The following is a 112300-nucleotide window of genomic DNA, read 5'->3' as shown; positions in this document are numbered from 1 at the left end:
CGAAGGGCTCGGGCACCCACGCGCCGTCGATGGCGCCGCTGGTGAAGGTCTCCACGGTCTGCGCGTTCTCCTGGGGGACCACCTTGACGTCGCCGCCGCCCTCCTTGGTGGTCTGCAGGCCCTTCTCCTTGAGCCAGTAGCGCAGCGCGACGTCCTGGGTGTTGCCGAGCTGCGGGGTGGCGATCTTCTTGCCGCGTAGCTGCTCCACCGAGGTGATCTCCGGCTTCACCACGAGCGCGACGCCGCCGGACGCGGCGCCGGACACCACCCGGACCGCCTCGCCCTTGGACTTCGAGAAGGCGTTCACGGTCGGGTTCGGACCGATGTACGTGGCGTCGAGCGCGCCGGAGAAGACCGCCTCGATGGCCGCCGGCCCGGCGTTGAAGGTCTTGGTCTCCAGGGTGACGTCGCCCAGCTTCTCCTTGAAGATGCCCTTCTCCACGCCCACCACGGCGGGCGCGTGGGTGATGTTCGGGAAGTAGCCCAGGCGCAGGGTGACCGGGCCGGAGCCGCCGGCCGCGTCGTCGTCGCCGCAGGCCGCGGTGGCGCCCAGGGTGGCCGCGCCGACCACGGCGAGGGTGGCCAGGGTGACCAGGCGGCGGAAGGGGAGCCGTCTCATCGAGTATCCAATCCGCAGTATTCCTACTTAGTTGGTAGGAAGACTGGGGCAGGCCGTGAACGGCGTCAAGACCCGTCCGCGATCCGGGACGCCCGACCTGGAAGTTCTCGACAATTCCCACCTGTTCGGTGGAGATAGTCGCGCCGGTCGGCCAGCGGCCGACACCGCCGTCCGGTGGGCCCGCGCACACCGCCGGTGCGGGCGCTGCCGACGCGTTAGGGTCGATCACGTGCCGACGCGGAGAGCGACAATTCCAGCGACGAAATACCCGGTCGAGCGGTTCACCCTCGACAACGGCCTGCGGGTGGTGCTCACCCCCGACCGCAGCGCCCCGGTCATCGGGGTGGCGGTGGTCTACGACGTCGGCATCCGCTCCGAACCGGAGGGGCGCACCGGCTTCGCGCACCTCTTCGAGCACCTCATGTTCCAGGGCTCGGAGAACCTGGAGAAGCTGGCCCACTTCCGGCACGTCCAGGGCGCCGGCGGCACCTTCAACGGCTCCACCCACCTGGACTACACCGACTACTACGAGACCCTGCCCAGCAACGCGCTGGAGCGGGCGCTCTTCCTGGAGGCCGACCGGATGCGCGGCCCCCGCCTGACCGAGGAGAACCTGCGCAACCAGGTCGACGTGGTCAAGGAGGAGATCCGGGTCAACGTGCTCAACCGGCCGTACGGCGGGTTCCCCTGGCTCACCCTGCCGCCGGTCATGTTCGACACCTTCCCCAACGCGCACGACGGCTACGGCTCCTTCGACGACCTGGAGTCGGCCACCGTCGGCGACGCGGCCGACTTCTTCCGCCGCTACTACGCCAGCGGCAACGCCGTCCTGGCGGTGAGCGGGGACGTCGACGTGGCCGAGGCGACGGCGCTGATCGAGCGGCACTTCGGCGACGTGCCGGCCCGCCCCGCCCCGGAACGCCCCGACTTCACCGAGCCCGACCTCACGGCGGAGCGGCGCACCTCGTACACCGACAAGCTGGCCCCGCTGCCGGCGGTGGCCGGGGCCTGGCGCGTGCCCGACCCGCTGACCGACTTCGCCGGCTACCTGCCGTACGTGGTGCTGGCCGAGGTGCTCACCGACGGCGACGCCTCCCGGCTGGTCGAGCGGCTGGTCCAGCGGGACCGCTCGGTCACCAGCCTGGGCGGCTACCTCGGCTTCATGGGCGACCCGTTCGACGTGCGCGACCCCACCGCGCTGCTGCTCCAGGCACACCTGCCGCCCGGCGGTGACGTGGACAAGGTGCTGCGGACCGTCGACGAGGAGCTGGACCGGCTGGCCACCGACGGGCTGACCGAGGGGGAGCTGGCCCGCACCCAGGCGCGGATGGCCACCCACCTGCTGCGGGACACCGACGCGGTGCTCGGCCGGGCGCTGGGAATGGCCGTCCTGGAACAGCAGCGCGGCGAGCCGGGCCTGATCAACGAGCTGCCCCGGCTGGTCGGCGAGGTGACCGACGAGCAGGTCCGAGCCGCCGCCGCCACCCTCCGGCCGGAGCGCCGGGCGTCCATCGAGGTCATCCCCGGCGGTGCCCGGTGAGCGCCGCCGCGAACGGAGGAAGTCCAGTGAGCGCGAGGAGTGAGCCGGGTCTGCGAGCCCCGCAGTCGCGAACGGAGAAGGCGCAGTGACGGCAACCGTGGAGACGGGCACCCGGCCGCTGCCGGCGCTCGGTCCCAACCGCAAACTCAAGCTCCCCAAGCAGGCCGAGCGCACGCTCGGCAACGGCCTCACCGTGATCGCCGTGCGCCGCAGCGCGATCCCGCTGGTCGAGCTGCGGCTCTGGATGCCGTTCGGGCGTACCCACCTGGCCCGCGGCGGGATGCTCGCGCAGACCCTGCTCTCCGGCACGGAGACCCACACGGCGACCCAGCTCGCCGCGGAGTTGCAGAAGGTCGGCGGCGGGCTCTCCGCCGGCATCGACCCCGACCGGCTGATGCTCTCCGGGGCGGGCCTGGTCACCGGCCTGGACCGGATGCTGGAGCTGCTCGCCGACGTGCTCACCGGGGCCACCTACCCGGCCGACTGGGTGGAGACCGAGCGGGAGCGGCTGGTCGACCGCATCCAGGTCGCCCAGAGCCAGCCCGCCCACCTGGCCCGCACCGCGCTGCTCAAGCGGATCTACGGCCGGCACCCGTACGCCGTGCAGACCCCCGAGCCGGACCAGGTGCGCGCGGTGCGGCCCCCGGTGCTGCGCCGGCTGCACGCCGAGCGGGTACACCCGGCCGGGGCGGTGCTCGTGCTGGTCGGCGACGTGCAGCCGGAGAAGGCGCTGGACGCCGCCGAGCGGGCCCTGTCCGGCTGGAAGGGGGAGGGGCAGCCGGCCGAGCTGCCGCCCGCGCCGCCGCTGGAGCTCGGCCCGGTGCTGCTGGTCGACCGCCCCGGCTCGGTGCAGTCGTCGTTGCGGATCGCGCTGCCCGCGGTGCCCCGCACCCACCCCGACCACGCCGCACTGCAACTGGCCAACCTGCTCTTCGGCGGCTACTTCTCCTCCCGCTGGGTGGAGAACATCCGCGAGGACAAGGGCTACACGTACGGGCCGCACTCGCTGATCGAGCACTCGGTCGCCGGGTCGGTGCTGGTCGCCGCCGCCGAGGTGGCCACCGAGGTGACCGCGCCCGCCCTGCTGGAGACCACGTACGAGCTGGGCCGGTTGGCCACCCTGCCGCCCAAGCCGGACGAGCTGGAACAGGCCCGCCAGTACGCCCTCGGCACGCTCCAGCTCGGCATGTCCACGCAGGCCGGCCTGGCCTCGCTGACCAGCGCGTACGCGGGCAACGGCCTGCGGCTGGACTTCCTCGCCGAGCACGCCGCCCGGCTGGCCGCGGCGACCGTGGACGACGTGGCCGCGGCGGCGGCCCGCTACCTCGCGCCGGCGCAGGCGGTCACCGTGGTGCTCGGCGACGCCGAGCGGGTCGCCGACGGCCTCGCCGCGCTCGCCCCGATCCGCACGGAGTCCGCGTGAGCGCGAGGAGTGAGCCGGGTTTGCGAGCCCCGCAGTCGCGAACGAAAGAAGGCACCGCGTGAGCGCGAGGAGTGAGCCGGGTTTGCGAGCCCCGCAGTCGCGAACGAAAGAAGGCACCGCATGACTGGTGAGCCCGCCCCACCGCTGGCCCGGACCACGCTGGACCGGGCGGCGCACCGGCGGACCGACCCGGACTGGCTCGCCGAGGCGTGGGAGCACGCCCGGGTGCTCGTGCTGGACTCGACCGACGGCGGCCGCACGCTGGTCCGCGGCGCGGCGGCCCCGCCGGAGCTGGTGCTGGTCGGCTCCGGCGAGCTGCCCGAGGTGCCCCGGTCGGTGCCGATGTTCCTCGGCGTCGAGTCGGACGGCGTACCGGTCTTCGCGGTGGACGCGCCGCTGCCGGAGCTGGCCGGCACCCGCCGGGTCAACCTGCGCGAGGTCGGCCACCTGCTGACCGACCGCGACGCCGGCATCTTCACCACCGCGCTGGCGCTGCTCAACTGGCACGTCCGGCACGGCTACTCCTCGTCGACGGGGCAGCCGACCGAGGTGGACGAGGCCGGCTGGTCCCGGGTCGACCCGGCCGGCGGCCGGATCTGGCCGCGCACCGACCCGGCGATGATCGTGCTGGTGCACGACGGCGTGGACGGCCCGGACGGGCGCTGCCTGCTGGGCAACAACGCCACCTGGCCGCGCACCCCGGGGGAGCGCCGCTACTCCTGCCTGGCCGGCTACGTGGAGCCGGGCGAGTCGGCCGAGGCCGCCGTGCTGCGCGAGGTCCGCGAGGAGGTCGGTGTCGCGGTCGAGGAAATCGCGTACGCCGGCAGCCAGTCCTGGCCCTTCCCCGGCTCGCTGATGCTCGGCTTCCTGGCCCGCGCGGACGCCGACGCGCCGATCCGGGTGGATCCGGCCGAGATCGCCCATGCCCGCTGGTTCACCCGGCGGGAGATCGGCGCCGCGTTGGCCGACCAGCCGATCCGCGTGGACGGCGGCGACCGGCTGCTGCTTCCGCCGCCCTCGTCGATCGCCCTCTTCCTGGTCCACCGCTGGCTCGACGGCCACTGCTGACCAGCAACCTGCCGCCCGCCGATCTGCCGCCCGCCGCTCTGCCGACCTGCGCTCTGCCGACCTGCGCTCTGCCGACCGGCGGTCTGCCGACCGGCGGTCTGCTGATCGTCGGACACAACGGGCCCGGACGCGGTTCCGGCGCCGACGGTCGTCGCCGGGAACGTCTGCTGACCTCCAGGGAACACGCGCCCGCGGGATCCGCCGTCGCGGACCCGGCGCCACCGCACACCGCGCTGTCGACCTGATGTCGGGGACGACTCACCCTGCCGGCCTCCCGCAGCCCGCAAAGTCCCAACCCCGCCCCGAGCAGATCTTGGAGACTTCCCGCTCCCACCGAACGGCAAGTCTCCAAGATCGCGCGACCGACCTCGGTGATCATGAACTTAGCGGCGACAAATAGGGCGAATTTTGCCGCTAACTTCATGATCACCGGGGAGGCCGGGGAGGCCGGGGAGGCCGGGGAGGCCGGGGAGGCCGGGGAGGTCGGGGAGGCCGGGGAGGCCGGGGGTTGGATGTGGTCCCGGCCCGGACCGTCGTTGCCGCGGCGGTCGCGGGCCGGGAACACGGGCCGTCGTGACCGGTGAGGCGTGGAACGCGGCGGGGGAGCCGGTCCGGTCGCGACGGACGTCAGTGGCGGGTCAACTGCCGCCCCACTGATAGGGGTGACCCGGGTGCATCTCCGTGATGGGCAGCACCTTGACCCGGTGCCGGCCGGCGCGGACGGCGCCCACGGTGGACAGCGCGCGGGCGAGCAGCAGGGCGGCGTCGCGGTCCTCGGCGTGGACGACCTGGCGGCGCGGTTCCGGCGCGCTGGTCTCGTCCCGCAGCCGACCTCCACCGGCCCAGGCGGCGGCGATGTCGGTGTCGGCGGCGGCACGGATCTCGGTGCGGACGATCAGGAACCGCATGGTGTCCCCCGGTGCGGACGGACGGATGCAGGCTGCAACTTCCACGTCACTCATTCGTCATGTTACGCCCGTGCGCCGTCCCAGCAAGTGAAACCCGCCTATTGTTCGCGGGGCCGACCGATCGGGTGACCCCAGGTCAGCACGGTTGTCGGGGATGGACGCGCAAGGGGCCGCCGGCGCCACGCCGACGGCCCCGGAAGCTCGCCGGATCAGTTCAGGTCGAACTGGCCGTTCTTCGCGCCGGCGATGAAGCCGAGCCAGCCGGCCCGGTTGAACAGCAGCACCGGACCGCGCGGGTCCTTGCTGTCCCGCAGGGCCACCGCCTCCGGCCCGGTACGCAGCGGCGCGACCTCCACGCAGTTGGAGGTCTGGCTGCGGGTGCTCTTGCGCCAGGCGGCGCCGGCGAGCTGCTCGGACGAGCTGTTGCGGATCTCGTTCATGGTTCTGCTCCTGGTCTGGAGTGCTCCGATGGGGACGAGTGGCGCCGCGGGCCGCCGGACCGTCCCCGTCGATCACCGGTCCGTCGTCAGGCGCCCCGAGTCGCGGCGGCGCTGGGTCGGCGCCGTTGTCGGCCCGAACGCCACTGTGGACTCGGCTGCCGTGCCGGTCAGCCGTCCCGTCGCCTCGATCAGCCAGGAGAGGGTGTCCGATGCGGAGAGCGCCGCCGAGCTCAGCCACTCGAACACCACTTTATAGCGATTTAGGGTGTTTGCCTCGGTCGACATGACGTCGGTGAACCCACCTTCGATGGCCAGCGTCTCCGGATCGAGCGGATCGGCGAACCGGTACACCGAGAAGGCGGTCGGCGGGAGGTACCAGTCACCGACCCGGGTGTCCCGCAGCAGCAGTCGCAGCGTCACGTTCGGCAGCAGGGCCAGCTCGCAGAGCTGGACGATCTGCTCGTGCAGCACCTCGGGCGGGCCGGCCCGGCCGCCGAGCGCCGCCTCCTCCAGCACGGCCGTGTAGCGCGGCGCGTCGGGGGAGCGGGTCAGCAGCGACTGGCGGGCCTGCCGGGCGCGTACCTCGGTTTCCGGGTCCTCGGTCTCCAGGTCGCCGGCCTCCTCGGCCACCTGGGCCGCGGACATGATCCGGTGCCGGGCGTACCCGGGGGTCTGCAACAGCCCGGGCACCAGGACGGGGTTGTACTCGGAGATCTCCGCGCAACCCGCCTCCAGCTCGGCGAAGGCGCGCTGCTGCTGGGTCATCACCGGAAAGTTGCGCAGCCAGCCCCGCATGTCGCCGGCCTCCTGGGTGATGCCCAGCAGCTCCTCGCGCAGCTCGTCCGGCGCGCCGTAGAGGGTCAGCAGGACGCCCACGTCGTCCGGGTCGGGACGGCTGCGGCCGTTCTCCAGGCGGGACAGTTTGGACGCGGAGGCCCAGCCGATCCGCTCGATGACCTGGTCGCCGGTGAGGCCGGCCTGTTCGCGGAGCCGGCGCAGCTCGATGCCGAGCCTGCGGCGGCGCAGGATCGGACCTGGTGCGGCAGGAGGCACGGTGTCCTCTTTCCCGTCGACCGTCGCAGGACGCGACGGTAACTGTATGAAATTCGCCCCCCACGGTCAGTATGGACGGCGCGACCGGCGCCGGAGGGTCCGGCGGGGGCGTGTCACGCGACAAAAAGAGGACTGTGGAGGGGTGCCTTCACCGGGCCCCGCCCCGACGCGCCGGTTGGCGCACCCCCGCCGGAGGGAACCCGATGCGCACCGTCCTGCGCCGCCCCGACTTCCGCCTGCTCTTCGTCGCGCTGCTGGCGAGCATGGCGGCCGAGTCGATCCTGCTGCTGGCCCTGGCCGTCTGGGTCAAGGATCTGACCGGCTCGGACGGCATGGCCGGCGCGACCATCTTCGCGGTCATCGCGCCGATGGCGCTGGCCCCGCTGGTCGGATGGGTGGTCGACAGGTGCCGCCGCCGGCCCTTCTTCGTGGCCGCCAACCTCGGCACCGCCGTGCTGCTCTGCCCGCTGTTCGCGGTCCACGACCCCGCCGACGTCTGGGTGATCTACGTGGTGGCGGCGCTCTACGGGCTGTCGTACATCACCCTGAGCGCGGTGCTCAGCGGGCTCATCCGGCACCTGGTGCCGAGCGACCTGCTGGCCGACGCCAACGGGGTGCTGCAGACCGTCCGGCAGGGGCTGCGGCTGGTCGGCCCGCTGGCCGGGGCCGCGCTCTACGCCGCGGTCGGCGGCTGGCTGCTGGTCGCCCTGGCCATGTCCGGCTTCCTCACGGCCGCCGCGGTCGTCGGCGTGCTCCCGGTCGCCGAGGCCGCACCGGCCCGGTCCGCGCGCCGCTGGCCGGCCGGGCTGGGCGCCGGACTGCGGCACCTCGCCGGCGACCCCGCGCTGCGCCGGGCCCTGCTCGGGTACGGGCTGGGCTCGCTCATGATGGGCTTCACCGAGTCGCTGATCTTCGCGTACGTCGACCTGGGGCTGGGCCGGGATGCCGCGTTCGTCGGTGTGCTGGTCACCGTGCAGGGGGTCGGTGGGCTGGTCGGCGGGCTCGTCTCGGCCGCCGTGGTGCGCCGGGCCGGCGAGGTGGGGGCGCTCGCCGCCGGGGTGACGTTCTTCGGGCCGGCCGCACTGGCGCTCGCGTACCCCCGGCTCTGGCTCGGTGTGGTGGCGCTGCTGCTGGCCGGGGTCTCCCTGCCGCTGACCATGGTCGGGCTGAACACGCTGATCCAGCGGCGGACCCCGCCGGGGCTGCTGGGCCGGGTCGCCGCCGCCGCGGAGGCGCTGGTCAGCGGCCCGCAGGCGGTCTCCATCGGCGCGGGCGCCCTGCTCGTCGGCGTCTTCGACTACCGCCTGCTGTTCGCCCTGGTCGGGGTGACCACGACGGCCGCCGGCCTCTACCTCTGGCGTGGCCGCCGGCTCACCGCGCCCCGGCCGGTCCTGGTCCACGTTCCGGCCCCGCGCCGCCCGCTCGACCACGAGGTGCTCACCGCACCGCGCCGGCGCCGGGCGCCCTGAGACGCGACAGCGGCCGCCCCCGGACGGGGGCGGCCGCTGTGGCCGGGTGCGGCCGGGTCAGCCGGCGATGCTGGTCAGGTGCTGCTTGACCTGGACGATCGACGGGTTGGTCAGGGCGCTTCCGTCGTCGAACCGCAGCGTCGGGACAGTCTGGTTGCCGCCGTTGACGCTCATCACGAACTCGGCAGCCTTCGTGTCCTGCTCGATGTCGACCACCTCGTACGCGATGCCCTCCCGGTCGAGCTGCGACTTCAGCCGGTGGCAGTAGCCGCACCACGAGGTGGAATACATCGTCAACATGGCCAGGTCCTCCAAGGGGTGACTCGCGCCCGGTCCGGTCAGGCCAGGCTAATGGCTGCAACATCGCCGGAGGCTGGAATGATTCCTGGCTGTGGTGGTTCACTCAGCGGCGGAACGGGTGCTCGCCGGCCTCGACCCGGAGCAGCGGTCCGCGGTGACCGCCCCGGCCGGCCCGGTCTGCATCCTGGCCGGCGCCGGGACCGGAAAGACCCGGGCGGTGACCTCCCGGATCGCGCACCGGGCGCTCACCGGCGACATCGCCGCCCGGCACGTGCTGGCCGTCACGTTCACTGCCCGCGCCGCCGCCGAGATGCGGGCCCGGCTCACCGCGCTGGGCGTGGGCGGCGTCCAGGCCCGCACGTTCCACGCGGCGGCGCTGCGCCAGGTCCGCTACTTCGCGCCCCGGCTGCTGGAGGGCCGGGCCATGCCCGAGTTGCTGGACAGCAAGGTCCGGGTGGTCACGCTGGCCGCCGCCAAGGTGGGCCTGCGGACCGACCGGGCCGCCGCCCGGGACCTGGCCGGGGAGATCGAGTGGGCCAAGTCGTCGCTGGTCGAGCCGGGTGAGTACGTGGTGGCCGCGGCCAAGGCGCTGCGCGAGACCCCGCACGAGCCGGCGAAGGTGGCCGAGGTCTTCGCCGCGTACGAGCGGCTCAAGCGCGGCAACGGCGTGATCGACTTCGAGGACATGCTGCGCGCCGCGGTGTGGGGGATCGAGGAGCACGCCGACGTCGCCGAGCAGGTCCGTGGCCAGTACCGGCACTTCGTGGTCGACGAGTACCAGGACGTCAACCCGCTCCAGCAGCGGCTGCTGGACGCCTGGCTCGGCGGCCGGGACGACCTCACCGTGGTCGGCGACGCCAGCCAGACCATCTACTCGTTCACCGGGGCGACCTCGTCCTACCTGATCGACTTCCCGCGCCGGCACCGCAACGCCACCGTGGTCCGGCTGGTCCGCGACTACCGTTCCACCCCGCAGGTGGTCGGGCTGGCCAACGCGGTGATCTCCCAGGCCCGGGGCGCGGAGGCCCGGCTCCGGCTGGAGCTGCAGGGCCAGCGCCCGCCCGGCCCCGAACCCGAGTTGCGGATCTTCACCGACGAGCCGGCCGAGGCCAACGCGGTCGCGGCCCGCTGCCGGGCGCTTGTCGACGGCGGCACCCCGGCCCGGGAGATCGCGGTGCTGTTCCGCACCAACGCGCAGTCCGAGGCGTACGAGAAGGCGCTCACCGAGGCCGCGGTGCCGTACGTCGTGCAGGGGGCGGAGCGCTTCTTCGAGCGCCCCGAGGTGCGCCAGGCCATGATCGCGCTGCGCGCCGCCACCCGGTCGATCCCGGGGGAGACCCCGCTGCCGGCCGCCGTCGTGGAGGGGCTCGCCGCGGTCGGCTGGGCCCCCGACGCGCCCCCGCCCGGCGGGGCCGCGCGGGAACGGTGGGAGGCGCTCGCCGCGCTGGTCCAGCTCGCCGAGGAGTACGCGGCGACGCCCGAGGTGGTGCTGATCGGCGAGGCCGCCGCGATCGAGCGCCCGGTCACCCTGGGCGACTTCAACGAGGAACTGGCCCGACGGGCCGCCCAGCAGCACGTGCCCACCGTGGAGGGCGTGACGCTCGCCTCACTGCACTCGGCCAAGGGCCTGGAGTGGGACGCCGTCTTCCTCGTCGGGCTGGCCGAGGGCACCCTGCCCACCACGTACGCGAAGACCCCCGAGCAGGTCGAGGAGGAGCGGCGGCTGCTCTACGTCGGGGTCACCCGGGCACGGGAGTGGCTCTGGCTGTCGTACGCGGCGGCCCGCTCGCCCGGCGGCCGGGCCCGGCGGCCGTCCCGGTTCCTGCCCCAGCTGGACCGCTCCGGCGGCGGTGAGCGGGCCGGCGCGGGCACGGGGGTGGCCCGGCGCACCGAGCGGCGCCGCGCCCAGGTGGTCTCCTGCCGGATCTGCGGCGCCACCCTGCTCGCCGGGGCGGACCGGAAGCTGGGCCGCTGCCCGACGTGTCCGTCCGATCTGGACGAGGAGCTGTACGAGCGGCTGCGCGAGTGGCGGCAGCGGGTGGCCGGGGCGCAGAAGGTGCCGGCGTACGTGGTCTTCACCGACGCCACGCTCACCGCGCTGGCCGAGCGGAAGCCGGACCGCACCGAGGAGCTGATCGCGATCGCCGGGATCGGCCCCCGCAAACTGGGACTTTACGGCGATACGGTGCTGGCCCTGGTGGCCGGTGCGGGGGTGGACGAGGTCTGCTCGCAGAAAAGTTTCGAAATCTAGCCGTAAATCGTTTGCCCTCGCCCCGAGGCGAGGAATAGCCTCAGGACACACCTCGCGAGCGGCGCCATTCTGGCTGCTCACGGGGGATGAGTCCAAGGTCGGCACGAGGAAAGACAGGGAGGTGGCAACCGTGGAGATCTTCACCTATGAGCGTCCGGCGGCGATGCCAGCTGCCTGCGCTCCGCTGTCGTCCGTCCGGGTGGCCCTTGCCGCTCGACCGTCGACTCCGCAGGTGCACCAGGCCCAGGTTCAGGCCGAGCTGAACCGGACCGTGGCGCCGCTGGCGGGGATCGAGGGGACCAGTGGCTTCACGGGCATGGGCATCGATGGCGCCAAGAAGCGCACGGATGTCCGCGGCGTTCCACCTCGAGGTAGACCGGTCTGATCCACCAGACCACCGGCTCACCTCGAGGCCGCGGAACCCGCTACCGGGATCCGCGGCCTCAGTTTTTTTTGCACCGCCGTAGTGCCGTCAGAAATGCGATCCACGAGATCGAAGTGAGAGAGAGGTGACCGGAGGATGAGTCTGGCGTTGGCCCCACTCGACGTGAGCGTCGAGGTGGAGGCGAACCTGCCCTGCCGGAAGTTCGACCCCGACCTGTGGTTCTCCGACTCGCCTGCCGAGCTCGAGCTGGCCAAGTCGCTCTGCGGGGACTGCCCGCTGCGCGTCGAGTGCCTCGCCGGCGCGGTGGAGCGGTCCGAGCCGTGGGGCGTCTGGGGCGGCGAGATCTTCGAGCGTGGCGCGGTCGTCCCGCGCAAGCGGCCCCGTGGCCGTCCGCGCAAGGAGGACCTCGCCCGTGACGCCCAGCTCCGGGTCGAGGCGGAGGCGCGACTGGCGGCCAGTGGGCTGTCCGAGTCGCGGAACTCCGTCCGGCTGGCAGCCTGACACACCCCGTTCCAACGTCCCCGCCGGTGAACCCACCGGCCACGAGAAAGCCGAAATCGATGCTGCACCTGCCGAATGGAACCGAGATGCAACTACTCCACGAAGCGTTGTCCCGGGCTCGAATGCGCCGGCCTCAGGCCGGCACCACCACGAGCACTGAGGCAACCCGTTCCGCCCGTACCGTCGCCATGCGTGGCCGCAGCCAGTCGGCCCGCGACCTGGGCGCTCTCTAGATCCCTACACCACCGAAGGGGCGGTGACCGGATGGTCACCGCCCCTTCGGCGTGCGCGTCGGTCAGCTCACCGGGGCGAAGCCGGGCAGCCAGCGCTCCAGGATCGCCCGGTAGGGCGCCTTCGCCTCCAGCTGGCAGAGCACCCCGATCGAGCCCAGCGTCACCCGGTGGATCATCAGGTACGACGGCGGCAGGTTGAGCTGCCGGCTGAGCTGGTAGGTGGGGGAGCGCGGGCTGGCCAGCCGGGCCGCCTGAGCGCGCAGCCAGGCCCGGGTGAACCGGAACTCGTCGGAGGCGATCGGCTCCAGCATCGGCCGGAGGAACTCCAGCACCCCCTGGGCGTCGATCGGCTCGGTGGGGCTGACGAAACCCTCGTCGCGCAGCCCGGCGACCACCGCGTCGGCGTCGTCGCGCAGCGCCAGCGCGGCGATCCGGCCGATCGGCTCGGGGGTCCCCTCCGGCATCCGGGCCACCGCACCGAAGTCGATCACACCGAGGCGGCCGTCGGGGAGCAGCCGGAAGTTGCCCGGATGCGGGTCGGCGTGCAGCAGCCCGGCCCGCATCGGCGCGGAGAGGTGCAGCTCGGCCATGAGCCGCCCGGCCTCGTCGCGCTGCTCCTCGGTGCCCTCGCGGATGATCTGCGACAGCGGGGTGCCCTCGACCCATTCGGTGATCAGCACCCGGGGCGCGGCGTCGAGCACCTCGGGGATGTAGATGTCCGGGTCGCCGGCGTACGCGGCCGCGAAGGCGCGCTGCGACTCGGCCTCCAACTCGTAGTCCAGCTCCTCGGTGATCCGCTCACGCAGCTCGGCCAGGAGCGGCTTGACGTCCAGCCCGGGCTGGATCGCGCGGAACATGCCGCCCAGCCGGGAGAGCTGCTTCAGGTCGGCGAGCAGCGCGTCCCCGGCGCCCGGGTACTGGATCTTCACGGCCACGTCCCGGTGGCGCGGGCCGCCGTTCGGCCCGTAGCCCGGGTCGCGCCAGACCGCGCGGTGCACCTGGCCGATGCTGGCGGCGGCGGCCGGGGTGTCGTTGAACTCCACGAACCGGTCCCGCCAGTCCGGCCCGAGCTGCTCGGCGAGCACCTTGTGCACGGTCGCCGCGGGCAGCGGCGGAGCGGCCTCCTGGAGCTTGGTGAGCGCCTGCCGGTAGGGTGCCGCGATCTCGTCCGGCAGCGCCGCCTCGAAGACCGACAGGGCCTGCCCGAACTTCATGGCCCCGCCCTTGAGCTGCCCGAGCACGCTGAACAGCTGCTCGGCGGTGCGCTGCTGGATCTCGGCGGAGATGACGTCGGACGCGAGCCCGGTGACCCGCTTGCCCATGCCGAGGACGGTCCGACCGGCGAAACCGAGCGGCAGAGCGGCGAGCTTGGCGGTCCGGGACACGGCCCGGCGCGGGATGTCGGTCACCCGGTCATTGTTACCGACTCGGCGGGCCCGCTGCTGCTGTGCGGCCGGGAGCGGGTGCGGCAGACCGGATCGGGCGACGCCCGGAGCACCCGCAGGAGGGGTGCGGCGGCCACCGGCGATGCCGGAAGCGGCCGACCTGCCCGATTTCGACCGCGCAGCCGAGCGTTTCCGGGGTGCCGCCGTCGAGGTGGGTCAACGCCTCGGCCGTCGCGTAGGCCGCCGCGGCCAGCCGGGTGGTGGTCGCGCAGGCCGGGTCGCCGTCACCGGCCGCGAGCTGGGCGGCGAGGGCCGGCCAGTCCGGGTCGCGGTCGGTCCGGTGCAGGTCGAGGCAGCGCAGGCAGGGGCCCACCGGCGGGCGGACCAGCGGCCCGATCACCGGCACGCCCCCGCGCAGGTCGACCAGGAGGTGAGGCTGGCGGCGGCGCGCGTAGCCGGTGGCGAGCAGGGCCGCCGGGCGGTCGACGCCGAGCTGGACCACCAGGTCGGCCCGACCCGGCCGCAGCGCCGTGGTCGCGGTGCCCGGCGCGCACCGGGCCAGCGCCACGCGTACCGCCGGCGCCAGCGGACGGCCCAGCTCCGCGCCGGTCAGCCCGGTGCCCACGAGGTCACCGGGACGGACCGGGCCGGCCAGGTCGGGTACGACGTGCCCGACCCCGGCCTGCGCCAGCGCGACCGCGATGGCCGCACCCAGCCGCCCGGCCCCGGTGACCAGCACGCGAGCCGCCCGGCGGCGGCGCAGCAGCCGGGCCGGCGTGCCGGGCAGCGCGGGCGCGGCCAGGGCCAGGGCGTCGGCCTCCCCGGTGAGCCGGGCCCGGGCCGGCCCGGTGAGGTCGCGGGGGAGCAGGTTCTGCGCGGGTACGACGAGAGCGGCGGCCCGGAGCGTGTCGAGCAGGAGCCGGGCCTCGGCCGGTGGGACCCGCGCGGCGGTGGCGGCCGCGAGCACGGCGCGCTCGCTCCGGGTGCCGTCGAGCAGGTCCAGCAGCCGGGCGGTGCCCGGGCTGGTCAGCTCCAGCAGCACGGCCGGGCCGGGTTCCAGGCCGAGCTGGAGGGTGTGCCGGTCCCGCCACAGCCGGGTGAGGCCGGGCAGCAGCGTCGGACGGGCGAGGGGCACGGGTTCGGTCACACCACGAATCGTGACCGTGTCCGCGCTCTCCGTCGATCGTTGTCCACAGGTGCGCCGGGCCGTGGCCAGCGTTGTCCACAGGAAAACCCGGGTTGTCCACAGCCGGCCGGTGGCCGGTGTCGGCTACACGACGGGGGAGGGGTGGCGACGCACCCCTCCCCCGTGCGACCCGGACGGGTCAGACCTTGGCCTTGCCGAGGATGCGGTTCACTGTTGTGCCGCACACCGGGCACTTGCCCTTGGCCATGTTCATGCCGGTCTTCGAGACCTCCACGCGGCCCTCGAAGTCCCGCTTCTCCTTGCACTTCACGCAGTAACCGTTGTAGGTCTGGGCCTGGTCGGCCACGGTAGCCCTCCTCGTCTCGTCCACCGGACGCCTCCGGCGGGTTTCCCTGCGGCGGGCCACGGGTGGCGCCGGCGCCGGGGGGTTCTCCACGATCACGCACGTGACCGCTGGTTGGCGGACCCTACCCAGGTATGGGCGGTTCCATGTCAGCTGTGCGTCGACTCTGTGAGCAAGTTGACGTCGAGAGTGTGCATGCCGCGTTACGTCGGATAAGTCAGTTTCGCGGGGACACGCCGGGTGAATGCCCACAGATCCCCCTTCGGGGCGGCCCCACCGCGACAGCTCGTCCGTAGATCACCTAACGTTGACAGGGGCCCGCAGGTGATGGTCAACTGCCGCCGCAAAGAAATTTTTCAGGACTCCTGACGACCAACCGCCATTTTCCGGGCGCGTGTCGTCGTGTTGACTCTTGCGGACCCCTGGTCAGTACGCATTAGCTTTCCCTCGTGACAGTCATCCGAGGCTGCGCGGACCAGTGATGGCCGGGACGCGGAAGCCCGTCGTCGAAGTACGGCGCAGCCAGCGCCGGCGACGCACGGTGTCCGCGTACCGCGACGGTGAGCGCGTCGTCGTTCTCATCCCGGACCAGTTCTCCCGTGCCGAGGAGAGCGAGTGGGTCGACCGGATGCTGGCCCGGCTCGCCGCCCGCGAGGGCCGGCTCGCCCGCTCCGACGCCGAGCTGCTGGCCCGGGCCGCCCGACTGATCAACCTCTACCTGCCCGAGCACGCCCGGGCCGCCGCCCCGGCCAGCGTCCGCTGGGTGACCAACCAGAACGGCCGCTGGGGTTCCTGCACCCCCGCCGACCGCACCATCCGGATCTCCCACCGCATCCAGGACATGCCCGAGTGGGTGATCGACTACGTGCTGCTGCACGAGCTGGCCCACCTCATCGTGCCCAGCCACAACGCCGAGTTCTGGACCCTGGTCGCCCGCTACCCGAAGAGCGAACGGGCCCGCGGCTACCTGGAGGGCGTGGCCGCCACCTCCGGCGTCCCCCTGACCGACTGACCGCCCCCCGGCCCTCCGGGCCGCCCCCAGCCCTGTCGATCATGAGGTTGGCGGTGCGATTCGCCCTCTTTGCCCGGGCCAACCTCATGATCGACCAGCGACAGTGGCGCGGACCGGCGGTCCGGTGCGACCGGGTGGGGGCGGGCGGCGGGTTAGGGTCGTCGGGTGGCTCGACGTGTGGTGGTGGCGCTGCTCGGCCCGGTCCGCTGGACGCCGCCGGGGATCGATCCAGCCCGGTGGCGGAGCGCGCTCGCCGAGGACGTGGTGGACCTGCTGGCCACGCTGAACGAGGTGGAAACCGCTGTGGCGGTGACGCCGGAGGACCGCTGGTTGGCCGACGCGGTGGTCTGGCCCGGCACGGCCGTGTACGAGGTGCCGGAGCCCACCGCCGGGGCGGTGTTCGCCACGCTGACCGGGTACGACCAGGCGGCCGTGGTGGTCGCCGACGCGCCCGACGTGCCGGGGCTCACCCTGGGCAAGCTGCTCCGGCCGCTGTCCAGCCGGCCGGTCGCGGTCGCACCGGTCGAGGGGAGCGGCATCGGGCTGCTCGGGGTGGCGGTCCGGCTGCCCGTGCCCGACTGGTTGCCGGCGCTCGACCTGGACACCGCCGCGCCCGCCGAGGTGCGTGCGGCCGCCCCGCGCCCGGGAGACGTCGCGGTCACCGCCGGCTGGCGGCGGCTGCGCGGCCCGGCCGACCTGGCCACCCTCGACCCGGCCTTCGAGGGCTGGGAGGCGACCCGGGCACTGCTCTCCGGCCGGCCCGCCTGACCCGCGCGGCGGGTGGTGGCCGGTGCGCCGGGGGCGGCAGAGCGGGTGCGGGCTGGGCGGACGCACCGGGGCCCGCACGAGTGCTCGTGCGGGCCCCGGCGGACGTGCGGCGTCAGGACTTGTCGTCGTCCTCGCCCCGGGCCTGCTCCTCCGGCGCGCCGGGCGCGGTGAAGTCGAAGTTCGCCAGCTCCTCGTCCAGGTCGCTGGTGGTCGCGGCGAACGCCTCCGGGTTGGCGAAGTCCTCGTCCGACGGGAGCAGGTCGGGGTGGCCCCAGATCGCGTCCCGGCCGGCGATGCCGCGGTGCTCGGTGAGCGCCGACCAGAGCACCGTCGCCTCGCGCAGCCGGCGCGGCCGCAGCTCCAGGCCGACCAGGGCGGCGAAGGTCTGCTCGGCGGGGCCACCGGCGGCCCGGCGGCGGCGGAACGCCTCGCCGAGGCGGACGACGTTCGGCAGCCGGTCGCCCGCGGCGCTGTCCACCACGTGGCACACCCAGCCCTCGACCAGGGCGAGCACGGTCTCCAGCCGGGCCAGCGACGCCTTCTGCGCCGGTGTGTCCTCGGGCGTGAAGATGCCCTCCAGGGCGATGGCCTGCATCGACTCCGGGTCGGTCGGGTCGACCCGGCCCATCGCCTCCTCGATCGCCTCCCGGTTGACCCGGATGCCCGCGGCGTAGTTCTCGACGGCGGCGAGCACGTGCCCGCGCAGCCACGGGACGTGCTGGAAGAGCCGCTGGTGGGCGGCCTCGCGCAGGGCCACGTAGAGGCGGACCTCGTCCTCGGGCAGCTCCAGGCCCTCGCCGTACGCGCGGATGTTGGCCGGGATGAGCGCGGCGGTGCCGGCGGGGCCGAGCGGCAGGCCGATGTCGCCGGCGGAGAGCACCTCGGCGGCGAGCGAGCCGAGCGCCTGGCCGAGCTGGCCGCCGAACAGCGCGCCGCCCAGCGTGGCGACCATCGACTGCATCGGGCCGAGCTGGGCCCGGGCCTCCGGCGGCACCAGGTCGCCCATCGCGCCGACCATGCGGCTGGCGACCGGGTCGCAGAGCTTGCGCCACACGTCGAGGGTCTTGTAGATCCACTCGTTGCGGTTCCAGGCGACCGAGGTGCGGATGCCGGTGGGCCACGAGGTGGCCGGCTCCAGCCAGAGGTCGGCGATGCGCAGCGCCTCCTCCACCGTGTTGCGTTCGAACGGCGAGACCGCCGGGTCGCCGGCGGCGGCGAGCTGACTCGCGGCGACCTGCCGGGCGAGGTCCCAGTTGACCGGTCCGCTGCCCGGCGCGGAGAGCAGGTGCTGCAACTGCGACATGAACTGCTGCATCTGCGCGGGATCGTTGGGGTCTGGTGGTTGCCCACCCGGGAGCGCGAAGCCGAACGGAATATCAGGCACGACGTCTACGGTACGCGGGCCGCGCCGCAGGTCGCGCGCGTCGGCGTTGCGCTGAGGGCGAAGTCCTGCCGTCACCGCGCCGGACGTTCCGGGCCGGATCGGTACGCTCTGGCGCATGAGACGTCGCGGCGTGACCGTACTCCTCGGTGCACTGCTCACCGCCCTGCTCAGCGTCGGCGTGCTGAGCGTGCCGATCCCGTACGTGGTGCTCGGTCCCGGCCCGACGGTCAACACCCTGGGCAGTGAGAACGGCAAGGAGATCATCCAGGTCACCGGCCGGGCGACGTCCACCTCCGCCGGGCAGCTCCGGCTGACCACGGTGGGTGTGCAGCCGACGGTCCGGCTGCGCTCGGCGCTGGCCGGCTGGTTCTCCTCCGACGAGGCGGTGGTGCCGCGCGAGCTGGTCTACCCGCCGGGGGAGTCGCAGGAGGAGGTCGAGCAGCGCAACGCCGAGGACTTCCAGAACTCGCAGACCAGCGCCGAGACGGCGGCCCTGCGCGAGCTGGGCTACCCGATCCGCGTGCTGGTCAAGACGGTCACCGCGGGCGGCCCGTCGGTCGACGTGCTCAAGCCCAACGACGTGATCACCTCGGTCGACGGCCAGCAGGTGTCCAGCGCGGCACGGCTCACCGAGCTGATCCGCGCCAAGCCGGCCGGCACCGAGCTGAAGATCGGCTACACCCGGGCCGGTGCGCCGGCCACGGCCACGGTCCGGAGCCGTGAGCAGGACGGCCGGCCGCGGATCGGCATCGAGATCGACCAGCAGCAGCCGCACCCGTTCACCCTCAAGATCGACCTCGGTGACATCGGCGGTCCCAGCGCCGGGCTGATGTTCGCCCTGGGCATCGTCGACAAGCTGGAGCCGGCCGACCTGACCGGCGGGAAGGTGATCGCCGGCACCGGCACCATCGACGACGAGGGCCGGGTCGGCCCGATCGGCGGCATCGCCCAGAAGCTGGTCGGCGCCAAGGAGGCCGGCGCGAAGGTCTTCCTGGTGCCCGCCGACAACTGCGCCGAGGCGGTCCGCAACCCGCAGCCCGACCTGCCGCTGCTCAAGGTGGCGTCGCTAGACGACGCGTTGACGGCCCTGGAGAAGCTCCGCGCCGGGGGGCAGCCGACCCGCTGCTGACCGGGCGCGCAGGCCCGCCGGACGATCGTGACGTGACCTTGACCCGACGTGTTCAGGAACACCCCGTACTCTGGGTGCCTGGTCGGAGCCGATCACATCGAGCGTGCGGAGCCAACAGTGGTCATGCGGAGCAGCCCCCTTCCGAGGATGAGCCGGCGCGGACGCGTCACCATCGGAGTTCTGATCGGGGTGTTCGTGCTCTTCACCCTGCTCGGGTGGGGGGTCAACGCGTGGACCGACTGGCTCTGGTTCGACGAGGTCCGCTACACCCAGGTCTTCACCGGCGTGCTCGCCACCCGGCTGCTGCTGTTCCTGGTGATCGGGCTCGGCATGGCGGTGATCATCGCCGGCAACCTCTGGCTGGCCCACCGGCTGCGGCCGCAACTGCGCCCGCACTCCGCCGAGCAGGCCACGCTTGAGCGCTACCGGATGCTGCTGAGCCCCCGGCTCGGCACCTGGATCGCCCTGGCCTCGGCGGTCATCGGGCTGTTCGCCGGCCTCTCGGCGCAGAGCCGGTGGGGCCAGTGGCTGCTGTTCCGCAACGGCGGCAGCTTCGGTGTGAAGGACCCGGAGTTCAACGTCGACATCGGGTTCTACGTGTTCCAGCTCCCGTTCTGGCGCTACCTGCTCGGCGTCGGCTTCACCGCGGTGGTGCTCGCCCTGCTGGGTGCGCTGGCCGTGCACTACATCTTCGGCGGGGTGCGGCTGCAGGGCGTCGGGGACCGGATGACAAACGCCGCCCGGGCCCACCTGAGCACGCTGGTCGCCGTCTTCGTGCTGCTCAAGGCCATCGCGTACGTGCTGGACCAGCGGGCCATGCTGCTGGAGTACAACGAGGGCGCCAAGCTCTACGGCGCCGGCTACGCGGACATCAACGCGCTGCTCCCGGCGAAGGAGATCCTCGCCTGGATCGCCGTCGTGGTGGCCGTCGCGATCATCGTGTTCTCCAACGCGTGGATGCGGAACCTGGTCTGGCCCGGCATCGCGCTCGCCCTCCTCGGCGTCTCGGCGGTGGCGATCGGCGGCATCTACCCGTGGGCCGTGCAGACCTTCGAGGTCAAGCCGAGCGCCCGGGACAAGGAGGCGCCGTACATCGACCGCAGCATCAAGGCGACGAGGGCCGCCTTCGGGCTGACCGACACGAAGAGCACCAGCTACGCGGCGAACAACCTTGTCCCGCCGGCGAACCTGGCCACCGACACCTCGGTGGTGCAGAACGTCCGGCTGCTCGACCCGCAGCTGGTGTCCGAGACGTACACGCAGCTCCAGCAGGTCCGCGGCTTCTACGACTTCGGCCCGAAGCTGGACATCGACAGGTACGCGGTGGGCGGCAAGACCTCCGACTACGTGGTCGGCGTGCGGGAGATCAACTACGACGAGCTGACCCCGCAGCAGAGCAACTGGATCAACCGGCACACCGTCTACACCCACGGTTACGGGCTGGTCGCGGCCCCGGCCAACCAGATCTGCGGTAACGGCACGCCGTTCTTCGTCTCCGGCTCCCTCGGTGATTCGAAGGAGGAGGCGCAGGGGTGCACCTCGGCGACCGAGCAGATCCCGGCGCAGCAGCCCCGCATCTACTACGGCGAGCGGATGACGGCCGACGACTACGCGATCGTCGGGCAGACCGGGGACCGCGACGTCGAGTTCGACAAGCCGACGTCCACCGGCGGCGACAAGCCGAACCCCACCGACGGCGACAAGCCCGCCCCGACCGGCGGTGAGCAGTACTACACCTACACCGGCGAGGGCGGCGTCGACATCGGCTCGTTCCCCCGCCGCCTGCTGTACGCGATCAAGGAGCAGGAGTCGAACTTCCTCCTCTCCGAGGCGGTGAACAAGGACTCCAAGCTGCTGTACGTGCGCAACCCGCGGGACCGGGTGGAGAAGGTGGCGCCGTTCCTCACCCTGGACGGCGACCCGTACCCGGCGGTCGTGAACGGCCGGGTCCTGTGGATCGTGGACGGCTACACCACGGCCGCGACCTACCCCTACGCCGAGCGGGTGAACCTCCAGGCCGAGACGGCCGACGAACTGACCGGCCGTGGCACGTTCCAGCTGGCCCGGGAGAACGTCAACTACATCCGCAACTCGGTGAAGGCGACGGTCGACGCGTACGACGGCACGGTGAAGCTGTACGCGTTCGACGACGCCGACCCGGTGCTCAAGGCGTGGAACAAGGCCTTCGGCGGTGACCTGGTGCTGCCCAAGGGCGACATCCCGCCGGAGCTGGCCGAGCACTTCCGCTACCCGGCCGACCTGTTCAAGGTGCAGCGCAACCTGCTCGCCCGGTTCCACGTCACCAACCCCGGCGACTTCTACTCCGGCCAGGACTTCTGGCAGGTCCCGAACGTGCCGGACGCCCCGGACAGCGGCGCGAAGCAGCCCCCGTACTACCTGTTCACCCAGTTCCCCGGGCAGGACGGGCCGCGCTTCCAGCTCACCTCGGCGGTCACCCCGAACCGCCGGGAGAACCTGGCCGCGCTGATCTCCGGGTCGTACGTGGACGGGCAGCCCCACCTGGAGGTGCTGGAGCTGCCGGACCAGACCCGGATCTCCGGGCCGGTCCAGGTGCACCAACAGATGACGAACAACGGCGACATCCGGCAGCAGCTCAACCTGCTGTCCTCCGGGCAGTCCCAGGTGCAGTACGGCAACCTGCTGTCACTGCCGTTCGGCAACGGGATGCTCTACGTCGAGCCCGTCTACGTGAAGAGCAACAGCCAGAACGCGTTCCCGCAGTTGCAGCGGGTGCTGCTGTCGTACGGCGACGGCGGCTCGTACGTGGTGCTGGCGAACAACCTCAGCGACGGCATCAAGCAGCTCGTCGAGCAGGGCAAACGGGCCCCCGGCGGCGCGCCGCCGCCCAGCTCGGGCGGGACGAGCCCGCCGACCGGCGGCACCACCCCGCCGGTGCTCACCGGTGAGCTGGCGCAGGCGGCCGGCCGGGTGCAGAGCGCCATCACCGAGGTCAAGGCCGCGCAGGCGTCCGGCGACTTCGAGCGGTACGGGCGGGCGCTGAAGACGCTCGACGAGGCCATGGCCGCGTTCCAGGAGGCGCAGGCGGCGGCGAACCCGTCGCCCGGCCCGGGCCCCAGCGGCAGCCCTCCGGCGTCGCCGCCGGCCTCACCCTCGTCGTCACCGACACCGAACGGCTGACGCCGAGCCGACCACGCGAGCCCGTGGTCCGCGACCCCTTGGCGGGCGCGGGCCGCGGGCTCGTGTCGCAAACCGGACGGAACACCCGCAACCCCGCGCCCGCTTCCACCGTCAACAGAGCAGGTGGGCGTGAGGGGAGGCGGAGTCCAGATGCGCGACGAGAACACGTTCGACGACTTCTACCGCAGCACGTCGGGGCGGGCGCTCCGGTACGGCCGCGCGGTGGCCGACGACGCCGGTGACGCCCAGGACCTGGTCCAGGAGGCGTACGCCCGCGCGTGGCGGCAGTGGGGGAAGCTGGCCGACCATCCCGCGCCCGAGGCCTGGCTGCGTCTGGTGATCAGCCGGTTGGCCACGGACCGCTGGCGGCGGCTGCGCGGCTGGCGGCTCGCGGCCAGCCGTACCGGCCCGCCGGCCGACGTGGGGCCACCCGGCGAGGACACCGTGCTGCTGGTCGGGGCGCTGCGGCAGCTGCCGGCCCGGCACCGGCAGGCCCTCGCCCTGCACTACCTGTTCGACCTGTCGGTGGAGGAGATCGCCCGGGAGGCGGGGGTCCCCACCGGCACCGTGAAGTCCTGGCTGTCCCGGGGCCGGGCCCGGCTGGCCGAGCTGCTGCCCGGCGTGGCCGCCGAGGAGCTGGAGGTCAACGATGTCGCGTGAACTGACCCGCCTCTACGGGGCGCTCGCCGTGGACACCGACGAGCGGGTGCTCCCCGCCCCGGACCGGGTGCGCCGGCGCGCCGACCGCCGGGCGCGGCAGCGGGCCGCGATGGGCGCGCTGGCCGTCGCGGCTCTGGTCGCCGGCACCGTCGCCGGGGCGCAGCTGGTGCTCGCCGCCGGGCCGGACGCCGAACCGGCACCGGCCACCCCCACCGACAGCCCGTCGCCGTCGGCCACCCCGACCCCGCCCTCGCCGCTGCCGAGCCACACGTCTCCGGCACCCTCCGCGCGTACCCCGGAGGCGCCGCCGAAGACGAGCGCCCGGCCGCCGGACCCCGGCCCGACGAGCATCCCGGACCGGGCGTTCTTCACCCTGGCCGCCGCGAACGACACGGGCATCGGCGACCACTTCATCCCGGGACCGGTGCTGCCGGCGCTCTGCGGCGCCAGGCCCGGTGAGGCGGGGACGGTCACCCGCCGCGCCCGCAGCGTGCCGTTCAAACTGACCGGCACCCCGAAGGGGTACGTCCCGGACGGGAGCTACCGGCACAGCATCACCGTCTACCGCCCGGGGCGGGCCGACGACGCGCTGGCCGAGCTGCGGGAGGCCGTGCGTGACTGTCCCGAGCAGCCGGTCCCGGACACGTCCGGGGTGACGCAGCGCCAGCGCCTGCTCGGCGACACCGGGTACGGCGACGAGTCGGTGCTGTTCGAGACCCGGACGCTGTCCCGGGACGTCAACGGCGACCCGACCGGCGGCGACGAGGTGCACCTGGTCCGCGCGATCCGCTCCGGCGACGTGGTCACCGTGGTCTGGGAGCAGGGCTGGGAGGGCACCTCGACCGAGCGCGCCCGGTTCGACGCGGACAGCCGGCGGGCGGTCGAGGCGATCCGGAGGTGGCTGGCCTGACGGCCCGTTTTGCGCCCCGTGGGGCCGGTGCGCTACGGTTAACGAGCCGACGCGGGGTGGAGCAGCTCGGTAGCTCGCTGGGCTCATAACCCAGAGGTCGCAGGTTCAAATCCTGTCCCCGCTACTCGTTCACGAAGGGCCCCGGAGGAAACTCCGGGGCCCTTCGTCATGCCGGGTGCGGCCCGGCGTGGCGGATCGGGGAACCCGGCTGATCTCCACGGCGGACATGAGATAGGCTGTAGAAGCCGACGCGGGGTGGAGCAGCTCGGTAGCTCGCTGGGCTCATAACCCAGAGGTCGCAGGTTCAAATCCTGTCCCCGCTACTCGTTCAGGAAAGGCCCCGGAGGGAACTCCGGGGCCTTTCGCTTTCTCCGGGCGACGTGATCCGGTCCGTCCGTCCTGCCGCTGTTGCGCTTCTCGGCAAGGATGGGTGCATGTCTGGTTGGAACAAGTGGTGGGGCCGCCTCAGCGCGGTCCTCGGTGCGGTCGTGCTCTCGGTGTTCGTGCCGGTCGCGGCCTGGGCCTCCACGGGCACGGGTGAGCTGGTGGTGGAGGCCGCCCGGCGCCGGTCCCGGGGTGGTTTCGGCTTCCTCGGGCTGCTCTGCTGCCTCGTGGTGGTCGTGGTGATCGTGCTGCTGGTGCTGCGCCTCATGCGGGGCCGGCGTGGCGGCCCGCCGCGCTGACGGGAACCGGTCCGCCCGCCGCGCCCCGGGCGCGGCGGGCGCCCTCACTCGGCCAGGGCGGCGGTCGCCTGCGCCATGAACCGCGAGGTCGCGGTCCGGGCACCCGAGCGCTTGGCGCGGATGCTCTCGGCCGCGTCGATGAGCAGGGTACGCACCTTGGCGTGCCCCTTGGGCGGCGGCGTGGGCGCCGGCCCGGCCAGCTGGTCCAGGTCGGCGCCGAGCGCCACCACCCGCTTCTCGGTGCGGTCGGTGACGCCGTCGACGACGAACGTGCGGACCGGCACGGCGGCGTTCAGGCCGCGCTCGATGCCGAGGATCCGGCCGGCGGCCACGTTGGTGGTCAGGAAGTTGATCACGTCGACCACCACCCCCGGGTGGCGGCTGCCGCGGTACGCCGTCCAGTACATCGACGCCCGGGGCCACTGCGCCGCCGGCGTGCCCGGGAAGGCGGCCAGGCCCAGGTCGTCGTCGGTGAGCTGTTGCAGCTCCGGCAGCTGGTGCGACCAGGCGAACGACGCGGCCGCGTGCCCGGTGACCACGAGCTGGCGGGCCAGCTCGCCGCTGTCCGCCTGCTCGACCAGGGCGGCGCTGGGGGTGGCCCGGTCGTACCGGGCGACCTCCCAGAACTCGAACCAGTCGAGCAGCTCCCCGGAGCTGAAGCCGAGCTGCCGCCCCTGGTACAGCTCGCTGCCCTGGCCGCGCAGCCAGAGCCACAGCGCGCGGTAGTCGCCGGACGGGTCCATGGTCCCGGCCACCCGGTTGCCGGAGGTGCGGGTGACGCGGGCGGCCCACCGCGCGTACTCCCGCCAGGACATCCCGGTGTGCGGCTCGGGCAGCCGCAGCCGGCGCAGCAGGTCGCGGTTGTAGACCAGCGCCGCGCTGGTCTGCGCGGCGGGCACCGCCACGGTCCGCTCGTCCACCCGGCCGTACCGGGCCAGGTGCTCGGGCAGGCCGCGCAGGTCGAGCCGGTTGTCGGCGACCCAGGGGCTGAGGTCGAGGACGATCTGCCGGCGGGCGTACTCGGTGAGCAGGGTGTCGTCGATCTGGAACAGATCGGGCACGTTGCCCCCGGTGGCCTGGGTCGCCAGCCGGTCGTAGTAGCCGGTCAGCCCCTGCCAGGTCACCCGGAAGCTCACCCGGGGGTTCTGCTGGGAGTAGAGGCGCAGCGCCTTCTCGGTGGCCTCGGCCCGGCGGGTCCCGCCCCACCAGAACACCGACAGCTCGATCGGGCCGTCCTCGACCGGAGCGTCCTCCTCCTCCGGGCCGCAGCCGGCCAGCCCGCCGGCGAGCAGCGGCAGCCCGGTCAGCGCGCCGAGCAGCCGCCGCCGGCCGATGCCGGGGCGGGGTACGGACTGCGGTGCGCGCACAGGTCTCTCCGGGGGTGCGGGCGGCTGCTGCGGACGGATCATTTACACAGGCCCCGGGCTCGGGTGTCAACGCCGGGCGTCCCGCACCGCGCGGCGCCGGCCTGTGAGGCCGGCGCCGCCGGCGGAGATCAGAAGGGCCACTGATCGCGGGACCCGGCCTCCAGGAGCGGGATCATCGCGAACGCGGCGTCGGACAGACCGCCGAACGTGTGCCGGTTCCCGGCGGTCGGCGTGTGCCCGACCCGGTATCCGGCCAGGTTCCAGGTGTACACGGGAACGCGTGCGGGCACCGCGGCCGCCACGTCCGTCGAGCCGTGCCAGTGGGCCTGCTCGTCGGTGAGGATCACCACCCGGTCGTGCCGGTCGTAGTGCGTCCGGACCGCCTTCTCGGTCTCGGTCCCGCCGCCGTAGAAGTAGCCGCCGTCCTTGAACCGGCGCACGGCGGCCAGCACCGACTCGCCCGCCACGGTCGGGAACACCCTGCTGGCGTTGGAGAACGACACGACGGTCGGGTCCTGCGCCCGGGCGCCCAGCGCGAGGCCGAACACGGTGGCCGCGTCCCAGCAGCGAAGCGACCCGTCCTTGCTGAATCCGCTGGTCATCGACCCGGACGTGTCGATCAGGATCAGCGTCCGGCCGTCCAGTGCGGGCACGTTCGCGAGCGCGTGCTGCAACGCCTTCTCCAGCGGGTACGCCCACCGCAGGCTCGGCGCGGCGTTGTACGCCGACAGGAAACGCATCGGCAGGACGCGCGACCTCGCGACCTCGCCGGGATCGGACAGCTTGGCCGCCACCGTCTCGGCGACCGCGTCACCGACACCGGCCCGGTCGAGGTTGCGCAGATTGCGCAGCAGCGCCAGGTAGCCCATGGTCGGTACGACCGCCTCCCAGGCGGCGGCGTCCATGGTGGTCTGCCGCCAGCCGGCGAGCGCCTCCCACGTCATGCCGGCCGCGCCGAGCACCGCCGGGTCGGTGACCTCCCGGCGCCGCTCGACCGGCAGCGCCATCAGCTCGGCCCGGGCCGCCAGCACCGTGAGGGACGCCGGCAGCGGATTGTCGCGCTGGTGCCGCCGGTCCAGCGCGTGCCGGAAGAGGTCGCCCTGCCGCTCGTCCTTCGCCGTCGGGTGGGTCAGGTCGACGACGTCACCGAACCGCACGGCGTTGCCCTCGGAGTCGTACTTGAGCAGACTGCGCTCGTGATACAGCCGCACGACGGCGTCCGCGACACCGCGCTTGACCGGCTTCGGCAGCGCCCGGCCGTACCGCCCCAGCCAGTACGCCAGCGCCTCGCCCGGCTCGTCGGCACGCTGCAACGCGGCGTCCACGACGGCCCGTGAGCCCGGGATGCCCGCCGCGACCTGCGCCCGGGCGCCCTCCAGGGCCGCCACCACCGACGCCGACCGCAGCAGGGCACCCGTGCGCAGCCACCGCACGAACCGGGCGAACCAGTCGGGGTCGGCGACCGCCACGGCGGCGACCAGATCGCGGAACCGGGCATCCCGGTCGGCGGCGCCCTCGTAGAAGGTGTCCTCACCGACCATGTTCGACACGCTCAGCAGGAAAAGCTCGGCGCGCGGCTCGCGGGTGAAACCCGGCGCGCCCTCGGCGGTCTCGGTCCCGGCGGCCCCGTGCCGGTTGCGGGGCAGCTTCAGGTTGAACTTGGCCATCGGGTCCCCCGTGTCGGTCGCGGCCGGGAGGACGCCATCGCACCGCACACCCGAGGTCGAAGTCGGTGACGGACTGTCCGCCGCTCTGTCCGATCGAGCTGTCAGCCCGAGGGCCTCGGGGGACTCGAACCCCCAACCTGCGGATCCCGAAGTAGCCGTCGCCTGCGCACCGGGTGTGCGGCGTGGTGGCGCCTCCCGAGATCGGAAGCCGGTGACGGACGGGCTCTTCACCGGGGTCGTGGACCCCTCCAAGATGTAACCGTCACCTTCGCACCGGGAGGTGCGCGCACGACGCTAGGTGCGGTGGCGGTGGCGGGCAACAGGGTTTGCCATCTCGTGATCATGAGCGGAGATGACGATCACGCCGCATACCCGAGATCAAGATTGGACACGGCGTCAGCGGGCTCGAACCGCAGGGCCTCGACGGCCCCTTACCAGGGAAGTAGCCGTGTCCGTCGCACCGGGTATGCGGCGTGAAGGCGCAGCTCCCGAGATCGGAGCGGCGACGGCGACCGGCCCTTGCGGGCCGTAGGTGACCTGGGCCACTGGTCGACACCGCCGAACGGCGGCGGCGGGATTCGAACCCGCGTCTCCCCGTTATGAGCGGAAGTAGCCGTTGCCTGCGCACCGGGAGGTGCGGAACGGACGGTAGGGGACGTCTCGCATCTCGGCAAGCCAAAATCCCCGTCGGCCGGGATGGCCGGTGGCCGGGCCGGGCGCCTCGTTGACGCATGGTGTACTAGCGCCGTGGAACTTCTGCACTCGGGCAAGGTTCGGGACGTCTACGCCGACGGCGAGGACCTCATCCTGGTCGCCTCCGACCGCGTCTCCATCTACGACGTGGCGCTGCCGACCCCGATCCCGGACAAGGGCCGCCTGCTCACCGCGCTGTCGCTGTGGTGGTTCGAGCAGCTGTCCGATCTGGTGCCGAACCACGTCATCTCGGCCACCGACGTGCCCGCGGAGTTCGCCGGCCGGGCGATCCGCTGCCGGCGGCTGGACATGGTCCCGGTCGAGTGCGTCGCCCGGGGCTACCTCACCGGCGGCGGCTTCGCCGAGTACCAGCGCACCGGCGCGGTCTCCGGCGTCGAGTTGCCGCGTGGCCTGGTGGAGGCGTCCATCCTGCCCGAGCCGATCTTCACGCCGTCGACCAAGGCGCCCAAGGGCGAGCACGACGAGCCGATCACCTACGCCGAGGTGGTCGACAAGGTGGGTGCCGAGACGGCCGAGCGGCTGCGGCAGATCACCATCGACGTCTACCGGCGGGGCGCGGAGATCGCCGCCGACCGGGGCATCCTGATCGCCGACACCAAGATCGAGCTGGGCTGGACGCCGGACGGCACCCTGATCCTCGCCGACGAGCTGCTCACCTCCGACTCGTCCCGGTTCTGGCCGGCCGAGTCCTACCAGCCGGGTCGCGCCCAGTTCTCGTTCGACAAGCAGTACGTGCGCGACTGGGCCACCGGCGGCGGCTGGAACCGGCAGCCGCCCGCCCCCGAGGTGCCCGCCGAGGTGGTCGAGGCGACCCGGGCCCGCTACGTCGAGGTCTACGAGAAGCTCACCGGCAACCGCTGGGCCTGAGGCACGCCGGAGGGTCCACCGCCGCGGCACGACCCACCCGTACGATCAGCAGACGTGCGTGACATTGCCGTGTTCAGCGGGACCGCCCACCCGGACCTCGCCGCCGAGATCTGCGCCCACCTCGACGTTCCCCTGCACCCGGTGCGGGTGTCCCGGTTCGCCAACGACTGCCTCGAGGTGCAGTTGCAGGCCAACTGCCGGGAGCGCGACGTCTTCCTCATCCAGCCGCTGGTGCCGCCGGTGCAGGAGCACCTGGTCGAGCTGCTGCTCATGATCGACGCGGCCCGCGGCGCCTCCGCCGGCCGGATCACCGTGGTGCTGCCGCACTACGCGTACGCGCGGTCGGACAAGAAGGACGCCCCGCGCATCTCCATCGGCGGCCGGCTGGTCGCCGACCTGCTCACCTCGGCCGGCGCCCACCGGGTGCTCGCCATGACCCTGCACTCGCCGCAGGTGCACGGCTTCTTCAGCGTGCCGGTGGATCACCTGCACGCGCTGCGCGAGCTGGCCGCCCACTTCAAGGGGCGGGACCTGAGCAACACCGTCGTGGTCTCGCCGGACCTGGGCAACGCCAAGGAGGCGGCGGCGTTCGCCCGGATGCTCGGCACCCCGGTGGCGGCCGGCGCGAAGCAGCGGTACAGCGACGACCGGGTGCAGATCAGCACGGTCATCGGTGACGTGGCGGACCGGGACGTGATCGTGCTGGACGACGAGATCGCCAAGGGCAGCACGGTCATCGAGCTGATGAGCCACCTGCGCGAGCGCAAGGTCCGGTCGATCCGGCTGGCCTGCACCCACGGCCTCTTCTCCAGCGGTGCGCTGAAGCGGCTGAGCGAGCAGGACGGGGTGCTGGAGGTCGTCTGCACCAACACGGTGCCGATCCCGGAGGAGAAGCGGGTGCCGAAGCTGGAGGTGCTGTCGGTGGCGCCGGCCCTGGCCGAGGCGATGCGGCGGATCCACAACGGCGAGTCGGTGAGCGCCCTCTTCGGCTGAGGCCGGGCGCGGCCCGCCCGGTCAGTCGTCGGCCGGGCGGGTGACGGGCTGGGCGGCCAGCGCCGCGGTGATCCGGACGATCGTGCCGGCCTCGCCGGTCTCCACCGCCATGGTGTCGCTCAGCTCCCGGGCCAGCCACAGCCCCCAACCGCCGGCCGTGTCCGGGGCCGGCCGGGCGCGCTCGCTGAGCCGCCGCACGCTGATCCCCTGGCCGTGGTCGGCGACCTCGCAGATCAGCTCGCCGGGCCGGCGCCACAGCCGCAGCCGGCCCTGGCCGCCGCCGTGCCGGACCGCGTTGGTGATCAGCTCGTTGACCGCCAGCACGAAGTCGTCCAGCCGTTGCCCGGTCAACCCCGCCGCGTGCGAGCACGAGGTGACCGAATGCCGTAGCGCGGTCACCTCGGCCTGGTCGAAGGCCTCGGCGATGAGGAGGGAAGGTTCGATGGGCACAACCGTACGCGGTGCGGGGGATTCTGCGTTTGTCATGGCCCGTCCCGGCGATGGCGTGCGGTGATTTTCGCGGCATTTCCACCGTACGTCAGGGTTTCTCGCACCGCACCTCACGGCCCGCCCGTGCGCGGCTGTGGCAGGGTGTCCGGCATGCCGTCGTCCCCCGGTGGCCTGGAAGGCCCGCTCTGGCGGTCCATCGCGGTGTTCCGCTTCGCATCGCTGGCGTACGTGGGTGTGCTGGTGCTCCGCGACGCCGGCCGCTACGCGCACCCGGTCGCCGCCGGCGGCGTACTCCTGGGGATGCTGGCCTGGTCCGGGGCGACCACGGCCGGCTACGCGCGCCCGGCCGGACGGCGGTGGCCGCTGCTCCTGGCCGACCTCGGCGTGGTGCTGGCGATCATGCTGGCCACACCGTGGGTGGTCGGCCGCGCGGCGCTCGCCGCCGGCGTGCCCACCCTGACCGTCGCCTGGCTGGCCGGACCGGTGCTGGCCTGGGCGGTGTCCGGCGGCCGGCGGCGCGGCGCGGTGGCCGCGCTGGTGCTCGGCGGGACCGACCTGGCCACCCGCGAGCGGATCAGCCAGTCCGCGCTCACCGGGGTGATCCTCATGCTGCTGGCCGGCGTGGTGGTGGGGCACGTGGCCCGGCTCGCCGTGGAGGCCGAGGCGCGGCTGCAGCGGGCGGTGGAGCTGGAGGCGGCCACCCGGGAGCGGGAGCGGCTGGCCCGGGACATCCACGACTCGGTGCTCCAGGTGCTGGCACTGGTCCGGCGGCGCGGGGCGGACCTGGACGGTGAGGCCGCCGAGCTGGCCCGGCTGGCCGGCGAGCAGGAGGCCGCGCTGCGCGCGCTGATTGGCCGGGCGGGCGCCGCGCCGGGCGGCGCGGGCGACGCCCGGGACCTGCGTGACCTGCTCGACCGGTACGCCTCGACGACGGTCCAGGTGGCCGCGCCGGCCACCCCCGTGCCGCTGCCCGCACGGGTGGCCGACGAACTGGCCGCCGCCGTCGGTGCGACGCTGGACAACGTGGCCCGGCACGCCGGCGGGCGGGCCTGGGTGCTGATCGAGGACGAGGGGGAGACGGTGACCGTCTCGGTACGCGACGAGGGGCCGGGCATCCCGGAGGGGCGGCTGGCCCAGGCCGCCGCGCAGGGCCGGCTCGGGGTGGCGCAGTCGATCCGGGGCCGGGTCGCCGACCTCGGCGGCGAGGTGCGCATCGTCTCCGCCCCGGGCGCCGGCACGGAGATCGAGCTGACCGTGCCGCGGGAGGGCCGGTGAGCATCCGCGTGATGGTGGTCGACGACCACCCGATGTGGCGCGAGGGCGTCGCTCGCGACCTCACCGAGGCCGGCCACCTGGTGGTGGCGACCAGCGGGGAGGGGCGGCAGGCGGTCCGGGTGGCCGCTGCGGCCCGCCCCGACGTGGTCGTGCTCGACCTGCAACTGCCGGACGTCTCCGGCGTCGAGGTGGTCCAGGGGCTGCGCGCCGCGCTGCCCGGGGTGCGGGTGCTCATGCTGTCGGCCAGCGGCGAGCCGCAGAGCGTGCTGGACGCGGTCAAGGCCGGCGCCACGGGTTACCTGCTGAAGTCGGCCGCGCCGGCCGAGTTCCTGGACGCGGTGCGCCGCACGGCGGCCGGCGAGCCGGTCTTCACCCCGGGCCTGGCCGGGCTGGTGCTGGGGGAGTACCGGCGGCTGGCCGCGACGCCGGCCGCCCCGCACGACGAGGCACCCCGGCTCACCGAGCGGGAGACCGAGGTGCTGCGCCTGGTGGCGAAGGGCCTGTCGTACAAGCAGATCGCCGAGCGGCTCGGGCTGTCCCACCGGACGGTGCAGAACCACGTGCAGAACACGCTCGGCAAGCTCCAGCTGCACAACCGGGTCGAGCTGACCCGGTACGCGATCGAGCGGGGCCTGGACGGCTGAGGCTCAGCTCGCCTCGGGCGGCCGGGTCTCGTGGACGGCCAGCTCCTCCGCGGTCGCCCCGCCACCGGCCGCGCCGGCGTCGTACGCGACGTTGTCGGTCTCCTGGTCGGTGTGTACGCCCTCGTCCGGCTCGACCAGCCGCCCCACCTCGTGGTCGGCGACGGTGCCGAGCTGGCCGTGGTCGTAGATGGAGACCGGGGAGTGCGGGTCGGAGGTCGGGCCCGGGTCGATCACGTCGGCGTCGAGCTGGGCCTGCGCGGCGGCCTCCTCGCTGTCCGCCTCGGCCGCGATGTCCGGGTCGACCGAGCCGGCCAGCGGGTCGTCGGCGGGTCGCTCGTACTGCTCGCGCTGGAGCTTGTAGTCCAGCGACTCGCCGTCGAGCTGCTCCTCGGCGGTGGTGCCGAAGCGGTCCACGGCGACGGGGGTGCGGTCGGCGGGCAGCTGGGCGGGATCCGGTCCGTCCGCCTCGCGCCCGGTCAGGACGTCGTCGTTGGCGGTCGAGTCGTCGTCGGCGGTGTCGGGCAGGCCGTTCGCCTCGGTGTCGGACACGGGGGTGGGGAACTCGTTGTCGCGCATGACGGGGAACTACCCACTGGGCTTGCCGCATTAACCGCCACCGGCGGGGTGGATCGGGAGGAACGGGGCGAAAAGGGCCTCAGTTCCGGAGCGTGGCCTCGTCCTCGGCGTGCAGGACGCACCAGACGACCTTGCCGTCCGGAAGCGGAGTGCTGCCCCAGCGGCGGGCGACCGTGTCGATGAGCAGCAGCCCCCGGCCGCCGGTGGAGGTGACCGGGGCCAGCCCGGCGTAGGCCGGCCGCCGCGCGGAGTGGTCCCGGACCGCCAGGTGCAGGGCACTGTCCCGGGGCGCCACCCGGACCGTCATGGGAGTCCGGGCGTGCGCCACCACGTTGTTGACCATCTCGGTGACCGCGATGGAGGCCGGCTCGGCCAACTCCGGCACGCCCCACCGGGCGCAGCCCTCGGTGACCAGAGCCCGGGCCTCCCGGGCCGCCGCCACCACCGGGGGCAGGTCGGCGGCGAGCACCGCGGCCTGCGGCGCCTCGCCCAGCGCGGCCTGCGCCGAGTCGAGCGACCGGTGGACCGGCGCGGCGCCCTCCGGCTGCCCGGCCGGGTCACACACCAGGAGGTCGGCGGCGGGCCAGTCGACGGCGACGCGGTGCACCTCGTCGAGAAGGGCCCGGGCCGCCGGATCGGCGATCCGCACCCCGGACAGGTCGACGATCGCCGCGCCCGGTCGCTGCCAGAGCCGGGCGAGCAGCGCGTCCCGGACGGCGTCGAGCCCGGCCCGGTCCAGCACGCCGGTCAGCCGGACGACCGCCGAGAACTCGTCGGTCTCGACCAGGCAGCGCACGTCCATCGGCATGATCGTCCCATTGTGCATGGCCGCCCCCCGTCGCGCATCAGTCCGGTCGGCGGGACCCATCAGCGTGCCGTCCGGGAACGCCGACTCATCGCCGCCATGGTGCCGACGGCGGTGCCGGCCGCCGCCAGCCCGAAGGCCGCCGTCAGCCGGATCAGCTGCGCCCGCCGGCCCTGCCAGCCGTCGGTCCGCTCGGCCTCCGCGTCGGCGTGGAACACGTTGCCGGTGGCGTCCAGGCGTACGCCCGGGCCGAACTGGGTGCGCGCCGTGTACCAGCCGAGCGCCCGCTCGGCCAGCGCCGGGGCGAGCCGCCACTGGAGCCCCATGAGCCGGGCCGCGCCCCCGGCGTACGCCTCGCGGCGCGGCCGGCGCAGCAGCCGGACGATCGTCTCGGCCACGAGGTCCGGCGGGTAGACCGGGGGCGGCGGGGTCAGCTCCCGCCCGGTGTGGTTGGCGGCGTGCCGGAAGAACGGGGTGTCGATGCTGGCCGGCAGCACCGTGCAGAGCGAGATGTGGCCACGCCCGGTGACCCGCAGCTCCTGCCGGACCGTGTCGGCCAGCCCCCGGATGGCGTGCTTCGTGGCGTTGTACGCCGACTGGTACGGCATGGCCACCTCGGCCAGCACCGAGGCGTTGTTGACCAGCACGCCGCCGCCGGCCGCGTCGAGCCAGGGCAGCGCGGCCCTGGTCCCGTGGACGGTGCCCAGCAGGTTCACCTCGACCACCCGGCGGAACTCGGTCACCGGGATCTCGTCGAAGAGTCCCACCGTGCCCACCGCCGCGTTGTTGACCCAGGCGTCGATCCGCCCGAACTCGCCCGCCGCCCGCGCCGCGAGCCGCTCCACCGCCTCCGGGTCGGTCACGTCGGTCGGCACCACCAGCGCCCGCCCGCCCAGCTGCCGGCAGCGGTCGGCGACCCGGCGCAGCGCCTCCTCGGTCCGGGCGGCCAGCACCACGTCGGCGCCCCGCCGGGCCAGCGCGTACGCCGTGGCCGCGCCGATCCCGCTGGAGGCGCCGGTGATCACGACGGTGGCGTCGTCGAGGCTGCGGGTGAGAGGCATTCTTCGCCGGTACCCCCGGTCCGGCCCGGTCATGCCGCCGGAGTCGCCCGGATCACGGTTGCCGCGCGCCCGGCCGGGGCAGATTGTCACCAGACCCGACCGGGCCGCGCTGTCCCACCCGTGGAACGGTCCGCCGGTCCGCACCCGATCTGCCAGGTTTCGGCGCACCGGGGCCGGGTTAATGGGACCCTCTGACCGGAGGACCCACCGCTCGCGAGAACGCATGGAGGTGCACCATGCGCGTCGGCCTTGTGTGTGCGCACGCCGGCCCGTCCGTCGACGGTCCCACCGTCGGGACCCACCAGCACATCGCGCGGGTGGCGGCCGAACTCGCCGCACGGGGCCACGACGTCCGGGTGTACGAGCGCCGCGACGCGCAGGGCCAGGAGTCCGTGGACGTGGACGGCTACCACCTGGAGCGGGTCCCCGTCGGCCCGCCCGCCCCGCTGCCCACCGCCGAACTGGTCCCGTACGTCACCGAGTTCGGCCGCTGGCTGGCCCAGCGGTGGTCCGACGGCTGGGCCCCCGAGGTGGTGCACGGGCACTACTGGGTCGGCGGTCTGGCCGCCGCCCACGCCGTCCGGGAGACCGACATCCCGGTGGTGCAGACCTTCCACTCCCTCGGCGTCGAGCAGCTTCGCCACCTCGGCGGCCGGTACGACGGTCCGGGGGAGCGGATCCCGCTGGAACGGGCGCTGACCCGGGCCGTCGACATCGCCGTGGCCCAGTGCAACGACGAGGTCGACGAGCTGACCCGGATGGGACTCCAGCGCACCTCGGTGGCCATGGTGCCGACCGGGGTCGACACCGCGCAGTTCCATCCGGACGGCGAGGCGGCCCCCCGGGACCAGCGGGCCCGCATCCTCTCCGTCGGCGGGCTCGCGGCCGGCCACGGTCAGGAGGACCTGATCCGGGCCATGCGGCTCGTCGGCGACGCCGAGCTGGTGATCGCCGGCGGCCCGCCGGCCGAGCAGCTCGCCGACCACGCCGAGGCGCGCCGGCTGCGCGAGCTGGCCGAGCGGACCGGGGTGGCCGACCAGGTGAAGCTGGTCGGCGCGGTCCCGCACGACCAGATGGCCACCTGGTACCGCTCCGCCGACGTGGTCGCCTGCACCCCGCACTACTCGTCGGCCGGCCGGGTGTCGCTGGAGGCGATGGCCTGCGGCGTCCCGGTGGTCGGCTACGCCATGGGTGGCATCGCCGACGCGGTGGTCGACGAGGTGACCGGCAAGCTGGTGCCGCCCGGGGACGTGCGCACCCTCGGGGTCACCCTGCGCCGGATCCTCGCCGACAACGCCGGGCGGTTCGCGTACGGGCACGCCGCCGTGGACCGGGTCCGGTGCAGCTACACGTGGGAACGGACGGCGGGCGCGCTGGAGCGGCTCTACGAGCGGGTGATCGGGCGCCGCAAGCCAGCCGAGCCGGCGGTCGCGGTCACCCGCCCCGTCGAGGTCGCCGCCGACCAGCGCGGACCGGTCGAGGCGGCCTGAGTCAACGCCGGGCGCGGACGGCCGAGCCGGCGCCGATCATGGAACGCTCCCGGTTCCGGGCCACCGCGTGGTGGTGCTGCGGCTCGGCGTAGCGGGTCAGGCCGACCACCGCGGCCAGCGTGGCCAGGAAGCCGACCCCGGCCAGCCACTCCCGGCCGGGCCAGATCCGGTCGTTGAGCAGCAGCAGGCCGACGATCGCCGCGGGCACCGCACCGGCGGCGTCCATGGCGGCCACGGCGGCCGTGGTCGAGCCGCGCTGCATGGCCAGGCCGAGCAGGAGCTGGCCGACCACCGAGTGGACGATCAGCAGGTAGAGGAGCGGGTCGCGGACGAACGCCTCCGCCGAGTCGGCCGAGGCGAGCGGGCGGGCCGCCACCGCGGCGGCGGAGAACGCCATCCCGGCCAGCGCGCCCAGCGTCACCGAGCCGGGCGCGCCGTGCAGGCGGGCGGCGAAGAAGCCGAGCACGGCGATCACCCCGAGCGCCACCGCCAGGCCGACCAGCCCGGCCGTGCCGAGCTGCCGGGACGGCGCCGGCTCGGCGGCCAGCACCAGCGCGATGATCCCCCCGAACAGGAGTACCAGCAGCGCCACCTCGGCGGCCGGCAGGCGCCACTTGAGCACCAGCACGCCGAGCACGGCGGTCACGCCCAGCCCGGCCGCCACGCTGGCCTGGACCAGGAACAGCGGCAGGTCGCGGCGGGCCAGGAAGGCCAGCACGAAACCGACCACCTGGCAGGAGAGCCCGACCAGGTACGTCCGGTGGCCGGCCAGCCGGAGCAGCAGCCCCGGATCGAAGGTGTGGTGCACGGTGGTCCGCGCCGCGGCCACCGACTGGAGGAGATTGGCGAAGCCGTACGCGACGATCATCGCCGCCAGGAAGCACCAACCGGAGGACACCACCTGGCGAGGATAGAGGTTGCCGGCGGGTCAGCGCTCGGCCGGCCGGCCGAGCCGGGCCAGGATGTCGTCGTGCAGCGCGCCGTTGCTGGCTACGGCGCTGTGCTCGCCGGAGCCGTCCCCGGCCGGGGACGGTCGCCCGGCCAAATCGGTGACCGTGCCACCCGCCTCGGTGACGATCGGGACCAGCGCCGCGATGTCCCAGAGCGACAGTTCCGGCTCCACCATCACGTCCAGCGCCCCCTCGGCCAGGAGCATGTAGCCGTAGAAGTCGCCGTAGGCCCGGCTGCGCCAGGCGTCCCGCATGATCTGGAGGACCGCGTCCAGCCGGCCGGCCTCCTCCCACCCGGTCAGCGAGGAGTAGCAGAAGCTGGCGTCGGCCAGGGTGGTCACCCCGGAGACCCGGATCGGCGCGCCGGAGGCCGCGTCGGGGCCGGCGAAGGCGCCCGCCCCGCGGGCCGCCCACCAGCGCCGGTGCAGCGCCGGGGCGGACACCAGGCCGAGCACCGGCCGGTCACCCTCCAGCAGCGCGATCAGGGTGGCCCACACGGGTACGCCCCGGACGAAGTTCTTGGTGCCGTCGATCGGGTCGACGACCCAGCGCCGCCCGTCGGGGCCGGTGGCGGGCTGCTCGCCGTACTCCTCGCCGAGCAGGCCGTCGCCGGGACGGTGGGCGGCCAGCAGGGCGCGGATCTCCCGCTCCACGGCCGTGTCCGCGTCGGACACCGGGGTCAGGTCGGGCTTCGACTCGACCCGCAGGTCGAGGGCGCGGAACCGGGCCGTGGCGACCGCGTCGGCGGCGTCGGCGAGCCGGTGGGCGAGGGCGAGGTCGTCGGCGTACCCGGTCATGCGGACACGCTAGCGACGCCCGTGCCGCCGTGACGCGCGGGGAGCCCGGGTCCCGCCGCTCAGGAACCGGCGAGCGGGTCGCCGGGGTTCCGCTCCGGTTCGCGCGCGTCACCCTCGCCGCTGCGGGAGGCCAGCAACCGGCGGTACGAGGCCAGCCGGCGCGGGTCCGCCTTGCCGGCGGCCACCCAGGCGTCCAGCGCGCAGTCCGCCTCCTCGGCGGTGTGCTGGCAGTTGGCCGGGCAGTCGACAGTCGCCTCCACCAGGTCCGGGAAGCCGTGCAGCAGGCTCTCCGCGGACACGTGCGCCAGCCCGAAGCTGCGCACGCCCGGGGTGTCGATGATCCAGCCCGGCGCCGACTGCGCCGAGCCGGGGTCGCCCTGCGGGTGCGGGGGCAGCCCGAGCGCCACGGCGCTGGTCGAGGTGTGCCGGCCCCGGCCGATCGCGCTGACCGTGCCGACCGCCCGGTCAGCCTCCGGCACGAGGCGGTTGACAAGCGTCGACTTGCCCACCCCGGAGTGCCCGACCATGACGGACACCCGCCCGGCGAGCAGCGCGCGCAGCGCGGCCAGGTCGGAGTCCGGCCGGATCAGCACGTACGGCAGTTCCAGCTCGGTGTAGTAGCCGAGCACCGCCTCCGGGCCGGCCAGGTCGGCCTTGGTGAGGCAGAGCAGCGGCTCGATGTCGGCGTCGTACGCGGCCACCAGGCAGCGGTCGATGAACCCGGTGCGCGGCGGCGGGTCGGCCAGTGCGCTGACGATCACGAGCTGGTCGGCGTTGGCCACGACCACCCGTTCCAGCCGTCCTTCGGCGGTGGTGGCGTCGTCCTCCGCCGTCCGCCGCAGCACCGAGCGGCGCTCGGCGATCCGGACGATCCGGGCCAGCGCCCCGGGAGCGCCCGAGGTGTCGCCGACCAGGCCCACCCGGTCGCCCACCACCACCGACTTGCGGCCCAGCTCGCGCGCCCGCATGGCGGTCACGGTCGGGGAGTCCGGCTCGGCGTCGAGGAACACGCAGGTGTAGCGCCCCCGGTCGACGGCGATCACGAACCCGTCCACGGCGTCCTCGTGACGGGGACGGGTGCGCGTGCGCGGGCGCGACGACCTGCCGGGTCGGACCCGGACGTCGTCCTCGTCGTACTCCCGCCGCTTCGTCGCCAGGACGTCCCCCCCGTCGTCAGCTCTTACCCGTCACCATCCCCGACCATAGCGCCGGGAACTCCGGCATGGTCTTCGAGGTGCACGACACGTCGTCGACCTCGATGCCGGGGACCGCCAGCCCGGCCACCGCCGCGGCGTGCGCCATCCGGTGGTCGTCGTACGTCCGGAAGGTCCCGCCGCGCAGCGGGCGGGGCCGGATCTCCAGCCCGTCGGTGGTCTCGGTGAGGTCCGCGCCCAGCGCGGCGAACTCCTTGGCCAGGGCGGCGACCCGGTCGGTCTCGTGCCCCCGGATGTGGCCCACGCCGGTCAGCCGGGACGGGGAGTCGGCCAGCATGGCCAGCGCGGTCAGCACCGGGGTCAGCTCGCCGACGTCGGAGAGGTCGGCGTCCAGCCCGCGGACCGTGCCGGTGCCCCGCACGGTCAGCCCGTCGGTGCCCAGGATCACCTCGCCGCCCATCCGGTGCAGCAGCCCGCGCAGCTGCTCGACCGGCTGGAGGCTGCTGCGCGGCCAGCCCTGGAGGGTCACCTCGCCGCCGGTGACCAGGGCGGCGGCGAAGAACGGCGCCGCTCCGGACAGGTCGGGCTCGATCTCCCAGCCGCGCCCGGTCAGCGGGCCGGGCTCGACCGCCCAGACGTCGGGCGTGGTGTCGTCGACCGCTGCCCCGGCGGCGCGCAGCATCTGCACGGTCATCCGCAGGTGCGGAGCGGACGGCACCGGGGGCCCCTCGTGCCGGACCACCACGCCTCGGTCGAAGCGCGGCCCGGCCAGCAGCAGCCCGGAGACGAGCTGGCTGGAGGCGGAGGCGTCGATGACCACCTCGCCGCCGGTGACCCGGCCGGCGCCGAGGACGACCAGTGGCAGGCTGCCGACCGGCGGGGCGTCGATGCGGACGCCGAGGGAGCGCAGCGCGCCGATCAGCGGGCCGAGCGGGCGGGTCCGGGCGTGCGGGTCGCCGTCGAAGGTGACCCGGCCCTCGGCCAGGCCGGCCACCGCCGGCAGGAACCGCATCACCGTGCCGGCCAGGCCGACGTCGACGTGCGCCGGGCCGACCAGCGGGTGCGGCCGGACCAGCCAGCGGTCGTCGTCGGACACGGACATGTGCGCGCCCAGCTCGCGCAGGCCGCCGGCCATCAGCTCGGTGTCCCGGGCGCGCAGCGGCCGGTCGAGCGTCGACGGGCCGCTGGCCAGCGCGCCGAGCACCAGGGCCCGGGCGGTCATCGACTTGGAGCCGGGCAGGCGCAGCGTCGCGGCGACCGGGTCGCTCGCGGTCGGCGCGGTCCACGGCTGCGGCGGCCGGGTCGCGGTCAGATTCCCCACGCTCACATTCTGCCAACTCCGCGGGCCGGTGGAACCGCCCGTCGCTCCTGCTCCCGGTTGGCGGGACAGCCGGAACGCCGCCGGCGGGTTAGCGTTGGCGCCATGTGCGGGAGGTACGCGACGACCCGGAGCGCGGGCGACCTGAGCGCGCTGTTCGAGTCGTCCGACGAGACCGGCGGGGTCGGCCCGGACTTCAACGTCGCCCCGACCGATCCCGTGCCGCTCGTCCGGCTGGCTCCGGAGGGGCACCGGCTGCTCTCCGTCGGCCGCTGGGGGCTGGTGCCACACTGGTCCCGCACCGCCGCCGGCGCCGCCCGCATGATCAACGCGCGGGTGGAGACCATCGCCACCAGCCGGGCGTACGCCCCGTCGTTCGCCCGCCGCCGCTGCCTGGTCCCGGCCGACGGCTGGTACGAGTGGGTCCGGCAGGCCGACGGCCGGCGGCAGCCCTACTTCATGACCCCGCGCGACGGCTCGGTGCTGGCCTTCGCGGGCATCTGGTCGGTCTGGGAGCCGGCCGGCGAGGCGCGGCTCACGTTCAGCGTGCTGACCACCGCGGCGGTCGGCGAGCTGGCCGAGGTGCACGACCGGATGCCGCTGCTGCTGCCCCGGGAGCGCTGGGCGGCCTGGCTGGGCGCCGCCGCCGAGCCCGCCGAGCTGCTCGCGCCGCCCGCCCCGGCCTGGCTGGCGGGGCTGGAGATCCGCCCGGTCTCGCCGGCGGTCGGCGACGTCCGCAACGACGGCCCGGAGCTGACCGCCCGGGTCCCCCTGGCGCGTGCGGAGGCCGAGACGGAAATGACCCTGTTCTGATCACGCTCAGCACATTGTCGTGTGCTGATTTGCCGGGGTTGCGCCTGAAACGTCGCCCGGCCGTTTAGCCATGTTTACCGAAGGCTCTTGTCCCCGCCTGCGCAAGTGCGATAGAACACAGCGCCGGTGTTGGGGTCTGTTCGCACGGGGCGGATGACACCCATCGATCTTCCATGATCTTTGCCGGTCCCACGGGGGAGGTGGGTGTATTGACACGGGCACGCATGCCCCGCCCGCACGAGGTGGCCGCCGCGCGGCGAGATCCGCGACTGCTGCGGGCCCTGCGCGAGCGGCGCCACGACGAGGCGTGGCGGACCAGAGGAACCTGCCAGAGCGTGGATCCGGAGACGTTCTTTCCGGCGCCCAACGAACCGGCCGACGCGGCCGTGGCGCTCTGCCGCAGTTGCGACGTCCAGGGGTCCTGCCTCGCCTGGGCCCTGGAGGTGGGTGACTGCCACGGCGTCTGGGGCGGCACCACACCCCGCGAGCGGCGGGCCATGCTGGTCGCCTGGCGCAGCGAGGTGCAGCCGGATCCGGACGTCCTCGACGAGGCCGGCCCACCGGTCCGCGACCGCCTGCTCACGCTGGTGCCGTCGAGCTGATGCCGTTCGGCCGCCGCCCGCGTCTCCCCGCCGGGAGACGCGGGCGACGCTGTTTCCGCACCGGACGACAGCCGCGCGCCGGGCCGGCCGCAGAATGGGCCCGTGCGGCACAGTGACGAGATCGGGACACCCCGCGGACCGGCCCGGGTCCACATCGATCCGCCGGTGGCCGGCGGCGCCACCGTGCTGGTGCTCGGTCACGGGGCCGGTGGCGACGTGGACGCCCCGGACCTGGTGGCGGTCCGGGACGCGCTGGTCGACGCCGGCGCGGGTGTGGTCCGGGTGACCCAGCCGTACCGGGTCGCCGGCCGGCGCGCCCCCGCCCCGGCCGGACACCTCGACGAGGCGTGGACGGCCGTACTGGCCGAACTCAGAACCCGCCACCCCGAGGCGGCCCGCTGGGTGGTCGGCGGCCGGTCCAGCGGCGCCCGGGTCGCCTGCCGCACCGCCCACGCGGTCGGCGCGGCCGGCATCGTCGCGCTGGCGTTCCCGCTGCACCCGCCGGGGCGGCCGGAACGCTCGCGGGCCGAGGAACTGCGCACCGGCCTGCCCACGCTGGTGGTCAACGGCGACCGGGACCCGTTCGGGGTGCCCGAGCCCGGGGCCGGCGTCGAGGTGGTGACCCGTCCGGGCGAGCGGCACGACCTCCGCGGCGACCCGGCGGCCACGGCGGGAGTCGTCCGCGACTGGCTCCGCGCCCGGGGCTGGCTTCCCGCCTGACCGTCCCCGCGACGTCGCCGGCGGCTCGGCCCGGAAGGCCCGGGGCGCCGAGCGGTGGAGGGGCGACACGCGGCGGCGGAGGGGTCGGCGTGACCGTCGGTGGCGGCGGGTCGTTGCTACGGGTGGTGTCGGGCGCCCGGTTCGGGCGTCCGGGGCCACCCTCCCAGGCCCTTCCTGGTCCCAGCGTCGGTCGCGGCCGAGGCGGGGACCAGGAACGGGTGGGGCGGCGTGGAATGTCCGGCCCGGCGGCGAGCGTTACTACCCCCGGATGCGTTTTCCAGCCGAGGGGGGTGACCGGTGCCGACCGAGACACGGAGCCGGGAGCGGGACGAACAGGACGCGCGGCAGCTCAAGCGGCTGCTGGACGCGCCGGACTGGCCCGCGACGGCGTCGGCCGTGAGCACCAGCACAGAGTCCGGAAGTGAATCTGCCGACAGGTGGGTACGCGTATCCTCGGCGGGACAGCATCCGACGCGAGGGGACGTGCGGTTGACGACCGAGAAGACGGACGAGCGCAGGGCCCGCTTCGAGCGGGACGCGATGCCCTTCGTCGACCAGCTCTACGCTGCCGGGCTGCGGATGACCCGCAACCCGGCGGATGCCGAGGACCTGGTCCAGGAGACGTACCTGAAGGCGTACGCCGCCTTCCACCAGTTCGAGCAGGGCACGAACCTGAAGGCCTGGTTGTACCGGATCCTGACCAACACCTACATCAACTCCTACCGGAAGCGGCAGCGCCAGCCCATCCAGGCGCCCACGGACGAGATCACCGACTGGCAGCTCGCCGAGGCGGAGTCGCACACGTCCAGCGGGTTGCGCTCGGCGGAGACCGAGGCGCTGGACCGGCTGCCGGACAGCGACGTCAAGGAAGCCCTCCAGCAGCTGCCGGAGGAGTTCCGCATGGCGGTCTACCTCACCGACGTCGAGGGCTTCTCCTACAAGGAGGTCGCCGACGTCATGGGCACGCCGATCGGCACCGTGATGTCGCGGCTGCACCGCGGCCGTCGTAATCTGCGCAAGCTGCTCGAGCAGTACGCGGCGGAGCGGGGCTTCACCTCCGCGCCGTCGAAGGGCTCGACCGCCGCCGCCAGCCGGGAGGTGTGACCGTGAGCTGTGGGAAGCCGCACGAGACGGACTGCCGCGAGGTGCTCGCCGAGGTCTACCTCTACCTGGACCTGGAGTGCGGTGAGGAGCGCCGCGTCCTCATCCGGGAGCACCTGGAGGAGTGCGGGCCCTGCCTGCACGAGTACGGCATCGAGCAGGAGGTGAAGGCGCTGGTCGCCCGCTGCTGCGGCAACGAGACCGCGCCGGAGCAGTTGCGCGAGCGGCTGCGGGTCCGCCTGTCCGAGCTGGTGGTCTTCGAGACCACCGAGTCCCGCGAGCTGGCCGACTGACGGCAGCGGCAACGAGCTGAAATCACCGGTGGCCCGGGTCCGTCTGGACCCGGGCCACCCGTGTGTCCGGCCCGGGGGCCGGCACCGACTCCGATCCGGGATCAGGAGTTGGGGCGCTTGCCGTGGTTGGCGCCGCTCTTCTTACGGGCCTTCTTCTTACGGGCCTTCTTCGCCATGCTCTGCCTCCTTTGTGCTGGTCACGGTCCGGCCGCGGGCGAGCGCGGCGGAGGTCGCGTGCCGGTTCCCGGGCGCCGGGAGCCGACCGCGCTGATGCTAGTGCCGACGCGGGTCGCGGGGGACCGGCGGGGGCGGAACCGGCGTGCCGGGCGCGCTGTGCCGGAGCGTGAGCGGGCTCATGATTGGATACCGTTCGCAGCAGACAGCGGTGGAGAGGGAGGGCCCGGAGATGGCCGAGGAGATCCGCGCCGAGATGGTGGCGAACGTCTGGAAGGTCGTGGCGTCGGCCGGGGACACCGTGTCCGAGGGGGACACGCTGGTGATCCTGGAGTCGATGAAGATGGAGATCCCCGTTGTCGCCGAGTCCGACGGCGTGGTGCAGCGGATCGCGGTCAACGAGGGCGACGTCGTGCAGGACGGTGACCTGATCGCGGTGATCGGTTGAGCGGGCTGCGCGTCCGACGAGCGGAGCCGGCCGACTTCCCGGCGGTGGCCCGCCTGACGGTCGCCGCGTACGAGGCCGACGGGCAGCTCAAGGGCGAGACGGGCTACGCGCCGGTGCTGGCCGACGTGGCCACCCGGGCGGAGACCGGTGAGGTGCTGGTAGCTGTCGACGAGGTGACCGGTGAGGTGGTGGGCGCCGTGACGTTCGTGCTGCCCGGCACCCCGTTCGCCGAGCTCGCCGGCCCGGGTGAGGCCGAGTTCCGGATGCTGGCGGTCGACCCCGCCGCGCAGGGCCGGGGCGCCGGCGCGGTCCTGGTCGGGGCGTGCGTGGCGCGTGCCACCGAGCTGGGCTGCTCGGCGGTGGTGATCTGCGTACGCAGCGGGATGGCCGCCGTGGCGCGGCGGCTCTACGGGCGGCTGGGCTTCGTGCGGGCGCCGGAGAAGGACTGGGCCCCGCTGCCCGGTGTGGAGCTGCTCGGCCTGCGCCTGGACCTGACCCGCCCGGCCTGACCCGGACCCGCCCCGCTCAGGAGGCGTCGGCGATCTTCGCGAGCAGCTCGTCGGCGACCTCGAGGGCGATCTTCTTGCGCTCGTCGTCGCTGATGCCGGGGGTGCGGACCGCGAACCAGCTGCTGTGCACGGCGAACAGGGTCAGCGTGGCGCGCAGCTGGGCGGCCGGGGAGTCGTCGCCCCGGCTCAGCTCGTGCGCCAGCCGCATCATCCGGTCGCGCATCTGCTGCCCGGCGGTGAGGCTCTTGAGCACCGTCTGGTTCTGCTCGAAGAACCGCATGACCCGGGGCAGTTCCCCGGCGAACATCGCGTCGGCGTACCGGCTCAGCAGCGCGCGCCGGGTCGCCAGGGTGGCCGGCTGGGTGACGGCCCACTCGATCAGCTCGTCCATCCGGCGCAGCCGGTCGTCGACGAAGCTGCTGACGATCTCGTCCTTGCTCTTGAAGTGGTAGTAGAGGGCGGCCTTGGTCACGCCGAGTCGTTCGGCGATCTCCCGGAGCGAGGTCTTCTCGTAGCCCTGCTCGGTGAAGAGCTCCAGCGCGACGGCCTGAATGCGTTGCCGCGTGCCGCCTGTGCTCTCCCTCACCCGTACATCACCCAATTCGCTTGACGGTTCCTACTGACCAACTTACCGTCCGGCTAGTAAGGTAACTAGCCGGACGGCAAGTAAGTAGGTCACAGATCTTCGGGGGAGCTTACCCATGAGTCAACCAGCCCAGGTGGCGACCAGACCCAATGTCCGGGTCGTCCTCTTCGGCCTGATGATCGCGATGATGCTCGCGATGCTCGACAACATGATCGTCAGCACCGCGCTGCCGCGGATCGTCTTCGAGTTCGGCGGGGCGGACCACTTCACCTGGGTGGTCACCGCGTACGTGCTGGGCACCACGGTCTCCACCCCGATCTGGGGCAAGCTCGGTGACCTCTACGGCCGCAAGGCGGTCTTCCTGACCTCGGTGGTCGTCTTCCTGGTCGGCTCCGCGCTCTGCGGCATGTCCGGCTCCAGCATGTTCGGCGGCAACGACACCGGCATGATCGAGCTGATCGCCTTCCGGGCCGTCCAGGGTCTCGGCGCCGGCGGCCTGATGGTCGGTGTCATGGCGATCATCGGTGACCTGGTGCCGCCCCGCGAGCGGGGTCGCTACCAGGGCATGATCGCCGGCATCATGGCCATCGCCATGGTGGCCGGCCCGCTGGTCGGCGGCTTCATCACCGACCACCTCTCCTGGCGCTGGGCGTTCTACGTCAACCTGCCGCTCGGCGGCGTGGCCCTGCTGCTGCTGGCTACCACCATGCACCTGCCGAAGTACCGCACCGAGCACAAGATCGACTGGCTGGGCGCCGCGCTGCTCTCCGTCGGCATCACCGCGATCGTGCTCGTCACCACGTGGGGCGGCAACCAGTACGACTGGGCGTCCCCGCAGATCCTCGGCCTCGCCGCGCTCGCGCTGGTCACCCTGGTGGCCTTCGGCCTGGTCGAGCGGCGCGCCCCGGAGCCGATCCTGCCGCTGAGCCTGTTCAGCAACCGGAACTTCGCCCTCATCTCGATCATCGGCTTCCTGCTCGGCTTCGCCATGTTCGGCGCGATGAACTTCCTGCCGCTCTACCAGCAGACCGTGCAGGGCGCTTCGGCCACCAACAGCGGCCTGCTGCTGCTTCCGCTGATGTTCGGCATGCTGGTGGTCTCGCTGGTCGTCGGCCGGGCCATCACGAAGACCGGGCGCTACCGCGCCTTCCCGATCATCGGCGGCGTGGTGATGACCGCCGGCATGGGCCTGCTGACCCAGCTCGACCTGGGCACCAGCAAGACCGTCTCCTCGCTCTACATGGTCGTGCTCGGCGTCGGCATGGGCTTCCTCATGCAGACCTCGATGCTGATCGCGCAGAACAGCGTGGAGCAGAAGGACCTGGGCGCGGCGAGCGGCGCGGCCACCTTCTTCCGGTCGATCGGCGGCTCGTTCGGCGTCTCGCTGTTCGGCGCGATCTTCGCCAACCGGCTCGCGGACTCCGCCGCCGGTCCGGCCTTCGCCGGCGGGGGCGGCGGCGAGGGCGGCGCCATGAACCTGGAGAAGCTCAAGGAGCTGTCCGGGCCGGTGCGGGAGGTCGTGCTCGGCGCGCTCTCCGACGCCATCTCGCACGTCTTCTTCTGGGCGGTCTTCTTCACCGTGGCGGTCCCGGTGCTCGCCTGGTTCATCAAGGAGGTCCCGCTGCGCTCGGCGAACGAGGCCCCGCCCGCCGACACCACCCCGGAGGACCAGGCCGAGGCCGCCCTCGGCAGGTCTCCCGTCGCCTGACCCGTCCGCCGCGGCCACGCCCGACCCGTCCCCGGGTCCGGCGTGGCCGCGTCGTTTCCGGGCTGCGCCCGAGGCCCGGCCGAGGTGGTGGCGGGTCAGGGATGCCGGCGGAAGAGTCCGGCGAGGCGGCGCCAGAGGCGGCGCAGGGCGCCGGGCGAAGCGGCCGGAACCGGGCCGGTGGCCAGGGTGTCGGCCAGGGCGCGGGTGGGCGGGTCCAGGTCCGGGGTGGCCAACGCCAGGTGGGCCAGCGACACCGCGATCGGCACCCGGCGCTCGCGGGCCACGGCCGCCACGTCGGCGAGCCGCTCGGCCACCACCCGGGCCACGTCGGGGCGGACCGCGGGATCCACCCAGGCGGCGGTGACCAGGGCGAACATCGCCGCCTCGGTGATCCAGTCCTCCACGCCCCAGAGCAGTTCCAGCAGCACCCGGCGCCGGGTGGACTCCGCCCACGGCTCGTCGGTGCGGTGGTGCAGCAGGCCGAGGCAGGCCCACACCTGCACGCAGCGCACCCAGAGCGACGGGTCCTGGCCGGCGAGCACCCGTCCGAGGGCGGTGGCCGGCGCGGCCGGTGGGTGCACCAGCACGCCCAGCAGGTCGGTGAGGTCCAGGGTGGCCAGTCCCACCGCGGCGTCGTACGCGGCCGGCGGGTGCGGCCAGGCCGGGTGGGCGAGCTGCCGGATCCGTTCCGCCGCCTCGGCCGACGGGGTGGGCAGGGTGGGCGCGGCCACGGTGCCGTCGTACCGCCAGAGCTGGCAGGTGGTGGCCCGCCGGGGTTCGCGCGGGTCCGGGTCGGCTACCGCGGTCACCTCGACGGCCAGCCCCGGCGCCGCCTCGGCCGCGGTCCGCATGGCGCTCGGCGGTTCCAGCCCGTCCAGGCGTACGGCCACCGGGGCGTCGGCGGCGAGCGCCTGGCGCAGCGCGTCCAGCACCGGGCCGCCGGCCGGGGTCACCTGGCCCAGCCAGGGGCGGCCCCGGCAGCACTCGGCCAGGTCGCCGTGCTCGTGGGTGTCGTCGGGGTGGTCCCGCACGAAGTCGGCGAGGGCCACCAGGTGGGCCACGTCCCCGTCGCGCTGGAAGCGCAGCCGGTGGGCGGTGTGCACGGCGCAGTCGAAGGTCGGGTCCTTGGCCAGGGCCCGGTCGATCCAGCCCAGCGCCTCGTCGAGCCGGCCGTGGTCGGCCAGCGTTCCGGCGATGTCGGCGTAGACCGCCAGGTCGTCGGGGTCGAGGGCGACGGCCCGCTGCAGCGCGGCGAGCGCGTCCCGGGTCCGGCCGGCGCTGCGGTACGCGTACCCGAGCCACACCTCGCCGAGTTTGGTGGGCTGTGCGCGTACCCCCCGGGAGGCCCAGGTGACGGCGAGGGCGACCTCGCCGAGGCGCCGGGCCAGCGCGGACGCCGCGCCCAGCAGCAGCGGGTGGGCCGGGTGCACGGCGACCGCGTTGCGGGCCAGGGTGAGGTACGGGCGCAGCGGGTCGCGAAGCCGGCGGGGGACCGGGTCGGGCGCGGCCGCGCAGACCTGCATGAGGATCTTGGCGGTGCGCTCGGGGTCGAGCCGTTCGGGCAGGTCGGGCGCGGTCACCCAGGGCACGGCGGCCCACTCGGCGGCGGGGGCGTAACCGGTGGCCGCCGCCAGCAGGTCGAGCCCCTCGGCGGGCCGGCCGGCGGCGGCGAGCAGGTGGGCGCGGGCCACCACCGCGCCGACGAAGGCGTGGTGGCCGAGCGGGAAGAGGTCCAGGTCGCCGTCGCTGGCCGCGGCGAGCCGGGCGAGCGTCTCGTGCACCTCGGGCAGCGTGGGCGCCCGGACGAGGGCGGTGGCCACGTGTTCGGCGGCGTGCCGGAGGTCTCCCTCGGCCAGCGCCAGCCGGGCCAGTGCGAGTTCCTCCTCCGCCGAGAGCACGGGGTCGTCCTCGGGCACGTCGTCCTCTCGGGTGGTCGGTCCGCCAGCCGGGCAAGCCTAGGGGATCATGCGGCCGGATGGTGATCCACTGCGCACTCCTGCTCGTTCGATTGCTCACCGTCTCCGAAAGGTGCAAGACTGAGCACCGAACGCGCGGCAATCGCGCAGGAGGGGGTCTTTCGTGACGCGTCCAGGGGCCGGGATGGCCGCCGACATCGACGAGCAGCCGGCCGGTTACGACCGCCTGCTCTCCGCCGAGCACGCCGGGGCGATCGCCCGGGTCGCGGCGGTGATCGCCGAGCGCCGGCCCCGCCACGTGGTCTTCACCGCCCGGGGCACCTCCGACCACGCGGCGCTCTACGCGGCCTACCTCACCGAGATCCGGCTCGGCCTGCCCGCCGGGCTCGCCTCGCCCAGCACCGTCACCGTCTTCGGCGCCCGGCCCGACCTCTCCGACGCCCTGGTGGTCGGTGTCAGCCAGAGCGGCGGCTCGCCCGACCTGGCCGAGGTGCTGCGGGTGGCCCGGGAAACCGGCGCGCTCACCCTGGCCGTGACCAACAACCCCGACTCCCGGCTGGTGGACACCGCCGAGCTGAGCGTGGACATCGCCGCCGGGCACGAGCGGGCCGTCGCCGCCACCAAGACCTACACGGCCGAGCTGCTCGCACTGCTCATGCTCGTCGAGGGCGTACGCGCCGGCGACGGCGTGCTTCCCGCCGAAGAGCGGGAGGCCCTGGCCCGCCTGCCCGAGCTGGCCGAGCGCACCCTGTCCGACGCCACCCCGGCCCAGCTCGCCCCGCGCTACCGGTTCGCCGGCCAGCTCGTCACCACCGGCCGGGGCTACGCGTACCCGACGGCCCGCGAGGCGGCGCTGAAGCTGATGGAGACCTCCTACCTGCCGGCGCTCGCCTTCTCCGGCGCCGACCTGCTGCACGGCCCGCTCGCCATGACCGACCCGGACGTGCCGGTGCTCGCCGTGGTCGGGTCGGGTCCCGGCGGTCGCTCGATGCGCGAGGTGCTGCCCCGGCTCGGCGAGCGCCGCGCCGACGTCGTGGTGGTCGGCTCCGCCGACGTCGAGGCGACCGCCCGGATGGCCGTGCCCGAGGTCGACGAGCGGTACGCCCCGCTGCTCGACATCCTGCCGCTCCAGCGGCTCGCCCTGGCCCTGGCCCTGGCCCGGGGCGAGGACCCGGACGCCCCGCGCGGGTTGAAGAAGGTCACGGCGACGATGTGAGCCCCGGCGTGGCACGCTGTTCAGCGTGTCCACCCTCCGTGACCTCGCCGAGGAGCACACGTCGCTCCGGCCGGCCGACATCGACCACCTGCACCGGATCGCGGGCGACTGGCAGCTCCTCTCCGACCTGTCCTTCGCCGACCTGCTGCTCTGGGTGCCGGTCGACGGCGACGGCACGTTCCTCTGCGTGGCCCAGGTCCGCCCGACGACCGCGCCGACCGCGTACCTGGACGACCAGGTCGGCCGGATCGTCGGCGGGCCCGAGGTGGCGCACCTGGAGGTCGCCCACCGGCAGGGCCGGATCTGGCGGGAGGGCGACCCGGTCTGGTACGGCGACGTGCCCGCGCGGCACGAGGCCATCCCGGTGCGACTGCGCACCGCCGACGGGGAGTCCGGCGAGGTCGTGGCGGTGGTGGGCCGGGACACCAACCTCTCCACCGCGCGTACGCCCAGCCAGCTCGAACTGAACTACCTGACCACCGCCGACGACCTGGCGCAGATGATCGCCGACGGCACCTTCCCGCCGCCCCGGCACCCGGGGGAGACCACCTCGGCGCCCCGGGTCGGCGACGGCCTGGTCCGGCTCGACGCCAACGGCAAGGTCACCTACGCGAGCCCCAACGCGCAGTCCGCGTACCGCCGGTTGGGCTATGCCTCCCACCTGGTGGGGGAGGACCTGGCCAAGCTGCACCGCCGGCTCGCCACCGACCCCCTGGAAGGCACCGACGTGGGCAACGCGGTGCTCGCCGCGCTGCGCGGCGAGGCACCGCCCCGGCGGGAGATCGACGCCCGGGGCGCCACCATGCTCACCCGGGCGCTGCCGCTCATGCCCGCGGGCGTGCCGATCGGCGCGCTGGTCCTGGTCCGCGACATCACCGAGGTACGCCGCCGCGACCGCGCCCTGATCACCAAGGACGCCACCATCCGGGAGATCCACCACCGGGTGAAGAACAACCTGCAGACCGTGGCCGCGCTGCTGCGCCTCCAGGCCCGCCGGGTGTCCATGCCGGAGGCCCGGGTCGCCCTGGAGGAGTCGGTACGCCGGGTCGCCTCCATCGCCCTGGTCCACGAGACGCTCTCGATGTCCAGCGACGAGGCGGTCGAGTTCGACGGCATCGTCGACCGGGTGGCCAGCGCGGCCACCGAGGTCGCGGCCACCGAGGTCAGCGTCGGCATGCGCCGCCGGGGCAGCTTCGGCGTGCTGCCCGCCGAGATCGCCACCTCGCTGGTGATGGTCCTCAACGAACTGCTGCTCAACGCCGTCGAGCACGGCTTCCCGCCGGCCGGCGAGGAGGGCGCGCCCGGCACCGAGGGCGCGCCGGAGCCGGTGGTGGTGGTCACCGCGCACCGGTTCCGAAAGCAGCTGCACGTCTCGGTCGCCGACAACGGCCGGGGCCTGCCCGCCCACTTCGACGCGGAGAAGGGCGGCAACCTCGGCCTCCAGATCGTGCGGGCCCTGATCACCGGCGAGCTGCGCGGCACCATCGAGCTGCGCAACGGCGCCGAGGGCGGCACCGAGGCCATGCTGGTCGTACCCCTGGCCCGCGGCACCGCCGACCGGCTCGCCGGCTGACCGCCGCCCTCGCCGCCGCGGCCGTCGCGGCTCACCGGCTGAGCAGGGCGACGGTCAGGCCGGGGCGGGGCCACACCTGGCGGACCGTGAACGCGTCGCGCAGCGCGTCGCCCTTGGCGCCGGGCACAGCCGCCAGCGGGTCGGCGCGCCGGCCGGTGACCACCAACCAGACCCGGTCCACGCCGGCCAGGCACTCCGCCGGGCGGTCGCACTCGGCCGCCCAGAGGTCCGCGCGCTGTCGCTGGTCGCGGACCACCAGCACGTCGCGTGGCCGGCGCGCCCCCAGGTGGTACGCCAGCCCCAGGTCGGGAAAGAGCCAGCTGTCCCGGGGCGAGTAAACGACTGCGTCGCCCGGCTGCTGCCGGTCGGCGACGACCCGCGCCACGCCCGCGTAGTCCACCGGGGCGGTCCGCGGCCACTCGTGTGTGCGCCGCAGCGCCGCCTGGTCGGGCAGCCCCAGCAGGCCGGCCAGGGTCACCACGGCCAGCGCCGGCGCCAGCCGTACGCCGGCGAGCGCCGCCCCGGCCAGCAGGCAGGCGAACGGCACCGTGAAGACGAGGTACCGGGTCACCCAGAGCGGCACCGCCGTGCCGGCGGCGAAGAGCAGCAGCACCGGCAGCACGACGGCGGCACCGGGCAGCAGCGCCCGCCGACCGAGCCGGGCCGCCCCCAGCGCGGCGAGACCGGCCAGCAGGCCGCCGACCACCCCGCTCTGCGCCAGCGCGCCGGGCAGCGCGGCCAGGTCGTCGACGCGGACCAGACGTACCCAGTCGAGTTGGCGGCCGCGCTGGCCCCCGGCCACCAGCACCAGCGGCGCGACCAGCAGCGCCGCCGGCAGCAGCGCCACCAGCCACCGCCAGAGCAGGCCGACGCCCCTGCCGCCGGCTCGCGGGGCGTCCTCGCGCGCACCGGTGTCCGGGGCTGCCTCGGGCATCCGGGGACACGGGGCCGGCTCGGACGGGTCGTGCGGCGGCTCCACGCCTGCCGCCGGCCGGCCCCCCACGGCCGCCAGCACCACGACGAGGGCGTGTGCGGTGAGCAGGGTGAGAGCGATCAGATGGAGCAGGCCGAGCACCGCGACGGCCGCCGCGTACCCGGCCCAGCGTCCCCGGGCCGGCCGGCGCAGCGCGCCGACGAGCAGCAGCGTGGCGAGCACGGCGAGCAGGGTGGCCGGCGCGTACGGGCGGGCCTCCTGGCCGTACCGGGAGGTGGCCGGCAGCACGGCGAGGAGCAGCCCGGCGAGCAGGCCGGCGCGGGCGCCGACCAGCCGGGCGCCGAGCCGGGCGGTGAGCGCGGCGGCCCCGGCCATGGCCAGTGCGGACGGCAGCCGCAACGCGGTCGGCGAGGTGCCGAACAGCGCCGTCCAGCCGTGCATGAACAGGTAGTACGGCCCGGTGGCGGCGTCGATCGTGCCGGCCAGCCGGACCAGGTCGGGGACCGGGCGGGTGGCCGCGCTCCAGGTCGCCAGCTCGTCCCGCCACGGCTGCGCGTGCCCGATCCCGGCGAGCGTGACTACCAGGGTGAGCAGGCCGGGGATCGCCCACACCGGCCAGTCCCGGCGGCCGTCGGGCGGCGTGGGCTCGGCGGGTGGGGTCACATTCCGCAGCGTCACACAACGGGACCGCCCGCCGGGCCGGTAAGCCGATCCGCGCGCTGCCCGTGATGTGGGATCACACACTCGGTCATTGGCCGGTCATCGACGGCTGTGGGAGCATGTGGGCTATGACCGCCGCTGTCATCCGCCGCTTCGTGGCCCGTCGCCACGTCGATTACGGCCGTGTCCGCAGCGCGATCTGTCCGGCCCACTGACGACGCCCGACCCATCCGTCTCGGGCGCGTTCCGCGCCGGCCGTCATCGACATCGCCGTCCTCGGCCCTCATCCAGGGCCGGCCGCCGCGTCCGCGCTTTCAGGCACAGCAGACAACGGAGGACGCCGCGATGGCGGTCAGCAGCACCACCACCACGACCCGGCCCGACACCCCGGCACCGGCCGCCCGGGCCCCCCGCCGGCCGCGTGGTGAAGGACAGTGGGCGCTCGGGCACCGCGAGCCGCTCAACCCCAACGAGCGGATCAAGAAGGACGACGACCCGCTGAACGTGCGGGCCCGGATCGAGAACATCTACGCGCACCGGGGCTTCGCCTCGATCGACCCGCAGGACCTGCGCGGCCGGTTCCGCTGGTGGGGCCTCTACACCCAGCGCAGGGCGGGCATCGACGGCGGGCGTACCGCCGTGCTGGAGCCGCACGAGCTGGAGGACGAGTTCTTCATGCTCCGGGTGCGGGTGGACGGCGGCGAGCTGAGCCTGGCCCAGCTGCGGGTCGTCGCGGACATCTCCCGGGAGTTCGCCCGGGACACGGCCGACATCACCGACCGGCAGAACATCCAGTACCACTGGATCCGGGTCGAGGACGTGCCGGAGATCTGGCGCCGGCTGGAGGCGGTCGGCCTGCAGACCACCGAGGCGTGCGGCGACTGCCCCCGGGTGGTGCTGGGCAGCCCGGTCGCCGGGGTGGCCCGGGACGAGGTGCTCGACCCGACGCCCGCGGTCGACGAGATCGTCCGCCGGTACGTCGGCGACAAGGCGTACTCCAACCTGCCCCGCAAGTTCAAGACCTCGATCTCCTGGCTGGTCGACACCCCGTACGAGGCGAACGACATCGCCTTCCTCGGCGTCGAGCACCCCGACCACGGTCCCGGCTTCGACGTCTGGGTGGGCGGCGGGCTGTCCACCAACCCGATGCTGGCCAAGCGCCTCGGCGTCTGGGTGCCGCTGGCCGAGGTGCCGGACGTGTGGGCCGGGGTGGTCGGCATCTTCCGGGACTACGGCTACCGCCGGCTGCGCAACCGGGCGCGGCTGAAGTTCCTGGTGGCCGACTGGGGCGTGGCGAAGTTCCGCGAGGTGCTGGAGAAGGAGTACCTGGGCCGGGCGCTGCTCGACGGCCCGTCCGCGCCGCTGCCGGCGAAGCCCGTCGACCACATCGGTGTGCACCCGCAGCGCGACGGCGCCAACTACGTGGGCGCCGCCCCGGTGGTGGGCCGGGTCTCCGGCACCCAGCTCGCCCGGCTGGCCGACGTCGCCGAGGCGCACGGCAGTGGCCGGGTGCGGCTCACCCCGTACCAGAAGCTGCTCGTGCTGGACGTGGCGCCGGAGCGCACCGACTCGCTGGTGGCGGAGCTGCGCGGGATCGGCCTGGAGGCCCGGCCCTCGGCCTGGCGGCGCGGCACCATGGCCTGCACCGGCATCGAGTTCTGCAAGCTGGCCATCGTCGAGACGAAGCGGCGCGGCGAGGAGCTGGTGGCCCGGCTGGAGGAGCGGCTGCGTGACTTCGACGCCGACATCTCCATCCACCTCAACGGCTGCCCGAACGCCTGCGCCCGGACGCAGGTGGCCGACATCGGCCTGAAGGGCCAGCTCGTGGTGGGCCCGGACGGCCGGCAGGTGGAGGGCTTCCAGGTGCACCTCGGCGGCGGCCTGGGCATGGCCGCGGGGCAGACCGCCGGCTTCGGCCGCAAGCTGCGCGGCCTGAAGACCACCGCCGACGAGCTTCCGGAGTACGTGGAACGACTGGCCCGCCGCTACCTGGCCGGCCGGAGCGAGGGCGAGAGCTTCGCCAACTGGGTGATCAGGGTCGACGAGGAGGAATTGCGATGAGCGATGCCCGATCTGCGCCTCTCTACTGCCCGTACTGCGGGGAGGAGGACCTGCGGCCGCACGAGGCCGGGCACGGCGCCTGGGAGTGCCACGCCTGCGCCCGGGTCTTCACCGTGAAGTTCACCGGCCTGCTGAGCCGGGCGGTGGCCCGATGAGCGCCCTGCGCTCCGCCGCCGGCCTGGGCCTGGTCGGTGTCGGCGGGGTGGCCCCGGCCGACCCGGCCCGGCGGGACCCGGAGGAGTTGCGCGCGCTGGCCGAGCGGGCCGGCCGGGAGCTGGAGGGTGCGCCGGCGCTGGAGATCGCCCGCTGGGCCGCCGAGACCTTCGGCGACCGGTTCTGCGTGACCAGCTCGATGGCCGACGGGGTGCTGGCCCACCTGGTCTCCCGGGTCGCCCCCGGGGTCGACGTGGTGTTCCTGGACACCGGCCTGCACTTCCCGGAGACGCTCAAGGTCCGCGACGAGGTGGCCCGGCGGCTGCCCGTGACCGTGCGCTCGATCCGGCCCCGCATGACGGTGGGGCAGCAGGACGGCCAGTACGGTCCCCGGCTGTTCAGCAAGTCGCCGGACGACTGCTGCCAGCTGCGCAAGGTCGAGCCGCTGGAGCGGGCGCTGACCGGGTACGACGCCTGGGCCGCCGGGCTGCGCCGGGACGAGTCGCCGACCCGCGCGAACACGCCGGTGGTGGCGTTCGACGCGCGGCGCGGCAAGGTCAAGGTCAACCCGATCGCGGCCTGGACCCAGCGGGACGTGGACGCGTACATCGCCCGCTACGACATCCCGGTGAACGAGCTGTTCGCCCGGGGCTACGGCTCGATCGGCTGCTGGCCCTGCACCCGCCGCACGAAGGCGGGGGAGGACCCGCGGGCGGGCCGGTGGGCCATGTTCGAGAAGACCGAGTGCGGCCTGCACACCTGACCGCCGAGCCGCCGGTGGTGCTGGTCGCGCACGGCAGTCGGGATCCGCGGGCGGCGGCGGCGACCCGGGCGCTGGCCCGGGCCGTGGGGGCCGCCCGTCCGGGCGTCCCGGTGCTGCCGAGCTGGCTGGACCACACCGACCCCGGCCCCGCCGCGGTGCTGCGGGACCTGGCGGCCGCCGGCCACTCCCGGGCGGTGCTGGTGCCGTTGCTGCTGACCGCCGCGTACCACCGGAAGGTCGACATCCCGGCGGCGGTCGCGGCGGCCCGCGCGCGGGGCGCGGACATCGAGGTGCGGGTGACCGACGTGCTGGGCCCGGCGGACGGGGTGGTGGACGCCCGGCTGCTGGCGGGGCTGCGCCGGCGGCTGGCCGAGGCGCAGCCGGGCCGGTTCGACGGTGTGGTGCTGGCGGCGGCGGGGACGCGGGATCCGCGGGCGCGGGGTTCGGTGGGGCGGGTGGCCGCCGCCCTCGGCGCCGAGCTGGGCGTGCCCTGCCAGGTGTCGTACGCCTCGGCGGCGCCCCCGGGGACCGGGGTCGCGGTGACCCGGCTGCGCGCGGCGGGCGCCCGCCGGGTGGCCGTGGCCGCCTACTTCCTGGCCCCGGGCCTGTTCCACGACGCGGTCCGCGCGTCGGCGGAGCGGGCCGGCGCGGTGGCGGTCGCCGATCCGCTGACCGACCTGCCGGAACTCGCCGACCTGGTGCTGCGTCGGGTCGACGCCGCGCCGGTCGGCAGCCCGGTGTGACGCGCGTCGCCATCATGATCAGCAAGGGCGCCGACGGGGTAGCCGGCGGTCATGCGTCCGGACAGCAGAACGCCCCGGCCGGGATCCCGGCCGGGGCGTGCGCGTGCGTGCGAATCAGGCGGAGTGAGCGCGCAGCACCCGGAGCCCGCCGCGGCGCTTCACCGCGCGGCGCTCCTCTTCGCTCATCCCACCCCAGACACCGGCGTCCTGACCGGACTCCAGCGCCCACTGAAGGCAGTGGTCGGTCACCGGGCAGCGCCGGCAGACGGCCTTGGCCTGCTCCACCTGCAGGAGGGCCGGGCCGGACGTCCCGATCGGGAAGAACAGCTCCGGGTCCTCGTCGCGGCAGACGGCATCGTGGCGCCAGTCCATGGCGGCAACACTCCTCATTCTCAAATGGGTGGCCAGATTACGCTTCGTTGCTATTCCTATATGCGTCCGCATTGCCGATCGGTGACGGTCAGCATCCATCAATTCGGCGCTGCGTGAGCAGGCTTGCGACCCGTGGACCTGCTGGAACAGCTCAACCTGTCGAGCATATCCAGGCAATGTCCCGGTAACACGCTTTCGCTTGTGAATACTTTCACGAACTGTCGCGATGTCAAGGGTGGCGCTCGGAAAAACTCCGAACAGTGAGCGGGCTCACCACCCTTTTGTCCGGGTTTCAGAGCGCTCTGGTTACCCGGCGTGCCACAGTCGAGGATCAATATAGTACGGTCTGCGTGACGTTGCTGACATTTCCGGCACCTTCCCTCGGCGTGGCGGCCCCGCACGAAGCGGTTGCGGTGGCCCGCGTCAACCGACGGCAGTACCCGAGACCTAGCAGATTACTCTCAGTGCGGCAGGGATGGATGCGAATCTGACTTTTTCCCGCTCGCCGAGGTAGTCGCCGTCCAGTTGGAACGCCAGCGGGCGGGCCGAGAGCAGGGTGAACTCGGCCACGTCGTGCAGTCGGAGCACCTGCCGGCCGTGCGGATCGGGTTCCCGGGCGAAGAACTGCGTCACCGTGCGTGCCGTGCTGGCCACCTTGAGCCGCCGCATCGCGAGCACGTCGAGCCCCAGGTCGAACGAGGCCTCCGGATTCGGGTTGATCTCCCGGTCGCCCAGGTAGGTCCACGGGGCGGTGTTCTGGATGATGACCGTCCCGAGGTCGGTCTCCGCCGCCTCCCCCGGACGCTCCAGCGAGATCGCCGGGTGCCGCCGGTCCGAGGCGAGGAAGTACTGGCTCACCGTGGAGCGGAAGTAGAGCGCCGGTGTGGACACCCGGCCCCGCTTGCGGGCCCGCTCGACCCGCTGGATGACAGCCGCGTCGATGCCGAAGCCCGCGCAGAAGGTGAAGTAGCGGTCGTCGGCCCGGCCCAGCCCGATGGTGCGGGAGCGGCCCAGCCGCAGCCCCTCCAGGATCATGCTGGTCCCGTCCGGCCACTCCCGCGGCAGGCCCAAGGCCCGGGCGAAGACGTTCGTCGACCCGCCCGGGACGGTGGCCAGCGCCGGCAGCCGCTCCGCCGTGGTCTGCCCGGTGCGGAAGGTCGGCGGCTCGGCGGCCATCAGGCCGTTCACCACCTCGTTGACCGTGCCGTCGCCACCGAGCGTCACCACCAGGTCGACGCCCTCCTGCGCGGCCTCCCGCGCGAGGTCCATGGCGTGACCCCGCCGGCGGGTGTACCGCACCGACAGGTCGACTTCGCTGCGCAGCGCCCGGACCAGCACGTCCCGGCTGCGCTCGCTGGTGGTGGTGGCCTTCGGATTGACCACCAGGACGGCCCGCATGGGCGGCACTGTACCGCGCCTACCCACGGGTATCGTGTCGCGCGTGACGATCGACTCCGGGCCGGTCCCCGGCACGCTCCGTTGGGCGGTGCTCCTGCTGCGCGCCGAGGCGGTGGCCCTCGGCCTGGTCGCGGCCTGGCTGGTCTGGTCCGACCTGACGGCGCACGCCACCGACCTGACCTCGGCGCTGCTGGTGACCGCGTTCGCGATCGCCGGGGCGGTCGCGCTCTGGGCGCTCGGCGCCGCGCTGGCCCGCCGCCGGTCCGGGGGCCGGGCGCCGGCCATCGTGCTCCAGCTCATGCTGCTGCCGATCGGCTGGTACATGATCCAGGGCGGCCTGGGCTGGCTGGGCGTGCCGCTGATGGCGCTCGGCCTCGGCGTCACCGGCCTGCTGGTCAGCACGCCGACCAACCGGGCGCTCGGCTTCGACTGACGCCGCGCCGCGCCGCGCGGGACGGTCAGTAGCCGGAGGCGCGGCGGGTGAGCAGGGAGATGGTGGCCCGCCCCTCGGCGGCCCGGGCGTTCGCCGCCGTGGTCAGCGCGGTGAGCACCTTCCAGGCGAAGGACGACTCCGAGGGAAGTGTCGCGCCCCGAACGGTCGGCACGGTCACCTCGACGGTGAGCGCGTCGTCGGTGACCGCGAAACGGCACTCCAGCTCGGCGTCGCGGGTGGCGATGGCGAGCAGCATGGCGCACGCCTCGTCGACGGCGATGCGCAGGTCCTCGATCTCGTCGAGGGCGAACTGGAGCCGGGCCGCGAGACCGGCGGTGGCGGTGCGCAGCACGCCCAGGTAGCCGCCGTCGGCGGGCACCGTGAGGTGCACGATGTCGTCGTCCGTGGTCCGCTGGCCGGTCAGTTGAGTCACGCCTCATCCCCCCGGTGCGGGACTCTACCCGGTCAGGCCTCCGCCCGCGTGGGGGCGGCCGTCGCCTGCTCCGCGAGATCGTGCAGCGCCGTCCCGGCCAGCCGGTACGGCACCCACTCGTCCATCGGGGCGGCGCCGATCGCGGCGTAGAAGCGGGCGGCCGGATTCCAGTTGATCATCCACCACTCGAGCCGCCGGTAGCCGCGCTCGACGCAGATCGCGGCGAGGGTGGCGAGCAGCAGCCGGCCCGCTCCGGTGCCGCGGGCGGAGGGCCGGACGTACAGGTCCTCCAGGTAGATGCCGTGCACGCCCTCCCAGGTGGAGAAGTTGAGGAACCAGAGGGCGAAGCCGATCGGCTGGTCGGCGGGATCCACCGCGACGTGCCCGAACAGCGCCGCGCCACGACCGGGAGCGGTCGGGAAGAGGGCGTCGGTGAGCTGTTCCTCGGTGAGGTGGCACTGCTCGGGGGCGCGTTCGTAGTCGGCGAGTTCGTGCACCATGGCGACGACGGCCGGCACGTCCTCGGGACGCGCCGGCCGGATCGTCGGTGCCTGGGCGGGCAGGCTCACGCCTGCTTGGTCTCCCAGAAGATCTTGGCGATCTCGTCGATCTTCTGAAGCAGATGGTCGGCGACGGCCGGGTCCATGCTGCCCTTGGCGCCGGCCGAGCCGGCGAGCTTGGTGGTCTCGTTGAAGAGCTGGTGCAGGTTCGGGTACTTCTCGAAGTGCTGCGGCTTGAAGTAGTCGGTCCAGAGCACCCACAGGTGGTGCTTGACCAGCTCCGCGCGCTGCTCCTTGATCAGGATGGCCCGCGTGCGGTACTCCGGGTCGGTGTTGGCCTGGTACTTCTCGCAGATCATTTTGACCGATTCGGCCTCGATGCGGGCCTGCGCCGGGTCGTAGACGCCGCACGGCAGGTCGCAGTGCGCGCTGGCGGTCACACGGGGCGTAAGGATGCGAGGAAGGCGCATCAGGGTCCTCCATGGGATGTTTGCGATGATCCAAGACGACACTACTCCTGGAGATGCTCCCCGGCGGGCGGGAGGTGAAACCCCGTGGGTGCTGTGGATCACCGGTTGCGCGGGCCGCTGGTACGCGTTCTCGTCACCGGCCCCTCCATGGCCCCGACCCTGCGGCACGGCGACGCCGTGCTGGTGCGGACCGGGGGCCGCCCGGTGCGCCCCGGCGACGTGGTGGTGGCGGTCTTCCGCAGCCGCCCCGACCTGCTCGTGGTCAAGCGCGCGGTCCGCCGGCAGGACGGCGGCTGGTGGCTGCGCGGCGACAACGGCCTGGTCACCGACGACTCCCGCGCGTACGGGGTGGCCGACGTGCGGGGCCGGGTGGTCCTTCGGTACTGGCCGCGTCCGGGGCGGGTCACCGGCGGGCCGCGTCGGATATGACCCCGATCACACCCTGGTGCGGCATGCCTGACTATGCTCGGAAAGTGCCCGGGTGACCCCCCCGCACCGCCGCCCCGCTGGCCGCTGACCACGCGTGCCGAGCCGGCCGGTCCGTCTGCTCGACAGATCCTGGAGTCACCAATGTCTACGTCCACCCCGGACCCCGCTGATCCCGTTTTCCGGCTGCACCTCGGCGGCAAGATGGCCGTCGCCTCGACCGTGCCGCTCACCAGCCGGGAGGACCTCTCCCTCGCGTACACCCCGGGTGTGGCCCGGGTCTGCGAGGCGATCGCCGCCGACCCGGCCCTGGCCGACGACTACACCTGGGTGTCGCACACCGTCGCCGTGGTCACCGACGGTTCCGCCGTACTCGGCCTGGGCAACATCGGTCCGCGCGCGGCGCTGCCGGTGATGGAGGGCAAGGCGGTGCTGTTCAAGCAGTTCGCGGGCGTCGACGCCGTGCCGATCTGCCTGGACACGCAGGACGTGGACGAGATCGTGGCGACGGTGCGGGCGCTCGCCCCCTCGTTCGGTGGGATCAACCTGGAGGACATCAGCGCCCCGCGCTGCTTCGAGGTGGAGCGCCGGCTGGACGAGGCGCTGCCCATCCCGGTCTTCCACGACGACCAGCACGGCACCGCCATCGTGGTGCTGGCCGCCCTGCGCAACGCCGCGACCCTGCTCAACCGCAAGCTGGGCGACCTGCGGGTGGCGGTCAGCGGGGCCGGTGCCGCCGGCGTGGCCGTGACGAAGATGCTGGTCGCCGGAGGCGTCAACCCGGACCAGGTGGTGGTCTGCGACTCCAAGGGCATCATCGGCCGGCACCGCGAGCTGACCGGCACCAAGGCCGAGTTGGCCGAGACCACCAACGCCGACGGGCGGCAGGGCGACATCACCGAGGCGCTGCGCGGCGCGGACGTCCTGGTCGGCGTCTCCGGCGGGCAGATCCCCGAGGCGGCGGTGGCCGGCATGGCCCCGGGGGGCATCGTCTTCGCGCTGGCCAACCCCACCCCGGAGGTGCACCCCGAGGTGGCCGCCCGGCACGTGGCCGTGGTCGCCACCGGGCGCAGCGACTACCCCAACCAGATCAACAACGTGCTGGCCTTCCCGGGCGTGTTCCGGGGCGCGCTGGACGCCCGCGCCACCCGGATCACCGACGGGATGAAGGTGGCCGCCGCCGACGCCATCGCCAACGTGGTGGCCGAGTCGCTGACGGCGGAGGCCATCGTGCCCTCCCCGCTCGACCCGCGGGTCGCCCCCGCGGTGGCCGAGGCGGTCGCCGAGGCGGCCCGCCGCGACGGGGTCGCCCGCCGCTGAGCATCGCGGAAGGGGGCCATCCGCACGGCTTTTGTGGGGAAGGTCCCCTTCTGAACGCGCGCTCAGCTTGTTACGGTGCCGCTCATGCGTGCTGCCTTCGCCTCGGCCTTCGACGCCGACAACCCGCTCGCCGCGCTCACCGTCGGCGACCGCCCCGAGCCGATCCACCCCGAGGACGACTGGGTCACCGTGCAGGTCCGCGCCAGCTCGCTCAACCACCACGACCTCTGGTCGCTGCGCGGGGTGGGCCTCAGCGCCGACCAGCTCCCCATGATCCTCGGCTGCGACGCGGTCGGCACCGACCCGGACGGCAACGAGGTGGTCGTCTACCCCGTGGTGCCCACCCGGGGCGACCCGCGCGGGGTCTCGATCCTCTCCGAGCACTTCGCCGGCACCTTCGCCGAGCGGGTGGCCGTACCCCGGATGAACCTGCTGCCGCTGCCCGACGGCCTCTCGGCGAGCGATGCGGCCTGCCTGCCGACGGCCTGGCTCACCGCGTGGCGGATGCTCACCACCCGGGGCCGGGTCGGCGACGGCGAGTCCGTGCTGGTCCAGGGGGCCGGCGGGGGCGTGGCCACCGCTGCCGTCGCGCTCGCCGTCGCGCTCGGCAAGCGGGTGTACGCGACCAGCCGCGACGCCGGCAAGCGGGAGCGGATCACCGAGCTGGGCGCGACCGCCCTGGAGCCCGGCGCCCGGCTGCCCGAGCGGGTCGACGTGGTGATCGAGACGGTCGGCGCGGCCACCTTCGACCACTCGCTGAAGTCGGCCGCCCCGATGGCCCGGATCGTGGTCTCCGGCGCCACCGCCGGCCATGAGCCCAAGGTGAACCTGCGCCGGGTCTTCGCCATGCAGCTGGAGATCCTCGGCACCTCCATGGGCACCCCCGACGAGCTGACCCAGCTCCTGGCGTTCTGCGCCGAGCACGAGGTGCGCCCGGTGGTGGACAGCGTGGTGCCGTTCAGCCGGATCGAGGAGGCGTTCGCCCGCCTGCAGTCCGGTGACGCCTTCGGCAAGGTCGTCGTCGACCACACCGCCTGACCGGCGACGCCGCCCTGGGCGACCGGTCAGAGATGGTCGTCCAGGGTGGCCACGCCGCCGCGGGTGGCGTCGGCCGGGAGCCGCTTCTTCGCCGCCGCGTCGCCGTAGAGCGTCCAGCGGAGGAACTCGACGGTGGTGTCGGCGACCACCCGCAGCGCCTTACCGTCGGCGAGCAGGGCTCGCCCGTGGTCGCCGTCGGGCAGGCTGAGCATCGCCTTCGGCCACGGCACCGCGTCGTAGACCGCCTTGCCGGCGGCGTAACCCACCACCTCGTCGGCCTCGCCGTGCACGAAGAGCTGCGGCGCCGCCGCACCGGCGAACGCGGTGCCGACGCCGAGCGCCGTGCCGGCGAAGACGATCCCGGCGTCCAGGCGCTCGTCCCGGCCGGCGGTGAACAGCCCGATCGTGGTCACCCCGCCCGCGCTGTGCCCGGTCGCGGCCACCCGCTCCGGGTCCAGCCGGCCGCGCAGCGGGTCGCCCGCCTTCCCGTCGAGGGCGAGCACCTGGGTCAGCACGTACGACACGTCGGCCGGCTGGTTGAGCACGTCGAGCGGGTTGCCGTCGCCGCCGGCGCCGGTGTGCGGGAACTTCGGCGCGGCCACCACGAACCCGGCCGCCGCCCAGCGGGTCAGCAGCACCTGGTAGTCCTCCGGCCGGGCGCCCAGCCCATGGCTGAACAGCACCACGGGGAACCGGCCGGATGCCGCCGGCGCGGACCGCTCCGGCGCGCCGCCGGCCGCACCCCGCGCCGGGTACCAGAGGGTCACCGGCAGCGGGCGGTCGCCGTCGCGGTTCAGCTTCAACTGGCGTACGCCGACCGCGAAGCTCTCGGTGGGTGCGTGCCCGGCGGGCACCCGCGGCGCGGGCGCGCTGGCCTTCGGCGGGGCGTCGGGGGCGGCTCGCCCGGCCGGGGCGGAACCGCCCGAGCAGCCGGCCAGACCCGTGCTGAGCAGGGCGGCAGCGGTGACGAGGGCGGCGGGACGACGGCGCATGAACACGATTGTGCCTCGCGCTCCCGGGTGACCGGCCGGCATCGCGCCCCGCGTGACGCGATCGCCTCAACCGGTCGGTGGCCGCCCCGCCCGCAGCCGGGCCAGGTCGGCGGCGTCCTTCGCCCGGCGGGGCCGGTCGGGCATCCAGACCGGGTACATCTCCTTGAACTCGATCTGGGCGGCCACGCTGATCACCGGAGCGGTGTGCGGGCCGATCCGGCCCGGCGGGGCGTCCAGCATCCCCTCCGGCAGCGGGGTGCCGGCCCACGGTCCCGCCCCGACCACCACCCGTCCCGCCGGGTCCCGGTCCAGGTACGCGAAGCTCAGCTCGACGTCGCCCCGGAGGAGGTCGAGCTGCTTCTCGACCGGCATCCGGGGGTCGGGGGCCCAGCCCAGCCCGCCGAGAAGCGCCGCCAGCGAGCCGGCGTCGCGCCGCCAGCAGTACCAGTCGACGTCCACGTGCGGCCGGCTCACCGCGCCGAGGTGGAAGTCCATCGCCCAGCCGCCGCGCAGCCACACCGCGATCCCGGCCGCGCCGGTCAGCGCGACCACCTCGCGGATCGCGTCGAGTTGCCGCCCGGCCAGCCCGTCCATCCGGGGGAGGCTACCGAGGCGGGCGGGGCGCGAGCTCACCCGGGGAGGGCACGGGTGGTGAGGGTGGTGACGCCGGGGAGGAGGGCGTCGGCGGGCAGCCGGTTCCGGGCGCGCCGGTCGTCGTAGAGGGTCCAGCGGAGGAAGTCGGTGGTCGCGGCGAGGACCTGCGGGAACCCGGGGCGGCCCGGGGTCAGGTACGCGCCGTGGCCCTGGCCGGGCAGGCTCAGGAAGGCGGCCGGGCCGAGGCTGCGGGCGTACGCGGCCCGGCCGACCGACTCGGGCACGACGGGGTCCGCGCCGCCGTGCACGAAGAGCAGGGGCGCCACCGGGCCGGCGAAGCTGCCGGCCACCCCGCCACCGGCGATGACGATGCCGGCGCGCAGCCGGGCGGAGTGCCCCGAGGTGAACATGCCGGCCGTGGTGAAACCGCCCGCCGAGTGCCCGGCGGCGGCGAACCGGTCCACCGCGAGGTGCCCGGCCAGCGGGTCCCCGGGCCGGGCGTCGAGGCGGACCAGGTGGCGGATCAGCCGCCAGCCGTCGGCGGGCTGGTTCCGCACGTCGGCCCGGGTGAAGTCGCGCGCCCGCAGGTTGGTCCGCGGGTAGGCCGGCGCGGCCACCACGAACCCGGCCGCCGCCCAGCGGGTCGTCAACGGGGCGTGCAGCTCGGGGAGACTGCGCAGGCCGTGGCTGTGAACGACCACCGGGAACCGCCCGGCAGCCACCGGGGCGCCGGGCCGGGGGACGGGACCGGCCGTCACCGCGCCGCCGGTGGGCTCGGTGGTGGCCGCGCCGCCGGTCGGGTCGGCTGTGGCCGCGCCGCTGTTCGGCCCGGCCGTGCGGCGGGCGGTGGTCGGCGCGGCGGCGGGCGGTCGGGCGCCGGGCTCGGCGGGATACCAGACGGTGACCGGCAGCGGCCGGGGGCCGTCGGGGTCGACGACGAGGTGACGCACGCCCACGGCGTACGGCCGCGGTGGCGCCGGCCGGAAGGGCGGGACCCGGTCGGTGGCGGCGGCCGGGCCACAGCCCGCCGCCAGCGCCACCAGCAGCGCGGCGGCCAGCCGCTGCACCCTCACCACCTCACGGTAGGCGGCCGGGCGGCCGGTCCGGCCCCGCCGACCGGGCCGACGCGCCTCCACCGCCCGGACCGGCGTGGCCCGTCCGCGGCCCGGCGGGATCATCCCGGTCGCCCCGCTTCGCTAGGGTCACGCCCATGGCTGAGAACTACACCGACCCGAGTGGCAACACCGCGCAGTTCCGCGCCTTCGTGGACTCGCCCGAAAGCGCGCCGGCGGCGGCGGAGACACCGTCCCGGCTGCCGCTGTTCGCCGGTATCGGCGTGGCCGCCGTCGTGGTGGTCGCCGTCATCCTCTGGCTGGCGCTGGGCTGACCCGGCCGCTGCCCACCCACACCCCACCCCACCCTCCGCGTCGATCATGAGGTTGGCGGCGCGAATTGCCCGATTCCGTGCCGCCAACTTCATGATCGTCGGGGCGGGCAGGCGGGCAGGCGGGCAGGCGGGCAGGCGGGCAGGCGGGGGTGGCGCGGGGTCAGAGGTTGAGGACCTCGCGGGTTTGTTGGGCGATCTCGCGTTCCTCGTCGGTGGCGATCACGCAGACCGTGACCTCGGCGCCGTCGGGGGAGATGACCCGGTCGCCGCTGCCGGCGTTGCGGGCCGGGTCCACGGCGATGCCGAGCCGCTCCAGGCCGGCCAGCGCCTCGGCGCGGACCGGGGCGGCGTGCTCGCCGACGCCGGCCGTGAAGGTGACCGCGTCGACCCGGCCGAGCAGCGCGTAGTACGCGCCCACGTAGCCGGTGATCCGGCGTCGGTAGACGTCGAACGCGAGCGCGGCCGCCGCGTCGCCGGCCTCCCGGCGGGCCAGCACCTCCCGCATGTCGTTGGCCCCGGTCAGCCCGAGCAGGCCGCTGCGGTGGTTGAGCAGGTCGTCGATGTCGTCCACGCCCATGCCGGCCTCCCGGCGCAGGTGAAAGATGATCGTCGGGTCGAGGTCGCCGCTGCGGGTGCCCATGACCAGGCCCTCCAGCGGCGACATGCCCATCGAGGTGGCCACGCTCCGCCCGCCCTCGACCGCGCAGGCGCTCGCCCCGTTGCCCAGGTGCAGGGTGATCGTGTTCAGCTCGCCGTACGGCCGGTCGAGCAGTTCCGCCGTGCGTCGCGAGACGTACGCGTGCGAGGTGCCGTGGAAGCCGTACCGGCGCACGCCGTACCGCTCGGCGATCTCCCGGTCGATCGCGTAGGTGGCGGCGGCCTCGGGCAGCGTGTGGTGGAACGCGGTGTCGAAGACGGCCACCTGCGGGGTGTCCGGCAGCGCCTCCCGGGCCACCCGAATGCCGGCCAGGTTCGCCGGGTTGTGCAGCGGCGCGAGCGGGACGAGGTCCTCGATGGCGGCGACCACGGCGTCGTCGATCCGCACCGGCGCGCTGAACTTGCGCCCGCCGTGCACCACCCGGTGCCCCACCCCGGCCAGCCCCGCCAGGTCGAGCCCCTCGATGATCTGCCGCACGGCGCTCTCGTGGTCGGCCGGCCCGCCGCCCGGCTCGCCGACCCGCTCGACGGTGCCCTTGTCGCGTACCTCGTCGCCGTCGTAGAGCCGGTACTTGACCGACGACGACCCGCAGTTGAGGACCAGGATCCGGCTCATCGCGACTCCCCGGCGGCGGCCTGGATGGCGGTGATCGCCACCGTGTTGACGATGTCCGGCACGGTGGCGCCCCGGGACAGGTCGTTGACCGGCCGGCGCAGGCCCTGCATGACCGGGCCGACCGCCACCGCGCCGGCCGAGCGCTGCACCGCCTTGTAGGTGTTGTTGCCGGTGTTCAGGTCCGGGAAGATGAACACCGTGGCCCGCCCCGCCACCGGGCTGTCCGGCAGCTTGGTGGCCGCGACCTGCGGATCGATCGCCGCGTCGTACTGGATCGGGCCCTCCACGAGCAGCTCCGGCCGGCGCTCCCGGACCAGCTTGGTGGCCGCCGCGACCTTCTCCACGTCGGCCCCGAAGCCGGAGTCGCCGGTCGAGTAGGACAGCATGGCCACCCGGGGCTCGATGCCGAACCGGGCGGCCGTGTCGGCCGAGGAGACGGCGATGTCGGCGAGCTGGGCGGCGTCCGGGTCGGGGTTGACGGCGCAGTCGCCGTAGACCAGCACGCGATCGGCGAGCAGCATGAAGAACACGCTGGAGGCGACGGAGACGCCCGGCACGGTCCGGATGATCTCGAAGGCCGGCCGGATGGTGGCCGCCGTGGTGTGGGTGGCCCCGGAGACCATGCCGTCGGCGCGGCCGGTCTGCACCATCATGGTGCCGAAGTAGTTGGGCTGGGCCACGATGTCGTGCGCCAGCTCGGCGGTGACGCCGCGGTGCGCGCGCAGCTCCGCGTAGACGGCGGCGAACTCGTCCCGCCACTCGCTGGTCACGGGGTCGACCACCTGCGCGTCGCCGACGTCGATGCCCAGCTCGCGGGTGCGCCGCGCCACCTCGTCGGGTCGCCCGAGCAGGGTCAGGTCCGCCACGCCCCGGCGCAGCAGCACCTCCGCGGCGCGGAGGATGCGCTCCTCGGTGCCCTCGGGCAGCACCAGCCGCCGGCGCTGGGCCCGGGCCCGGTCGATGAGGTCGTTCTCGAACATCAGCGGGGTGACCCGCTCCGACCGGCTGACCCGCAGCCGGCGGGCCAGGTCGACGGTGTCGACGCAGCGTTCGAAGGCGCCCAGCGCCGCCTCCACCTTGCGCGGGTTCGCCACGCTGGGCCGGCCCTCGATCCGGCTGGACGCCGCCACCGTGTCGTAGCTGTCGCTGGTCACCGAGAGCACGGCCAGCCCGGTGTTCAGCCGCTCGACCAGCCGCATGGCGCGCGGGTCGGGCTGCTCGCCCAGCGTCAGCACCAGCCCGGCCAGGGAGACCTGCCCGGCCACGTGCGCCGCGCCGGCGGCCAACAGCAGGTCGGCCCGGTCGCCCGGGGTGATCACCAGCGCGCCGTCGGTGAGGTGGTCCAGCAGGGTGGGCACGTGCGCCGCGCCGACCACGTAGTCGAGCACGTCCCGGTCCAGCGCGGCCTGGTCGCCGGTGAGCAGGGTCGCGCCGAGCGCCGCCGCCACCTCCGCCACCGTCGGCGCCGACACGGTCGGCACCTCCGGGATGGCGTACGCGGGGACGGGCAGCTCGGGCAGCGTCATCGGCTCGGGCACCCGGTTGGCGACCGCCGCCACCACCGTCGCGCCCAGGTCCTCCAGGTCGTGGTACGCCCCGCGCAGCGCCGCCGCGATCGCCTCGGGCGGCTGCCCGAACCCGTCCACCACGGGCACCACCACGCTGCTGAACTCGGTCGCCAGGCGGGCGTTGAACGCCAGCTCGCGGGCACCGGCGCCGTCCCCGTCGGCGAAGTCGCTGCCGACCACGACCACCGCGGGGCAGTGCCGCTCGACCGCGCGGTAGCGGGCCACGATGCGGGCGATCAGCTCCTCCCGGTGGCCGTCCGCGACCAGGGCGGCGGCCTCGGCGTAGGTCGCGCCGTGCAGCTCGTCGACGGGCAGCTCCACCCGGTAGCGCTCGGTGAGCAGGGCGAGGATCGGGTCGGGGCGCTGGCCGGAGACCAGCGGCCGGAAGGCGCCGATCCGCTCGACCTGCCGGGACAGCAGCTCGGCCAGCCCGAGTGCGACCGTCGACTTGCCCCCGCCGGACCCCACGCTGGTCAGGTACACGCTGCGCGCCACGACCTCACGCTACAAGATCGCGGGGTGCCCCGCCCGGGTCCTCCGACCCGTCATCCGGGCCCCGGACCGGGCGGCTCATCCGCCGGTCGGTGCCAGCTCCCGTTCGTACACCTGCCCGGTCAGCTCCGTGCCGAAGCTGTGGTGGTGCTCCTCCTCGACCAGGCGGAAGCCCCGGGAGAGGTAGATCCGGCGGGCGGCGACCAGCGGGTGGTTGGTCCAGAGCCGGATGCGGGCGTATCCCGCCCGCCGGGCGAAGGCGAGGCACTCGTCGACCAGTCGCTCGCCGAGCCGCCGACCCCGGGCCGCCCGGTCGACCAGCAGGATCCGCAGCTGGGCGGTCCGCTCGTCGGCCGCGACGCAGAAGACGCAGCCGACCCGCTCGCCGTCGACCTCGGCGATCCAGGCGGCCTCCCGTGCCGGGTCGTGGTCGGCGGCGTAGTCGGCGACGATCCGTGCCACGAGCGCCTCGAAGCTGGTGTCCCAGCCGAACTCGGCGGCGTACGTCTCGCCGTGGGCCAGCACCACCCAGCCGAGGTCGCCGGGGCGGCCCAGCGGGCGAATGAGAACCTCCGCGCTCATCGTCAACCCTCCACTACTGAAACAGTCGTTTCAGTGGCAGAGTAGCGCTGTGAGCCACAGCGAGCGACCCGGGAGCCCCCGCCGCGACGAACTCCTGGAGCGGGCCTACCGGTACGCCCTGGCGCACGGGCTGGCCGAACTGTCGCTGCGCCCGCTCGCCGCCGCCATCGGCAGCAGCCCCCGGGTCCTGCTGTTCCTCTTCGGCTCCAAGGACCAGCTCATCCGTGCCCTGCTCGGCCGGGCCAGGGCCGACGAGCTGGCCGCGCTCCGGCAGGCCCGGGAGGCCGGCGGCGCCGGCGACTTCGCCGCGGCGGTGCGGGCGACCTGGGGCTGGCTCGTGGACCCGGCGCACCGTCCGATGCTGGTCCTCTGGGTCCAGGCGTACGCCCGCTCGCTGGGCGAGCCGGACGGGCCGTGGGCGGGATTCGCCCGGCAGACCGTGGAGGACTGGCTCGGGCTGCTGGCCGACATCGACGGCGGAGCGGCCGGCGGTGACCCGGCGCTAGGCCTGGCGGTGCTGCGCGGCGCCCTGCTCGACCTGCTGGCCACCGGCGACGCCGAGCGGGCCACGGCGGTCGTCGAGCGCTACCTGCGCCTCGTCGCGGCGGCGGGCTGAACCGCCGACCTACTCGTCGTCCTCGTCGTCGAGCCGCGCCAGCCAGGTGGCGAACCGCTCGATCGGGGTCTCGAACTCCGGGTTCAGGTCGACGAAGTCACGGAGCCGCTCGCCCAGCCACTCCAGGGTGACCTGCTCGTCGCCCCGGCGCTCGACAAGTTCCTCGATGCCACGGTCGGTGAAGTACATGTGCGTCCTCTCGCGGAAGAAGGGGGCCGCCACACCGACGAGGGGCAGCGGCCGTCGTACGGTCGCTGCCCCTCGTGCCGGCGGTGCGGTCAGGTCACGGGCGGGGGAGAGCCGCCTCGATCAGCGCGTTCTGCTCGACCTCGTGCATCTTCGCCGAGCCGACCGCCGGCGCGGCGGCGGCCGGACGCGAGATGCGGCGCAGCCGGACCTCGGGCAGGTGCTCCAGCAGGTTGAGCGCGACGAACGACCAGGCGCCCTGGTTGGCCGGCTCCTCCTGGACCCAGGCGAAGTCCTCGGCGTTCGGGTACTGCGACAGGGCGGCCCGGACCTCCTCGACGGGCAGCGGGTAGAGCTGCTCCATCCGCAGGATCACCGTGTCGGTCACGCCCCGCTCCTGCCGGGCCTGGAACAGGTCGTAGTAGACCTTGCCCGAGCAGAGCAGCACCCGCTTCACCTGCTCCGGCGCCGGGGCGGCGGTGTCGGCCAGCACCGGCTGGAAGGTGCCCGTGGTGAAGTCCTCCACCTGCGACACGCAGAGCTTGTGGCGCAGCAGCGACTTCGGGGTGAACACCACCAGCGGCTTGCGCTTCGGCGACAGGGCCTGGCGGCGCAGCAGGTGGAAGTAGCTCGCCGGGGTGGTCGGGATGGCCACCCGCATGTTGTCCTCGGCGCAGAGCTGGAGGAACCGCTCCGGGCGACCGGAGGTGTGGTCCGGGCCCTGGCCCTCGTGGCCGTGCGGCAGCAGCAGGGTGACCGCGGAGCGCTGGCCCCACTTCACCTCGCCCGACGAGATGAACTCGTCGATCACCGACTGGGCGCCGTTGACGAAGTCACCGAACTGGGCCTCCCAGGCGACCAGCGCGTTGATGTTCTCCACCGAGTAGCCGTACTCGAAGCCCATGGCCGCGTACTCCGAGAGCAGCGAGTCGTGCACGAAGAAGCGGGACCGCTCGCCGTCGGCGGTGAGCGACTTCAGCGGCAGGTAGTCGTCGCCGGTCTTCGCGTCGACCACCGACGCGTGCCGCTGGACGAAGGTGCCCCGGCGGGAGTCCTGCCCGGCGAGCCGGACGGTGACCCCGTCGTGCAGCAGCGCGCCGAACGCGATGATCTCGCCGAAGCCCCAGTCGATGCCGCCCTCGACGGACATCTTGCGCCGCCGCTCCAGCAGCTGCTGGATCCGCTTGTGCGGGGTGAAGCCCTCCGGCAGGTTGACGTGCGCCTCGCCGACCGCCTTGACCACGGCGGCGTCGGTGGCGGTGTCGACCTGCGGCTCCGGCTCCTCCTCGCGGCGCGGCCGGCTGAGCTGGCGCGGCGTGGTGGCGGCGTCCCGGGTGGCCTTGAAGACCCGCTCCAGCTGCGACTGGTAGTCGCGCAGCAGCTCCTCCGCGTCCTCCACGGTGATGTCGCCCCGCCCGATGAGCTCCTCGGTGTAGAGCTTCCGGACCGAGCGCTTCGAGTCGATGATCTTGTACATCTGCGGGTTGGACATCGACGGGTCGTCGCCCTCGTTGTGCCCGCGCCGGCGGTAGCAGACCATGTCGATGACGACGTCCTTGTTGAACGCCTGCCGGTACTCGAAGGCGAGCCGGGCCACCCGGACGACGGCCTCGGGGTCGTCGCCGTTGACGTGGAAGATCGGCGCCTGGATCATCCGGGCGACATCGGTGCTGTAGAGGCTGGACCGGCTGTATTCCGGGGCGGTGGTGAAGCCGACCTGGTTGTTGACCACCACGTGCACGGTGCCGCCGGTGCGGTAGCCGCGCAGCTGCGACAGGTTGAGGGTCTCGGCGACCACGCCCTGGCCGGCGAAGGCGGCGTCACCGTGCACCGCCAGCGGCAGCACGGTGTAGCCCTCCAGCTTGAGGTCGATCCGGTCCTGCTTGGCCCGGACGATGCCCTCCAGCACCGGGTCCACGGCCTCCAGGTGCGACGGGTTCGCCACCACCGACACCTTGACCGCGTGCGCGCCGTCCGGGGTGCTGAACTTGCCGTTCTGGCCGAGGTGGTACTTCACGTCACCCGAGCCCTGGGTGGAGCGCGGGTCGAGGTGCCCCTCGAACTCCGAGAAGATCTTCTCGTACGGCTTGCCGACGATGTTGGCCAGCACGTTGAGCCGCCCGCGGTGGGCCATGCCGATCTCGACCTCGTCCAGGCCGCCCTCGGCGGAGCACTCCAGGACCTCGCCGAGCAGCGGGATCAGCGACTCGCCGCCCTCCAGCGAGAAGCGCTTCTGGCCGACGTACTTGGTCTGGAGGAAGGTCTCGAACGCCTCGGCGGCGTTGAGCCGGTTGAGCACGTGCTTCTGCTCGTCCGCGCTGGGCTTCTCGTACTTGCGCTCGACCCGCTCCTGGATCCAGCGACGCTCCTCCGGGTCCTGGATGTGCATGTACTCGATGCCGACGCGGCGGCAGTAGGAGTCGCGCAGCACGCCGAGGATCGAACGCAGCTTCATCCGCTGCCGGCCGGCGAAGCCGTTGACCGGGAAGACCCGGTCAAGGTCCCACAGGGTCAGCCCGTGCTGGAGGACATCCAGGTCGGGGTGCTTCCGGATCTTGAACTCCAGCGGGTCGGTGTCGGCCATGAGGTGGCCGCGCACCCGGTACGCGTGGATCAGCTCGTGCACCCGCGCGGTCTTGTTGATCTGGCCCTCGGAGTCGACGGCCACGTCCTGCACCCAGCGCACCGGCTCGTAGGGGAGGCGCAACGAGGTGAAGATCTGGTCGTAGAAGCCGCGCTCGCCGAGCAGCAGCTCGTGCATCACCTTGAGGAACTCGCCGGACTGCGCGCCCTGGATGATCCGGTGGTCGTACGTGCTGGTCAGGGTGATGATCTTGCTGACCGCGAGGTCGGCCAGGGTCGCCTCGCTCATGCCCTGGTAGGGCGCCGGGTACTCCATGGCACCGACGCCGATGATGGCGCTCTGGCCCTGCATGAGGCGCGGGATCGAGTGGACCGTGCCGATGCCGCCCGGGTTGGTCAGCGAGATCGTGGTGCCGGCGTAGTCCTCCATGGTCAGCTCGTTGCGGCGGGCGCGCCGGACCACGTCCTCGTACGCCTGCCAGAACTGCCGGAAGTCCATCTGCTCGCAGCCCTTGATGGAGGGCACCACCAGGTTGCGGGAGCCGTCCGGCTTGGCCAGGTCGATGGCGATGCCCAGGTTGACGTGCTCGGGGCGGACCATCGCGGGCTTGCCGTCGACCTCGGCGAAGGAGTTGTTCATCTCCGGGTGCTCGACAAGCGCCCGGACCAACGCGTAGCCGATCAGGTGGGTGAAGCTCACCTTGCCGCCGCGGCCGCGGGCCAGGTGGTTGTTGATCACGATGCGGTTGTCCACCAGCAGCTTCGCCGGCACCGCGCGGACGCTGGTCGCGGTCGGCACGGCGAGCGAGGCGTCCATGTTCTGCACGATCTTGGCGGCGACCCCGCGCAGCGGGGTGGTGCCGGCGGCGCTCGCGGTCGGCGCCTTGGCGGCCGGCTTGGCCGGGGCGGCCTTCTTCGCCGGAGCCGGCTCCGGGGCCTTCGCCGCCGGCTTGGCGGCCGGCTTCGCGGGGGCGGGCGCCGGCTTGGCGGCGGGCTGCTGGGTGACCGTGGCGACGGCCTCCTGCTGCTCGCCCGGCTCGGGGCGGACGGCCGGCTTGGCCGGGGCGGCCTGGGCCTCGGAGCGCGGGGTGGCGGCACCGGGCGCCGGCCGGTAGTCGGCGAAGAAGTCGTGCCAGGCCGAGTCGACGCTCGAGGGGTCGGCGAGATAGCGCTGGTACATCTCCTCGACGATCCACTCGTTCGGGCCGAAACCCGCCAGTGGGTTCTCCTGCGAAGTCTGCTGGGTCGACACGGCCGCTAATCGCCTCTTTCACGCGGTTGTGAATGTCACGCGGGCGCTCCCGAGCCCGTTCCCGGGCGCACGAGAGACGGGTCCCAGGCTACGCCGTGCGATCGACGCAGGCATTCTCGCCTCCGGCTGGTGGTCCGTTTCACAGAAGATGCCAGAAGTTCGGCAAACGCTGCGTGTCCCGCCCACTCCTGCTAGACAGCGACGACCCCGACCGGTGACACAGAGTCACCGATCGGGGCCGTGTCGGGTAGCCGACTCAGGAGATGTCGCGGCGCCGGATGGTCAGCACGCCGATCACCCCGGCCACCACGGCGTAGCCGACGAGCACGGCGGCCCCGGCCCAGCGCGGCGGGTTGCCCGGGATCTCGGCGCCGCTCACCATCAGCGACGACGCCAGCGACGGGACGAGCAGCTGGAGCTGGTTGATCCAGTCACCGAACTTCGCGGCCAGCAGCCCGATCGCGATGGCCGCGCCGATGGCGCCGCCCAGGTAGAGCAGGATGCCGGTCACCGTGGCGCCGATCTGGCTGCGGATCAGCACACCGAGCCCGACGCCGAGCACCGACCAGAGCAGGTAGGCCAGCCCGTTGAGGGCCACCGCCCGCCAGACCGCGCCGCTGCCGAACTGGGCGCCGACGTCCGTGGCGTTCAGGATCAGCGGCGCGAAGACCAGGTTCAGCACCGTGGTGCCCAGCCAGAAGAGCACTGCCAGCAGGCCGGCGGCGACCAGCTTGGCCAGCATCACCGCGGTGCGGTGGGGCGCGGTGAGGAACGTGGTGGTCACCGTCTGGTGGAAGAACTCGCTGGTCACCACCACGATGCCGAGCAGCATCACGATGAGCAGCCCGAAGAACTGGCCGTTGGTGTAGAGGTTGGCGGCCAGGCTGTCGGCGCTGGAGACGGCCTGCACCTGGTCGGCCTGGTCGGCCGGCACCTCGCCGATGTTGCCGCTGGTCAGAGCCTCGGTCTGCAACCAGTTGAACGCCATCGCGAGGGCCCACAGCGGCACCGTGATCAGCGCGAAGATCCACCAGGTGTTGGTGGAACGGATCTTGAGGAGCTCGGATCGGACCAGATTCATCGGATCTCCGCCTTTCCGGCCGTCAGCTCCAGGAAGACCCCTTCGAGGTCGGGGCGTTCGGTGGTCAGCTCGTGCAGCTCCACCTTGGCGGCCAGGGCCACCCGGCCGACCGTCGGCGCGTCCACCCCGGTCACCAGCAGCGCGCCGTGCCCGTCGGCGTCCACCGTGGCCGACTGCTCGCGCAGCGCCGCGGCCAGCTCGTCGCCCTGCGGGGTGCGCACCCGGACCCGGGCGCCGTGCGTCATCGAGCCGATCACCTGCTCGACCGGCCCCTGCCGGACCAGCTTGCCGGCCGCGATGATCACCACGTCGTCGGCGAGCAACTGCATCTCGGAGAGCAGGTGGCTGGAGACCAGCACCGTGCGCCCCTCGGTGGCCAGCCCCTTGAGGAAGCCGCGCATCCAGCGGATCCCCTCCGGGTCCAGGCCGTTGGCCGGTTCGTCGAGGATCAGCACCCGCGGGTCGCCGAGCATGGCCGCGGCGATCCCGAGCCGCTGCTTCATGCCCAGCGAGTAGCCCTTGAACTTGCGCTTCGCGGCCGGGGTCAGCCCGACCAGGGCGAGCGCCTCGTCGGCCCGACTGCGGGGCAGGCCCGCCGCCGCGCAGATCACCCGCAGGTGGTTGATCCCGGTGCGGCCCTTGTGCGCGCTCGACGCCTCCAGCACCGCGCCCACCGTGCGCAGCGGGTCGGGCAGGTCGGCGTACCGGTGGCCGCCGATCGTGGCCTCACCCGCGGTCGGCGTGACCAGGTTGAGCAGCATGCGCAGGGTGGTCGTCTTGCCGGCGCCGTTCGGGCCGAGGAAGCCGGTGACCCGGCCCGGCTGGACGGTGAAGGACAGGTTGTCCACCGCCCGGACGTTCTTGTATACCTTCGTCAGTCCCGACACCACGATCTGGCCGGTCCCGGCACTGGGGCTTGGCTGCCCGTCGGACATCGTTCTCCTCTCCTGCCCCGGCGGGCTCGACGCACGCCGGTGGGTGCGCCGTTGCGGGGGCGCCGTGCACAGCCTTCCAACCCGGCGCAAGGGGGTCAATCAGGCGGGATGCGTACGCCCTCCTCCACCCGGGGCAGGAGCGGATCATCCGCAGGGAGGAGGGATCAGGCCGGCGGCAGCGCGATCCACGTGGCCCGCGCCTGGCCGAGCAGCGCGCCGTCCGGGCCGTAGAGGCTGGAGTGCACCTCGGCCTTGCGTCCCGCGCCGCCGACCATCGCCCCGGTCACCACGCACTCGTCGCCGGGCCGCGGCAGCGCGGTGACCTGCGCGGCGATCCGGCCCAGCACGTACGGGCGGCCGGGCGCGATCACCGCCCAGCCGCCGGGGCAGTCCAGCGCCGCCCACACGGTCGCCGGCACCACCTCGGCCGGGACCCGGAACGGCGCGGCGGTCCGCCCGTCCGGCAGGCGGCCCGGGAAGATCCGTAGCCCCGCCGGGTTCGCCGGCCCGCAGACGTAGCAGCCGGGGAAGGGGTGGTCCACCAGCCCCGGGTACGCGGCGGCCGCCGCCTCGGCCGTCGACCGGTCCACCGGCGGGACCACGGCGCGGACCGGCTCGACCCGGCGTACCTGGGCGATCACCTGGCCGTCCGGGTCACGGACCTCGCCGTCCACGACGGTCAGCGGGGTCTCCAGCGGCGGCGGCTTGCGCAGCGTGACCTCCACCGGGCCCCGGTCGTCCACCGCGGCGGCGAAGATCCCGGCGCTCCAGCCGCCGTTGCCCGAGCCGTCCGGTCCGTGGAAACGGGACTCGATGATCACGTGGCACCTCCCGGGGGTCGGCCGGCCTCGTCGCCGGGTCCGCCCGGGCAGCCTCGCACGCCGGTGCCGGCCCGCCGCGGGTGAGGGGCGTGCCGGAGCGCCGACCGGCGTTCACCGGATCGACACCCCTCATCCCCGGGGCCGGCACCCGGGCACCTTACACAGATACCCATGGCCGTTCTGCACGCCGCTGGCGCACCCCTCACGACCAGCGGATACACCCTGCTGATCGCCGACGACCCGACCCTGGTCGCGGCCGCGCAACGCCTGCGTCACGAGGTGTTCGCCAGCGAACTCGGCGCCACCCTGCACCCGGGGGCCGCCGGGCTCGACACCGACGAGTTCGACGCGTACTGCGACCACCTGGTCGTGCTGCGCGAGGGCACCGACGAGGTGGTCGGCACCTACCGGCTGCTGCCGCCCGGACGCACCGACCGCCGGTACGCCGACGGCGAGTTCGACCTGACCCCGCTGGGCCCGCTCCGCGACGGCCTGGTCGAGGCGGGCCGGTCCTGCGTGCACCCGGACCACCGCTCCGGCGCCGTGATCAACCTGATGTGGGCCGGGATCACCCGCTACCTGCACCTGCGCGGCTCCCGCTGGCTGGGCGGCTGCGCCTCGGTGCCGGTGGCCGACGGCGGGATCGCCGCCACCGAGGTGTGGTCCCAGGTCACCGCGCGGCACCTGGCCCCGCCGCCGCTGCGCGTGACGCCCCGCCGCCCCTGGTTCGCCGAGCCGGCCGCCGCCGGACGCGCCGAGCCGGAGTTGCCGCCCGCCGAGCGCCGCGCGCTCGTCCCGCCGCTGCTCCGCGGCTACCTGCGGCTCGGCGCCTGGGTGTGCGGGGAGCCGGCGTACGACCCGGACTTCGGCTGCGCCGACTTCTACGTGCTGTTCTCCCTGGACCGGATGAACCCGCGCTACCTGAGGCACTTCCTGGGCGGGGCGGCGTCGTGACCGGCGACGGGCTCTGGCGCCCCGCCTCGGGCTGCGGGCCGGGCTGCCTGCCGGCGGCCCACGCGCCGGACGTGTCGCTGCCGCGCCGGGTGGGGCGGCTGCTCGGCGTACTCGGGATGCTGTCGGCCGGGGTCGGCCTGGCCGCGCTGCTGCCGCTGCTGCCCGCCCGCGACCGGCGGGCCGCGCTGCGCGGCTGGGCCCGGGGCACGCTGCGTGCCCTCGGCGTGCGGCTGGCGGTGCGCGGCCGGCTGCCGCGACCACCGGCGCTGCTGGTCGCCAACCACGTCTCCTGGCTCGACATCCTCGCGCTGCTCGCGGTCGCCCCGGCCCGGATGCTGGCGAAGCGGGAGGTCCGCGACTGGCCGGTGCTGGGCCCGCTGGCCGCCGCGGCCGGCACGGTCTTCGTCGACCGGTCCCGGCCGCGCGACCTGCCGGGCACCGTCGGCCGGGTGGCGGGCGCGCTGCGTGCCGGCCACTCCGTGGCGGTGTTCCCCGAGGGCACGACCTGGTGCGGGGTGGCGGCCGGCTGCCGGCCGGGCCGGGGCTTCCGCCCGGCGGTGTTCCAGGCCGCGGTGGACACCGGCGCGCCGGTGGTCCCGCTCCGGCTCGCCTACCGGTACGCGGGCGACACGAGCACCCTGCCCGCCTTCCTCGGCGAGGAGACGCTCTGGGCGTCGGTCCGCCGGGTGCTCGGCGCGCGGGACCTGAGCGTCGCCGTGACGGTGGCCGCCGCGCTGCACCCGGCCGCCGGGGCGGACCGGCGGATGCTGGCCCGGGCGGCCGAGTCGGCCGTCCACCCGAGCCCGGTCCGGACGCCCGTCCGGCCCGCGGCGACCGGCGTGCGGATCGTCCGGCCGGTGGCGCCGGCCCGGGTCGCGGCGGAGGCGGAGCTGGACCTGGCCGCCTGACGCGTACGCGACACAGTCGCGACAGTCTTGTTCAGTCGCGATGTATCGCGTTATGCTTCTCCCGTCACTCGACGCGCCGCCGATCGGCGCGTCACCGAGGGGAGGACGCCATGACCACCTGGATGGTCGACAGCCCGCAACGGCTCACCATGGACGAGCCGGTCACCCGGCTGGACGTCCGACTCGTCAGCGGCCGGCTCAACGTCGTCGGCACCGACGGACCGGCCCGGGTGGACGTCACCCGGATCAGCCGCCGACCGGTCCGCGTCGAGCTGCGCGACGGCCGGCTCACCGTCGGCCACGAGCGGATGCCCCGCTGGCCGGGGATGCTCTGGTGGCTCGGCCAGCTCGGCCGCCGGTTCCGCGCCGAGGTCTCCATCGCCGTCCCCGCGCACGTGCTGGCCGACCTGCAACTGGTGGACGGCTCGCTGGTCGCCTCCGGCCTGCGCCGCGACACCCGGGTCGACGTCACGTCCGGCCAGGTCACCCTCATGGGGCTGCGCGGTCACACCTCCGCGAAGGTCATCTCCGGTCCCGTCGAGGCGCTCGGCGTCGGCGGCGACCTCAACCTCGAGACGGTCTCCGGCGAGCTGATCCTCGCCGACAGCGCGCCCGAGCGCGTCCGCGCCCACGCCGTCTCGGGGTCGATCACCTGCGACCTGGACAACCCGCGGGGCAGCGACATCCGGCTCAGCGCCATCTCCGGCAGCATCACGGTGCGGGTCCGCGAGGACAGCGACCTCACCGTCCACCTGCACACCACCTCCGGCCGGATCACCAGCGGATTCCCGCAGATCTGCGGCGGCCAGCACGGGTTCGGCGCGGTGAAGGACAGCCACGGGGTGCTCGGCGGCGGCGCCGGTAAGCTCTGGGCGTCCGCGACGTCCGGCAGCATCGCGCTGCTCGCCCGTCCCGTCGAGGACGCCGACGACCTGGAGGAGCTGCCGTGACCGCCGTGTTCAGTCACGGGCGGCTCCGGCTCTACCTGCTCAAGCTGCTCGACGACGGCCCGAAGCACGGGTACGAGCTGATCCGCCTGCTGGAGGACCGTTTCCTCGGCCTCTACGCGCCCAGCGCCGGCACCATCTATCCCCGGCTGCAACGGCTGGAGGTGGAGGGGCTGGTCAGCCACACCGCCGCCGGTGGCCGCAAGGTCTACGAGATCACCGAGGCGGGCCGGGCCGAGCTGCGGCAGCGCGCCGACGAGCTGGCCACCCTGGAATCCGACATCACCGCCTCGGTGGAGGACCTCTCCACGCTGGCCGGCGAGATCCGCACCGAGGTACGCGGCTCGGTGCGCGACCTCAAGCGGGAGCTGCGCGAGGCGGCGCGGCAGACCCGGCAGGCTCGCTGGGCGCCCCCGCCGCCGACCACCCGGCCACCCGCCAACGGCGGCCCGGGCCGGACCGCCGAGTCGCCCCTGCTGGCCGAGTTCGACCAGCGGCTGGCCGCGTTCACCGTCGAGGTCGGCGCGCTGGTACGGGCCGGCCGGCTCACCGACACCCAGCTCCGTACGGCCATCCGCCTGCTCGACGGGGCCCTGGACGGGCTCCGCCGGCTGCTCCGCCACACGTGACGCCGCGGGTGTCTCCCGGTGTGGAGACACCCTCGGCTCGCGGGGTGGCGAGGCGCGGCGGCTCACAGGTTGTTTCCAGGATCCACCCAGCGCGGGCGCAGCCGGAGCGCGGATGATGGGTGCCATGGTGGCTACCCAGACCGAGGCCAGACTGCTCGTCGTCGAGGACGATCCCAACATCCTCGAACTGCTCTCCGCGAGCCTGCGCTTCGCCGGCTTCGACGTCGCCACCGCGACCAGCGGCAGCGCGGCGCTCCACGCCGCCAAGGACCACCGGCCCGACCTGGTCGTGCTCGACGTGATGCTGCCCGACCTGGACGGCTTCGAGGTCATCCGGATGCTCCGTGAGGGTGGCACGCGCACCCCGGTGGTCTTCCTCACCGCCCGGGACGCCACCGACGACAAGATCCGCGGGCTGACCCTGGGCGGCGACGACTACGTCACCAAGCCGTTCAGCCTGGAGGAGCTGACCGCCCGGATCCGGGCCGTGCTGCGGCGCACCGCCACCGGCGAGCACGCGCCCTCCCGGCTCACCTTCGCCGACCTGGAGCTGGACGAGGAGACCCACGAGGTGCACCGGGCCGGGCAGCGGGTGCAGCTCTCGCCCACCGAGTTCAAGCTGCTGCGCTACCTGATGCTCAACGCCAACCGGGTGCTCTCCAAGGCACAGATCCTCGACCACGTCTGGAACTACGACTTCCGCGGCGACGACAACATCGTCGAGTCCTACATCTCCTACCTGCGGCGCAAGGTCGACAACACCCAGCCCCGGCTCATCCACACGCTGCGCGGGGTCGGGTACGTGCTGCGCAAGCCGGCGGCGTGAACGCCGTCCACGACGCGAAGGGCTGGCTGCGCAGCGTCCCGCTGCGGGTGAAGCTGGTCACCTCGGTCCTCGCCCTGGTGGCGGTGGCCCTGCTGGTGATCAGCGGGCTCACCGCGTTCCTGCTCCGCGACTACCTGATCGGACAGGTGGACGAGCAGCTCCGCGGCGGCGCGATGAACGTGGCCCGGTCGCTGGACCAGGCCGGCGGCAGTCCGGTCAAGATCAATATTCCGTCGGACTACGTGGCGGCCCAGGCGGCACCCGGTCAGCCGGTGGAGGTGCCCACCCGCTACGCCGGCCTCCAGGACCAGGAGCTGCCGCCCTTCCCCGCCGACTTCGCCGGCTACCGGGAGCAGGTTGGCGAGCCGTTCACGGTCCGCTCGCTGGACGGCCGGACCCGGTGGCGGATGCTCTACACCGACCTTCCCGACGGCCGGGTCATCGCCTTCGGGCAGCACCTCACCGCCGTCGACCAGTCGGTCGGCCAGCTCATCTGGATCGATCTGCTGGTGGGTGGGGCGGTGCTGATCATCCTGGCCTCGGTCGGGGCCGGCATCGTGCGTACCAGTCTGAAGCCCCTCGTGGAGATCGAGCAGACCGCGGCGGCCATCGCCGGCGGCGACCTGACCCAGCGGGTGCCCGACCCCGAGGAGGGCCGGCCCTGCCCGACCTCCGAGCTGGGTCGGCTCTCCCGTGCGCTGAACGCCATGCTCGCCCAGATCGAGGCGGCGTTCACGGCGCGGGCGGCCTCCGAGGCGGCGGCGCGCAGCGCAGAGGTCAGCGCCCGGGACGCCGCCGCCGCGGCGCAGGCGTCCGAGGCGCGGGCCCGCCGCTCCGAGGAGCGGATGCGGCAGTTCATCGCCGACGCCTCGCACGAGCTGCGCACCCCGCTGACCACCATCCGGGGCTTCGCCGAGCTGTACCGGCAGGGCGCGGCCCGGGCGCCCGAGCAGACCGCCGGGCTGCTGCGCCGGATCGAGGACGAGGCGTCCCGGATGGGCCTGCTCGTGGAGGACCTGCTGCTGCTGGCCCGGATGGACCGCGAGCGGCCGATCGCGCTGGCGCCGGTCGAGCTGCCGGTGCTCGCCTCGGACGCGGTCCAGGCGGCGCGGGCCGTGGAGCCGGACCGGAGCGTCACGCTCGAGATCGAGCCCGGCGCCGGCCCGCTGGTGGTGCTCGGCGACGACGCCCGGCTGCGCCAGGTGATCGGCAACCTCATGACCAACGCGCTCACGCACACCCCGCCGGACACCGCGGTGACCCTGCGGCTGCGGGCGGAGCCGGGGAACCTGGCCGTGGTGGAGGTGGCCGACACCGGCCCCGGGCTCACCCCGGAGCAGGCCGAGCGGGTGTTCGAGCGGTTCTACCGGGTGGACGCGGCGCGCACCCGGCGGGCGGGCGGGCCGACCAGCACGGGTCTCGGGCTGGCCATCGTCGCCGCGCTGGTGGCCGCGCACCACGGCACCGTCGAGGTGGCCGAGACGCCGGGCGGCGGGGCCACCTTCCGGGTGAAGCTGCCGCTGCTGCCCGAGGCGCCCGAGCCCGGCGAGTGACTTTCAGAAAACATTCAGGCGGGTTCCAGCCTGGTCGCAGTGCCGAGGGAGAAGGTGGAGTCATGACCGACCACGAAACCGATCCGCAGCGGTCGCCGGTTCCGGCCGACGCCGAGCCGTCGCACCCGACCGCCGAGCTGCCCCGCACCGAGAGCGGGCAGTCCGACCCCACCGTCACCCCGGCCGCCGCGCCGGTTCCGGCCGACTCCCCGGCCGCCGGAACCACCGCCCCGGCCGGACACACCGAGGCGACCACGCCGGCCAACCCGTACGCGCCGCCGGCGGCCACGCCGTACCCGGTGTCCACGCAGCCGCAGCAGACGCACCCCTGGTACGGGGCGCAGCAGCAGGGCGGCTGGGCGCACCAGGGCGGCACCGGCTACGCGCCGCAGGCCGGCGGGCCGGTTCCGCCGTACCAGACGCAGCAGCCGTACCAGCAGCACCAGCCCGGGCAGCAGTACCCGCAGCACCACACCGGACAGCCGGTCCCGCCGTGGGGCCCGCAGCAGCCGGCGCGGCCCAGCCGGGCCGGGAAGTTCATCGGCGCCGGGGCGCTCGCGCTGGCGCTGATGCTCGGCTCCGGCGTGGCCGGGGGCGCGCTCGCCCTCGCCCTCGACGGCGACGGGACCGTGACCCGCACCTACACGGCCGCTCCCGTGCTCAACAGCGCCGACCTGCCGAAGATCGCGGCCGCCGTCCAGGACAGCATCGTCACGATCATGACGGACAGCGGTGAGGGCTCCGGGGTGATCCTCAGCGCCGACGGATACGTCCTGACCAACAACCACGTGGTCGCCTCCGCCAGCGGCGACACGGTGAAGGTGGTCTTCGCCGACGGCAAGACCGCCCAGGCGAAGATCGTCGGCACCGACCCGAAGACCGACCTGGGCGTGGTCAAGGCCAGCGGGGTGAGCGACCTGAAGGCGGCCAAGTTCGGCGACAGCGACGCCATGCAGGTCGGCGACCAGGTGCTCGCCCTGGGCAGCCCGCTCGGCCTGCAGGGCTCGGTCACCGCCGGCATCCTGAGCGCCCGCGACCGCACCATCCAGGCCGGCGAGGGCGGCCAGCAGCAGGCCCCGCAGCAGGGCGCCAGCTCGATCTCCGGCCTGCTCCAGACCGACGCCCCGATCAACCCGGGCAACTCCGGCGGCGCGCTGGTCAACACCCGGGGCGAGGTGATCGGCATCAACACCGCCATCGCCACGGCCGGGCAGGGCAGCAACGGCAACATCGGGGTCGGCTTCGCCATCCCGAGCAACAAGGCCAAGGACGTGGCCGAGAAGCTCCAGCGCGGCGAGAAGGTCAGCCACCCGTCCCTCGGCGTCAGCGTGGCCGCCGCGGAGGACGGCGGTGCGCTGGTCTCCGACGTGGTCGCGGGCAGCGCCGCCGACAAGGCCGGGTTCCAGCGGGGCGACGTGATCACCAAGTTCGGCGACAAGGTGATCAACGACTCGAACGACCTGGTGGGCGCCGTGCAGGCCGGCAAGGTCGGCGACCGGGTCGAGGTCCAGTTCAAGCGGAACGGCTCGGCCGAGACCGCAACCGTGACGCTCGCCGAGACGTCATAACACCAGACCTGCCTCCTCCACGGGCGGCGGGGGACGGAGCCATGGGGTTTGGTACGGTCACCCGCCGCCTATTTTCGTGCCTCACCCGGTCCGGGTGAGCCAGGCTCACCCCGTCCGGCGGCACCCTCGGGGCATGACGACCACCTCCGCCGTCCGCACCGACCAGGACATCCAGCGGGACGTGCTCGCCGAGCTCGACTGGGACGCGCAGGCCCGGCCCACGGAGATCGGGGTGACCGTGGCCGACGGCGTGGTCACGCTGACCGGACAGGTGGACAGCTACGCCCGGCGCTGGGCCGCCGAGCGCTGCGCGCACCGGGTCCGCGGTGTCCGCGCGGTCGCCAGTGACCTGGAGGTGCAGTTGCCGGTCGCCGACGAGCGCACCGACGCCGACATCGCGATCGCGGCCAGCCGGGCCCTGGAGTGGGACAGCTTCGTGCCCGCCGAGCGGCTGGACCTGACGGTCGCCGACGGCTGGGTCATGCTCCGTGGCCAGGTGGAGTACGGCTTCCAGCGCCGCACCGCCGAGCGGGAGCTGCGCCGGCTGCGGGGCGTACGCGGGGTGACCAACCTCGTCGAGGTGCGCCCGCCGACCCCGCCCAGCGACGAGCAGAACCGCCGGGACCTGCAACGCCTGCTGTTCCGGCGGACCGGCACCGAGCGCATCGAGGTGCGGGTCAGCGGCGACACGGTGGTGCTCGACGGGGTGGTCCGCCGTTGGTGGCAGCGGGAGGAGGCGGAGCGGGCGGCCTGGGCCACGCCGGGCGTGCGCGAGGTGCACGACCGGCTCGTGGTGGCCGGCTGAGCCGCCGTTTACCGCTCGGAGCGCCGGGAAACCGCCGCCGGTCACGTACGCCGGGGGACCCATCGGGGAGGACTCGTGGCCGTGAACCAGCCGCCGTCGGACCGTGGCCGGACCGGGCACCTGCGGCTCGCCATGGTGGTGCCGCCCTGGCTGTCCGTCCCGCCGGCCGGGTACGGCGGCCTGGAGCACCTGGTGGCCGGGCTGGTCGACGCCCTGGTGGACCGGGGGCACGCGGTGACCCTGTTCGGAGCCGGCCGGGAGAACGGCACCGCCGGTGACTTCGTCTCCACCGGCTCGGAACTCCAGTTCCACCGGCTCGGCGAGTCGCTGCCCGAGCTGGCCCACCTGGCCCACGTGAACCGGCTGGTCGATCCGGCCGACTTCGACCTGGTGCACGACCACAGCACCATCGGCCCGCTGCTCGCCGGCCGCCGCCGGGTACCCACGGTGGCCACCGTGCACGGCAACCCGGTGGGCGAGTACGGCACCGTGCTGAGCAACACCGACGAGGGGGTGGGCCTGGTGGCGATCTCGCACGCCCAGCGCGAGGCCAACCCGGACCTGCCCTGGGTGGGCACGGTGCACAACGCCATGGCGCTGCGGGAGGTGCCGCGCAAGCGGGGCCCCGGCCGCGGGCCGGTGCTCTGGCTGGCCCGGTTCAGCCCGGACAAGGGCCCCGACGTGGCGATCCGCGCCTGCCGGGCGGCCGGCCTGCCGCTCACCCTGGCCGGCAAGTGCAACGAGCCGGCCGAGCGCCGCTACTTCGAGCAGGTGGTCGAGCCGCTGCTGGGCGAAGACGTCACCGTGGTCCTCAACGCCGACCGGGAGGCCACCCAGCGGCTCCTGTACGACGCCCGCTGCCTCATCATGCCGATCCAGTGGGCGGAGCCGTTCGGCATGGTGATGGTGGAGGCCATGGCGACCGGCACCCCGGTGGTGGCGCTGCGCCGGGGCGCCGTGCCGGAGCTGGTCCGGGACGGGATCACCGGGCTCGTCCGCGACCGGGCGGAGGAACTGCCGGCCGCGCTGCGCGACGTGGCCGGCCTCGACCCGGCCGACTGCATCATGCACGTGGCGGAGCACTTCTCGGTCGAGCGGATGGCCGCCGGTTACGAGGCGGTCTACCGGGCCTTCCTCGCCGACCGGGCCGCGTTCGCCGGGCGGCCCGAGGCCGCGCCGGTCACCGCCGGCTGACTCCTCAGGTTCGTCCGGATACCAGGTCCGCGGCGGCCTCGTCGAGCTGGCGGGCGTACCCGGGGCTGATGCTGCCCTCGCGCCGCCGGTCGGCGATCTTGTCGCGGAGCCGGTCCACGGCGCCGGTGAGGGCGCCCTCGCCGGTCGCGGTGCTGGCGTTGCGCAGCAGGTTGCGCAGGTCCACACCCACGTCGTCGCGGATCTGGCCGGTTGCCAGCCCGGCCTCGATGAGCCCCTCCACCCGGTGCGCCGCCTCGCTGAGGTCGCCGCCGGCGGGCGGGGTCGGCGCGCCGGTCGCGGGCGGCCGGCGGGGCGGGCCGGGCGGCTCGCCGGTGGCCGGCCCGTCGCGGCTCGGCGTCGCGGCGGACGGGACCACCACGGGCCCGGCGGTCGGCGCCGACCGCGACGGCGCCTGCCGGTCGGGCAGCAGCGCGGGCACCAGCAGGGCGGCGCCGGCGACCACCACCACGCCGGCCGCCACCAGGGGCAGCGCCCGGCGGCGTCCGGGCGCCCCGGCGGCGACGGGTGCGGGAGGGGCGGGCTCGGCCGGCGGTCGCGGCGGGGCGGGCACCGCGGGCAGGGTCACGGTCGGGGCCAGCATGGTGGCGGCCTGCGGGTCGGCGGGCAGCAACTGGTCGCGGAGCACGGCCGCCACCTGGTGCGCGGTGGGCCGCCGGCGCGGGTCGCGGGCCAGGCAGCGCAGGCAGATCTCCGCGACCGGCGCGGGCAGCCCGGGTACGCCGTCCAGCGTGGGCGCGGCGTCCTCGGCCAGCGCGGCGCTGAGCTGCTCCCAGGTGTCCGCCGGGTACGGCGGCTGCCCGGTCAGCGTCTCGAACAGCAGCACACCCAGCGAGTAGACGTCGGTGGCCGGTTGCGCCGGCGCCCCGTCCAGCCGCTCCGGCGCCACGTACGCCGGGGTGCCGAACGTGCCGCCGTCCTCGTCCTCGTCGGGCGCGCCGACCCGGGTGGCGATGCCGAAGTCGAGCACCTTCGCGCCGACCCGGGTCATCATCACGTTCGACGGGGTGATGTCCCGGTGCACGATGCCCAGCCGGTGCGCGGCGGCCACCGCCTCGGCCACCTGCGCGCCCGTCTCGACCGCCGCCGGCCAGGGCAGCGGCCCCTCGGTGAGCCGGTGCTCCAGCTCCTCGCCGCTGAGCAGCTCCATCACCACGAACGAGGTGATCGAGCCGTCCGGCGCCACCGTCTCGCCGTAGTCGTGCACGGCGGTGACGTGCGGATGGACGAGCTGGGCGGCGGAACGGGCCTCCTCGCGCACCATGTCCCGGAACCGGGCGTCGGCGGCGAGCGAGGGGGCGAGCACCTTCACCGCCACCACCCGGTCCAGCACCTCGTCGCGGGCCCGCCAGATCACCGACATGCCGCCGGCCCCGATCTGGTCGATGAGCCGGTACCTGCGGGCCAGCAGCCGGCCGGCGTGCAGCGTCGCCTTCACATCGCACCTGCCTGGGCTTGGGAGCGCTATCAGGTTGCGGGAATGTGTCCGGCCTGTCAACGGGTGTCCGTTCTCCGGTCGCGTCCCGCGCCGCGCCGGTCGCGCGGGGTGACGGGGCGACCGGCCCCGACCGGCTCGACGGAGCGGACTGTGCGGGGCGTGCCAGGATGAACGGCATGGCAGGCGGTCCGGTGGCGTTCGTGCTCGGCGGCGGGGGAGTGCTCGGCGCCGTCGAGGTGGGCATGCTCCGGGCGCTGTTCCGGGCCCGGGTCCGGCCCGACATGGTGCTCGGCACCTCGATCGGCGCGGTCAACGGCGCCCTGGTCGCCGCCGACCCCACCGAGGCGGTCACCGACCGGCTGGTCCGGCTCTGGGCCTCGCCCGAGGCGAGCGAGGTGTACGGCGACTCGGTCGCCCGGCAACTGCGGCGCTTCGCCGCGCGTACCCACCTGCACTCGCCCCGGCCGTTGCGCCGGCTGCTGGAGAGCGAACTGGGCGAGGAGACCACCTTCGCCGACCTGAAGGTGCCGTTCCGCTGCTGCGCCGCGAACATCGAGCGCGCCGCCGAGCACTGGTTCCACAGCGGACCGGTGGTGCCGGCCGTGCTCGCCTCCGCCTCGGTGCCCGGGCTGCTGCCGCCGACCCAGATCGACGGCCAGCACTACATCGACGGCGGGGTGGTCAACTCCATCCCGGTCGGCGAGGCCGTCGCGGCCGGCGCGACCCAGATCTTCGTGCTGCAGGTGGGCCGGATCGAGCGCGAGCTGAGCCCGCCGCGTCGGCCCTGGGAGATCGCCCAGGTGGCCTTCGAGATCGCCCGCCGGCACCGGTTCGCCCGGGAGATGGCGGCGCTGCCGGAGGGGGTGGAGGTGCACGTGCTGCCGACCGGCGGGCTGGAGCCGCGCGACGACAGCCCCTGGGCGTACCGGGACATCGCGGCGGTGGGGCGGCGGATCAGCCGGGCGTACACGGCCTCCCGCCGCTACCTGGACACCGCTCTGGAACGCTGATGCCGCTGCCGCCGCGGTGGGTACGCCGGATGCTGCTCGCGCCCGGCGTGGTGCTGCTCGCCGTCGCCGTGGTGACCACCCTGCCGGCCTGGGCGCTGCTGGCTCTGGCCGCGTCGCCGCTGGTGCCGGGGCACCTGCGCCCGCTGCGGCTGCTCTGGATCGGCACCGTCTACCTGGTCTGGGACGCGACCGCGCTGCTCGCCCTCTTCGTGCTCTGGCTGGCCTCGGGCTTCGGCGCGCGCAAGCGGTCGCCGGCCTTCCAGCGGGCCCACTACGTGCTCGCCGGTTACTTCCTGCGGGTGCTGTTCTGGCAGGCCCGCTGGACCCTGCGGCTGCGCATCGACGTGGTCGGCACCGACCCGGACACCGCCCTGCCCGGCCGGCCCGAGCTGGTGCTCTGCCGGCACGCCGGGCCGGGCGACTCGTTCATCCTGATCCACGCGCTGGTCAACTGGTTCCACCGGGAGCCCCGGATCGTGCTCAAGGAAACCCTCCAGTGGGACCCGGCGATCGACGTCCTGCTGAACCGGCTGCCCAACCGGTTCATCGCGCCGGGGCCCGACGGGCGGGAGTCCGCGATCCGGCAGATCGGCCACCTCGCCACCGGCCTGGACGACGACGACGCGTTCGTGATCTTCCCGGAGGGCGGCAACTTCACCCCGAAGCGCCGGCTCCGGGCCATCGCCCGGCTGCGCACCCTCGGCCTGGAGCGGATGGCGCGGCGCGCCGAACGGATGCGGCACGTGCTCGCCCCGCAGCCGGGCGGGTTGCTCGCCGCCCTCGACGCCGCCCCGGACGCCGGGGTGATCTTCGTGGCGCACACCGGGCTGGACCAGATGGTCACCGTCGCCGACGTGTGGCGCGAGCTGCCGATGGACAAGCGGATCGTGATGCGGTTCTGGTCGGTGCCGCCCGAGGAGGTGCCGGTCGGCAAGCAGGAGCGCATCGACTGGTTGTTCGACTGGTGGGCCCGGATCGACAGGTGGATCGCCGCCAACCGCAACGGGGCGGCCGCGGCCGCCGACTGACCCGGTTCGGTGCGCGTGCAGCGGACCGCCCGGGACGCCACGTAGGGTGCGCTGGTGGAGCAGATCTGCGTGGTGACGACGGTGGTGGACGCCCGCTCCGTCGCGGACGTGCTGGCGGCCGCGGCCGTCGCCGGCCGGCTGGCGGCGTGCGCCCAGGTCGGCGGGCAGGTGGACAGCACCTACTGGTGGCAGTCGGCGATCCAGACCACCGCCGAGTGGTCGATCCAGTTCAAGACCGCGCCGGACCGGGTGGACGCGCTTGTCGACCAGCTCCGCGCCAACCACCCGTACGAGGTGCCGGAGATCCTGGTCACCCGGGTGGAGAGCGGCAACCCCGACTACACGGCCTGGGTGCACGACCACACCCGTCCCTAGGTACGCCTACTCTGTCTCCCCGCCCCGCCGCTCAGGATGCTGGCGGGGTGGAGAACACCGGCTACCCCTGCCCCGGCTGCGGCACCCCCGCCGACCTCGCCTCCGGCTGTCCCGGTTGCGGCCGTCCGCCGTACGCGCCCGCCGCCGAGGTGGTCCGGCTGGACCACGAGATCGCCGAGCTGGCGCCGCGCGTCGAGGCGGCCCGGGTCGCGTACCAGGAGCTGTCCGGCCGGCTGTCCACGGCCCGGCAGCGGCGTGCCGACCTGGCCGCCCGGATCCGCCTGGAGATCCCGGCGCCGCGCCCGGTCCCGGTGCGCCCGCAGCCGGCCGCCGTCCCGGCCCGCCCCGGCGGGGCGGAGACCTCCACCCGGGCCGTGCAGAGCCTGCTCTTCGTCCTCGGTGGACTGCTGCTCGGCACCGCGGCAGTGGTCTTCACCGCGGTCGCCTGGGCCGCGTTCGGGGTGGCCGGTCGAGCGCTGATCCTGCTCGCCTTCACCGCCCTGGCCCTCGCCGCGCCGCTGGTGGCCCGGGCGCGCGGGCTGCGCGGCACCGCCGAGACCTTCGCGGCGGTGGGCCTGCTCCTGGTGCTCCTCGACGGGTACGCCGCCTGGTCGGTGGACCTGCTCGGAGTGGCCGGCTGGCCGGGGAGCCGGTACGCCGCGCTGGTCGGGGGGATCGGCGCGGCGGTGGCGGCCGGGTACGCGCGCCTGAGCCGGTTGACCGTGCCCTGGTTCGCGGCGCTGCTGACCGCCCAGCCGGTGCTGCCCCTGGCTGCGGCGGCCGCCGAACCGTCCGCCGCCGGCTGGGCACTGGTCCTGACCGCGCTGGCGCTGGGCGACCTCGTGGTGGTGGTCGCCCTGCGCGGCCGGGTCGGGTTGGCCGGCCCGTCGGGTCCCGGTGCCGGTCCGGTGGCCGGTCCGGTGGTCGGGGTCGGGTTGGCCGGCCCGTCGGGTCCCGGTGCCGGTCTGGTGGGCGGGGTCGGGTTGGCCGGCGGGGGGCCGGCCCAGCCCGAGCCGGGGGCGGGGACCGGGGGAGCGGCGGCCGGCGGGGGGCCGGCCGCCGCGCCGCCGCCCCTGCCGGACCGGTCCGGTGTGCCGTCCGCGCTGCTGGCCGGGTGGGTGCTCGCGTGGGCCGGGCACGGCGTCGCGCTGGCCGTGGCGGCGGGCTGCGCGCTGGTGCCGCTGGCCCTCGGGCGGGCGGCCGGGACGCCGCTGCTGGCCGGCGGTCCGCTGCTGGTGGTGGCGCTCGCCCTGGCCGCCGGAGCCCGGACGGCGGGTGGCCGGACCTACCGGTTGGTCACCGCCGGGCTGCTGGTGCCCGTGCTGGCCGCCGCGCTGATCCGGCCGGTCGCCGCGCTGCGGCCCGGGTTGCTGCTGCTGGCGGCGGGTCTGGTGGTGGTCGCGCTGGCCGGCGCGGTCCGGGCCCTGCCGGCCGGGCCGCGGACCGGCCCGCGACTGGGCGCCCTCCTGGTGGCCGCCGGTCTCGGCCAGGTCGCCACCGTCCTCACCGGACTGTTCGCCACGGCCACCGCGGCCGCCTCCTTCCCCGCCTGGCAGGGTGGGCGGGCCGCCGCGGTCCCGTCCTGGGGGTGGCAGCTCCCGGTCGCCGTGCTCTGCACGGCCGGCGCGGTCGCCCTGCTGACACCCCGGGCGGCCCGGCCGCTGGTCGGGGTGGTCGGTGGCGCGCTGGCCGTGCTGGCCGCGCCGGCCGTGGCGGCCACCCCGTGGCCGCTGGTGCTGGTCGCGGACCTGGCGGCGGCCACCGCGCTGCTGCTGGCGGTCGTGGCCCGGCCGCGCCGCCGGTACCCCGCCGTGGTGGTCACCGCGTTCACCGCGGCCGTCCTGCTCGGGCACGCCCTGCTGGTCGGGTGCGCGGCGCCGGGCGGCGCGGCCGCCGTGCTCGCCGTCCTGGCGGTGCTCGGCCCGGTCGTGGCGGCGCGGCGCCGCCGGGGCCGGGGCGCGCAGCCGGTCGTCGCCGGGGTGGCGCTGGCCGTGGCGCTGCTCGCCGTACCGGCCGGGGTGGCCGTCGCGCTCTTCGGCCTCGGCGCGCCGCCCTGGTGGCAGCTCCGGGGCGCGACCGCCGCCGTCGCGGTGCCGGTGGTCGCCGTCCTCGCCGTCCGTCGCCACTGGCCCGACCTGCACGGGTACGCCTCGGCCGGCCTCGCCGTGGCGCTCGCGGCGGTCGGCCTCGGGCCGCTGGCCGTGGTGGCGGGGGAGCCCGTGGCGCTCTACGCGACCGCCGGTGCGCTGCTGGCGCTGGCCTCCGGGGGCGGCGTCCGGCCCGGTCCCGCCCCGCGCGCGGTCGGCGCCGTGCTGGCCGGCCTGGCGCTGCTCGCCGCCGCCCCGACCGCCCTGGCGGTGCTGCTGGACCTGCCGGTCCGGCCCTGGTCCGGGGTGCCCGCCGTCGAGCCGGCGCCGGGTGCGGGGCGCGCCGGGCTGGTTCTGCTGCTGCTCGGTGCCGCCGCGGCGGCGTACGCCCGGATGGCGCCCGCGCCGGGTGACCGCGTCTCGCCGGACGCGCCGGCCTGGATTCGCGGGAGCGGCGGCCGGTGGCTGCCGGCGCTGGCCGGCCTGCCGTTCGGCGCGGTGGCGCTGCCGGTGCTGCTGGCGGCGGCCGGCGCGCCCTGGCCCGTGGTGCCCGCGCTGGTGTTCGGGACCGGGGTGGCCGCGTTGCTGCTGGCCGCGCTCGCCGGCCCGCGCCCGGCCGCGCCGCTGGTCCTGCTCCCGCTGGGGTTCGCCCTCACCGCTCCCGGGCTGGATGGGCTCGTCGCCACCCGGGCGGGGACGCTCGCCGGGCTGGGGGTGCTGGTCGTCGCGGCGGCCGTGGTGGGTGCGGCCGGGCGGCCGGCCGAGGCACGGCTCGCCGGCTGGCTGAGCGCCGTGGCCACGGCCACCGGCTTCGCGGTCACCGCGGCGCTGGCCGGCGGGCTGCCGCTGCGTACCGCCGGGTTCGCGGTGCTGGCCGTCGCGGCGGTGACCCTGCACGCGGCGCCGGCGTTGCGCGCCCGGATCGCCGGCTCGCCCGGACCGGCAGAGCCGGCGGGTGGGGCGACGGCGTCCGGGCCGGCGGAGGCGGCGCGGGCGGCCGCTCCGGCCCGCGCGGGCGTGGCGGTCGGTGCCGTGGCGCTGGAGGCGGCGGCGCAGGCGGTGGCGCTGCTGGCGCTGCTGCTCACCGGCGGCGCGCTGCGGCACGCGGCGGCCGTCTGCGTGCTGTGGGGCGTGGTGGTGGCCGTCCGGGTGCTGCGCCAGGGCGAGACGCCGGCCCGGCGGTGGAGCCTCGCGGCGGTCGCCGGGGGCAGCGAACTGCTCGGCGGCTGGCTGCTGCTGGCCGCCGGCGGGGTGGCGGTGCGGGAGGCGTACACCCTGCCGGCGGCGGCGCTCGCCCTCGGCGCGGGTCTGCTGGCACTGCGGACCCGGCCGGGGCTGAACAGCTGGCTGGCGCTCGGCCCGGGTCTCGGCGCGGCGCTGCTGCCCAGCCTGGTGTCGGTGCTGGCCGCGCCGGATCCGCAGCCGGCCCGCCGGCTGGCCCTCGGCCTGGTGGCGCTGGGCGCGGTGCTCGGCGGGGCGGTCCGGCGCTGGCAGGCGCCGGTCCTCCTCGGCACGGCGACCCTGGTCCCGCTGGCCCTGCACGAGCTGGCCCGCGGCTGGGACCTGCTGCCCCGCTGGATCTTCCTCGGCCTGGGTGGCCTGGCGCTGATCGCGCTCGCCGCGACCTACGAGCGGCGCCGGCGGGACCTGGCCCGGCTCCGGGCCGCGGTCGGCGGCATGAGGTAGGGCTAGCACCACCCCGGGCTGGGGGGTTGCCAGGATTACCCACCGCAGTCAATTCCCGCAGAATCGATTACGCAGAGTCGTGGCGCCGGCGTGGCGCGCGAACCGAGGAGCGGGGGAGCGGATGACCTCATCGACGTTGACGGCACCGGCGGAGACCCGGCGGGGCAGCGACTACGCGCGGCTGTCCCGCCGGGTCGCCGCCGCCGGCCTGTTCGACCGGCGACCCGGCCGGTACGCGGCCCGGATCGCGCTCACCCTGGGCGCCTTCCTGGCCGGCTGGGCCGTGGTGGTCGCGGTCGGCGACTCCTGGTGGCAGGTGCCGCTGGCGGCGCTCATGGCGGTGGCCACCACCCAGGTGGCGTTCCTCGGGCACGATGCCGGCCACCGGCAGATGTTCCGCCGGCGCGGGCCGAGCGAGGCCGCCGGCCTGGTCACCGGGAACCTCGCGGTCGGGCTGAGCTACGGCTGGTGGGTGGACAAGCACAACCGGCACCACGCCAACCCGAACCACGCCGACGAGGACCCCGACGTCGGGGCGGGCGCGCTGGTCTGGACGTACGAGCAGGCGGCGGCGACCCGCGGCCTGAGCCGCTGGATGGCCCGGCGGCAGGCGTGGCTGTTCTTCCCGTTGCTGCTCCTGGAGGGGCTGGCGCTGCACGTGGCCAGCGTGCGGGCGCTGGTCGGCCGGGAGCCGGACGGCCGGTGGCGCACCCCGGTCCGCCACCGCGCGGTGGAAGGCGTGCTGCTCCTCGCGCACACCGTCGGCTACCTCGGCCTGCTGTTCGCCGTGATGTCGCCCGGCAAGGCACTGCTCTTCGCGGCCGTCCACCAGGGGCTGTGGGGGCTGTACATGGGCTGCGCGTTCGCGCCGAACCACAAGGGCATGCCGATGCCCACCGCCGAGGACGAGCTCGACTACCTGCGCAAGCAGGTGCTCACCTCGCGCAACGTGCGCGGCGGGCGGTTCGTCGACGTGGCGCTGGGGGCGCTCAACTACCAGATCGAGCACCACCTCTTCCCGAACATGCCCCGGGCCAACCTGCGGCGGGCCCGGCCGATCGTCCGCGCCTACTGCGCCGAGCAGGGGATCCCGTACGCGGAGACCGGGCTGGTCGAGTCGTACCGGCAGGCGCTCGCGCACATGCACGAGGTGGGCCGGCCACTGCGGCAGGGCTGAGCCGCCGGTGAGCGACAAGGCTCGATTTCCGGCGTGCGTCGCGGGGCGCCGGTCGGGGCTGCCGGTAGGGTCGTCGCATGGCAGACCTGCTCACCGCGGCGGCGGTGCGAGCCGAGGCGGGGCGGCCGGCCCCGGCCCGGCGGACCGACGACACCGTCCGGAGCGCGGCATGAGATTCGAGATCAGCAAGGTGCTGGACGCCATCGAGGGTCGGGTCTGCACCGATCCCTCGCTGGCCCGGGCGGTGGTCGACCTCGCCGAGGTGATCCGCTGGCAGGACCTGGACGGCGGGCGGCCGGCCAGCCTGCTTCGGCTCGGCATGGTGATCGACGCGCTGTCCCGGCAGATGGAGGAGGACAGCGTCCCGGTCTACGCGATCGTGCACCGGGCCCTGCTCTCCGACGCGGACCTGACCTCCAACGAGCGGATGGTCGTCCGGCGGTGGGCCGACGACGGCCTGGTCGAGGTGCTCGACCACCCCGGTGACCGGATGCTGGAGGTGGCCGACCTGCTCGGCCTGCCGGTGCTCACCCGGGTCCGGTTCGACGGGCTGGGCGGCCGGTGGCCGTGGCTCGGCCAGGCCGGCCGGGTGCTCGCCCCGGTGCCGGGCGCCGGCGGCCCCGTCTTCATCGCGCACGTCGGCGGCGGGCAGACCCCGGCCACCGGCAGCCGCTCGCCGGTCGGCGCGAAGCTGCTCGCCCGCCAGTGGCGCTGCCCCGAGCCGGGCTGCGCGCTGTTCGGCGGCGGCGGTGGCGGAGGGGCCTTCGCGGATCTGGCCCGGGTGGACCGGGCGCCGGCCGGGCAGCCGCCACCCACGCTGCGCAACGGCGTGCCGACCTGCCCCCGGCACGGCACCCGGCTCGGTGACGCCGGGCCGCGGCCGCGTACCGCCGTGCTGGCCGTGCGGATCGGCGGGCTGGTCCGGCAGCGGTTCGCGCTCACCGAGAACCAGCCGGTCGCGGTCGGGCGGGCGCCCGAGGCCACCGGCGGGATCGTGCTCGGCCAGTGGCTCAACGACGAGGCGCGGCGCTGGATCAGCCGCAACCACATCCGTCTCGAACTCCGGGTGGGCGAGGTGGTGGTCACCGACACCAGCACCAACGGCTCCGGTGTGCGGCCGGGCGGCTCGATGGCCGAGCCGGACCGCGTCGCGCTGGCCCCGCAGCAGTCCCGGGTGCTCGGCGAGGGCGACCTCGTCGAGCTCTACCCGGGCGTGCAGATCGGCCGCGCCGACGAGGTGACCAGCGACGCGAAGTTCAGCCCGACCTCGGTGATGGCCGAGGCGCCCACCATGGCGATGCGGCTGCCGCGCCCCTGACGCGACGCGGAAGGGCGCCGGGACCGTCGTGGTCCCGGCGCCCTTTCTCGCGTACGCGGATCAGCCGGCCAGCACGGCGGCGAGCTGCGCCACCGCGTGGTCGATCTCCTCCTCGGTGATGACCAGCGGCGGGGCGAGCCGGATGGTCGAGCCGTGGGTGTCCTTGGCCAGGACGCCCCGCTCCATGAGCCGTTCGCAGGCCTCCCGGCCGGTCATCAGCGCCGGGTCGATGTCCAGCCCGGCCCAGAGGCCCCGGCCCCGGACCGCGACCAGGCCCTTGCCGATCAGGCCGCGCAGGCCGGCGTGCAGCCGCTCGCCCAGCTCGGCCGAGCGGCGCTGGAACTCGCCGGTGGCCAGCAGCCGGACCACCTCGGTGGCGACCGCGCAGGCCAGCGGGTTGCCGCCGAAGGTCGAGCCGTGCTGGCCCGGCTTGAGCACCCCGAGCACGTCGGCGTTCGCGGCGACCGCCGAGACCGGCACGATGCCGCCGCCGAGCGCCTTGCCCAGCAGGTACATGTCCGGGACGACACCCTCGTGCTCGCAGGCGAACGTGGCGCCGGTGCGGCCCAGGCCGGACTGGATCTCGTCGGCGATGAAGAGGACGTTCCGCTCGGTGCAGAGCTCACGGACGCCCGGCAGGTAGCCCTCCGGCGGCACCACGACGCCCTGCTCGCCCTGGATCGGCTCGAGCAGCACGGCCACCGTGTTCTCGTCGATCGCGGCGGTCAGCGCGGCCAGATCGCCGTAGGGGACCACGGTGAAGCCCGGCGTGTACGGCCCGAAGTCGGCGCGGGCGTCCTCGTCGGTGGAGAAGCTGACGATGGTGGTGGTCCGGCCGTGGAAGTTCCCCTCGGCGACCACGATGTTGGCCTGGCCCGGGGTAACACCCTTGACCTGGTAGCCCCACTTGCGGGCGACCTTGATGCCGGTCTCCACCGCCTCGGCGCCGGTGTTCATCGGCAGCACCAGGTCCTTGCCGCAGAGCGCCGCCAGCTCACGGCAGAAGTCGGCAAACTGGTCGTGGATGAACGCGCGGCTGGTCAGGGTGAGCCGGTCGAGCTGCGCGTGCGCGGCCTCGATCAGCTTCGGGTGGCGGTGGCCGAAGTTCAGCGCCGAGTAGCCGGCCAGGCAGTCCAGGTAGCGCCGGCCGTCCACGTCGGTCAGCCAGGCGCCCTCGGCCGACGAGATCACCACGGGCAGCGGGTGGTAGTTGTGCGCCGTGTGACGCTCCGCGTCCCGTACCGCGGCGGGCGTCCGCAGCATGTCGTCGATGATCACTTGAGTGCCTTTCCCTGACGGAGTCGCAACGTGCAGCACTTCGGTCCGCCGCCGGCCTTACGCAGCTCGGACAGGTCGATACCGATGGTCTCGTAGCCCCGGTCGCGCAGCTTCGCGGCCAGGTCGGTGGCCTGCGCCGGCAGCACCACGTGCCGGCCGTCGCTGACCGCGTTCAGCCCCAGCACCTCGGCGTCGGCCATGGTGGCGTGGATCGCGTCGGGGAAGAGCCGGCGCAGCACCGCGCGGCTGCCCGGGGAGAACGCCTCCGGCAGGTACGCCACGGTCCGCTCGTCGAGCACGGTGAGCGCGGTGTCCAGGTGGTAGAAGCGCGCGTCCACCAGCTGCATGGTGATCACCGGGTAGCCGAAGACCTCCTGGAGCTGCGCGTGCGAGGCGTGCGCGGTGCGGAACCCGGTGCCGGCGAGCAGGTGGTCGCCGACCAGCAGGACGTCGCCCTCACCCTCGTTGACGTGCTTCGGGTCGTACATCTCGAAGCCGGCGGCCTCGAACCAGGCCCGGTAGGCGGGCGCCTCGTCGGCGCGCTGCGGGTCGCGGAACTGCACGGCCATGGCCTTGCCGTCGATCACCGTGCCGCCGTTGGCCGCGAAGACCATGTCCGGCAGGCCGCTGACCGGATCGATCAGCTCGACCTCGTGGCCCAGGTCGAGGTAGGTGCGGCGGAGCTGCTCCCACTGCCGGATCGCCAGGTCGGCGTCGACCGGGGCGGTGGGGTCCATCCACGGGTTGATCGCGTAGTCGACGGCGAAGTACGTCGGCCGGCACATCAGAAAGCGCTGGCGGGTCGCGTCCATCGTCATGTCGTGCTCCCAGGGTTCGGGCGCGCCCGGCCACCGTGGCCCACGGGCTGGCGCCGTGGTCCAACGGTATGCGGCCCGGGTAGACGACATCCACCGCCGGAAGTTGCGTTGGGCGACGGATCATTGCGTCTACCCGACACTGCACGATCGATCGTTGCGTCCGCGGGCTCCGGACCCCGGACATACTTCGGGGGCGGCGAACCGCCGCCCCCGAAAGAGGTTGCCCGGCTGGTGAACCACCAGAGCTGATCGGGCGTGCCGGCTCTGCGCCGGCGACCGGAAAACTGCCCGTCAGAAGAGATCCGCAAACTGTGAGTCGAGCCACTCCCGGAACCGGCCGACCCAGTCGCCGTCGGTGGTCGGCCAGTCGAACTGGCCGGTCATCGCCACGACGCCCAGCACCACGGCGGCGAGGCCGACGACGATGCCGATCAGCGCGTCGGTCTTGCCGGCCACGTGCCGGCGGCGGGTGGCGATCAGGCCGAGCACGGCGAGCACCGCGCCGACCGCGCCGAGGCCGATGCCGTAGCCGGCGAGGGTGCCGGAGAGCACGAACAGCGCGCCGACCACCGAGACGATCAGCCCCAGGGTGGCGAGCAGGCTGGCCCGGGGGCGCTTCGTCGTGACCGGCTCGACCCGCTCCACGGCCGGGTCCCGGTCGACCGGCCGGTCCGGCCGGCCGTCGCGGTCGAGGTCGACGGTGCGCTCCGCGGCCGGTTCCGGGTCGGCCGTCGGCCCCACGGGCCGGGCGCCCACGTCCGGCCGGCGGCCGGTCGCCGCGCGGGCCGCAGCGGCCCGCTCCGCCGCGCGCCGCCGCGAGTCCGTGGTGGGCTCGCCCTCGCTCGCGGTGGCGGGCTCGCCCTCCACGGGCGGGGCGGCGTCGCGGGCGCGCTCGCCGTCGGTCGCGGTGGCGGCGCTGCGGTACGTGGTCCGCTCCGCTTCCCGGTCGGTGACCACCGGCCGGTCGTCCACCCGGTCGCGGTCGTCGACCACCCCGTCGTCGTTGACGTCATCGGTACGCGCCGGACCGTTCCGGCGGGACAGAATCTTCACTGGGACACCTCCTGATCTCCGGCGCGGAGACCGCGCGTGACCCTCCTGAGGTACCCCGTGGCGGACACGTCGACACCCGTCGACGTCGCTGCCGCTCCTGGTCGGCGGTGTGCCGCCCGGCGGGCTACCGTTGCCGTCGTGCCAGAGGGACACACCATCCACCGCCTGGCGGCCCGGCACGCCGAGCTCTTCGCCGGCGACAAGGTGCACGCCAGCAGCCCGCAGGGCCGCTTCGCCGAGGGCGCGGCCCGGCTCACCGGCACCGTCCTGGACGGCACCGAGGCGTACGGCAAGCACCTGCTGCACCACTACGCCGGCGAGCTGACCCTGCACGTCCACCTCGGGCTCTACGGCAAGGTCACCGACGGCCCCGGCGGCCCGCCACCTCCGGTCGGGCAGATCCGGCTGCGGCTGACCAGCGACGGCTCCAGGTCGCGGCGCGGCGGCAGACGCGCCGAGCTGGAGTCGTCGGCCGACGGGCACTGGCTGGACCTGCGCGGGCCGACGGCGTGCGAGCTGCTCACCCCGCCCGAGGTGGCCGCGCTGCGCGACCGGCTCGGCCCCGACCCGCTGCGCGCCGACGCCGACCCCGAGCGGGCGTACGCCCGGATCCGGCGCAGCCCCACCCCCCTGGCGGCGCTGCTGCTGGACCAGTCGGTGGTGGCCGGCACCGGCCTGATCTTCGTGGTCGAGGCGCTGTTCCGGGCCGGGCTGCCGCCGCTGCTGCCCGGGCGGAGCCTCACCCCGGCCGGCTGGGCGGAACTCTGGGCCGACCTGGTCGCGCTGATGACCGTCGCCGTCGAGCGGGGCCGGATCGACACCGTGCGCGACGAGCACCTGCCGGAGGCCATGGGGCGGGCGCCCCGGGTCGACCGGCACGGCGGCGAGGTCTACGTCTACCGCCGGCCGGGCGATCCCTGCCACGTCTGCGGCACCGAGGTGAGCCGGGGTGCCCTCGCCGGCCGCAACCTCTACTGGTGCGCCACCTGCCAGGCCCGCTGACCGGCCCGATCAGCCGACGGCGCGGAGGGCGCCATGGCGGTGGTGCCGGAGCCGCTCGACCGCCCGCGCCGTCGTCTCGTCGGCGGGCAGGAGGACGACCAGCTCCTGGGCGTCCGTGCTCGGCAGCTCCAGCTTCTCCCGGTGCCAGCGCAGCTCGCCCGCGACCGGGTGGTCGAGCCGCAGCGGGACCGCCGGCGGCGGCAGGTGCTGGTGGAGCCGCCGGGTGAACTCCTGCCCGGCGACGGGGGCGAGCTGGACCGAGAACCACTCGGAGCTCTCGGCGGAGGGCCCGAGCCACAGGTCGAAGGCCTGCTCGTCGGCCACCTGGTCCCAGTCGGGGAACACGGTCCGGGCGCGGGGATCGGTGAAGACGTAGCGGGTCAGGTTCGGCGCCTCGGCGTCGAGCAGCCCGGTCGCGCCCACGACCAGCTCGAATCCGCCCGTGTGCGCCAGCACGTCGCCCAGCCGGTTGGTGACGAACGCCACCCCGGGTTCGAGCAGCCGGAGCGTCTCCAGCACGGTCGGCCGGACCTCCCGGTTGGGCGGCGCCGGCGGCCGGTGCCCCGGGCAGGCCCCGCCGGTGATCTTGGCGAGGTAGCGCAGGTGGTGACGCTCGCCGGCGTCCAGGCTCAGGCCGTCCGCCAGAGCGTGCAGCACGGAGTGCGACGGGTTCCGGTCCCGGCCCTGCTCGATGCGGGTGAGGTACTCCACGCTGATCCCGGCACGCACGGCCAGCTCGGAGCGGCGCAGGCCCGGGGAGCGGCGCCGGCCCCCGTCCGGCAGGCCGAAGGACTCCGGTCGGATGCTGTCGCGCTTGGCGCGGACGAAGTCGCCCAGTGGCGTACCCATGGGTGGGAAGTCTAGGCCGGATTCCGGCCGCACCGGCCGGCGTAGCGTGGCCCTGCGGGGGCCAGCCTCCAGCCGGTCTGGCTGCCGCCGTCGCGCCGGCGGACGGTGGACCGCATGAACGAGAAGCACAGGTTGGTCATCGTCGTCGGAAGCGTCCGCGAGGGCGGTTCGGGCCGGTCGTCGCGTCCTGGGTCGCCGAGCGGGCGCGTGAGCACGGCGGGTTCGACGTCGACGTCGTCGACCTCGCCGAGATCGAGATCCCGCTGGCACTACCGGCGGAGTCACCGAAGTTCGCGGGCGACGCGTACCCGCGCCCGGCGGCCATGGCGCCGCTGACCGCCGCGCTGGCGGACGCGGACGCCGTCATCCTGGTCACGCCCGAGTACAACCACAGCTACCCGGCCGCGCTCAAGGCGGCGATCGACTGGCACTTCACCCAGTGGACGGCCAAGCCGGTGGCCTTCGTCAGCTACGGCGGGGCGGCCGGCGGCCGGCACGCCGTCCTGCACCTGGAGAACGTGCTGACCGAACTGCACGCCGTGACGATCCGGGACGGGCTGGCCTTCCCGAACTACTTCACCGGCTGGCAGGACGGCCAGCCGCTCGACGCCGGTGCGGCCGGCTACGCCAAGACCCTGCTGGACCAGCTCGCCTGGTGGGCCGGGGCCCTGCGGACGGCCCGCGCGGCGGTCCCGTACCCGGCCTGACCGCCGCGTCCCGTGGCGTGGCCGGTTCCCGGACCGGTCACGCCGGGCCGAACGGCGTGGCGTGACCGGCCCGCGAGAATTCACGCCACGTCGAGCAGCCAGCGGACCGTCTCGACCTGCCGCGGGAACACCTCGTCCTCGCCGATGCTCCAGGCCAGCGTCTGCCCGACCGCCCAGCCGCGGACCCGTTCCCGGTCCAGGCCCAGCTCGGCGCTGAGCCGGTCGAGCCGGTGCCGCACCGCCGCCGGCGAGTGGCCCAGCTCGGGGCCGCGCACCAGCGGCACCACCGCGAACTCGCGTTCGCCGACCAGCGGCTTCGGGTCGATGACCAGCCACGGCTCGCGGCCCGCCGCCAGCACGTTGCCGGCGTGCAGGTCCTGGTTGACCAGCACCTGCGCGCCCTGGCTGGGCACCAGGTCGGCGAGCATCCCGAGAGCGGCGTCGAGCAGCCGCCGCTCGTACGGCCGGTTCAGGCGTTCCCACTTGGCCGGCATCCGCTCGGCCCAGCCGGCCGCCTCCTCGGCGAGCGGGGTGAACGGCGGGCCGGCCGGCACGCCGAGCCGGGGGAGCAGCCCGATCGCCACGTCCAGCGCCGCGTCGGGGGTCAGGCCGTGCAGCGGGGTGCCGGGGTCGCACCGCTCGACCAGCAGCGCGCGCCGCGCCGCGTCGTGGGCCAGCAGCCGGATCGCTCCCCGGCCGGCCCAGTGCGCCAGCGCGGTCGCCTCGTGCACGCTGTCGTCGTCCGGGTACTGGAGCTTCAGCACCGCCCGCGTGCCGTCGGGCAGCTCCGCCGGGAGCGCCAGCGACGCGAACGCGTACGCGAAGGGCGGGCCGACCCGCAGCTCCCAGCGTGCGACGCACCCGGCCAGCCGGTCCGGCAGGGTGGCGAGCCATTCCCGGCCGGCCGGATACCGTTCGGTCCAGCGTAGCCCCTCGGGGATTTCCATCCGGCCATCCTGGGTTCCGGTCGCGGTCGCGTACAACCGTTTCCGGCGCGATGCCGTCTGGAACAGCGAACCCCACGGAGGTGGCCGGATAACCGGACGCATCGGACCAGGAATACATCCTGGCCACCCGGCGGCGCGGCCGGCGGCGGGTGCACCTGTTCGGCGGCCGTTCAGCGCAGCCGCCGGATGTCGCCGTACGCCCGGTAGAAGCCGCCCCGGCCGGCCTCCCGGACCTCGGTGACCAGGTAGCGCGCGCCCGGCTCGCGGATGCCCTTGGGGAACTGCACCGACCAATCCCGCCGGTAGCCGTCGGAGAGCACCTGGATGCGCATCCGGCCGCCCTGATCGACGCACTGCACCACGACGCCGGCCCGGTCGTCGGTGGTCACCTCGACGGTGGTCCAGGCGGCCGGCTCGGGCAGCCGGGCCGGGGCCTTCACGTCGACCACCTCGGGCACGCTGCCCGCCTCGGCCGCCCGGATCGCCGGCTCGCTCGCGTCGATGCAGGCCAGGTAGCCACCGGTGGTCACCACGTACAGCCGCTCGTCGTGGTACTGCATCGAGTAGGCCGAGCCGCACCCGGTGCCGAGCTTCCACAGCCGGTTGCCGGCCTCGTCGAAACAGTAGATCGAGGAGGCGCTGTCGCCCGCGAAGACGTACCGGCCGCCCTCGGCGGTGGCGCAGGAGAAGACCGCCGAGTCGCACCGGTAGGTGCGTTCCGTGCGCCCGTCCTTGCGCAGACGCACCACCTCGCGGGTGCCGGTGCCGGCGAACACGGCGTCGCGCTCCTGCCAGCCGAAGAGCACCGCCCCGGTGCGGGTGTGCCACAGCTCCCGCCCGGTCCGCCAGTCGTAGCCGGTGACCCCCTGGGAGTGGCCGTGGTAGAGGGCCTCGCGGTCGCACCGCACCATCCAGGCGGAGCGGCCGCGCCCCGGCCGGCGCCAGAGGAACTCGTCCTCGTGGTCGACCGCGGCGATGCCGCCCTCGCGGTCGGAGACGCCCAGCACGCCGTCGTGGATGTCCAGCCAGTAGATGTCGATGTCGGGGGCGATCGCGTACGCCACCCGGGGCACCTTGCCGGAGAGGTCGTAGACGTTGCCGTCGTCGCAGCCCGCGTAGATCCACGCGTCGTCGGCCACGATGCACTTCACCCCGTCGGGGAGGCGGACCTGGCTGAGCACCCGGGCGTCGTGGTCGAGTGTGGTGATCACGCCGTGCTCGTTGCCCACCATGCAGGTCCGCCCGTCGACGAAGATGCCGAACGCGGGCGCGCCGGAGGCGTAGCGCCAGAGGACCGGGGCGGTGCGGGCGGTCGAGCGGGTGCTGACGATCTGCCGGCGGGAGACCGCCCGCTTCTGGCGTACGCCGGGCACCGCCGGGGCGTAGCCCTTGCGGACCTTCTCGCCGATCTTCTTGGCGGCGGCGGCCCGGGCGCGGGCGTTGTCCGGATGGTTGCTGATCTTCACCTGGCCCTGGTCGCCGATCCGGCCGTAGCGCACGGTCATCGTGGTGTCGTCGACCACGACCTCGTAGAACTTGTGCGCTCCTCCGTCCACTTCGGACAGTTCGAGGTAAGTCGTCTCCTGCGACATGGAAAGCCTCCGAGGGGAAGGGCCGGAACCGGCGACAGCGCCCACACGCTAACCACGCCCCCCGACAAAGAACTTCGGGTGCGTCTGTTGTCGCCGGAACGACAACAGACGCAGCCACAAAGGGTCAGGGGCGCCAGCCGGCCGCGTTCAGGGCGGCGCGGAGTTGCGCCACCACCTGGTCCGGGCGGTGGCGGACGTCGAACGCGGTGAAACGGAGGATCCGGTCGCCCTCGATCCTGACGCGGTTCTGCCGTCGCAGGTCCGCCGCCCAGTGCCGGGCGTCCATGTGGTGCGCGCCGTCCACCTCCACGTGCAACCGCCACCGCGGCCAGTAGGCGTCCAGATAGCGCTGCCGACCGTCGGCGTCCCGCCGGCGCGCCTGCCCGTCGGGTACGGGCAGGCCGTGGCGGCGGCAGAGCCGCACCAGGTCGATCTCCGACAGCGCCTCGGCACCCCCCGCCACGTCGCGCAGCGTCTCCCGGATCAGGCGGCGCCGCCGCGCACGGGGCATCCGTTCCAGCACCGCGTCGATCTCCGCCGGCGTCGCCCGCCGCTGCTGGCAGCCGGCCGCGAGGATCTCCTGTGCCTCGTCATCGGTACGCGCCCACTGCGCCGCGTCCACCAGGGATCGCGCCATGCCCGTCCGGTCCGGCCGGCCCCGCTGGTGGTCGGCCGCGGCGAGCCGGCGGACCCGGCGCACCCGTACCGCCGGCAGGCCCAGCGGGAGCCGTCGCAGCAGGTCGGCCGCCCGCCGCTGGTGAGGCACCAGCACGTCCACCGCCTCGTACCGCCAGTTGCCCCGCAGGCCACCGGCCCGGGCGGCCGCCAGACCGGCGAGCACCGCCCCCTCGCCCGCCGCCAGCACCGCCACCCACCACTGCTGGTCCTGGCTGAACGGGCCGTCCGGAGCGGTGCGGAGCACCCCGCGACACACCCGCTGCCACCGACCGGTGGCCAGCAGGTGCCGGACCTTGGCCGGGGTCAGCTCCGCGACCGCCTGCGCCCAGGTGAGGACCCCCGACTGGGCGAACAGCCGCCACTCCAGTCCCGACGCGTCGTCCCCCGGCACCCGCACCGGTCGATCCCACCGCGCTCCGGGTGCGTTTCTTGTCGCCCGGGCGACAACAACCGCACCCGGAACCCGACAGGTGGTTACCGGCCGGCGTGGGAAAGGGCGTCGACGGCCTTGCGGGCGGCGATCAGCACCGGATCCCAGACCGGGGCGTACGGCGGCGCGTAGCCCAGGTCGAGCGCGGTCATCTCGTCCACCGTCATGTTGTTCCACAGCGCCACGGCCAGCGCGTCGATCCGCTTGGCCGCCTCGGACCAGCCGACGATCTGCGCGCCCAGCAGCCGGCCGCTGGGCCGCTCGGCGATCAGCTTGACCGTCATGGGCCGGGCACCCGGGTAGTAGCCGGCCCGGTTGGTCGACTCGGCGAGCACGGTGACGAACTCGAAGCCGGCCGCGGTGGCGTCCCGCTCGCGCAGGCCGGTGCGCCCGACCTCCAGCTCGCAGACCTTTGTCACCGCCGTGCCGATCACGCCGGGGAAGGTCGCGTATCCGCCGCCGATGTTGATGCCCGCGACCCGGCCCTGCTTGTTGGCGTGGGTGCCGAGCGGGATGTGCACCGGCAGGCCGCTGACCCGGTGCAGGGTCTCCACGCAGTCGCCGGCCGCGAAGACGCCGGGGGCGCCGGGCACCCGCATCCTCCGGTCGACGCGGATCGCCCCGGAGGGACCGACCGGCAGGCCGGCGGCCTCGCCGAGCGCGGTGTTCGGGCGTACGCCCAGACCCAGCACCACGACGTCGGCCGGGATGGGCCCCTCGTTGGTGACCACCGCGGCGATCCGGCCGTCCCGCTCGTCGAGGCCGGTGACCGTCAGGCCGGCGCGGATGCCGATGCCGGTGCCCCGCATCGCCTCGGCCACCAGCTCGCCCATGTCCGGGTCGACGGTGGACATCGGCTGGTCGGCCTGCTCGACCAGGTCGACCGAGAGCCCGTGGTGCAGCAGCGCCTCGGCCATCTCGACCCCGATGTAGCCGCCGCCGACCACCACGGCGCGGCGGGGGTGGGGATCGCGGTCCAGCCAGTCCAGCAGGGCGGTGCCGTCGTCGAGGGTTTGCATGCCGAACACGCCGGCCACGCCGCCGAGGGCCCACTCGGGCTGGACGGGGCGCGCGCCGGTGGCGTACACGAGGGTGTCGAAGCCGGTGCGGACCTCGCCGCCGCCCTCCAGGTCCCGGGCGACCACCTCGCGGCGGTCCAGGTCGATCTCGGTGACCTCGTGACGCAGCCGGACGTCGACGTCGAACTTGTCCCGGAACGTGGCCGGGTCGCGGGCGACGAGCTGGTCCCGCCCCGGGACCAGCCCGCTGACCCAGTAGGGGATGCCGCACGCCGAGTAGGAGGTGAAGTGGCCGCGCTCGAAGGCGACGATCTCCAGGTCGGCCCGGTCGCGGAGGCGCCGGGCCTGGGAGGCCGCCGACATGCCGGCGGCGTCCCCGCCGACGACGACCATCCGCTCCGCCACGACGCTCATCCTGTCACGCCGGCCCGGTCGGCGGGGGCGCTCAGCCGCGGGTCTGCCGCGCCACGTCCGCGACCACGTCGACCATCCTGCCGGTACGCGCGAAGACCGCCCGTTGCCGGGCTGCGCCGCTGCCGTGCCGGCGCAGCCCGCCCAGCAGGTCGGTCACCCGGTCGAGGTCGCCGTGCCGCTCCAGTTCCGGGCGGACCCGCTCGACCAGCCCGTCCAGCAGCTCCCAGGCCGGGCGCAGCTCGCCGTCGGTGAGGTCGACACCGTCGCCCTCCAGCCCGTCGTGGGCCGCCCGCCAGTGCGCGGCGACCAGCAGGTGGTGGTCGGTGTTGATGGCCGGCCGCCCCTCGACGATCTCCGTCATGGCGGTGGCCACCAGGGCCCGGACCAGGGCGGCGACCAGCACCGCGTCGTCCACCGACGGGCAGACGTCACCGATCCGGATCTCCACGGTCGGGTACTTGGCGGAGAGCCGGGCGTACCAGTAGAGCATGCCCTCGTCGAGCATCACGCCGCTGGCGATGAGCTGCCGGATCAGCCGCTCGTAGTGCTCGTGCGACTCGAGCCAGGGGGTGGGTGCCACCGACGGCCAGCGTTCCCACTCCACCGAGCGCCAGCTCGCGTAGCCGGTGTCCTCGCCCTTGGCGAACGGGGAGTTGGTGGTGACCGCGTGCAGGATCGGCAGCCAGGGCCGGACGTGGTTGAGCACCTGCACCCCGATCTCCGGGTCCGGGATGCCGACGTGCACGTGCATGCCGTTGTTGCCCGGGCCGGGCACCAGCAGCCGGAACCGCTCGATCATCCGGTCGAAGCGGGGCTTGTCCACCACCGGCGGCACCGGCCCGTCCACCGGACCGGTGCCGATGGCCAGCAGCCGGACGCCGGCCCGCTCGGCGGCGGCCGACAGCTCGGCGCGGAGCATGCCCAGCGAGTGCCGGATCGAGGAGAGTTCCAGCCCGGGTGGGCTGCCGATCTCGATCTGGCTGGTCTGGAACTCCCGCTCGACCTGCCCCCGCAGCTCGGCCGGCACCTGTTCCATGACCAGGTCGACGGCGGGCACCGCGGTCCCGGTGTGCGGGTCGACGAGCAGGAACTCCTCCTCCACGCCGACTGTCAGCAGGTCCGTGCCGCCCGGCGCGGCGCTCCGTTCCCGCTCCGCGACTGACCCGCTCATCGAGACCACCGTCCGCTCCGTACCGGCCGCGGCACCGTGCCGCGCGGTCGACGCTCTGTTACCCACCGTGTCGGCGCGGGGAAACGCGCCGGGCGGCGTGTCGTCGGCTACGCGCCGGTTCACGTCCCCCGTTCGGGTGGTCACCGAGCCCCGGCGGCGACAGGGATTTCGCCCGGGCGGGCGGGCCGGCCGGCCGCGTACCGGCGGTCGTGCCCGCCCTCAGCGCCCCGTCGCGGACGGTGACGACGGCGCCGAGCGGGCGGCGGCGTCGCGATCGTGTCCCGGGACGTGACAGCGGGTTCTAGAGTCGGCGTGTGATCGGGATGCTGGTGAGCGGGACGTGGGCGTACGCCCTCACCCTGCTCGCGGACCGCCCGGCCGGCCTGCTGGCCGGTGCGGCGGTGGCCGCGGCGCTGCTGCTGGCCACGCTGCTCGCGCTGCGGGTCCGGGCGCTGCCCGCGCCGCCCGCCGGCCCGCTCGCCGTCGCCCTGCGGGCCCGGGCCCGGCACCGCCGGGTGCCCCGCCAGGTCGACCCGGACGCACCGGGGCGGCCGCGTCCCCGTGCGCCCGGGCTGCGCCTCTCGGCCGCGTAGCCACCTCGCCGGGTCCTCCTCCGGCGCATGCTCGCCGCGCGGCCGGTTCCGTCGTCATCCGTCCCGCGGTACGCGCCGTCCCGCCGGGGCATCCGGAATCGGACCGAGGGGTCTTCCCATGCTCGCCTTCGCACCACTGCACGTCGCGGCGTCCGCCGCCGGCGCCGTCGTCACCTGGCTGGCCGACACGCTCGCCCCGCTGGCCGGCGGGGCCGCCACGGCCGCCGCGATCGTCCTGTTCACCGTCGGGGTCCGGCTGCTGATCTCGCCGCTCACCCTGGCCCAGGTCCGCGGGGAGCGGCGCCGCGCGGCACTCGCCCCCGAGGTCCGCGACCTCCAGCGGCGGTACGCCGACGATCCCGGCCGCCTGCAGAGCGAGTTGTTCGCGCTCTACCGGCGGGCCGGGGCGAGCCCGGTCGCGGGCTGCCTGCCGGCGCTGTTGCAGGCACCGTTCTTCCTGGTCATGTACCGCCTCCTCGCCACCGGCGACGGGCACCCGCACCTGCTGGACGAGAAGCTGGCCGGCGTACCCCTGGGGTGGCATCTCGGCGACGGGCTGACCGGCCCGGTGGTGGCGGTCTTCGGGGTGCTGCTGGCGGCGCTGCTGGTGCTGGCCTGGTGGTCCGCCCGGCGGGCGCGCCGGACGGCTGCGGCCACCGGCACCATCGCCGGTGCGCCGACCGAGGGCCCGGGCGCCGCCGTGCTGGGTCGGCTCGTGCCGCTGCTGCCCTTCACCACGGTGGTGGTGGCGCTGGTGGTGCCGCTCGCGGCGGTCATCTACCTGGTCACCACGACGGCGTGGACCGTGCTGGAGCAGGCGGTGCTGCGCCGGCCGCGGCCCGAAGGCATCGACGGACGTTGACAACTGTGGGGACGGGCGCGTAGAAATCGCTCTCAAGAGAGCGCTCTCTCCTGCCCGTCCCCGCAGAGAGGCACCCCGATGAACCCTGTTCCGGCGGCCACGGCCGCCCCCTCCGCCGTGCGCCGGTCCCGCCGGCGGCTCTCCCTGGCGGCCGCCGTGCTCGCCACCACCACCGCCCTCGCGACCGTCACGATGACCGCGCACGCCGCCGTGCCGCCGCCGCCCAGCGGCTGGAGTCTGGTGTGGAGCGACGACTTCACCGGCGCGGCCGGCACCCTGCCCTCCTCGGCCAACTGGATCATCGACACCGGCACCAGCTACCCGGGTGGCCCGGCGAACTGGGGCACCGGTGAGATCCAGACCTACACCGCCAACACCGCCAACCTGGCCCACGACGGAGCCGGCAACCTCCGGATCACCCCGCTCAAGGACGCCTCCGGGCGGTGGACCTCGGCCCGGATCGAGACGGTCCGCGCCAACTTCAAGCCACCGGCCGGGGGAGTCCTGGCCCTGGAGGGCCGGATCCAGATGCCCAACGTGACCGGGGCGCAGGCCGCCGGCTACTGGCCGGCCTTCTGGGCGCTCGGCTCGCCGTACCGGGGCAACTACCAGAACTGGCCGGGCATCGGCGAGTTCGACGTCATGGAGAACGTCAACGGGATCAACTCGGTCTGGGGGGTGCTGCACTGCGGCGTCGCCCCGGGCGGGCCGTGCAACGAGTTCAACGGCATCGGGGCCTCCCG

107 protein-coding genes and 3 tRNA genes (2 of these 110 cut by a window edge) are annotated in these 112300 nt (G+C 74.4%); 61 read left to right on the top strand and 49 right to left on the bottom strand.

From position 1 onward, the window contains the following. Positions 1-619, bottom strand: the 5' portion of a protein-coding gene (locus NFX44_RS18950) for an ABC transporter substrate-binding protein (RefSeq protein WP_262284874.1). The gene continues 437 nt to the left of window position 1, outside the view; only the first 619 of its 1056 coding nucleotides appear in the window; the start codon lies at positions 617-619; its stop codon lies off the left edge, out of view. A 229-nt stretch (positions 620-848) separates the two neighbouring features. Between NFX44_RS18950 and NFX44_RS18945 the strand changes: the two genes are divergently transcribed. The 3 genes from NFX44_RS18945 (at position 849) to nudC (ending at position 4650) form a co-directional block, all read left to right on the top strand. Continuing rightward, positions 849-2159, top strand: coding sequence for a pitrilysin family protein (locus NFX44_RS18945; RefSeq protein WP_262284873.1), 1311 nt, complete (start codon positions 849-851; stop codon positions 2157-2159). A gap of 85 nt (positions 2160-2244) precedes the next feature. Beyond that, the gene (locus NFX44_RS18940; RefSeq protein ID WP_262284872.1) at positions 2245-3582 is read left to right on the top strand and encodes a pitrilysin family protein; all 1338 of its coding nucleotides are present in this window, start codon (positions 2245-2247) and stop codon (positions 3580-3582) included. Positions 3583-3702: 120 nt separating this feature from the next. Beyond that, the gene (gene nudC / locus NFX44_RS18935) at positions 3703-4650 is read left to right on the top strand and encodes an NAD(+) diphosphatase (protein WP_262284871.1); all 948 of its coding nucleotides are present in this window, start codon (positions 3703-3705) and stop codon (positions 4648-4650) included. A 638-nt stretch (positions 4651-5288) separates the two neighbouring features. On the opposite strand, the gene NFX44_RS18930 is transcribed toward nudC, so the two are convergent. The 3 genes from NFX44_RS18930 to NFX44_RS18920 form a co-directional block, all read right to left on the bottom strand. Then, positions 5289-5558: a hypothetical protein gene (locus NFX44_RS18930; RefSeq protein WP_262284870.1), complete on the bottom strand. Its 270-nt coding sequence runs from the start codon at positions 5556-5558 to the stop codon at positions 5289-5291. Positions 5559-5767: 209 nt separating this feature from the next. Continuing rightward, positions 5768-5998 (bottom strand): DUF397 domain-containing protein, encoded by a 231-nt coding sequence (locus NFX44_RS18925; protein WP_262284869.1) that lies wholly within the window; start codon positions 5996-5998, stop codon positions 5768-5770. Positions 5999-6070: 72 nt separating this feature from the next. After that, the gene (locus NFX44_RS18920; RefSeq protein ID WP_262284868.1) at positions 6071-7051 is read right to left on the bottom strand and encodes a helix-turn-helix transcriptional regulator; all 981 of its coding nucleotides are present in this window, start codon (positions 7049-7051) and stop codon (positions 6071-6073) included. Positions 7052-7254: 203 nt separating this feature from the next. Here NFX44_RS18920 and NFX44_RS18915 point away from each other — a divergent pair, with 203 nt between their 5' ends. Further along, entirely contained in the window at positions 7255-8520 is a 1266-nt protein-coding gene (locus NFX44_RS18915; protein ID WP_262284867.1) for an MFS transporter, read from the top strand. Positions 8521-8577: 57 nt separating this feature from the next. On the opposite strand, the gene NFX44_RS18910 is transcribed toward NFX44_RS18915, so the two are convergent. Then, the gene (locus NFX44_RS18910; protein WP_254334953.1) at positions 8578-8820 is read right to left on the bottom strand and encodes a mycoredoxin; all 243 of its coding nucleotides are present in this window, start codon (positions 8818-8820) and stop codon (positions 8578-8580) included. A 91-nt stretch (positions 8821-8911) separates the two neighbouring features. On the opposite strand from NFX44_RS18910, the gene NFX44_RS18905 reads away from it, so the two are divergent. The 3 genes from NFX44_RS18905 (at position 8912) to NFX44_RS18895 (ending at position 11957) form a co-directional block, all read left to right on the top strand. Beyond that, positions 8912-11071 carry an ATP-dependent DNA helicase UvrD2 gene (locus NFX44_RS18905; RefSeq protein ID WP_262284866.1) on the top strand — a complete coding sequence of 720 codons (2160 nt, stop codon included), beginning with the start codon at positions 8912-8914 and terminating at the stop codon, positions 11069-11071. A 130-nt stretch (positions 11072-11201) separates the two neighbouring features. Beyond that, positions 11202-11456 carry a hypothetical protein gene (locus NFX44_RS18900; RefSeq protein ID WP_262284865.1) on the top strand — a complete coding sequence of 85 codons (255 nt, stop codon included), beginning with the start codon at positions 11202-11204 and terminating at the stop codon, positions 11454-11456. 135 nt (positions 11457-11591) lie between these two features. Further along, positions 11592-11957 carry a WhiB family transcriptional regulator gene (locus tag NFX44_RS18895; RefSeq protein WP_151462818.1) on the top strand — a complete coding sequence of 122 codons (366 nt, stop codon included), beginning with the start codon at positions 11592-11594 and terminating at the stop codon, positions 11955-11957. A 295-nt stretch (positions 11958-12252) separates the two neighbouring features. Here the strand turns inward: NFX44_RS18895 and NFX44_RS18890 are convergent, their stop codons facing one another. The 3 genes from NFX44_RS18890 to NFX44_RS18880 form a co-directional block, all read right to left on the bottom strand. Next, complete coding sequence (locus tag NFX44_RS18890) at positions 12253-13599, bottom strand: AarF/ABC1/UbiB kinase family protein (protein ID WP_262284864.1); 1347 nt, start codon at positions 13597-13599, stop codon at positions 12253-12255. Positions 13600-13609: 10 nt separating this feature from the next. Continuing rightward, entirely contained in the window at positions 13610-14722 is a 1113-nt protein-coding gene (locus tag NFX44_RS18885; RefSeq protein ID WP_262284863.1) for a TOMM precursor leader peptide-binding protein, read from the bottom strand. 178 nt (positions 14723-14900) lie between these two features. Next, a complete protein-coding gene (locus NFX44_RS18880) occupies positions 14901-15068 on the bottom strand; it encodes a DUF5679 domain-containing protein (protein ID WP_012014940.1) in 168 nt (55 codons plus the stop codon). A 478-nt stretch (positions 15069-15546) separates the two neighbouring features. Here NFX44_RS18880 and NFX44_RS18875 point away from each other — a divergent pair, with 478 nt between their 5' ends. After that, positions 15547-16077: a M48 family metallopeptidase gene (locus tag NFX44_RS18875; RefSeq protein WP_262284862.1), complete on the top strand. Its 531-nt coding sequence runs from the start codon at positions 15547-15549 to the stop codon at positions 16075-16077. 165 nt (positions 16078-16242) lie between these two features. Next, positions 16243-16845, top strand: coding sequence for a hypothetical protein (locus NFX44_RS18870; protein WP_262284861.1), 603 nt, complete (start codon positions 16243-16245; stop codon positions 16843-16845). A gap of 112 nt (positions 16846-16957) precedes the next feature. On the opposite strand, the gene NFX44_RS18865 is transcribed toward NFX44_RS18870, so the two are convergent. Beyond that, positions 16958-18160, bottom strand: coding sequence for a zinc-dependent metalloprotease (locus NFX44_RS18865; protein WP_262284904.1), 1203 nt, complete (start codon positions 18158-18160; stop codon positions 16958-16960). A gap of 184 nt (positions 18161-18344) precedes the next feature. Between NFX44_RS18865 and NFX44_RS18860 the strand changes: the two genes are divergently transcribed. The 7 genes from NFX44_RS18860 to NFX44_RS18830 all read left to right on the top strand — a co-directional run bounded on the left by NFX44_RS18860 (position 18345) and on the right by NFX44_RS18830 (position 24770). Then, positions 18345-19358, top strand: a complete 1014-nt coding sequence (locus NFX44_RS18860) for a PDZ domain-containing protein (RefSeq protein ID WP_262284860.1) — start codon at positions 18345-18347, stop codon at positions 19356-19358. 117 nt (positions 19359-19475) lie between these two features. Continuing rightward, entirely contained in the window at positions 19476-22517 is a 3042-nt protein-coding gene (locus NFX44_RS18855) for a UPF0182 family protein (protein ID WP_262284859.1), read from the top strand. Positions 22518-22667: 150 nt separating this feature from the next. Next, positions 22668-23177: an RNA polymerase sigma factor gene (locus NFX44_RS18850; RefSeq protein ID WP_262284858.1), complete on the top strand. Its 510-nt coding sequence runs from the start codon at positions 22668-22670 to the stop codon at positions 23175-23177. Further along, positions 23167-24087, top strand: a complete 921-nt coding sequence (locus NFX44_RS18845; protein WP_262284857.1) for a hypothetical protein — start codon at positions 23167-23169, stop codon at positions 24085-24087. Before NFX44_RS18850 ends, NFX44_RS18845 begins: the two co-directional genes overlap by 11 nt. A gap of 50 nt (positions 24088-24137) precedes the next feature. Further along, positions 24138-24211, top strand: a tRNA-Met gene (locus NFX44_RS18840). A 125-nt stretch (positions 24212-24336) separates the two neighbouring features. Further along, positions 24337-24410, top strand: a tRNA-Met gene (locus NFX44_RS18835). Positions 24411-24521: 111 nt separating this feature from the next. Beyond that, positions 24522-24770 (top strand): hypothetical protein, encoded by a 249-nt coding sequence (locus NFX44_RS18830; RefSeq protein WP_262284856.1) that lies wholly within the window; start codon positions 24522-24524, stop codon positions 24768-24770. A gap of 44 nt (positions 24771-24814) precedes the next feature. Here the strand turns inward: NFX44_RS18830 and NFX44_RS18825 are convergent, their stop codons facing one another. From NFX44_RS18825 to NFX44_RS18815, 3 genes are all read right to left on the bottom strand, one after another. Then, positions 24815-26137 carry an ABC transporter substrate-binding protein gene (locus tag NFX44_RS18825; protein ID WP_262284855.1) on the bottom strand — a complete coding sequence of 441 codons (1323 nt, stop codon included), beginning with the start codon at positions 26135-26137 and terminating at the stop codon, positions 24815-24817. Positions 26138-26265: 128 nt separating this feature from the next. Next, entirely contained in the window at positions 26266-27804 is a 1539-nt protein-coding gene (locus NFX44_RS18820; protein ID WP_262284854.1) for a TROVE domain-containing protein, read from the bottom strand. Positions 27805-28370: 566 nt separating this feature from the next. Then, a tRNA-OTHER gene (locus NFX44_RS18815) sits at positions 28371-28433 on the bottom strand. A 118-nt stretch (positions 28434-28551) separates the two neighbouring features. Between NFX44_RS18815 and NFX44_RS18810 the strand changes: the two genes are divergently transcribed. Both NFX44_RS18810 and NFX44_RS18805 read left to right on the top strand, forming a co-directional pair. Then, positions 28552-29385 carry a phosphoribosylaminoimidazolesuccinocarboxamide synthase gene (locus NFX44_RS18810; protein WP_262284853.1) on the top strand — a complete coding sequence of 278 codons (834 nt, stop codon included), beginning with the start codon at positions 28552-28554 and terminating at the stop codon, positions 29383-29385. 54 nt (positions 29386-29439) lie between these two features. After that, positions 29440-30378 carry a ribose-phosphate pyrophosphokinase gene (locus NFX44_RS18805; protein WP_262284852.1) on the top strand — a complete coding sequence of 313 codons (939 nt, stop codon included), beginning with the start codon at positions 29440-29442 and terminating at the stop codon, positions 30376-30378. Between the two features lie 21 nt (positions 30379-30399). Here NFX44_RS18805 and NFX44_RS18800 read toward each other — a convergent pair whose 3' ends face one another. After that, positions 30400-30864, bottom strand: a complete 465-nt coding sequence (locus NFX44_RS18800) for an ATP-binding protein (protein WP_262284851.1) — start codon at positions 30862-30864, stop codon at positions 30400-30402. A gap of 114 nt (positions 30865-30978) precedes the next feature. Here NFX44_RS18800 and macS point away from each other — a divergent pair, with 114 nt between their 5' ends. Together macS and NFX44_RS18790 are read left to right on the top strand one after the other, a co-directional pair. After that, entirely contained in the window at positions 30979-32103 is a 1125-nt protein-coding gene (macS, locus tag NFX44_RS18795; protein WP_262284850.1) for a MacS family sensor histidine kinase, read from the top strand. Positions 32104-32114: 11 nt separating this feature from the next. Continuing rightward, positions 32115-32747, top strand: a complete 633-nt coding sequence (locus NFX44_RS18790; protein WP_262284903.1) for a response regulator transcription factor — start codon at positions 32115-32117, stop codon at positions 32745-32747. A 3-nt stretch (positions 32748-32750) separates the two neighbouring features. On the opposite strand, the gene NFX44_RS18785 is transcribed toward NFX44_RS18790, so the two are convergent. The 3 genes from NFX44_RS18785 to NFX44_RS18775 all read right to left on the bottom strand — a co-directional run bounded on the left by NFX44_RS18785 (position 32751) and on the right by NFX44_RS18775 (position 35189). Further along, positions 32751-33323, bottom strand: a complete 573-nt coding sequence (locus NFX44_RS18785; RefSeq protein WP_262284849.1) for a DUF5709 domain-containing protein — start codon at positions 33321-33323, stop codon at positions 32751-32753. A 79-nt stretch (positions 33324-33402) separates the two neighbouring features. Then, entirely contained in the window at positions 33403-34131 is a 729-nt protein-coding gene (locus NFX44_RS18780; protein ID WP_262284848.1) for an ATP-binding protein, read from the bottom strand. A 59-nt stretch (positions 34132-34190) separates the two neighbouring features. Further along, on the bottom strand, positions 34191-35189 hold the full coding sequence (locus NFX44_RS18775) for an SDR family oxidoreductase (protein ID WP_262284847.1): 999 nt from the start codon (positions 35187-35189) through the stop codon (positions 34191-34193). A gap of 236 nt (positions 35190-35425) precedes the next feature. Here NFX44_RS18775 and NFX44_RS18770 point away from each other — a divergent pair, with 236 nt between their 5' ends. Beyond that, positions 35426-36679, top strand: coding sequence for a glycosyltransferase (locus NFX44_RS18770; RefSeq protein WP_262284846.1), 1254 nt, complete (start codon positions 35426-35428; stop codon positions 36677-36679). A gap of 1 nt (position 36680) precedes the next feature. On the opposite strand, the gene NFX44_RS18765 is transcribed toward NFX44_RS18770, so the two are convergent. The 4 genes from NFX44_RS18765 to aroA all read right to left on the bottom strand — a co-directional run bounded on the left by NFX44_RS18765 (position 36681) and on the right by aroA (position 40901). Beyond that, on the bottom strand, positions 36681-37547 hold the full coding sequence (locus NFX44_RS18765) for a hypothetical protein (RefSeq protein WP_262284902.1): 867 nt from the start codon (positions 37545-37547) through the stop codon (positions 36681-36683). Positions 37548-37607: 60 nt separating this feature from the next. Further along, positions 37608-38426, bottom strand: coding sequence for a histidinol-phosphatase (gene hisN / locus NFX44_RS18760; RefSeq protein ID WP_262284845.1), 819 nt, complete (start codon positions 38424-38426; stop codon positions 37608-37610). Between the two features lie 59 nt (positions 38427-38485). Further along, positions 38486-39394, bottom strand: a complete 909-nt coding sequence (gene rsgA / locus NFX44_RS18755; protein WP_262284901.1) for a ribosome small subunit-dependent GTPase A — start codon at positions 39392-39394, stop codon at positions 38486-38488. A gap of 205 nt (positions 39395-39599) precedes the next feature. Continuing rightward, a complete protein-coding gene (gene aroA, locus NFX44_RS18750; RefSeq protein ID WP_262284844.1) occupies positions 39600-40901 on the bottom strand; it encodes a 3-phosphoshikimate 1-carboxyvinyltransferase in 1302 nt (433 codons plus the stop codon). Between the two features lie 102 nt (positions 40902-41003). Between aroA and NFX44_RS18745 the strand changes: the two genes are divergently transcribed. The 7 genes from NFX44_RS18745 to NFX44_RS18715 all read left to right on the top strand — a co-directional run bounded on the left by NFX44_RS18745 (position 41004) and on the right by NFX44_RS18715 (position 45558). Continuing rightward, positions 41004-41711, top strand: a complete 708-nt coding sequence (locus NFX44_RS18745; RefSeq protein WP_262284843.1) for an SOS response-associated peptidase — start codon at positions 41004-41006, stop codon at positions 41709-41711. 209 nt (positions 41712-41920) lie between these two features. Continuing rightward, positions 41921-42313 carry a WhiB family transcriptional regulator gene (locus NFX44_RS18740; RefSeq protein WP_262284842.1) on the top strand — a complete coding sequence of 131 codons (393 nt, stop codon included), beginning with the start codon at positions 41921-41923 and terminating at the stop codon, positions 42311-42313. A gap of 102 nt (positions 42314-42415) precedes the next feature. Continuing rightward, complete coding sequence (locus NFX44_RS18735) at positions 42416-43033, top strand: alpha/beta family hydrolase (RefSeq protein ID WP_262284841.1); 618 nt, start codon at positions 42416-42418, stop codon at positions 43031-43033. A 297-nt stretch (positions 43034-43330) separates the two neighbouring features. Next, complete coding sequence (locus NFX44_RS18730; RefSeq protein WP_315974606.1) at positions 43331-44137, top strand: sigma-70 family RNA polymerase sigma factor; 807 nt, start codon at positions 43331-43333, stop codon at positions 44135-44137. Between the two features lie 2 nt (positions 44138-44139). Beyond that, positions 44140-44427, top strand: a complete 288-nt coding sequence (rsrA, locus tag NFX44_RS18725; protein WP_154228517.1) for a mycothiol system anti-sigma-R factor — start codon at positions 44140-44142, stop codon at positions 44425-44427. Between the two features lie 406 nt (positions 44428-44833). Beyond that, positions 44834-45049, top strand: a complete 216-nt coding sequence (locus NFX44_RS18720; protein WP_262284900.1) for a biotin/lipoyl-binding carrier protein — start codon at positions 44834-44836, stop codon at positions 45047-45049. Beyond that, entirely contained in the window at positions 45046-45558 is a 513-nt protein-coding gene (locus NFX44_RS18715; RefSeq protein ID WP_262284839.1) for a GNAT family N-acetyltransferase, read from the top strand. Before NFX44_RS18720 ends, NFX44_RS18715 begins: the two co-directional genes overlap by 4 nt. Before the next feature lie 16 nt (positions 45559-45574). On the opposite strand, the gene NFX44_RS18710 is transcribed toward NFX44_RS18715, so the two are convergent. Then, positions 45575-46144: a TetR/AcrR family transcriptional regulator gene (locus NFX44_RS18710; RefSeq protein ID WP_262284838.1), complete on the bottom strand. Its 570-nt coding sequence runs from the start codon at positions 46142-46144 to the stop codon at positions 45575-45577. Between the two features lie 115 nt (positions 46145-46259). Between NFX44_RS18710 and NFX44_RS18705 the strand changes: the two genes are divergently transcribed. Continuing rightward, positions 46260-47852 carry an MDR family MFS transporter gene (locus NFX44_RS18705; protein ID WP_262284837.1) on the top strand — a complete coding sequence of 531 codons (1593 nt, stop codon included), beginning with the start codon at positions 46260-46262 and terminating at the stop codon, positions 47850-47852. A 95-nt stretch (positions 47853-47947) separates the two neighbouring features. Here NFX44_RS18705 and NFX44_RS18700 read toward each other — a convergent pair whose 3' ends face one another. Next, a complete protein-coding gene (locus NFX44_RS18700; RefSeq protein ID WP_262284836.1) occupies positions 47948-49768 on the bottom strand; it encodes a tetratricopeptide repeat protein in 1821 nt (606 codons plus the stop codon). Between the two features lie 184 nt (positions 49769-49952). On the opposite strand from NFX44_RS18700, the gene NFX44_RS18695 reads away from it, so the two are divergent. Both NFX44_RS18695 and NFX44_RS18690 read left to right on the top strand, forming a co-directional pair. Further along, complete coding sequence (locus NFX44_RS18695; RefSeq protein WP_262284899.1) at positions 49953-50984, top strand: SIS domain-containing protein; 1032 nt, start codon at positions 49953-49955, stop codon at positions 50982-50984. 25 nt (positions 50985-51009) lie between these two features. Beyond that, entirely contained in the window at positions 51010-52557 is a 1548-nt protein-coding gene (locus NFX44_RS18690) for a PAS domain-containing sensor histidine kinase (protein ID WP_262284835.1), read from the top strand. A gap of 31 nt (positions 52558-52588) precedes the next feature. Here the strand turns inward: NFX44_RS18690 and NFX44_RS18685 are convergent, their stop codons facing one another. After that, on the bottom strand, positions 52589-54154 hold the full coding sequence (locus tag NFX44_RS18685; protein WP_262284834.1) for a glycosyltransferase family 39 protein: 1566 nt from the start codon (positions 54152-54154) through the stop codon (positions 52589-52591). A gap of 342 nt (positions 54155-54496) precedes the next feature. Here NFX44_RS18685 and NFX44_RS18680 point away from each other — a divergent pair, with 342 nt between their 5' ends. The 4 genes from NFX44_RS18680 to NFX44_RS18665 are packed head-to-tail and all read left to right on the top strand — an operon-like array spanning position 54497 to position 57871. Further along, entirely contained in the window at positions 54497-56212 is a 1716-nt protein-coding gene (locus NFX44_RS18680) for a nitrite/sulfite reductase (RefSeq protein WP_262284833.1), read from the top strand. Next, complete coding sequence (locus tag NFX44_RS18675) at positions 56209-56367, top strand: hypothetical protein (protein WP_262284832.1); 159 nt, start codon at positions 56209-56211, stop codon at positions 56365-56367. Before NFX44_RS18680 ends, NFX44_RS18675 begins: the two co-directional genes overlap by 4 nt. Then, positions 56364-57128 carry a phosphoadenylyl-sulfate reductase gene (locus NFX44_RS18670; protein ID WP_262284831.1) on the top strand — a complete coding sequence of 255 codons (765 nt, stop codon included), beginning with the start codon at positions 56364-56366 and terminating at the stop codon, positions 57126-57128. Before NFX44_RS18675 ends, NFX44_RS18670 begins: the two co-directional genes overlap by 4 nt. Then, positions 57110-57871 (top strand): sirohydrochlorin chelatase, encoded by a 762-nt coding sequence (locus tag NFX44_RS18665; protein WP_262284830.1) that lies wholly within the window; start codon positions 57110-57112, stop codon positions 57869-57871. The genes NFX44_RS18670 and NFX44_RS18665 overlap by 19 nt, the downstream gene beginning before the upstream one ends. A 114-nt stretch (positions 57872-57985) precedes the next feature. On the opposite strand, the gene NFX44_RS18660 is transcribed toward NFX44_RS18665, so the two are convergent. Together NFX44_RS18660 and NFX44_RS18655 are read right to left on the bottom strand one after the other, a co-directional pair. Continuing rightward, positions 57986-58243 carry a WhiB family transcriptional regulator gene (locus tag NFX44_RS18660; protein WP_088975879.1) on the bottom strand — a complete coding sequence of 86 codons (258 nt, stop codon included), beginning with the start codon at positions 58241-58243 and terminating at the stop codon, positions 57986-57988. A 447-nt stretch (positions 58244-58690) separates the two neighbouring features. Further along, positions 58691-59641 (bottom strand): diacylglycerol kinase family protein, encoded by a 951-nt coding sequence (locus tag NFX44_RS18655; protein WP_262284829.1) that lies wholly within the window; start codon positions 59639-59641, stop codon positions 58691-58693. A gap of 43 nt (positions 59642-59684) precedes the next feature. Between NFX44_RS18655 and NFX44_RS18650 the strand changes: the two genes are divergently transcribed. Continuing rightward, a complete protein-coding gene (locus NFX44_RS18650; protein ID WP_262284828.1) occupies positions 59685-60074 on the top strand; it encodes a hypothetical protein in 390 nt (129 codons plus the stop codon). Between the two features lie 25 nt (positions 60075-60099). On the opposite strand, the gene NFX44_RS18645 is transcribed toward NFX44_RS18650, so the two are convergent. The 3 genes from NFX44_RS18645 to sodN form a co-directional block, all read right to left on the bottom strand. Next, entirely contained in the window at positions 60100-60507 is a 408-nt protein-coding gene (locus NFX44_RS18645; RefSeq protein WP_262284827.1) for an ATP-binding protein, read from the bottom strand. Positions 60508-60539: 32 nt separating this feature from the next. Further along, on the bottom strand, positions 60540-61007 hold the full coding sequence (locus NFX44_RS18640; protein WP_369015319.1) for an N-acetyltransferase family protein: 468 nt from the start codon (positions 61005-61007) through the stop codon (positions 60540-60542). 65 nt (positions 61008-61072) lie between these two features. After that, a complete protein-coding gene (gene sodN, locus NFX44_RS18635) occupies positions 61073-61477 on the bottom strand; it encodes a superoxide dismutase, Ni (protein ID WP_262284825.1) in 405 nt (134 codons plus the stop codon). Between the two features lie 84 nt (positions 61478-61561). On the opposite strand from sodN, the gene NFX44_RS18630 reads away from it, so the two are divergent. The 3 genes from NFX44_RS18630 (at position 61562) to NFX44_RS18620 (ending at position 64261) form a co-directional block, all read left to right on the top strand. Beyond that, positions 61562-61906 carry a S24 family peptidase gene (locus NFX44_RS18630; protein WP_262284824.1) on the top strand — a complete coding sequence of 115 codons (345 nt, stop codon included), beginning with the start codon at positions 61562-61564 and terminating at the stop codon, positions 61904-61906. Between the two features lie 141 nt (positions 61907-62047). Beyond that, a complete protein-coding gene (locus NFX44_RS18625; RefSeq protein WP_262284823.1) occupies positions 62048-63223 on the top strand; it encodes an NADP-dependent malic enzyme in 1176 nt (391 codons plus the stop codon). A 75-nt stretch (positions 63224-63298) separates the two neighbouring features. Beyond that, on the top strand, positions 63299-64261 hold the full coding sequence (locus NFX44_RS18620) for a zinc-binding dehydrogenase (RefSeq protein WP_262284822.1): 963 nt from the start codon (positions 63299-63301) through the stop codon (positions 64259-64261). Between the two features lie 26 nt (positions 64262-64287). Here the strand turns inward: NFX44_RS18620 and NFX44_RS18615 are convergent, their stop codons facing one another. From NFX44_RS18615 to NFX44_RS18605, 3 genes are all read right to left on the bottom strand, one after another. Then, positions 64288-65253: a chlorophyllase gene (locus NFX44_RS18615; RefSeq protein WP_262284821.1), complete on the bottom strand. Its 966-nt coding sequence runs from the start codon at positions 65251-65253 to the stop codon at positions 64288-64290. 66 nt (positions 65254-65319) lie between these two features. Then, entirely contained in the window at positions 65320-65847 is a 528-nt protein-coding gene (locus NFX44_RS18610) for a nucleotidyltransferase domain-containing protein (RefSeq protein WP_262284820.1), read from the bottom strand. Between the two features lie 35 nt (positions 65848-65882). Then, the gene (locus NFX44_RS18605; RefSeq protein WP_262284819.1) at positions 65883-66920 is read right to left on the bottom strand and encodes an alpha/beta hydrolase; all 1038 of its coding nucleotides are present in this window, start codon (positions 66918-66920) and stop codon (positions 65883-65885) included. 137 nt (positions 66921-67057) lie between these two features. On the opposite strand from NFX44_RS18605, the gene NFX44_RS18600 reads away from it, so the two are divergent. Next, positions 67058-67234 (top strand): hypothetical protein, encoded by a 177-nt coding sequence (locus NFX44_RS18600; protein WP_262284818.1) that lies wholly within the window; start codon positions 67058-67060, stop codon positions 67232-67234. A 160-nt stretch (positions 67235-67394) separates the two neighbouring features. On the opposite strand, the gene NFX44_RS18595 is transcribed toward NFX44_RS18600, so the two are convergent. From NFX44_RS18595 to NFX44_RS18585, 3 genes are all read right to left on the bottom strand, one after another. Beyond that, entirely contained in the window at positions 67395-68507 is a 1113-nt protein-coding gene (locus tag NFX44_RS18595; protein WP_262284817.1) for an acetate/propionate family kinase, read from the bottom strand. Beyond that, positions 68504-70570, bottom strand: a complete 2067-nt coding sequence (gene pta / locus NFX44_RS18590) for a phosphate acetyltransferase (RefSeq protein ID WP_262284816.1) — start codon at positions 70568-70570, stop codon at positions 68504-68506. Before pta ends, NFX44_RS18595 begins: the two co-directional genes overlap by 4 nt. A gap of 75 nt (positions 70571-70645) precedes the next feature. Beyond that, a complete protein-coding gene (locus NFX44_RS18585) occupies positions 70646-71149 on the bottom strand; it encodes a GNAT family N-acetyltransferase (protein WP_262284815.1) in 504 nt (167 codons plus the stop codon). A gap of 49 nt (positions 71150-71198) precedes the next feature. Between NFX44_RS18585 and NFX44_RS18580 the strand changes: the two genes are divergently transcribed. Then, positions 71199-71765, top strand: coding sequence for a TetR/AcrR family transcriptional regulator (locus NFX44_RS18580; RefSeq protein ID WP_262284814.1), 567 nt, complete (start codon positions 71199-71201; stop codon positions 71763-71765). 9 nt (positions 71766-71774) lie between these two features. Here the strand turns inward: NFX44_RS18580 and NFX44_RS18575 are convergent, their stop codons facing one another. From NFX44_RS18575 to NFX44_RS18555, 5 genes are all read right to left on the bottom strand, one after another. Continuing rightward, positions 71775-71954, bottom strand: coding sequence for a DUF6104 family protein (locus tag NFX44_RS18575; protein WP_262284813.1), 180 nt, complete (start codon positions 71952-71954; stop codon positions 71775-71777). 94 nt (positions 71955-72048) lie between these two features. Beyond that, positions 72049-75786 carry a multifunctional oxoglutarate decarboxylase/oxoglutarate dehydrogenase thiamine pyrophosphate-binding subunit/dihydrolipoyllysine-residue succinyltransferase subunit gene (locus NFX44_RS18570; protein WP_262284812.1) on the bottom strand — a complete coding sequence of 1246 codons (3738 nt, stop codon included), beginning with the start codon at positions 75784-75786 and terminating at the stop codon, positions 72049-72051. A 256-nt stretch (positions 75787-76042) separates the two neighbouring features. Further along, positions 76043-76867 carry an ABC transporter permease gene (locus tag NFX44_RS18565; protein WP_262284811.1) on the bottom strand — a complete coding sequence of 275 codons (825 nt, stop codon included), beginning with the start codon at positions 76865-76867 and terminating at the stop codon, positions 76043-76045. Next, positions 76864-77802, bottom strand: a complete 939-nt coding sequence (locus NFX44_RS18560; protein ID WP_262284810.1) for an ABC transporter ATP-binding protein — start codon at positions 77800-77802, stop codon at positions 76864-76866. Before NFX44_RS18560 ends, NFX44_RS18565 begins: the two co-directional genes overlap by 4 nt. 164 nt (positions 77803-77966) lie before the next feature. After that, entirely contained in the window at positions 77967-78623 is a 657-nt protein-coding gene (locus NFX44_RS18555) for a hypothetical protein (RefSeq protein WP_262284809.1), read from the bottom strand. 171 nt (positions 78624-78794) lie between these two features. Here NFX44_RS18555 and NFX44_RS18550 point away from each other — a divergent pair, with 171 nt between their 5' ends. The 9 genes from NFX44_RS18550 (at position 78795) to NFX44_RS18510 (ending at position 88007) form a co-directional block, all read left to right on the top strand. Continuing rightward, a complete protein-coding gene (locus NFX44_RS18550) occupies positions 78795-79577 on the top strand; it encodes a GNAT family N-acetyltransferase (RefSeq protein WP_262284808.1) in 783 nt (260 codons plus the stop codon). Further along, positions 79574-80485: a 1-acyl-sn-glycerol-3-phosphate acyltransferase gene (locus NFX44_RS18545; protein WP_262284807.1), complete on the top strand. Its 912-nt coding sequence runs from the start codon at positions 79574-79576 to the stop codon at positions 80483-80485. Before NFX44_RS18550 ends, NFX44_RS18545 begins: the two co-directional genes overlap by 4 nt. Positions 80486-80595: 110 nt before the next feature. Then, complete coding sequence (locus tag NFX44_RS18540; protein WP_262284806.1) at positions 80596-81435, top strand: DUF4097 domain-containing protein; 840 nt, start codon at positions 80596-80598, stop codon at positions 81433-81435. Then, positions 81432-82061 carry a PadR family transcriptional regulator gene (locus NFX44_RS18535; protein ID WP_262284805.1) on the top strand — a complete coding sequence of 210 codons (630 nt, stop codon included), beginning with the start codon at positions 81432-81434 and terminating at the stop codon, positions 82059-82061. The genes NFX44_RS18540 and NFX44_RS18535 overlap by 4 nt, the downstream gene beginning before the upstream one ends. 124 nt (positions 82062-82185) lie before the next feature. Then, the gene (locus tag NFX44_RS18530; RefSeq protein WP_200206763.1) at positions 82186-82887 is read left to right on the top strand and encodes a response regulator transcription factor; all 702 of its coding nucleotides are present in this window, start codon (positions 82186-82188) and stop codon (positions 82885-82887) included. Then, positions 82884-84440 (top strand): HAMP domain-containing sensor histidine kinase, encoded by a 1557-nt coding sequence (locus NFX44_RS18525; protein ID WP_262284804.1) that lies wholly within the window; start codon positions 82884-82886, stop codon positions 84438-84440. Before NFX44_RS18530 ends, NFX44_RS18525 begins: the two co-directional genes overlap by 4 nt. Before the next feature lie 62 nt (positions 84441-84502). Beyond that, positions 84503-86008: a S1C family serine protease gene (locus NFX44_RS18520; RefSeq protein WP_262284803.1), complete on the top strand. Its 1506-nt coding sequence runs from the start codon at positions 84503-84505 to the stop codon at positions 86006-86008. A gap of 133 nt (positions 86009-86141) precedes the next feature. Further along, the gene (locus NFX44_RS18515) at positions 86142-86813 is read left to right on the top strand and encodes a BON domain-containing protein (RefSeq protein ID WP_262284802.1); all 672 of its coding nucleotides are present in this window, start codon (positions 86142-86144) and stop codon (positions 86811-86813) included. A 75-nt stretch (positions 86814-86888) separates the two neighbouring features. Continuing rightward, complete coding sequence (locus NFX44_RS18510; protein WP_262284801.1) at positions 86889-88007, top strand: glycosyltransferase family 4 protein; 1119 nt, start codon at positions 86889-86891, stop codon at positions 88005-88007. A gap of 4 nt (positions 88008-88011) precedes the next feature. Here the strand turns inward: NFX44_RS18510 and NFX44_RS18505 are convergent, their stop codons facing one another. Beyond that, positions 88012-89463, bottom strand: a complete 1452-nt coding sequence (locus NFX44_RS18505; protein ID WP_262284800.1) for a serine/threonine-protein kinase — start codon at positions 89461-89463, stop codon at positions 88012-88014. 176 nt (positions 89464-89639) lie between these two features. Between NFX44_RS18505 and NFX44_RS18500 the strand changes: the two genes are divergently transcribed. The 6 genes from NFX44_RS18500 (at position 89640) to NFX44_RS18475 (ending at position 98144) form a co-directional block, all read left to right on the top strand. Further along, positions 89640-90473: a patatin-like phospholipase family protein gene (locus NFX44_RS18500; protein ID WP_262284799.1), complete on the top strand. Its 834-nt coding sequence runs from the start codon at positions 89640-89642 to the stop codon at positions 90471-90473. Then, a complete protein-coding gene (locus NFX44_RS18495) occupies positions 90473-91501 on the top strand; it encodes a 1-acyl-sn-glycerol-3-phosphate acyltransferase (RefSeq protein ID WP_262284798.1) in 1029 nt (342 codons plus the stop codon). Before NFX44_RS18500 ends, NFX44_RS18495 begins: the two co-directional genes overlap by 1 nt. A 54-nt stretch (positions 91502-91555) precedes the next feature. Next, on the top strand, positions 91556-91876 hold the full coding sequence (gene cutA, locus NFX44_RS18490) for a divalent-cation tolerance protein CutA (protein ID WP_262284797.1): 321 nt from the start codon (positions 91556-91558) through the stop codon (positions 91874-91876). A 47-nt stretch (positions 91877-91923) separates the two neighbouring features. After that, complete coding sequence (locus tag NFX44_RS18485; RefSeq protein WP_262284796.1) at positions 91924-95649, top strand: SCO7613 C-terminal domain-containing membrane protein; 3726 nt, start codon at positions 91924-91926, stop codon at positions 95647-95649. A 121-nt stretch (positions 95650-95770) separates the two neighbouring features. Then, on the top strand, positions 95771-96826 hold the full coding sequence (locus tag NFX44_RS18480) for an acyl-CoA desaturase (RefSeq protein WP_262284795.1): 1056 nt from the start codon (positions 95771-95773) through the stop codon (positions 96824-96826). Between the two features lie 169 nt (positions 96827-96995). Further along, positions 96996-98144, top strand: coding sequence for an FHA domain-containing protein (locus tag NFX44_RS18475; RefSeq protein ID WP_262284794.1), 1149 nt, complete (start codon positions 96996-96998; stop codon positions 98142-98144). Positions 98145-98204: 60 nt separating this feature from the next. Here the strand turns inward: NFX44_RS18475 and rocD are convergent, their stop codons facing one another. The 3 genes from rocD to NFX44_RS18460 form a co-directional block, all read right to left on the bottom strand. Continuing rightward, positions 98205-99419: an ornithine--oxo-acid transaminase gene (gene rocD / locus NFX44_RS18470; protein WP_262284898.1), complete on the bottom strand. Its 1215-nt coding sequence runs from the start codon at positions 99417-99419 to the stop codon at positions 98205-98207. Beyond that, a complete protein-coding gene (gene ddaH, locus NFX44_RS18465) occupies positions 99419-100234 on the bottom strand; it encodes a dimethylargininase (RefSeq protein WP_262284897.1) in 816 nt (271 codons plus the stop codon). Before ddaH ends, rocD begins: the two co-directional genes overlap by 1 nt. A gap of 297 nt (positions 100235-100531) precedes the next feature. After that, positions 100532-101293 (bottom strand): DUF4190 domain-containing protein, encoded by a 762-nt coding sequence (locus NFX44_RS18460; RefSeq protein ID WP_262284793.1) that lies wholly within the window; start codon positions 101291-101293, stop codon positions 100532-100534. Between the two features lie 138 nt (positions 101294-101431). On the opposite strand from NFX44_RS18460, the gene NFX44_RS18455 reads away from it, so the two are divergent. Continuing rightward, a complete protein-coding gene (locus NFX44_RS18455; RefSeq protein WP_262284792.1) occupies positions 101432-102295 on the top strand; it encodes an Fpg/Nei family DNA glycosylase in 864 nt (287 codons plus the stop codon). Between the two features lie 9 nt (positions 102296-102304). Here NFX44_RS18455 and NFX44_RS18450 read toward each other — a convergent pair whose 3' ends face one another. Next, on the bottom strand, positions 102305-103144 hold the full coding sequence (locus NFX44_RS18450; protein ID WP_262284791.1) for a helix-turn-helix domain-containing protein: 840 nt from the start codon (positions 103142-103144) through the stop codon (positions 102305-102307). Here NFX44_RS18450 and NFX44_RS18445 point away from each other — a divergent pair. Continuing rightward, the gene (locus NFX44_RS18445; protein ID WP_315974605.1) at positions 103132-103851 is read left to right on the top strand and encodes an NAD(P)H-dependent oxidoreductase; all 720 of its coding nucleotides are present in this window, start codon (positions 103132-103134) and stop codon (positions 103849-103851) included. The two genes, NFX44_RS18450 and NFX44_RS18445, sit on opposite strands and share 13 nt — an antisense overlap. Positions 103852-103931: 80 nt before the next feature. Here NFX44_RS18445 and NFX44_RS18440 read toward each other — a convergent pair whose 3' ends face one another. The 5 genes from NFX44_RS18440 to NFX44_RS18420 form a co-directional block, all read right to left on the bottom strand. Next, positions 103932-104798: an aminoglycoside phosphotransferase family protein gene (locus NFX44_RS18440; RefSeq protein ID WP_262284789.1), complete on the bottom strand. Its 867-nt coding sequence runs from the start codon at positions 104796-104798 to the stop codon at positions 103932-103934. Positions 104799-104968: 170 nt separating this feature from the next. Further along, positions 104969-106390: a WGR domain-containing protein gene (locus tag NFX44_RS18435; protein ID WP_262284788.1), complete on the bottom strand. Its 1422-nt coding sequence runs from the start codon at positions 106388-106390 to the stop codon at positions 104969-104971. A gap of 124 nt (positions 106391-106514) precedes the next feature. Further along, complete coding sequence (locus NFX44_RS18430; protein ID WP_262284787.1) at positions 106515-107465, bottom strand: endonuclease domain-containing protein; 951 nt, start codon at positions 107463-107465, stop codon at positions 106515-106517. 77 nt (positions 107466-107542) lie between these two features. After that, complete coding sequence (locus NFX44_RS18425; protein ID WP_262284896.1) at positions 107543-108922, bottom strand: FAD-dependent oxidoreductase; 1380 nt, start codon at positions 108920-108922, stop codon at positions 107543-107545. Positions 108923-108962: 40 nt separating this feature from the next. Then, a complete protein-coding gene (locus tag NFX44_RS18420) occupies positions 108963-110111 on the bottom strand; it encodes a glutamate--cysteine ligase (protein ID WP_262284786.1) in 1149 nt (382 codons plus the stop codon). 314 nt (positions 110112-110425) lie between these two features. Between NFX44_RS18420 and NFX44_RS18415 the strand changes: the two genes are divergently transcribed. From NFX44_RS18415 to NFX44_RS18405, 3 genes are all read left to right on the top strand, one after another. Then, the gene (locus NFX44_RS18415) at positions 110426-110695 is read left to right on the top strand and encodes a DUF6412 domain-containing protein (protein WP_262284895.1); all 270 of its coding nucleotides are present in this window, start codon (positions 110426-110428) and stop codon (positions 110693-110695) included. A 118-nt stretch (positions 110696-110813) separates the two neighbouring features. Then, complete coding sequence (locus tag NFX44_RS18410; protein ID WP_262284785.1) at positions 110814-111557, top strand: membrane protein insertase YidC; 744 nt, start codon at positions 110814-110816, stop codon at positions 111555-111557. A gap of 78 nt (positions 111558-111635) precedes the next feature. Continuing rightward, on the top strand, positions 111636-112300 hold the 5' portion of the coding sequence (locus NFX44_RS18405) for a carbohydrate-binding protein (RefSeq protein ID WP_262284784.1). 760 nt of this gene lie beyond the right edge of the window; the window shows 665 of its 1425 coding nt (coding positions 1-665); the start codon lies at positions 111636-111638; its stop codon lies off the right edge, out of view.

The sequence above is a fragment of the Micromonospora sp. MA102 genome (assembly GCF_025460765.1).
In the GTDB taxonomy this organism is placed as follows: domain Bacteria; phylum Actinomycetota; class Actinomycetes; order Mycobacteriales; family Micromonosporaceae; genus Micromonospora; species Micromonospora halotolerans.
Note: the sequence above shows the minus strand (reverse complement) of the source record. Positions and strands in the feature narration are given on the sequence as shown.

What these genes read in the sequence shown, in the direction of transcription:
- NFX44_RS18500 (WP_262284799.1), top strand. Translation starts at nt 89,640, where the DNA reads ATGGCAGGCGGTCCGGTGGCGTTCGTGCTCGGCGGCGGGGGAGTGCTC.
- NFX44_RS18435 (WP_262284788.1), bottom strand. Translation starts at nt 106,390, where the DNA reads ATGTCGCAGGAGACGACTTACCTCGAACTGTCCGAAGTGGACGGAGGA.
- NFX44_RS18550 (WP_262284808.1), top strand. Translation starts at nt 78,795, where the DNA reads ATGGCCGTTCTGCACGCCGCTGGCGCACCCCTCACGACCAGCGGATAC.
- sodN (WP_262284825.1), bottom strand. Translation starts at nt 61,477, where the DNA reads ATGCGCCTTCCTCGCATCCTTACGCCCCGTGTGACCGCCAGCGCGCAC.
- NFX44_RS18615 (WP_262284821.1), bottom strand. Translation starts at nt 65,253, where the DNA reads ATGCGCCGTCGTCCCGCCGCCCTCGTCACCGCTGCCGCCCTGCTCAGC.
- NFX44_RS18830 (WP_262284856.1), top strand. Translation starts at nt 24,522, where the DNA reads ATGTCTGGTTGGAACAAGTGGTGGGGCCGCCTCAGCGCGGTCCTCGGT.
- NFX44_RS18925 (WP_262284869.1), bottom strand. Translation starts at nt 5,998, where the DNA reads ATGAACGAGATCCGCAACAGCTCGTCCGAGCAGCTCGCCGGCGCCGCC.
- NFX44_RS18640 (WP_369015319.1), bottom strand. Translation starts at nt 61,007, where the DNA reads ATGGTGCACGAACTCGCCGACTACGAACGCGCCCCCGAGCAGTGCCAC.
- NFX44_RS18450 (WP_262284791.1), bottom strand. Translation starts at nt 103,144, where the DNA reads ATGGGTACGCCACTGGGCGACTTCGTCCGCGCCAAGCGCGACAGCATC.
- NFX44_RS18595 (WP_262284817.1), bottom strand. Translation starts at nt 68,507, where the DNA reads ATGAGCCGGATCCTGGTCCTCAACTGCGGGTCGTCGTCGGTCAAGTAC.
- NFX44_RS18930 (WP_262284870.1), bottom strand. Translation starts at nt 5,558, where the DNA reads ATGCGGTTCCTGATCGTCCGCACCGAGATCCGTGCCGCCGCCGACACC.
- NFX44_RS18820 (WP_262284854.1), bottom strand. Translation starts at nt 27,804, where the DNA reads ATGGCCAAGTTCAACCTGAAGCTGCCCCGCAACCGGCACGGGGCCGCC.
- NFX44_RS18660 (WP_088975879.1), bottom strand. Translation starts at nt 58,243, where the DNA reads ATGGACTGGCGCCACGATGCCGTCTGCCGCGACGAGGACCCGGAGCTG.
- NFX44_RS18675 (WP_262284832.1), top strand. Translation starts at nt 56,209, where the DNA reads ATGAGCGATGCCCGATCTGCGCCTCTCTACTGCCCGTACTGCGGGGAG.
- NFX44_RS18695 (WP_262284899.1), top strand. Translation starts at nt 49,953, where the DNA reads ATGGCCGCCGACATCGACGAGCAGCCGGCCGGTTACGACCGCCTGCTC.
- NFX44_RS18780 (WP_262284848.1), bottom strand. Translation starts at nt 34,131, where the DNA reads ATGCCGATGGACGTGCGCTGCCTGGTCGAGACCGACGAGTTCTCGGCG.
- NFX44_RS18910 (WP_254334953.1), bottom strand. Translation starts at nt 8,820, where the DNA reads ATGTTGACGATGTATTCCACCTCGTGGTGCGGCTACTGCCACCGGCTG.
- NFX44_RS18845 (WP_262284857.1), top strand. Translation starts at nt 23,167, where the DNA reads ATGTCGCGTGAACTGACCCGCCTCTACGGGGCGCTCGCCGTGGACACC.
- NFX44_RS18720 (WP_262284900.1), top strand. Translation starts at nt 44,834, where the DNA reads ATGGCCGAGGAGATCCGCGCCGAGATGGTGGCGAACGTCTGGAAGGTC.
- NFX44_RS18915 (WP_262284867.1), top strand. Translation starts at nt 7,255, where the DNA reads ATGCGCACCGTCCTGCGCCGCCCCGACTTCCGCCTGCTCTTCGTCGCG.
- NFX44_RS18520 (WP_262284803.1), top strand. Translation starts at nt 84,503, where the DNA reads ATGACCGACCACGAAACCGATCCGCAGCGGTCGCCGGTTCCGGCCGAC.
- NFX44_RS18790 (WP_262284903.1), top strand. Translation starts at nt 32,115, where the DNA reads ATGGTGGTCGACGACCACCCGATGTGGCGCGAGGGCGTCGCTCGCGAC.
- hisN (WP_262284845.1), bottom strand. Translation starts at nt 38,426, where the DNA reads ATGACCGGGTACGCCGACGACCTCGCCCTCGCCCACCGGCTCGCCGAC.
- NFX44_RS18705 (WP_262284837.1), top strand. Translation starts at nt 46,260, where the DNA reads ATGAGTCAACCAGCCCAGGTGGCGACCAGACCCAATGTCCGGGTCGTC.
- NFX44_RS18495 (WP_262284798.1), top strand. Translation starts at nt 90,473, where the DNA reads ATGCCGCTGCCGCCGCGGTGGGTACGCCGGATGCTGCTCGCGCCCGGC.
- ddaH (WP_262284897.1), bottom strand. Translation starts at nt 100,234, where the DNA reads ATGGACGCGACCCGCCAGCGCTTTCTGATGTGCCGGCCGACGTACTTC.
- NFX44_RS18655 (WP_262284829.1), bottom strand. Translation starts at nt 59,641, where the DNA reads ATGCGGGCCGTCCTGGTGGTCAATCCGAAGGCCACCACCACCAGCGAG.
- NFX44_RS18800 (WP_262284851.1), bottom strand. Translation starts at nt 30,864, where the DNA reads ATGACAAACGCAGAATCCCCCGCACCGCGTACGGTTGTGCCCATCGAA.
- NFX44_RS18775 (WP_262284847.1), bottom strand. Translation starts at nt 35,189, where the DNA reads ATGCCTCTCACCCGCAGCCTCGACGACGCCACCGTCGTGATCACCGGC.
- NFX44_RS18415 (WP_262284895.1), top strand. Translation starts at nt 110,426, where the DNA reads ATGCTGGTGAGCGGGACGTGGGCGTACGCCCTCACCCTGCTCGCGGAC.
- NFX44_RS18875 (WP_262284862.1), top strand. Translation starts at nt 15,547, where the DNA reads ATGGCCGGGACGCGGAAGCCCGTCGTCGAAGTACGGCGCAGCCAGCGC.
- rsgA (WP_262284901.1), bottom strand. Translation starts at nt 39,394, where the DNA reads ATGCGGGCGCGCGAGCTGGGCCGCAAGTCGGTGGTGGTGGGCGACCGG.
- NFX44_RS18515 (WP_262284802.1), top strand. Translation starts at nt 86,142, where the DNA reads ATGACGACCACCTCCGCCGTCCGCACCGACCAGGACATCCAGCGGGAC.
- NFX44_RS18540 (WP_262284806.1), top strand. Translation starts at nt 80,596, where the DNA reads ATGACCACCTGGATGGTCGACAGCCCGCAACGGCTCACCATGGACGAG.
- NFX44_RS18585 (WP_262284815.1), bottom strand. Translation starts at nt 71,149, where the DNA reads ATGAGCGCGGAGGTTCTCATTCGCCCGCTGGGCCGCCCCGGCGACCTC.
- nudC (WP_262284871.1), top strand. Translation starts at nt 3,703, where the DNA reads ATGACTGGTGAGCCCGCCCCACCGCTGGCCCGGACCACGCTGGACCGG.
- NFX44_RS18600 (WP_262284818.1), top strand. Translation starts at nt 67,058, where the DNA reads ATGGCTGAGAACTACACCGACCCGAGTGGCAACACCGCGCAGTTCCGC.
- NFX44_RS18610 (WP_262284820.1), bottom strand. Translation starts at nt 65,847, where the DNA reads ATGGACGGGCTGGCCGGGCGGCAACTCGACGCGATCCGCGAGGTGGTC.
- NFX44_RS18770 (WP_262284846.1), top strand. Translation starts at nt 35,426, where the DNA reads ATGCGCGTCGGCCTTGTGTGTGCGCACGCCGGCCCGTCCGTCGACGGT.
- NFX44_RS18785 (WP_262284849.1), bottom strand. Translation starts at nt 33,323, where the DNA reads ATGCGCGACAACGAGTTCCCCACCCCCGTGTCCGACACCGAGGCGAAC.
- NFX44_RS18895 (WP_151462818.1), top strand. Translation starts at nt 11,592, where the DNA reads ATGAGTCTGGCGTTGGCCCCACTCGACGTGAGCGTCGAGGTGGAGGCG.
- NFX44_RS18480 (WP_262284795.1), top strand. Translation starts at nt 95,771, where the DNA reads ATGACCTCATCGACGTTGACGGCACCGGCGGAGACCCGGCGGGGCAGC.
- NFX44_RS18765 (WP_262284902.1), bottom strand. Translation starts at nt 37,547, where the DNA reads ATGATCGTCGCGTACGGCTTCGCCAATCTCCTCCAGTCGGTGGCCGCG.
- NFX44_RS18565 (WP_262284811.1), bottom strand. Translation starts at nt 76,867, where the DNA reads ATGAATCTGGTCCGATCCGAGCTCCTCAAGATCCGTTCCACCAACACC.
- NFX44_RS18560 (WP_262284810.1), bottom strand. Translation starts at nt 77,802, where the DNA reads ATGTCCGACGGGCAGCCAAGCCCCAGTGCCGGGACCGGCCAGATCGTG.
- NFX44_RS18625 (WP_262284823.1), top strand. Translation starts at nt 62,048, where the DNA reads ATGTCTACGTCCACCCCGGACCCCGCTGATCCCGTTTTCCGGCTGCAC.
- NFX44_RS18745 (WP_262284843.1), top strand. Translation starts at nt 41,004, where the DNA reads ATGTGCGGGAGGTACGCGACGACCCGGAGCGCGGGCGACCTGAGCGCG.
- NFX44_RS18410 (WP_262284785.1), top strand. Translation starts at nt 110,814, where the DNA reads ATGCTCGCCTTCGCACCACTGCACGTCGCGGCGTCCGCCGCCGGCGCC.
- NFX44_RS18575 (WP_262284813.1), bottom strand. Translation starts at nt 71,954, where the DNA reads ATGTACTTCACCGACCGTGGCATCGAGGAACTTGTCGAGCGCCGGGGC.
- NFX44_RS18530 (WP_200206763.1), top strand. Translation starts at nt 82,186, where the DNA reads ATGGTGGCTACCCAGACCGAGGCCAGACTGCTCGTCGTCGAGGACGAT.
- NFX44_RS18860 (WP_262284860.1), top strand. Translation starts at nt 18,345, where the DNA reads ATGAGACGTCGCGGCGTGACCGTACTCCTCGGTGCACTGCTCACCGCC.
- NFX44_RS18850 (WP_262284858.1), top strand. Translation starts at nt 22,668, where the DNA reads ATGCGCGACGAGAACACGTTCGACGACTTCTACCGCAGCACGTCGGGG.
- NFX44_RS18475 (WP_262284794.1), top strand. Translation starts at nt 96,996, where the DNA reads ATGAGATTCGAGATCAGCAAGGTGCTGGACGCCATCGAGGGTCGGGTC.
- NFX44_RS18670 (WP_262284831.1), top strand. Translation starts at nt 56,364, where the DNA reads ATGAGCGCCCTGCGCTCCGCCGCCGGCCTGGGCCTGGTCGGTGTCGGC.
- macS (WP_262284850.1), top strand. Translation starts at nt 30,979, where the DNA reads ATGCCGTCGTCCCCCGGTGGCCTGGAAGGCCCGCTCTGGCGGTCCATC.
- NFX44_RS18440 (WP_262284789.1), bottom strand. Translation starts at nt 104,798, where the DNA reads ATGGAAATCCCCGAGGGGCTACGCTGGACCGAACGGTATCCGGCCGGC.
- NFX44_RS18865 (WP_262284904.1), bottom strand. Translation starts at nt 18,160, where the DNA reads ATGCAGCAGTTCATGTCGCAGTTGCAGCACCTGCTCTCCGCGCCGGGC.
- NFX44_RS18680 (WP_262284833.1), top strand. Translation starts at nt 54,497, where the DNA reads ATGGCGGTCAGCAGCACCACCACCACGACCCGGCCCGACACCCCGGCA.